This window comes from Streptomyces sp. GbtcB7 (genome assembly GCF_019091445.1).
Classification (GTDB): Bacteria; Actinomycetota; Actinomycetes; order Streptomycetales; family Streptomycetaceae; genus Streptomyces; species Streptomyces mirabilis.
The window spans coordinates 1-92,069 of record NZ_JAGXJM010000002.1 but is presented as its reverse complement, the minus strand read 5'-3'; the positions used below and the strand labels follow the sequence as shown (position 1 = coordinate 92,069).

General features: G+C 71.2%; 71 protein-coding genes and 9 pseudogenes. 48 read left to right on the top strand and 32 right to left on the bottom strand.

What is annotated here, in order from left to right; genetic code table 11:
• The first annotated feature begins 534 nt into the window (after nucleotides 1–534).
• The 12 genes from KVT44_RS03355 (at nucleotide 535) to KVT44_RS03300 (ending at nucleotide 22,865) form a co-directional block, all read left to right on the top strand.
• Nucleotides 535–1,881 (top strand): radical SAM protein, encoded by a 1,347-nt coding sequence (locus KVT44_RS03355; RefSeq protein ID WP_060901056.1) that lies wholly within the window; start codon nucleotides 535–537, stop codon nucleotides 1,879–1,881.
• Between the two features lie 280 nt (nucleotides 1,882–2,161).
• The gene (locus tag KVT44_RS03350; protein WP_217566026.1) at nucleotides 2,162–3,679 is read left to right on the top strand and encodes a cellulose-binding domain-containing protein; all 1,518 of its coding nucleotides are present in this window, start codon (nucleotides 2,162–2,164) and stop codon (nucleotides 3,677–3,679) included.
• Nucleotides 3,680–4,092: 413 nt separating this feature from the next.
• The gene (locus KVT44_RS03345; protein ID WP_217566254.1) at nucleotides 4,093–4,806 is read left to right on the top strand and encodes a Crp/Fnr family transcriptional regulator; all 714 of its coding nucleotides are present in this window, start codon (nucleotides 4,093–4,095) and stop codon (nucleotides 4,804–4,806) included.
• A gap of 114 nt (nucleotides 4,807–4,920) precedes the next feature.
• Entirely contained in the window at nucleotides 4,921–5,766 is an 846-nt protein-coding gene (locus tag KVT44_RS03340) for a hypothetical protein (protein WP_217566025.1), read from the top strand.
• Nucleotides 5,767–5,771: 5 nt separating this feature from the next.
• Nucleotides 5,772–8,294, top strand: a complete 2,523-nt coding sequence (locus KVT44_RS03335; protein WP_217566024.1) for a hypothetical protein — start codon at nucleotides 5,772–5,774, stop codon at nucleotides 8,292–8,294.
• Nucleotides 8,287–9,384 carry a hypothetical protein gene (locus tag KVT44_RS03330; protein WP_229889196.1) on the top strand — a complete coding sequence of 366 codons (1,098 nt, stop codon included), beginning with the start codon at nucleotides 8,287–8,289 and terminating at the stop codon, nucleotides 9,382–9,384. The genes KVT44_RS03335 and KVT44_RS03330 overlap by 8 nt, the downstream gene beginning before the upstream one ends.
• Entirely contained in the window at nucleotides 9,381–9,929 is a 549-nt protein-coding gene (locus KVT44_RS03325) for a Pycsar system effector family protein (protein WP_060898396.1), read from the top strand. The genes KVT44_RS03330 and KVT44_RS03325 overlap by 4 nt, the downstream gene beginning before the upstream one ends.
• A gap of 99 nt (nucleotides 9,930–10,028) precedes the next feature.
• Nucleotides 10,029–12,299, top strand: coding sequence for a VWA domain-containing protein (locus tag KVT44_RS03320; RefSeq protein WP_308313901.1), 2,271 nt, complete (start codon nucleotides 10,029–10,031; stop codon nucleotides 12,297–12,299).
• A gap of 136 nt (nucleotides 12,300–12,435) precedes the next feature.
• Nucleotides 12,436–15,945, top strand: coding sequence for a tubulin-like doman-containing protein (locus KVT44_RS03315; protein ID WP_217566022.1), 3,510 nt, complete (start codon nucleotides 12,436–12,438; stop codon nucleotides 15,943–15,945).
• Entirely contained in the window at nucleotides 15,942–18,536 is a 2,595-nt protein-coding gene (locus KVT44_RS03310; RefSeq protein WP_217566021.1) for a hypothetical protein, read from the top strand. The genes KVT44_RS03315 and KVT44_RS03310 overlap by 4 nt, the downstream gene beginning before the upstream one ends.
• A 58-nt stretch (nucleotides 18,537–18,594) precedes the next feature.
• Nucleotides 18,595–20,730: a hypothetical protein gene (locus KVT44_RS03305; RefSeq protein ID WP_308313900.1), complete on the top strand. Its 2,136-nt coding sequence runs from the start codon at nucleotides 18,595–18,597 to the stop codon at nucleotides 20,728–20,730.
• Nucleotides 20,727–22,865, top strand: a complete 2,139-nt coding sequence (locus tag KVT44_RS03300; RefSeq protein ID WP_217566020.1) for a hypothetical protein — start codon at nucleotides 20,727–20,729, stop codon at nucleotides 22,863–22,865. The genes KVT44_RS03305 and KVT44_RS03300 overlap by 4 nt, the downstream gene beginning before the upstream one ends.
• A 17-nt stretch (nucleotides 22,866–22,882) precedes the next feature.
• Here the strand turns inward: KVT44_RS03300 and KVT44_RS03295 are convergent, their stop codons facing one another.
• The gene (locus KVT44_RS03295) at nucleotides 22,883–23,389 is read right to left on the bottom strand and encodes a hypothetical protein (RefSeq protein WP_217566019.1); all 507 of its coding nucleotides are present in this window, start codon (nucleotides 23,387–23,389) and stop codon (nucleotides 22,883–22,885) included.
• Between the two features lie 158 nt (nucleotides 23,390–23,547).
• On the opposite strand from KVT44_RS03295, the gene KVT44_RS03290 reads away from it, so the two are divergent.
• The 3 genes and pseudogenes from KVT44_RS03290 to KVT44_RS03280 all read left to right on the top strand — a co-directional run bounded on the left by KVT44_RS03290 (nucleotide 23,548) and on the right by KVT44_RS03280 (nucleotide 27,589).
• Nucleotides 23,548–26,265: a SpoIIE family protein phosphatase/ATP-binding protein gene (locus tag KVT44_RS03290; protein WP_217566018.1), complete on the top strand. Its 2,718-nt coding sequence runs from the start codon at nucleotides 23,548–23,550 to the stop codon at nucleotides 26,263–26,265.
• Nucleotides 26,266–26,511: 246 nt separating this feature from the next.
• Nucleotides 26,512–26,878 (top strand): annotated as a pseudogene (rsgA, locus tag KVT44_RS03285) (GTPase RsgA); the annotation flags it as partial.
• 441 nt (nucleotides 26,879–27,319) lie between these two features.
• A complete protein-coding gene (locus KVT44_RS03280) occupies nucleotides 27,320–27,589 on the top strand; it encodes a hypothetical protein (protein WP_217566017.1) in 270 nt (89 codons plus the stop codon).
• Between the two features lie 155 nt (nucleotides 27,590–27,744).
• Here KVT44_RS03280 and KVT44_RS03275 read toward each other — a convergent pair whose 3' ends face one another.
• Together KVT44_RS03275 and KVT44_RS03270 are read right to left on the bottom strand one after the other, a co-directional pair.
• Entirely contained in the window at nucleotides 27,745–27,918 is a 174-nt protein-coding gene (locus KVT44_RS03275; protein ID WP_217566016.1) for a hypothetical protein, read from the bottom strand.
• Nucleotides 27,919–28,167: 249 nt separating this feature from the next.
• Entirely contained in the window at nucleotides 28,168–28,743 is a 576-nt protein-coding gene (locus KVT44_RS03270; protein WP_190171549.1) for a TetR/AcrR family transcriptional regulator, read from the bottom strand.
• A 138-nt stretch (nucleotides 28,744–28,881) separates the two neighbouring features.
• Here KVT44_RS03270 and KVT44_RS03265 point away from each other — a divergent pair, with 138 nt between their 5' ends.
• The 7 genes and pseudogenes from KVT44_RS03265 to KVT44_RS60525 form a co-directional block, all read left to right on the top strand.
• A complete protein-coding gene (locus tag KVT44_RS03265) occupies nucleotides 28,882–29,499 on the top strand; it encodes a class I SAM-dependent methyltransferase (RefSeq protein ID WP_217566015.1) in 618 nt (205 codons plus the stop codon).
• 32 nt (nucleotides 29,500–29,531) lie between these two features.
• Complete coding sequence (locus KVT44_RS03260; protein WP_217566014.1) at nucleotides 29,532–30,176, top strand: DUF2218 domain-containing protein; 645 nt, start codon at nucleotides 29,532–29,534, stop codon at nucleotides 30,174–30,176.
• Between the two features lie 79 nt (nucleotides 30,177–30,255).
• A pseudogene (locus KVT44_RS03255) lies at nucleotides 30,256–30,819 on the top strand (permease).
• Nucleotides 30,820–30,852: 33 nt separating this feature from the next.
• The gene (locus tag KVT44_RS03250; protein WP_217566013.1) at nucleotides 30,853–31,251 is read left to right on the top strand and encodes a DUF6153 family protein; all 399 of its coding nucleotides are present in this window, start codon (nucleotides 30,853–30,855) and stop codon (nucleotides 31,249–31,251) included.
• Between the two features lie 85 nt (nucleotides 31,252–31,336).
• Complete coding sequence (locus tag KVT44_RS03245) at nucleotides 31,337–31,990, top strand: DUF305 domain-containing protein (RefSeq protein WP_217566012.1); 654 nt, start codon at nucleotides 31,337–31,339, stop codon at nucleotides 31,988–31,990.
• A gap of 23 nt (nucleotides 31,991–32,013) precedes the next feature.
• Nucleotides 32,014–32,379, top strand: a complete 366-nt coding sequence (locus tag KVT44_RS57790; protein WP_254648917.1) for a bifunctional 2-polyprenyl-6-hydroxyphenol methylase/3-demethylubiquinol 3-O-methyltransferase UbiG — start codon at nucleotides 32,014–32,016, stop codon at nucleotides 32,377–32,379.
• A pseudogene (locus tag KVT44_RS60525) lies at nucleotides 32,346–32,474 on the top strand (SAM-dependent methyltransferase); the annotation flags it as partial. The gene KVT44_RS57790 and the pseudogene KVT44_RS60525, both read left to right, overlap by 34 nt.
• A gap of 36 nt (nucleotides 32,475–32,510) precedes the next feature.
• On the opposite strand, the gene KVT44_RS60520 reads toward KVT44_RS60525, so the two are convergent.
• From KVT44_RS60520 to KVT44_RS03225, 4 genes are all read right to left on the bottom strand, one after another.
• Nucleotides 32,511–32,675 carry a hypothetical protein gene (locus KVT44_RS60520; protein WP_308313899.1) on the bottom strand — a complete coding sequence of 55 codons (165 nt, stop codon included), beginning with the start codon at nucleotides 32,673–32,675 and terminating at the stop codon, nucleotides 32,511–32,513.
• A 352-nt stretch (nucleotides 32,676–33,027) separates the two neighbouring features.
• Complete coding sequence (locus tag KVT44_RS03235; protein ID WP_217566011.1) at nucleotides 33,028–33,342, bottom strand: hypothetical protein; 315 nt, start codon at nucleotides 33,340–33,342, stop codon at nucleotides 33,028–33,030.
• Nucleotides 33,343–33,354: 12 nt separating this feature from the next.
• Nucleotides 33,355–33,678, bottom strand: a complete 324-nt coding sequence (locus tag KVT44_RS03230) for a hypothetical protein (protein WP_217566010.1) — start codon at nucleotides 33,676–33,678, stop codon at nucleotides 33,355–33,357.
• 258 nt (nucleotides 33,679–33,936) lie between these two features.
• A complete protein-coding gene (locus tag KVT44_RS03225) occupies nucleotides 33,937–35,562 on the bottom strand; it encodes a multicopper oxidase family protein (protein ID WP_217566009.1) in 1,626 nt (541 codons plus the stop codon).
• 738 nt (nucleotides 35,563–36,300) lie between these two features.
• Here KVT44_RS03225 and KVT44_RS57780 point away from each other — a divergent pair.
• The 3 genes and pseudogenes from KVT44_RS57780 to KVT44_RS03210 all read left to right on the top strand — a co-directional run.
• A pseudogene (locus tag KVT44_RS57780) lies at nucleotides 36,301–36,573 on the top strand (heavy-metal-associated domain-containing protein); the annotation flags it as partial.
• A 902-nt stretch (nucleotides 36,574–37,475) separates the two neighbouring features.
• Complete coding sequence (rsgA, locus tag KVT44_RS03215; RefSeq protein ID WP_217566007.1) at nucleotides 37,476–38,585, top strand: ribosome small subunit-dependent GTPase A; 1,110 nt, start codon at nucleotides 37,476–37,478, stop codon at nucleotides 38,583–38,585.
• Between the two features lie 458 nt (nucleotides 38,586–39,043).
• Nucleotides 39,044–40,444 (top strand): bifunctional transcriptional activator/DNA repair enzyme AdaA, encoded by a 1,401-nt coding sequence (locus tag KVT44_RS03210; protein ID WP_217566253.1) that lies wholly within the window; start codon nucleotides 39,044–39,046, stop codon nucleotides 40,442–40,444.
• A 25-nt stretch (nucleotides 40,445–40,469) separates the two neighbouring features.
• Here the strand turns inward: KVT44_RS03210 and KVT44_RS03205 are convergent.
• Nucleotides 40,470–40,958, bottom strand: a pseudogene (locus tag KVT44_RS03205) (Type 1 glutamine amidotransferase-like domain-containing protein); the annotation flags it as partial.
• A gap of 45 nt (nucleotides 40,959–41,003) precedes the next feature.
• Nucleotides 41,004–41,372, bottom strand: coding sequence for a PPOX class F420-dependent oxidoreductase (locus tag KVT44_RS03200; protein WP_190171541.1), 369 nt, complete (start codon nucleotides 41,370–41,372; stop codon nucleotides 41,004–41,006).
• Between the two features lie 196 nt (nucleotides 41,373–41,568).
• On the opposite strand from KVT44_RS03200, the gene KVT44_RS03195 reads away from it, so the two are divergent.
• Entirely contained in the window at nucleotides 41,569–42,816 is a 1,248-nt protein-coding gene (locus KVT44_RS03195; RefSeq protein WP_217566006.1) for an SGNH/GDSL hydrolase family protein, read from the top strand.
• Nucleotides 42,817–42,819: 3 nt separating this feature from the next.
• Here KVT44_RS03195 and KVT44_RS03190 read toward each other — a convergent pair whose 3' ends face one another.
• From KVT44_RS03190 to KVT44_RS03180, 3 genes are all read right to left on the bottom strand, one after another.
• Complete coding sequence (locus KVT44_RS03190; protein WP_217566005.1) at nucleotides 42,820–45,132, bottom strand: glycoside hydrolase family 95-like protein; 2,313 nt, start codon at nucleotides 45,130–45,132, stop codon at nucleotides 42,820–42,822.
• Nucleotides 45,133–45,281: 149 nt separating this feature from the next.
• A complete protein-coding gene (locus KVT44_RS03185; RefSeq protein WP_217566004.1) occupies nucleotides 45,282–45,764 on the bottom strand; it encodes a DUF456 domain-containing protein in 483 nt (160 codons plus the stop codon).
• Nucleotides 45,765–45,800: 36 nt separating this feature from the next.
• Complete coding sequence (locus KVT44_RS03180) at nucleotides 45,801–46,781, bottom strand: TrmB family transcriptional regulator (protein WP_217566003.1); 981 nt, start codon at nucleotides 46,779–46,781, stop codon at nucleotides 45,801–45,803.
• A gap of 476 nt (nucleotides 46,782–47,257) precedes the next feature.
• On the opposite strand from KVT44_RS03180, the gene KVT44_RS03175 reads away from it, so the two are divergent.
• The 3 genes from KVT44_RS03175 (at nucleotide 47,258) to KVT44_RS03165 (ending at nucleotide 51,881) form a co-directional block, all read left to right on the top strand.
• The gene (locus tag KVT44_RS03175; RefSeq protein ID WP_217566002.1) at nucleotides 47,258–49,093 is read left to right on the top strand and encodes a protein phosphatase 2C domain-containing protein; all 1,836 of its coding nucleotides are present in this window, start codon (nucleotides 47,258–47,260) and stop codon (nucleotides 49,091–49,093) included.
• An 83-nt stretch (nucleotides 49,094–49,176) separates the two neighbouring features.
• On the top strand, nucleotides 49,177–50,919 hold the full coding sequence (locus tag KVT44_RS03170) for a pyruvate dehydrogenase (protein ID WP_099920055.1): 1,743 nt from the start codon (nucleotides 49,177–49,179) through the stop codon (nucleotides 50,917–50,919).
• Between the two features lie 479 nt (nucleotides 50,920–51,398).
• Nucleotides 51,399–51,881, top strand: a complete 483-nt coding sequence (locus KVT44_RS03165) for an ATP-binding protein (protein ID WP_229889189.1) — start codon at nucleotides 51,399–51,401, stop codon at nucleotides 51,879–51,881.
• A 64-nt stretch (nucleotides 51,882–51,945) separates the two neighbouring features.
• Here the strand turns inward: KVT44_RS03165 and KVT44_RS03160 are convergent, their stop codons facing one another.
• On the bottom strand, nucleotides 51,946–52,995 hold the full coding sequence (locus tag KVT44_RS03160) for a DUF2637 domain-containing protein (protein WP_190171536.1): 1,050 nt from the start codon (nucleotides 52,993–52,995) through the stop codon (nucleotides 51,946–51,948).
• A gap of 318 nt (nucleotides 52,996–53,313) precedes the next feature.
• A complete protein-coding gene (locus tag KVT44_RS03155; RefSeq protein WP_217566001.1) occupies nucleotides 53,314–54,192 on the bottom strand; it encodes a (2Fe-2S)-binding protein in 879 nt (292 codons plus the stop codon).
• A gap of 174 nt (nucleotides 54,193–54,366) precedes the next feature.
• Between KVT44_RS03155 and KVT44_RS03150 the strand changes: the two genes are divergently transcribed.
• Together KVT44_RS03150 and KVT44_RS03145 are read left to right on the top strand one after the other, a co-directional pair.
• Nucleotides 54,367–55,227 carry a GntR family transcriptional regulator gene (locus KVT44_RS03150; protein ID WP_254648946.1) on the top strand — a complete coding sequence of 287 codons (861 nt, stop codon included), beginning with the start codon at nucleotides 54,367–54,369 and terminating at the stop codon, nucleotides 55,225–55,227.
• Between the two features lie 132 nt (nucleotides 55,228–55,359).
• Nucleotides 55,360–55,659 carry a hypothetical protein gene (locus tag KVT44_RS03145; protein ID WP_099920051.1) on the top strand — a complete coding sequence of 100 codons (300 nt, stop codon included), beginning with the start codon at nucleotides 55,360–55,362 and terminating at the stop codon, nucleotides 55,657–55,659.
• 89 nt (nucleotides 55,660–55,748) lie between these two features.
• Here KVT44_RS03145 and KVT44_RS03140 read toward each other — a convergent pair whose 3' ends face one another.
• Nucleotides 55,749–56,522, bottom strand: a complete 774-nt coding sequence (locus KVT44_RS03140; RefSeq protein ID WP_099925320.1) for a hypothetical protein — start codon at nucleotides 56,520–56,522, stop codon at nucleotides 55,749–55,751.
• Between the two features lie 149 nt (nucleotides 56,523–56,671).
• Entirely contained in the window at nucleotides 56,672–58,345 is a 1,674-nt protein-coding gene (locus KVT44_RS03135) for a PucR family transcriptional regulator ligand-binding domain-containing protein (RefSeq protein ID WP_190171532.1), read from the bottom strand.
• A 342-nt stretch (nucleotides 58,346–58,687) separates the two neighbouring features.
• Here KVT44_RS03135 and KVT44_RS03130 point away from each other — a divergent pair, with 342 nt between their 5' ends.
• The 5 genes from KVT44_RS03130 to KVT44_RS03110 all read left to right on the top strand — a co-directional run bounded on the left by KVT44_RS03130 (nucleotide 58,688) and on the right by KVT44_RS03110 (nucleotide 65,332).
• Complete coding sequence (locus tag KVT44_RS03130; protein WP_217565999.1) at nucleotides 58,688–59,587, top strand: xanthine dehydrogenase family protein subunit M; 900 nt, start codon at nucleotides 58,688–58,690, stop codon at nucleotides 59,585–59,587.
• On the top strand, nucleotides 59,587–60,171 hold the full coding sequence (locus KVT44_RS03125; protein ID WP_067375648.1) for a (2Fe-2S)-binding protein: 585 nt from the start codon (nucleotides 59,587–59,589) through the stop codon (nucleotides 60,169–60,171). Before KVT44_RS03130 ends, KVT44_RS03125 begins: the two co-directional genes overlap by 1 nt.
• Before the next feature lie 2 nt (nucleotides 60,172–60,173).
• On the top strand, nucleotides 60,174–62,558 hold the full coding sequence (locus KVT44_RS03120; RefSeq protein WP_217565998.1) for a xanthine dehydrogenase family protein molybdopterin-binding subunit: 2,385 nt from the start codon (nucleotides 60,174–60,176) through the stop codon (nucleotides 62,556–62,558).
• 109 nt (nucleotides 62,559–62,667) lie between these two features.
• Nucleotides 62,668–64,125 carry an NCS2 family permease gene (locus KVT44_RS03115; protein WP_075031101.1) on the top strand — a complete coding sequence of 486 codons (1,458 nt, stop codon included), beginning with the start codon at nucleotides 62,668–62,670 and terminating at the stop codon, nucleotides 64,123–64,125.
• A 55-nt stretch (nucleotides 64,126–64,180) separates the two neighbouring features.
• Nucleotides 64,181–65,332, top strand: coding sequence for an XdhC/CoxI family protein (locus tag KVT44_RS03110; protein ID WP_217565997.1), 1,152 nt, complete (start codon nucleotides 64,181–64,183; stop codon nucleotides 65,330–65,332).
• Nucleotides 65,333–65,386: 54 nt separating this feature from the next.
• Here KVT44_RS03110 and KVT44_RS03105 read toward each other — a convergent pair whose 3' ends face one another.
• The 3 genes from KVT44_RS03105 to KVT44_RS03095 form a co-directional block, all read right to left on the bottom strand.
• Nucleotides 65,387–68,344 (bottom strand): SpoIIE family protein phosphatase, encoded by a 2,958-nt coding sequence (locus tag KVT44_RS03105; RefSeq protein ID WP_217565996.1) that lies wholly within the window; start codon nucleotides 68,342–68,344, stop codon nucleotides 65,387–65,389.
• A gap of 64 nt (nucleotides 68,345–68,408) precedes the next feature.
• A complete protein-coding gene (locus KVT44_RS03100) occupies nucleotides 68,409–68,852 on the bottom strand; it encodes an SRPBCC family protein (RefSeq protein WP_190171527.1) in 444 nt (147 codons plus the stop codon).
• A gap of 199 nt (nucleotides 68,853–69,051) precedes the next feature.
• Nucleotides 69,052–70,287, bottom strand: a complete 1,236-nt coding sequence (locus KVT44_RS03095; RefSeq protein ID WP_254648915.1) for a HEAT repeat domain-containing protein — start codon at nucleotides 70,285–70,287, stop codon at nucleotides 69,052–69,054.
• Nucleotides 70,288–70,546: 259 nt separating this feature from the next.
• Between KVT44_RS03095 and KVT44_RS03090 the strand changes: the two genes are divergently transcribed.
• Nucleotides 70,547–71,761, top strand: coding sequence for a cytochrome P450 (locus KVT44_RS03090; RefSeq protein WP_217565994.1), 1,215 nt, complete (start codon nucleotides 70,547–70,549; stop codon nucleotides 71,759–71,761).
• Between the two features lie 10 nt (nucleotides 71,762–71,771).
• Here KVT44_RS03090 and KVT44_RS57775 read toward each other — a convergent pair.
• Nucleotides 71,772–71,858: pseudogene (locus KVT44_RS57775) on the bottom strand (polysaccharide deacetylase family protein); the annotation flags it as partial.
• 133 nt (nucleotides 71,859–71,991) lie between these two features.
• Nucleotides 71,992–72,144, bottom strand: a pseudogene (locus KVT44_RS03085) (polysaccharide deacetylase family protein); the annotation flags it as partial.
• A gap of 484 nt (nucleotides 72,145–72,628) precedes the next feature.
• Here KVT44_RS03085 and KVT44_RS03080 point away from each other — a divergent pair.
• The gene (locus KVT44_RS03080; protein ID WP_217565993.1) at nucleotides 72,629–74,392 is read left to right on the top strand and encodes a hypothetical protein; all 1,764 of its coding nucleotides are present in this window, start codon (nucleotides 72,629–72,631) and stop codon (nucleotides 74,390–74,392) included.
• A gap of 41 nt (nucleotides 74,393–74,433) precedes the next feature.
• Complete coding sequence (locus KVT44_RS03075) at nucleotides 74,434–75,621, top strand: MFS transporter (protein WP_217565992.1); 1,188 nt, start codon at nucleotides 74,434–74,436, stop codon at nucleotides 75,619–75,621.
• 212 nt (nucleotides 75,622–75,833) lie between these two features.
• Here KVT44_RS03075 and KVT44_RS03070 read toward each other — a convergent pair whose 3' ends face one another.
• Entirely contained in the window at nucleotides 75,834–77,102 is a 1,269-nt protein-coding gene (locus tag KVT44_RS03070; protein ID WP_217565991.1) for an MFS transporter, read from the bottom strand.
• Nucleotides 77,103–77,844: 742 nt separating this feature from the next.
• On the opposite strand from KVT44_RS03070, the gene KVT44_RS03065 reads away from it, so the two are divergent.
• From KVT44_RS03065 to KVT44_RS03045, 5 genes are all read left to right on the top strand, one after another.
• A complete protein-coding gene (locus KVT44_RS03065; protein WP_217565990.1) occupies nucleotides 77,845–78,849 on the top strand; it encodes a C-terminal binding protein in 1,005 nt (334 codons plus the stop codon).
• The gene (locus tag KVT44_RS03060; protein WP_217565989.1) at nucleotides 78,846–79,898 is read left to right on the top strand and encodes a phosphotransferase family protein; all 1,053 of its coding nucleotides are present in this window, start codon (nucleotides 78,846–78,848) and stop codon (nucleotides 79,896–79,898) included. The genes KVT44_RS03065 and KVT44_RS03060 overlap by 4 nt, the downstream gene beginning before the upstream one ends.
• An 82-nt stretch (nucleotides 79,899–79,980) precedes the next feature.
• Complete coding sequence (locus KVT44_RS03055) at nucleotides 79,981–80,511, top strand: cupin domain-containing protein (RefSeq protein WP_217565988.1); 531 nt, start codon at nucleotides 79,981–79,983, stop codon at nucleotides 80,509–80,511.
• A gap of 147 nt (nucleotides 80,512–80,658) precedes the next feature.
• On the top strand, nucleotides 80,659–81,156 hold the full coding sequence (locus tag KVT44_RS03050) for a hypothetical protein (RefSeq protein WP_217565987.1): 498 nt from the start codon (nucleotides 80,659–80,661) through the stop codon (nucleotides 81,154–81,156).
• A gap of 239 nt (nucleotides 81,157–81,395) precedes the next feature.
• Nucleotides 81,396–81,779 (top strand): VOC family protein, encoded by a 384-nt coding sequence (locus KVT44_RS03045; RefSeq protein ID WP_217566252.1) that lies wholly within the window; start codon nucleotides 81,396–81,398, stop codon nucleotides 81,777–81,779.
• A 44-nt stretch (nucleotides 81,780–81,823) separates the two neighbouring features.
• Here KVT44_RS03045 and KVT44_RS03040 read toward each other — a convergent pair.
• A pseudogene (locus tag KVT44_RS03040) lies at nucleotides 81,824–82,445 on the bottom strand (SulP family inorganic anion transporter); the annotation flags it as partial.
• A 376-nt stretch (nucleotides 82,446–82,821) separates the two neighbouring features.
• Between KVT44_RS03040 and KVT44_RS03035 the strand changes: the two are divergent.
• Complete coding sequence (locus KVT44_RS03035; protein WP_217565986.1) at nucleotides 82,822–83,952, top strand: site-2 protease family protein; 1,131 nt, start codon at nucleotides 82,822–82,824, stop codon at nucleotides 83,950–83,952.
• Between the two features lie 436 nt (nucleotides 83,953–84,388).
• On the opposite strand, the gene cyaB is transcribed toward KVT44_RS03035, so the two are convergent.
• A complete protein-coding gene (gene cyaB, locus KVT44_RS03030) occupies nucleotides 84,389–84,949 on the bottom strand; it encodes a class IV adenylate cyclase (RefSeq protein WP_217565985.1) in 561 nt (186 codons plus the stop codon).
• A 20-nt stretch (nucleotides 84,950–84,969) separates the two neighbouring features.
• The gene (locus tag KVT44_RS03025; RefSeq protein ID WP_254648914.1) at nucleotides 84,970–85,752 is read right to left on the bottom strand and encodes a helix-turn-helix transcriptional regulator; all 783 of its coding nucleotides are present in this window, start codon (nucleotides 85,750–85,752) and stop codon (nucleotides 84,970–84,972) included.
• 161 nt (nucleotides 85,753–85,913) lie between these two features.
• Here KVT44_RS03025 and KVT44_RS03020 point away from each other — a divergent pair, with 161 nt between their 5' ends.
• Nucleotides 85,914–86,069: a hypothetical protein gene (locus tag KVT44_RS03020; protein ID WP_217565984.1), complete on the top strand. Its 156-nt coding sequence runs from the start codon at nucleotides 85,914–85,916 to the stop codon at nucleotides 86,067–86,069.
• Between the two features lie 55 nt (nucleotides 86,070–86,124).
• Here KVT44_RS03020 and KVT44_RS03015 read toward each other — a convergent pair whose 3' ends face one another.
• Nucleotides 86,125–87,420 (bottom strand): helix-turn-helix domain-containing protein, encoded by a 1,296-nt coding sequence (locus KVT44_RS03015; protein ID WP_217565983.1) that lies wholly within the window; start codon nucleotides 87,418–87,420, stop codon nucleotides 86,125–86,127.
• Nucleotides 87,421–87,675: 255 nt separating this feature from the next.
• The gene (locus KVT44_RS03010; RefSeq protein WP_217565982.1) at nucleotides 87,676–88,455 is read right to left on the bottom strand and encodes a hypothetical protein; all 780 of its coding nucleotides are present in this window, start codon (nucleotides 88,453–88,455) and stop codon (nucleotides 87,676–87,678) included.
• 227 nt (nucleotides 88,456–88,682) lie between these two features.
• Between KVT44_RS03010 and KVT44_RS03005 the strand changes: the two genes are divergently transcribed.
• Nucleotides 88,683–89,120, top strand: a complete 438-nt coding sequence (locus tag KVT44_RS03005) for a hypothetical protein (protein ID WP_254648913.1) — start codon at nucleotides 88,683–88,685, stop codon at nucleotides 89,118–89,120.
• 64 nt (nucleotides 89,121–89,184) lie between these two features.
• Here KVT44_RS03005 and KVT44_RS03000 read toward each other — a convergent pair whose 3' ends face one another.
• The 3 genes from KVT44_RS03000 to KVT44_RS02990 form a co-directional block, all read right to left on the bottom strand.
• Nucleotides 89,185–89,415, bottom strand: coding sequence for a DUF3761 domain-containing protein (locus KVT44_RS03000; protein ID WP_254648912.1), 231 nt, complete (start codon nucleotides 89,413–89,415; stop codon nucleotides 89,185–89,187).
• A gap of 420 nt (nucleotides 89,416–89,835) precedes the next feature.
• The gene (locus KVT44_RS02995; protein ID WP_217566276.1) at nucleotides 89,836–90,180 is read right to left on the bottom strand and encodes a hypothetical protein; all 345 of its coding nucleotides are present in this window, start codon (nucleotides 90,178–90,180) and stop codon (nucleotides 89,836–89,838) included.
• Nucleotides 90,181–90,235: 55 nt separating this feature from the next.
• Nucleotides 90,236–90,529, bottom strand: coding sequence for a hypothetical protein (locus KVT44_RS02990; protein WP_217565981.1), 294 nt, complete (start codon nucleotides 90,527–90,529; stop codon nucleotides 90,236–90,238).
• A 40-nt stretch (nucleotides 90,530–90,569) separates the two neighbouring features.
• Here KVT44_RS02990 and KVT44_RS02985 point away from each other — a divergent pair, with 40 nt between their 5' ends.
• On the top strand, nucleotides 90,570–90,863 hold the full coding sequence (locus KVT44_RS02985; protein WP_217565980.1) for a hypothetical protein: 294 nt from the start codon (nucleotides 90,570–90,572) through the stop codon (nucleotides 90,861–90,863).
• A gap of 351 nt (nucleotides 90,864–91,214) precedes the next feature.
• Here the strand turns inward: KVT44_RS02985 and KVT44_RS57770 are convergent, their stop codons facing one another.
• Together KVT44_RS57770 and KVT44_RS02975 are read right to left on the bottom strand one after the other, a co-directional pair.
• Nucleotides 91,215–91,637 (bottom strand): DUF2399 domain-containing protein, encoded by a 423-nt coding sequence (locus tag KVT44_RS57770; protein ID WP_217565979.1) that lies wholly within the window; start codon nucleotides 91,635–91,637, stop codon nucleotides 91,215–91,217.
• Between the two features lie 216 nt (nucleotides 91,638–91,853).
• Nucleotides 91,854–92,069, bottom strand: a pseudogene (locus KVT44_RS02975) (hypothetical protein); the annotation flags it as partial.

Below are 92,069 nucleotides of genomic sequence, written 5' to 3'. Positions count from 1 at the left end.
CTGCGCCCGGCCCCCCACCCGGGCCTGCGCCCGGCCCCTCACCCGGGCCTGCGCCCGGCCCCCCACCCGGGCCTGCGCCCCGGCCTGTTCTCGGGCCTGTTCTCGGGGCTCGTGCGCGGGCCCGCGCACGGGGCTCCGTTCCGGGCCCGCGCACGGGGCTGCGCCCCTGGTCCTCCGCTCGGGGCTGCTTCCCGGAGCGGCTCTTGGGGCTCTGGTCCGCACCAGTCCCTGGACCTGTGCCCGGGGCTCGTCCCGGCGTACCCGCGGGGAACTCGCTGCGACGGCCCTGTTCGTGAGGATCCGTATGGGGCCCCGACGCGGGCCTCGGACTCCGGGCCGGGGCTCTGTCGGTCGTGGTCACCTGGGGCGTGCCCGAGTCCGACCCGGTACTGCCGCCGGACGTGGCTCCTCCCGTGCGCATCGCGCGCCGCGAGGGGACCCGGCACGGCTGACGCGCAGGCAGGGGCATACCGTGAGGAGTCGAGCACGGAGACTTGAACGAGTCGGGAACGGGTCGGGAGCGAGGAGAACGGGATGGTCGGCAGCCGCACCGCGTTGGTCGAGGATCTGATGGAGCGGTTCCCGCACGTACCGCGGGAGGCCGTCTTCAAGGAGGACCTGCTCCGCGGAGGTGTGGCCTTCGATGAGTCGGCGCTCTCCGACAACGAGGACGGTGACGTCAAGCCGAAGTCGTACTTCATCTTCTCCTTCGACCACGGCACCCTGCCCGAGCTCGGCGAGGCCGCGCTGCGCCGCCCGCCCGAGGAGATCATCCTCACGGGTGGGCCGTACGACCTGCGGCGGACCGTGGTGTCCGTGCGGGTCAATCCCGCCTCGCCCTATCGCGTCGCCGCGGACGACGAAGGCATGCTCGGGCTCTACCTCGACGGGAAGCGGATCGCCGACGTCGGCGTGCCGCCGATGCCCGAGTACTACCGGCACACGCTCTCCAACGGGAAGTCCGTGATGGAGGTCGCCCCCACCATCCAGTGGGGCTATCTGATCTACCTCACCGTCTTCCGGGTCTGCCAGTACTTCGGTGCCAAGGAGGAGTGCCAGTACTGCGACATCAACCACAACTGGCGCCAGCACAAGGCGGCGGGGCGCCCGTACACCGGGGTGAAGGACGTCGAGGAGGTCCTCGAAGCCCTGGAGATCATCGACCGGTACGACACGGCGAAGGCCTCCACCGCGTACACCCTCACCGGCGGCGCGATCACCTCGAAGCTGCAGGGGCGCGACGAGGCCGACTTCTACGGCCACTACGCCAAGGCCATCGAGGAGCGCTTCCCGGGGCGTTGGATCGGCAAGGTCGTCGCGCAGGCGCTGCCGCGCGACGACGTGCAGCGGTTCAAGGACTACGGTGTGCAGATCTACCACCCCAACTACGAGGTGTGGGACCGGCGGTTGTTCGAGCTGTACTGCCCGGGCAAGGAGCGATACGTAGGCCGCGACGAGTGGCACAAGCGCATCCTCGACTCCGCGGAGGTCTTCGGCGCGCGCAACGTGATCCCCAACTTCGTGGCCGGCGTGGAGATGGCGGAGCCGTTCGGCTTCACGACCGTCGACGAGGCCATCGCCTCCACCACCGAGGGGCTGCGCTTCTTCATGTCGCACGGCATCACGCCCCGCTTCACCACCTGGTGCCCGGAGCCCACGACCCCGCTCGGCAAGGCCAACCCCCAGGGCGCGCCGCTGGAGTACCACATCCGGCTGCTGGAGGCCTACCGTTCGACCATGGAGGACTTCGGGCTGTCCTCGCCGCCCGGATACGGCCCGCCCGGACCCGGCCACGCGGTCTTCTCGGTGAGCTCCTTCATGGACAGCCTCCCGGCGCGGGAACCCGCGGTGGCGGAAGCGGCCGGACCGAAGGTTCCGTAGAACCTCTTAAAAGTCGACGGCGATCGAGACGTATCGGCCTCCCTTCCGTATCACCTTCCATAAGGCGGGAGGGAGGCTGCGCGCGCTCGGACGAACGGCGCCGCAACCGCTTGCCACGCTAATTGAATACCTCGCTTGTCAGTTGTGTGGAAAGCGTGAAAGGCTCGGGCCCCGTCGTTGAGACGGCCTCAACTCCCCTGTACAGAGGGTGAGTTGACGATCACGTTGTTCAGACGTTTCTAGACGTTGCACCTGGAAGCAGTTGATGCAGGAGCCCCCCATGCCCGACCTGCCGACCCCCCAGAACGCCGCCGAGGCCGCACTGCTCTCGGAGTGCTGGGACGCGGTCCTGTCGTACGCCGATCTGTGCACGTCCGGTTCGGCCTCGGCCACGCAGCTGGCGACCGAGGCGTTCACGCACGGCATCGACGAACTGCGCGCCGCCACCGCGGCATCGAAGAGTACCGGTACCGGACGCCGGGCGCTCAGGCTGCCCCGCATTCCGCTGCTGCTGGCCTCGGTCCGTACCGTGGCCGCCGCCTGGGAGACGAGCGGGCTCGGCCATCGGCTCGACCCCGACCTGCGCCTGTGGCTCCACTCCGACAAGGCCGCCCGCTACATCGGACCGCCGCTGCACCGCCCGCTCGCGCTGCGCGGCCTCAGGGACATGCAGGAGCCGGACGCCGTTCTGCTGTGGCTGGCCGAGGTCGAGTCGCTGCCGATGTCCGCGGTGGCCCGGCGGCTCGGTCTCGATCCGGCGGCCGCGTCCTCCGAACTCGCCCAGGTGCGGGCGCTGTTCCGGGACCGCTGCCACCGCAACCACCTCGACACGCCGATGGACGCCTACTGCCGCAGCTATGCGCGGCTCCTCGACGCGGTCACCCGCTCACCCAGCGCCGAGACGCCCGAGGACCTCTCCCGGCACATGGCGCGCTGCGTCGAGTGCGCGGAGGCCGCCGCCTGCCTGCGGCTGCACGGCGGCGGGCTGCCCGCGGCGCTCTCCAGCGGTGTGATCGGCTGGGGCGGCCTCGCGTATCTCGAACGGCGGCGCCGGGCCGCCGAGGCCGGCATGATCGGCGGACGCACGGACGCGGCGGTGGACACGGGGCTGAACGAGGGCAAGCCGGTCCGGCCCCGGATCGGCCGGACCGGGATCCTGGTCACGGCCGTCCTCGTGTCCGCACTGGCGCTCACGGTCTCGCTGATGCCCTTCGGCGGTTCGAAGGGCGGCGACGCGAACGCCGCGCAGGGCGAGTCGACGGACGGGCAGTCCGTGGCGGACCCGGGCCCCTCCTTCCCCTCGGGCTCGAAGACGAAGTCGGGGTCGGGGTCGGGGTCGGGGTCGGGGACGGCGGGTTCGCCCGCGGTGGCGGACTCGACCTCGCGTCCGGCGGGCAACTCCGATCAGGAGGCCCAGGGCGAGTCCTCGTCGCCCGCCGGGAAGCAGGGCGGGGCGAAGGGTTCCACGAAGAGCGCCGCGCCGGACTGCCGGGTGAAGTACGAGATCGTGAGCGAGTGGCCGGACGGCTTCCAGGCCAGCGTCACCGTCACCTCCACCAAGGCCCTCGCCACCTGGAGCCTCGGCTGGACCTTCAAGGACGGCCAGCGCGTGGGTCAGATGTGGGACGGCACCTTCACCCAGGACGACTCCCACGTCACGGCCACCGCCGCCGATTACAACAAGACCGTCGCCGCGAACGGCACCGTCACCTTCGGCTTCCTCGGTTCCTGGACCGGCTCCAACTCGGCCGCGCGCGACTTCACCCTCAACGCGGCCAGTTGCCAGGCCGCCGGCTGAGCATCCGGCCGACCGGTGTGACGCGCGAAGAGCCGGTGTGACGCGCGAAGAACCAGACACCGTCCCCTCACCCCGTCACCACCTCCCCACCACCCCTCCGGCGGCGGAAACCTGATTTTTCGCCAAGTCCGCCGCCCTGGCCGGTTCCCCGTATCGACGGGACCGGCCGTTCGGCGCCGGTCCTGACCTCAAGGTCGTCGGTGGGGCGGGAGTGGAGGCGGACGGTTCGGCCGCGGTCACCGGTGGTGGGGGCGTCATGAGGGGACGGTGCCCCCGGGCGACCCACCTGGCACTTCACCACTTACCGACCAGTACTGCCGATCTGGCGTAATTCACTCGTCTCAATGCTTCGCTCTGCCACCATCAACGCCTCTGAAAAGTCAGGCGGCATGATTGCGGCGGGGGGCGTGGCCATGGGGCTGCTCGGCAATGAGCTGGCTTTCGCACGCGCTCTGACCCCTCAGGAGCGCGAGAGCGTGATGGCTCTCGGCAGCCGGAAGCATTACGCGGCCGACGCCCATCTTCTGACGGAGGGTGACCGGTCCAGTCACGTCCTGATCATCATTCGGGGCTGGGTGACCGTTTCCGTGGCGACGGACCGGGGTGCCACGCGGCTGATACTCGGTCTGCGGGGTCCCGGTGAACTGCTCGGCGAGATGGCCGCCCTGGACCCGCATCCCCGCAGCGCCACCGTGCGCGCGCTGGGTCCCACCGAGACCCAGGTCATATCCGGGGACGCGTTCCGCCGTTTCCTCGCCCTGCACCCCCGCGTCAGCGGTCTGGTGATACGCCAGCTCACCTTCCGGCTGCGCAGCGCCGACCAGGAGCGGTCCGCGCTCGCCTCGCTCACCGTGCTGCAACGGCTGGCCAGCCGGCTCACCGAACTGTCGAGAGCCGAGCCCTCCGGCCCCTACAACCCGGCCGTACCGGGCCGCGCCACGCACACGGGCACCGTCGTCCAACTGGCCCAGGACGAAATGGCCGCCACCATCGGAGCCACCCGAGAAGCCGTCGCCAAGGCACTGAAGCTGCTGCGCACCCAGCACGTCGTGCGTACCGGCAACCGGATGGTGGAGATCCTCGACCCCGAACTGCTCGCACTCCTCGCGGACGGTCATCAGGAGTAGACCCACGCCTTGCCGTAACCCACGCCTCGTCGTGTGTAAACGGCTACAGACGGCCTTCGTCCCCGGGCCCGACGCTGTGGGGGACGGCAAGTGGAGAGAACAAGGGGGCACGGGGTGGACCACGACGCGATGGATCTCACCGAAGCACGCTACGAGTTGGTGATCAGCGTCGACGCCCGGCGTTCCGGGGAGTACGACGACGTCGACAAGCAGCGCATGCGCGAGCGGATCTACCGGGTACTGGAGGCGGCCTTCACCCACGCCAAGGTGGCGCGCGACGCCGTACACATGGAGGACCGCGGCGACGGTGTGCTGCTGTCGGTGGCCGGCCGGATCGCGGTGACCCGGCTGCTCGGCCTGTGGATGGTCGAGGTGCACGAGAATCTGCGGGACGAGAACCGCGGCCTGCGTGTCCCCCTCGGGCTTCGGGTGGGCATGCACGTCGGGCCTGTCCGGCACGACGGCCGGGGCATCAGCGGGCGCGCGGTCGACCTCGCCTGCCGGCTGGCCGACTCGCCGCTTGCCCGACGACTGCTGGACGCCGAGCGGGCCGACCTCGTGCTGGTGACCTCCCAGTCGCTCTACGAGGACGTGGTCAGCAGCGGCGGCAAGTTCATCGAGCCCGCGCACTACTCCTCGGCCCGCCTGGAGCTGAAGGAGGGCGAGGTCACCGCCTGGTTCCACCTTCCCGGCCGGCCCGCTCCCGAGATCCCCACCGCCGCACCGGCAGCACCCGACACCGACCGCGCCGATGACGCCCGCGGTACCGATGACGTCGATGACGCCCGCGGTACCGATGACGTCGATGACGCCCGTCGCGTCGACGGCGAGGACCGCGCCGACGGTCCTGGCGCCCACTACACCGTCCACGGCGACATGTCGCAGCACAGCGACAACGTCTACCAGCAGCCCGTGCACATCGGGCGGATCACCGGCGACGCCGGCCGACGGAAGGGCTGATCGCGGTGACCGACGATCAGCAGGCGGGCGGCGCCGCCGAGCCCGCACCCCGGAAGGGGGCCGACGCCCGTTCGCCCGAGGCCGACGGGAAGGCCAGGAACGACCCGCCCCGTGCCGACGAGGGCAAGGCCGAGGGCGACGAGGGTGCCGCAGGGAACGACGCCCCGGAAGAGGGCGACGTCAAGAAGGACCAGGGGAAGAAGCAGGAGGAGGAACGCGAGCGCGCCGCGGGGCGGTTCAAGGAGCACACCCGCGACCCGCTCGCCGAGGAGCAGGGCGAGGACGGGACCACCGACCTCGCCGCCGCCTCGCGGGCCCGCCGCGCCACCCGGATGCTGTTCGACGCCGGCCGGGACCTGAACAGCTTCGACCGCTCGTACTTCCAGAGCGCCCACATCGGCGACATCCACCTGCGGATGGACGCCCGCCACTCCGGTGCGGGGATGCGCAGCGGACCCGTGCCCGACGAGGAACTGCGCAGGCTCCGCCGCGTCCATGTGGAACCGCAGGGATACGTACAGCTGCGCAAGGCCCTGTACACCCGTCGGCTGCTGGTGCTCGGCGCCGCCCCCGGCACCGGACGCACCAGCACCGCGCTCTCGCTCCTCGACGAGGTCACCGGCTCCGCGGCGGACGCCACGGGCACGGAGCCCGGGGTCCGATCCCGGGTGCGCCGGGTCGATCCGGACGGTGGGGTGCGGAAGTTGGCGGGCTCCCTGGCCGGCGAGGGCGAGGAGGCGCGGCGCGGCACCGGGTACCTGCTGGAGCTCCCCCTCGCCGGGCCCGGTGCGCTGCCCCCGGACGAGATGGACCTCGACGGGCTCGCCGCGGCCCTGGCCCGGTGCGAGTCGTACGCGGTGGTCGTCGTCACGGTCGGGTCGGCGGCCAACCCGCTGCTGGCCGGGCGGTACGGCAAACTCTGCCCTCCCGCACCCACCCAGGAACTGCTCACCACCCGGTTACGGGAACGGCTGGAGGAGCATGTCGCCGCCGCCCTGGACGGTGAAGTCCGGCTGGAGGACCTGCTCGCCGGGGCGGAGGAACTGGCGGTCCGCCAGGACGTCAAGGACGCGGTCGGACTGAAGGACCTGCGCCCCGCCGAGGCCGAGTTGCTCGCCTCGCTGCTGGCCGCACACCAGCTGGGGGAGGTCTCCCGGGACGAACTGCTGGCCGGTTGCCGGAGCCTCGCCGCCGACCAGGCCCAGGAGTGGTTCGCCGGAGTGGACCGGGCGCTGACGGCGCCTCCGGCCGAGCCGGAGGGCGGCGCGGGCCGGCCGGGTACGGCGGCCCTGTTCCACCCGGTGGCGTTCCGTATCGCGCTCGCCGTACTGGGCGGCGCCTCGCACAGCGCCGTGGCCGCCGCCGCCCACCTGCTGACCTGGGAACTGTCCGTACAGTGCGATCCGGACCACACCCCGGCCCGCCCGCTGTTCTGCGACGACCCGGAAGCCGATCTCGCTCTCTCGCGCGCCGAACTGACCGACGGCCGGCTCGAGGTGGCCGGGACCGAGGTTCCGGCCCGGCTGATCTGGTACCGGGGATCCGCCCTGCCCTCCGCGGTGCTCACCGAGATCTGGGACCGGCACTTCCCCGTCCGGGCACCGATCGTGCGCTGGCTGCGGCTGCTCGCCGACGATCCCCGCCCCCAGGTGTGGATGCGCGCCGCGGTGGCCGCCGGGGAGCTGTGCGCACGGGACTTCGACCACGGATACGCGGAGCTGATCCGGCCGCTCGCCGAGGCGGCCACGCCCCGCCGGAGGATCTTCGCGGCCACCACCCTCGACCAGGCGGCCGGTCACGCGTCGCACCGCAAGGCGGTGCGCAAGCTGGTCGACGACTGGAGCAGGTACGGGACGAAGGCGCTGCGCTGGACCGCGGCGATGGCACTGGGTTACGGGAACGCCGCGGACACGACGGAGGACGCCCTGGACGCCCTGGCCCGGATCGGGGTCCGCGACGACGGGGAGCAGCTGGCGGTCGCCTCGTTCAACGCCGTACGGCTGCTGGCGCTCCCGGACGGTGCCAAGGTGCTGCGGCGGATGGCCGACTGGACCCACCACAAGCGCGCGGAGTACCAGGACCTCGGTCTGGTGACCACCGTCCGGCTCGCCGTGACCTCGGTGGACGAGGTGCTGTCCGACGAGCCCGACTCCCCGCTGGCCGACCGCGCCGACTGGCCGCTGCCGCTCGCCCTCGCCGTCCCCCGCCCGGAACTCGTGCTCCCCATGGCCGACTTGATGTGGAGCGCGCTGAACACGGCGCGCTCGAAGGACGTGGCCCTGGACGCGCTGGAGTCCCTGCTGCGTTCGGCGGTGCGCGGGGACGGCACCGAGGGGACCCGGCCGGGGCTGGCGGCGCTGCTGCCCGCGCTGGCGACCGAGGAGAACGACCGACGGCGGCTGGACTGGCTGCTGCGCCGAATGATGAACGATCCGGAGGATCCGCTCCCCGACGCGCAGGCGCGCTCCCTGTGGTGGCTCGCCGTCCCGCCGAAGGAGAGGACGGGCGAGGAGGACAGTCATGGCTGAGGACCAGGACGCGCGGGCGAAGGCGAGGGAGCGGCTGAGGGCGCGGAAGGCGGCCGCGGGGCCCGCGGGTCCCTTCCTGCGGGAGTACGCGCCGACGGGCGGGTTCCCGCAGGTGAGCGCCCAGAAGGCCTCGGTGCTGTTCTACCGCAACGGCGGCTACAGCGTGGTCACCGTCTCCGGTGTCCGCCACGTCGACAAGCGGGCGCTGGCCCGGCCGTACACCGTCTGCGAGATCGCGCTCGGAACCTATGTGACGACGCTTCAGATGGAGCTGCCGGCCGCCGGCGGCACCACCTTCTTCAAGGCCGAGGTGGACATCCACTGGACGGTGACCGATCCCCATCTGACCGCCACCGAGGTCGTCACCGACGTCGCCCAGCGGCTCACCGCCCCGGTGCTGGAGCGACTGCGCGAGGTGTCCTCGGCCTACCGGGTGACCCAGGCCGAACAGGCCGACCGCGCCATCACCCTGGAGTGCGCCGGCGGGCGCTGGGCCGACCTGGGCACCGAACTCGGCATGCGGGTACGGCTGTACGTCCGCCTGCGGGTGGACGACCGGACGATCGAGCACATGGACGGCATCCGGGACGCGCACGCCTCGGCCGAGGTGACCCGGGTGCATCAGGCCGCGTTCCGCAAGATGCTGCAGGGCGGCGAGCTGGAACAGCTCAGCTACATGCTGGCGGCCGAACCCGAGGCGGCCAAGGACTTCCTGGAGAAGATCCGCCAGGAGGGCCGGCAGGACGAGAAGGAACGGGTCGACCGGCTCTTCGCCATGGTCGCCAGCGGCCAGATCCAGTCCAACGACATGGAGACACAGGCCCTCAACCTCCTCAACCAGGGCCGCCACCCCCTCCAGGGGCCCATCGGCTCGCTGCCCGCCCGCCGCGAGACCCCACAGCTGGCGCCGGCCGCCGACGAGCCGTTCACCCCGGACTGGGTGGCGGACGAACCGCCCTCCCGGGCGGACCGGGGACCACGCGCGAGAGAGCCCTACTCGGGCGACCCCCAGGACGCCGAACCCGAACCGCCGCGCCGCCGCACACGCTCCCGGGACGACGGATGGTCCTGGGCGGAGGAGGACCGGTGACCGGCGACGGCCCGGCGCGCACCTCCCCCGACCCGGTCGGGCCCGTGCCGGACGGGGGTCCGCACGGGTCCGACCGGGGAGAGCGCATCGCCGAACGGCTGCTGAGCACGGTCAGGGAGGACCTCGGCCGGGCCGACGCGAAGGCGGCCGTACTGCTCTCGGGAACGCTGGCGCTGCCCGCGTTCCTGATCGGACGGCACGGCCCGCCCGACTGGCGCGGGCTCGCCGACGTGACGCTGATCCTCGCGAGCGTGCTCTGGGTGGTCGCGGTGACCGCGCTGGTCGGGGCGCTCATGCCGCGCACCCGCACGGTCCGCGGCCGGGACGGGGTGACGTACTTCGGCGACCTGCTGGCCCCCCGCGACCTCGCGGGGCTGTCCGCCGACGTCACCGAGGCCGGACGCGACACCGCCGGATGGCTGCTCGTCCAAGCCGTGGACGTCAGCTCGATCCTGTCCGCGAAGTACCGGGCCATCCGCTGGGGAGTGGGCTCGCTCGCCCCTTCCACGGCGCTGGCCCTGGCCTGGAGCCTGACCGCCCGCTGACACGCGGCACAGCACGTACACGACACAGAGACGAACCAAGGAACCAGGGGGACGGCCGTGGAAAGCATCACGGGAAGACGGCAGACAGGAAGGGGCCGGGTGCGCCGCGCCGCGGTCGGCGCGCTCGGCGGCATGGCGGTGCTCGTGTCCCTGCTGGCACCCGCCGGTCATGATCCGGTGCCGGCGGCGGATTCCGAACCCGCCTTCCCGGCCAACTACTCCATCGCCGTGGACGAGTCCGCCAGCCTCGCGCCCGAGGACATGAAGGCCGAGAAGGCCGCCGCCGCACGCATCGCGCTCGGCGACGTCTCCTCGTCCTCCCACGCCACCGTCTTCGGTTTCGCCGCCGCCGAGTCCGACGCCCAGCGCGCGGTGGACCCGGTCTGCCCGCGCACCACGCTGGACGCGGCGGGCCGCGAGACGATCGGCACCTGCGTCGACAAGCTGCGCGGCCGCACGAAGAACGAGGGCACCGGCACCGACTTCCCGAGCGCGATACGCCAGGGAGTCCACGACCTCACCACCGGCACCGACCCCTCCCAGCCCCGCGTGCTGTTCCTCCTCACCGACGGAAAGCTGGACGTCCAGGACAGCCCCAAGTACGGCGACCCCGCGCACCGCAAGGACGAGGGCGAACGGCAGCTGACGCAGGAACTCGAGAACGCCGCCGCCCAGCACGTACAGATCTGGCCGCTCGGCTTCGGACCCGACCCGGACAAGGCGCAGCTCGACCGGATCGCCGCCGGCGGATACCAGAAGGGCTGCGTCGAACTGCCCTCCGCCCGCCCGAGCGCGGGCAAGGTCTCCGGAGCCAAGGACGTCGGCCCCATGCTGGAGAAGATCTTCGCCGCCGCCCACTGCCTGCGCCACGAACAGGGCCCCAGCAAGCGGCCGCCCGCCACCCTGGAGATCGGCATCTCGCCGCTGGCGACCGTGGGCAGCATCGTCGTCGACAAGGGCGACCCCCAGGTGAAGATCACCTACCTCGACCCCAACGGCCACCAGGTCCCCACCACGGGGACGTACCGCAAGTCGGGTTTCGAGCTGGCGGGCGGCAGCGGCACCGTGGAGGCGCTGAAGATCGTCGATCCGGTGCCCGGCACCTGGCGCGTGAAGGCCGAGGCGCCGGAGGGCCACCGCTCCCTGCCCGTCGCCGTCAGCGTGCTGTGGCAGGGCGAGTTGCGCGGCGCCATCACCCTGGACCCGCCGTCCCCGCAGGCCGGCGAAAAGGTCACGGTGACCATGCGCCTGCAGACCCGCGAGGGCTACGAGATCAAGGACGCGCGCGACTACGAGGGGCTGCGCGTCCGCAGTGAACTGACCGGCGACGGCTTCGAACCGCTGGCGCTGCGCCTCACCGACGACGGCCAGGGGCCCGACTCCAAGGCGAGCGACGGCTCCTTCACCGGTTCCGTGCGGATCCCCAAGAGCGCCGACGGGGCACTGAAGGTGAGCGGCACGCTGACGGCCTCGGGGCTGAGCGCCGACACCCGCAGCGAGGGCGGCCAGATCGCACCCGGCGCACTGCCCGTCACCACCGCGCTCGAACTGCCCACCGCGAACACCCACCCCGGCTCCACGGTCACCGGCACGCTGGCCGTCCACAACACCAGCGACACCCCGCACACCCTGCGGCTGTCCGTCGCCGACCTCAAGTCCGGGCTGCTCACGGTCACCCCGGCCGAGATCCAGGTGAAGCCCGGCGAGTCAGGCACCCGGAAGGTCACGGTCGAGGTCGCCCCCCGCGACGTCTTCGGCGACCGTCTCGGCGACGGCGGACTGCAACTCGGCGGCACGGTCACCGTCGTGGACACCACCGACCACGACCGGACGCTGGTGCGCACCCCGCTCTCGGTGCGGGTGACACCCGAGCCGGGCATCTGGGCGAAGTACTGGTGGGCGTTCGTGTCCGCCGCCGCACTGATCGCGCTGGCCACCGTGGCGGTCCTCGCCCGGCTGCGCCAGCGCCGCACCCGCAGGGACCCGTTCGGCCTGGTGCTGCGGCTGGTCTCCGCGGAGGGCGACGTCCTCGGCGAGCACCTCGCAGGACACGGACACAAGCAGTGGTACGAGTTCGCCGTCGTCGAACCCCACCGCAGCCCGCGCATCGAACGGCGCGCCCACGGCCCGTACGCCGTCCAGCGCAGCCCCGAGGGCGGAGCGGTCCTGCGCAAGCGCGGCGGCGGCCGGACCCCGCTGCCCGCCCGCGGCCAGGTCCAGCTGACCGACACGCTGAGCCTGGCCCTCGGTGAGGACACCCGCGCCTCGAAGGTCCGCCGGCCGCGGCCCTCCGCACGGACGACCGCGGGCTCCACCAACTCCGCGACCGGTACCGGCGAGAGCGGGAGCTCGTACGGGTCGTACCTGTGACGCCTCGGGCGGCCCGACGCGATACCGGGCCGCCCCCGCGCACCGCACCGCGGCCCGGCCGCCGTGCCGCGCGCACTCCACGGACGTACCGAGCACGAACCGGCCGTCGCGACGGCCGCAAGCGGGGAGGAAACCCATGAAGATCTTCCAGCCGATGCTCTTCGTCGGCCTGGGCGGCACCGGTGGCCTGGTCGGCGCCGAACTCGAACGCAGACTGCGCGCCGAGCTGTGCGGACCGGACGGCGTCGCGCTCAGCCACCTCAGCGGACACGCCCCCTACCAGCTGCCCGACTGCCTCCAGTTCGTCTACGCGGACTACAGCGAGTCCGACCTCCAGCGGCTGCCCCAGTTCAACGTGGACCCCTCGCTGCGGGCCGCGTACGCCCGTACCTCCCGGGCCACCCACAACCTGCTGCCGAACTTCGACGCGTCACCCGAACTGACCAAGATGCTCCGGGCGAGCCTGCGCGACGAGGTCGCCGACTGGCTGCCGCCGCGCATCGACGAACCGAAGGTCACCCCGCTGCACAACGGCGCGGGCCAGCTGCCCACCGTCGGACGGGCCGCCCTGTTCGCCACGCTCCGGCACAGCCTCGCCCCGGTCCTCGAGCCGCTGCTCCAGGCGATCGACGCGATCGCCAAGTCGGCCGGTGAACTGGCCGAGCTCGGCGGCGGCAAGGTCAACGGCTGCGACGTGTTCGTCGCCTTCTCGGTGGCCGGAGGCACCGGCGCCGGGATCTTCCTGGACTATCTGCACCTGATCAACCACGCCTTCCAGCTGCGCCGCTTCGACGGGGTGAAGATCTACCCGCTGGTCGTGATGCCGTCCTCGTTCTCCTCGGCGGGCGGCGGCGGACGGGAGGCGGAGCTCAACGCGGCCCGCGCGCTGGTCGACCTGTTCCGGCTGGTCGACGCGCAGAACGCGCCGAGCGAGGGAACGGAGATCGGCGACCTGGACCTCGACCTCGACTCCGGGCTCGGCATCCGCTACCCGGGCACGACACCGATCCGCCTGCGCACCGGCATCCTGCCCACGGCCTTCCTGTTCAGCCCGACCGCCGGCATCCGCCAGGACGACCTGCGCCGCTCCATCGTCTCCCTGGTGATGTCGCTGATCGGCACCGAACTGGGCGACAGCCGCCCCAGGGGCCGGGCGACGGCGACCGACGACGACTTCCAGACCTTCGCCGCGAGCTTCATCAACCGGGGCGTGCACCGCAGCGCCGTGTCCCCCACCGGCATCGGCCGACAGGGCGTCTCCACCAGCCTGGTGGCCTCCATGACCGCCCCCATGGACCAACTGGCCGACCTGGTGGCGGGCCGCCTGCTGCGGGAGGCGGTCACCGACCTCGTGGAGCGGCCCCGTACCGCGCTGCGCGACAACGCGGTGCCGCTGATCCGGCAGCTGTTCGCCGACTCCCACCTCGAAGAGCTGTGGGAACGCGCCCAGTTGGCCGTCCCGGAACCCGATCCGCTGCCGCGCGGCGGCAAGGCCATCGAGCAGGCGCTCGGCGAACGGCTCACGGACATGCAGCGGCTGCTGTCCGACCTCCAGTCCATCGCCGACCGCCAGGCCGCCTCGATGGCCGACCGCTTCGCCCCGCGACCCGCCATCGACAAACTCCTCCAGAGCGTGGACCCCTTCCTCGCCGAACGCATCGTCAGAGGCGTCCAGGACAGCGACGAACCGATCGCCCGGCTCGGCTTCCTCGGCATGCTCGACAGCCGCTCCCGCGCCCCCCAGCGCCCGCCGGGCGTGACCGATCAGCCGCCCAAGACCCCCAGGATCAAGGGCCGCCTGGCCGGCATGTCACCGGCCCGCTGGGGCGACGACGACGTGCAGGCCGCGCTCCAGGAGCAGGACCTCTGGTACCAGTGGCGCAGCCGGACCGTGTGGCACGAGGCCTGGCGGGAACAGCAGCAGCAGTGGCAGCCCCCGGCGGCCACCGCCGGGGCCGACCTCGGACGCCTGGTCAACGCCTTCCGCAAACACTCCGACCAGGAACGCAAGATCTCCCAGCAGAAGGGCCTCGAACTGTACGAGGACCGCACCGGGATCTCGTATCTGCTGCCGCCGCAGCGCACCCTCAACCACTTCTACGAGGACGTGGTCACCCGGCTGATCCGCCGGGAGGGAATGCGCGAGAACGACGACGAGGCCGCGCTCCTGCTCAGGATGATCGACGGGGACACCTGGCGCGAGGTCCACACCCTCAGCCGCCGCAATCCGGACAACGCGGTCGCGGTCGTCAAGGCACAGCTGGAGGGCCGCATCACCCGGCTGTTCGCGGAGAGCGGCGAACACCTGGAGGAACGCCCGCTGCTGCCGGCCATGGGCACCCTGCTGGCCGCCGCGGCGGGCGACGCGGACGCCGCCGACCAGGTCAGCAAGGAGGCACTCGACCTGTTCGGCCGCAAGCTGACCGGGCTGCTGCCGGTGGGCTTCACCCCGGAGGGCACCGGACCGCTGCGGGTCCTGGTCACCCACCCGCGGGTGCAGGCCGTGGAGGAGGTGCAGGAGTACCTCGGCAAGGCGCTGCGGCTGCCGTCCGACGCCAAGAACTCCGTGGAGTACCGCGGAGTGGAGAGCGACTCCGTCACCGTGGTCCTCTTCCGCAGCGAGATGAGCCTCACCCAGGTCCCCGAAGCCCGCAAGGTGCTGCGCCAGTGGGCCAGGGCGAAGGACTCCGAGCAGGCCCAGGACGTACTGCGCTGGCGACAGCGGCTCGGCTACCGGGACAGCTGGATGGTCAGCAGCGAGGAGGACCGCCGCGTCATCCTGCACCGGCTGCTGTGCTGCATGTGGAACGGCCAGGTCGACGTGGTGGACGGCGACCCGGCGTCGCCGGAGCGGCTGAGGCTGCGGCTGTTCCCCGAGAAGGGCGCCCATGTGCCCGGCGTCCGGCTGCGGCTTGGGGACTTCCCCGGCGGGGTGTCGAGCTGGGCGGAGCTGCTGCGGTCGTACGAACGCTGGACCGTCCTCGACGACGAACGGACCGTGGAGGACTACTGCCGTGAACTGATGGGGGCCCAGCCGCTCGGTATCGCCAGGAGCGCGAGCGAACCGCACCCGCTCTTCGTCGAACTCGTCGAGAAGACCGCCCCGCGTCAGCTGGAGCTGCTGGCCGACCGCCGGGAGCGCGGCGGCGAGCGGGTCGAGGGATGGGTGCGCCCGCTGTGGGAGTTCTGGGCGAAGACTCTGCCGGCCGCGCTGGACACCGAGTTCGGGGACCAGCGCGCCGTCCAGCCGACCCTGCGCACGCTGCTGGAGCACGTACGCGGCGGAACTCCCGCGCCGCGCGTCCGCAAGGAGGTCCCCGAACCCCGGCGTGCCGTGCCCGATGACGACGACTGGGGCACCGCACCGCGCGCCTCCTTCGACAAGTACCCGAGCGGCACCGAGGAACGTCCGCGCCGCGCGTCCGTCGACGACTACGACGACGGGTACGACGCCGACCGCGCCGACCGCGGTGATCGGGGTGACCGCATTGATCGGAGTGACCGGAGTGACCGCGTCAACGGGCGCTCCGGCGGCGCCGACCGGCCCTCGGTGCCCTGGGACGAGCCCGGCGACCCCGGCCCGTACGGCGACGACGGCGAGCGCGAGCGCTCCCGCCGCAACCCCTGGGACGGTGACCCGGAGTGAAGACGTCCGAAGACCTCGGCACCGTCGTCCAGCTGGACCTGCGCAGCGGCGCGGCGGAACTCGACACCGCCAAGGCCCTGCGGGCCAGTGTCGCCCGGCAGTTGGGCCGGGCCGGGCTGCCCGAACCCGACGACCCGCTGTTCCTGGTGGTCGACACCCCGGCCGGGCTGACCGACCACCAGCGGCAGTACGAACTGCTCACCGCCTACCGGGCCGTGGGCGAGGTCAGGATCCTGGTCCTGCTGGTGGGCAGCGCACCCGGTTCGTACGCGGGTGAGGACGAGGCCTTCCAGCCCGACCGGCGCCTGGTGCGGCCCGCGGTGCTGCGGGCCTCGGGCACCGCCCTGCTGTGGGCGGGCGATCTGCGCTCCGCGCGCACGGCGTTGGAACAGCCCGAGCCCGACGCCCCGGAGGCGCTCGCCGTCCTGGTGGACGTGCTGTCGGTCCCGGACGTCTACCTGAAGGTCCTCGACGGCCTCGGGGCGCTGCCCGACGCCGTCGCCGCGCCCGGCGTGCGGCTGCTGGAACAGGACCTGCCCCTCGAGGTGCGCGACCGGGCCCGGCGCGACGCGCTCCTCAGGTTCGCGGGCGAGGACACCGAACTCGCCCCCGACCTGCTGGCGACCGCCTCCTCCGGCGCCGATCTGCCGGAGCCGCTGCGGAGTCTGGTGGCGGGCCGGGGCGGCCGCGACCAACGGCACCGCGAGCCGGGCGGCGTGGCGGACAGCACGTACGCCGCCTGCGCACAGGCCCTCGACTACGCCGAGGACGCGTTGGCCGGACTGCGCTCCCTGCCCGGGCTGTTGTGGGCCTCCCGCAGGCAGGCGTTCGAGGCGGACCTCGACCAGGCGCACCAGGCGCTCGGCGAGTACCGGGACCTCGTCGGCACGGCCCTGCGCGGCGGCGGCTCCGGTACGGCGCCGTCCGCCGCCGAGACGGCGGCCCGGCTCGGGGCCCTCGGTCTGCGGGTGCCCTCGGCCGAGGGCATGGGGGAGCGGATCGGCGACGGCCTGCGGGAGTTCGCCGGAAAGCTGCTGGGACAGGGGCTCGCCCTGCGGTCCGTGGCCCAGCGCTTCACCGGGCTGGCCGGGCGGGTGGAGCCCGTACCGGGTTCGGCGCTGGTGCGCAAACTCGCCGACCACTCCACCGAAGCGGTGTCCCGGCGACCCGTCGTGGGGAACGGCACCGTGGCCACGGGGCGCGGCGCGCTGCCCGCGGCGGCCGTGGCGGGGCTGCTCGGGGGCCTGTGGCGGGGGCCTCTGGCAGCGCCGGCGATCGCCGTCCCGCTGGTCTTCCTCGCGGTGGCGCTGCTCGGCGCGTCCAGGCTGCGGGGCGCGGGACGCCCGGGCCGCTGGGGCTGGGGTCCCCGGGCCGCGGCACTCGGTGGCGCCGCGGCCGGTGTGGCGGTGGCGTACGCGGTCGAGCCCCCGCTCTGGCTGAGCGCGGTCGGTCTCCTGGCGGGCCTCGGTGTCGCGGTGGAGACGGCACGCCGGCTGTGGCGCGCCGCGATCGACTCCTGGGCGGCCTTCCACGCCACCACCGCGCTGCGCAAGGCCCTGGCCGGGCTCGACGCGCTGCTGGCCGAGGCGGTCCGTGAACACTGGGCCGTCGAGGAGCGCCTGCACTGCGCCGACGCCGCCCGGTCCGTCGCCGGCATGCTGCGGGCGACGGCAGCCGCCGCGGCCGCCGAGGCGGTGCCCGAGCCCGAGCGGCCCACGGTCACCGGCGCGCCCGGTCCCGAGCCGCTCGACGCGGACGACTGGCTGACCAGTACCTCGGTCCTGGAGACGGACGCGTTCGCGGTGCCCGACGACGGGGACAGCGACTGGGCGAGCGCGTACGCCTGGCAGGACGGGGCTTCCTGGAGCGAGCCCGGTGAGCCCGGCGCGCGGGGTGAGTTCGCGGAGTCCGCGGGGCCCGCCGACCCGTGGGCGGAGCGCACCGCGGGGGTTCCGCGCTGGCTGGACCGTGAGAGCGGCGAGGGCGGACCGGAGCTCGTCGCCGTCCTGGCCGGTGATCTGACGGACGCCGCCATGGTGGCGATGGAGCCCTACTGGGGTGCCGTCGAGCGCGGCCAGGCCGGCGCCCTCGCCGTCCGGCGCACCGAGGAACGGGTCCGCGACCTGCTCTCAACGGCCCGCCGCCACCTCCAGCACAACGGAGTACTGGCCCCGCCCCCGTTCGCCGCCGACCACCGCACCCGGGCCGGCTCGGCGAACCTGCTGGGCACCGACCCGCGCCGGGTGGCCGACCTGGTCGGCGCGGAGGCGGACCGGCAGGCCGTGGTCCAGCTCTCCTCACCCGAGCAGGGAACGCTGCTCAGCAGGGACCCGGCGGCCGCGGTGTGGATCAGGTTCGCGCCGGAGGCCGTGCGCGACGAGGTCGAGAAGACCTGGCGGACCACCGGCTGCGTACCGCCGGAGCAGACGCTGTGGACCTCCTCGGGACGCTACGCGGGCCTGGTCCGGCTCACCCCGCTGCGGATGGGTGTGGTGGACACCGTCCGCTCCCGCCAGAACTCCCCGGCCGACGGGTTCGACCCGTACGACCGTGAGGACGCGTACGACCGTGAGGACGGCGACAGCTGGTGACCCGCACCCCGTATCCCGGCCCGGCGCACCCGTACGACCGAGAGGACGGCAACCGCTGGTGACCAGCACCTCGCATCCCCGCCTGACGGAGCCGGACGGTCCGCGCTGGAAGACGCTCGCGTTCACCGTCCCCTCGGGCCGGCGCCGGGTCGCCCCCGTCCGCTTCGGCCCCGAGTCCCGCCGCGATCCGCTGCTGCCCCAGCTGATCCGCAACGGACTGCTCGACGACGAGGGGCAGCAGTGCGTCCAGGTCCGCCTGAACGCCGCCGACGCGGCCAACCCGGCCGCGCGCGCCCTGCTCGACGCGGAGGCGGGCACCGCCCTGCACCTGCACCGGGCGCTCGACGACACGGAGTACACGGCGCTCTTCCCGAGGATCGTCGGCTACGAACTGGACGCGGCCGAGCCGTTCCTGCTGTACGCCGCGCCGCGCGGCGCCGCCATCGCGCGTACCCATGTGATGTCCGCGACCGACCAACGGGTCCTCACCCGCGACCTGATGCTCGCCCTGTGCCTGCTGGACAGCCAGGAGCTGGTGCTGCGGGGCATCTCGCCCGCCACCGTGCTCTGGGACGGCGCCTCGGTCCAGCTCTGGGGACTGGAGGGGGCGGCCCGTAGCGGACGGCCGAGGACCCGGTGGGGCCGGGCGCCCTACTGCTCGCCCGAACAGCGCAGGGGCGAGGGGCTCGTCGATTCCCGGGACGCGGTGTGGAGCGCCGCCCAGGTGCTCTACCAGCTGGTGACCGGGCGGCCCGGCCCCGGTGACCGGGCACCCACCGACCTCGGCGAACACCGGGTGCTCGCGGAGACGTTGCGGGGCGCCTTCGCCCCGCTGGCGGCCGACCGGCCGACCCCCGCCCAACTGCTCGACCTGCTGGCGCCGGGAGCCGCCCGGCGCGTCACGCTCACCGTGCCCGCCGACGAGACCCGCGCGCACCGGGAGGCGTTCGAGCAGGCGCTGAGCCTCAAGCGGCAGGCACCCGTCACCCACCAGGGGCCCGGGACACCGGCCGGGCGCGGCAGCGACGGCCAGGTGCTGTGCCCGTACTGCCTGGAGCACATCCAGCTCGACCTCGCCTCGCTCTTCGTCACCGACAGCAGGATGCAGTACAAGCCGCTGGACGTCTCGACGATCGGCAACGCCCTGCGCCGCCAGGACGTCATGCGCGGTGCCGTCCAGAAGTGCACCGCGGACCGGGACTTTCCCGAGCACTTCATCCCGGTGCCCTACCTCACCTACGGCCGCCCGCTGACCGTCGCGATGGTCGGCCAGTCGTCCACCGGCAAGAGCCATCTGCTGACCCAGATGATCGCGGAGATCACCGACGGCGGCCTGGAGCCGTTCGGCCTGAAGTGGCAGTCCGTCAACCCGGAGCAGCACGCACGGTTCGTACGGGAACGGGTGCAGCCGCTGCGCAACGGCAAGGTCCTCGACCACACCGGTGCCCTCGGCCTGGACGGTTTCGCGCGCTTCGTGGAGTCCCTCCTCATCACCGACGCCCACGGGCAGGTACGTCCGGTCGCCTTCTTCGACCTCGGCGGCGAGGACCTCGTACGGACCGACGCCGCGCTGCGCTTCCTGCTCGGGATCGACGCCCTGATCTTCGTCGTCGACCCGGCGCTGGCCCTTCCGCTGCCACATCTGGACCACGCCAGGGAACGCTGGGGTGTCGAGGTGAACCGGGACGGCGACCTCGCCTTCGGCACCGTCCTCGACCGGCTGCCGAAGAACGGACCGTATCTGGACGTGGCCGCCGCGATGGTGCTCGGCAAGGCGGACCTCCTGCGGTTCCAGCCGCCCGTCGACCGGTGGCTGGGCCGGGCACCGGCCACCTCACTCGACCCCGAACGGACGCGTGAGGAGAGCCGGGACGTGTACGGGCTGCTGCGACAGCACGCCGGCCCGGCCTGGCTGCGCCCCTTCGACGCGATCCGCCGGTGCACCCTGCATGTCGCGTCGGCCACCGGCGGCCAGGAGGACCAGGGCCGCTATCCGGCGGGGGCGGGGCCCCGGCGGGTGCTGGAGCCGCTGCTGGCGCTGCTGGCGCTGCACGGGATGGTCGAAGTGCCGGGCGGCGCCGAGGCGTTCGCCGTGGGAGAGGCGCCCGCGTTCGAGGCGGTGCCGTCGGCGAGGGCCGGACGAACCGGGGGAGCGGTGGGAGCCGCGGGATCCGCGCGAGGTGAGGCGAAGTGAGCGACTTCCAGGATCGAGTGAGCGAGTTCCGGGATCGGAGGAGTCCGGCCGCCCACGGGGAGCAGGCCGGCGCGCACGGGCCGGGCGGTGGCGGCGCCGGGGGCTCGGTGCACCAGGTCGTCTTCCGGTGGGACGGCAACCAGGGCCGCCAGGGCACCGGCATGAAGGCCGTCGCCCACTCCTGCCCGGCCGAACGCGCCGAGGAACTGGGCCGGGAACTGGGCCCGCTGCTGTGGGTGTCCGGTACGGCCGCCTCACGGCAGAGCGTCGTACGCACCCTGTCCCGCGACGGCGACGTCATGCTCGTCCAGCGCTGGCCCACCACCGACCGCGGCGGCCGGCCCAGCACGATCAGCCATGTCCTGATCGGTGACCCCGGAACTCTGAAGATCCGCCAGTGCCTCGGCCTCTCCTACGGCGGCTGGGGCAGCAGGGAGTCCGCCGAGAAGGCCTCCGGACGCCTGCGCGTGATCGAGTGCGCCCAGCTCGACGCGGTGGCGCGCAAACGGCTCCCGGCCATGCTGGAGCTGCTGCCGGCGGTCAAGCACGCGTTGATCCTGGTCGCCGCGGAGTGGCTGCGCGATCCGGCGCAGCGGGTGTCGCTGCTCGCGGAGGAGAAGGGGCAGCCCGGCTGGCCGGACCAGGACACCGTGCCGGTGGCGTATCTGGGGCTGTTCCTGCTCTTCGGGCGCTGGCTGGGGCAGGAGTGGACGTTCGCCACCCACGACACGGTGGACACCCATCAGCTGCGTCTGACGTGCGTCCCGCACTGGGAGCCGGACGCGGGCGGGGCCGGTCCGCTGGCCCGGGTCACGGGCCGTCGGGTCACCGCCCGGTTCGAGCACAAGGCGGCCGCCCGACTGGTGGACCACCTCCTCGACCACCTCCTCGCGCACCCCGACGCCGCCGCCGGGGTGCCCCAGCTGGTCGATGAGCTCGCCGGCGGCGCGGGGCTGGAGTGGGCGCGGCGGCGCGTCCTGCTGCACGAGATCCTCAGCACCGACCGCCGAACCGGCACGCGCACCGACCCGCCCGCCCCCGCGCCCCGCTCCGCGGAACCGGGCCCGGTCGGGGAGGGGGACGAGGGAGGCGAGGACCGGGAACGGGCCGAGACGACGCCCCCGCCGCGGCTCCCGAAGCCGTACGCGTACCCCGACCCGCACCTCGACCCGCGCCCGGATGTGTACTCGGACCCGCGCCCGGATGTGTACTCGGACCCGCGCCCGGATGTGTACCCGGACCCGCGCCCGGATGCATACCCGGACCCGCATCCGGACTCGTACGCCGACCCGTATCCGGACACCTACGCGGCCCCGGCACCCGAGGATTCTCCCCCCATGGCCCCTCCGCGCCCGCTGCGGACGCCGGTCCAGGCGCCGGTCCGGACTCCGGCCCACGAGGCGTACGGGCTGCACGAGGACCTCCTTGACCATCGGCGTGGGAACCACATGCAACGCAGTCTCCTGGCGGCGCGTCTGCGCACCCTGCCCGACGAGTTGCTCCTGGGCGAGCTGCGCTCCGCCGATCTGCCACCGGAGTCCGTGGAACTCCTGCTCGACGAGCTGGGGAACGAGGACCGCCTCCAGGAGCGCCGACCGGAGATGCGGCACGACCTGTGCGCGGAGGTGCTCCACAACGGCCTGTACTTCACGCCGTACGGACAGGGCCCGGAACCCGTGTCCAGGACGGCCATGGTCACCCGGGCTGCCGACCTCTTCTCCTGGGCCGTCGCCCCGCTGGCCCGGGAAGAGCGCTATCTGCGCGATCTGCGCGAGCTGCTCCATCGCATGACCCGGGACAGCCACCCCACTGGGGGCAACTGGCTCCGCCAGAGCATCATCGCCCCGGCGAACGGCCAGGTCCCCGACCTGCCGCCGGTCCTGTGGCAGCAGATCCTGCGCGACGTGCTCAGCCGGGGCGAGCGAGCCCCCTCCGCCCCGCAGTCGCCCTTCGCCTCCCAGTCGCCCTACACCGTCCCGGCCCCCACGACGGCCCCGGAACTCTCCTCCACCCCGCCGAGACCCCCCACCCTCACGTCCCGGCTCTCCGACCTGACGAACAACCCGGGCTGCGTGATGGGAGTCGGCTTCGCCGTGATCGCCGTGCTCATCACCATCGTCCTGATCGCCCTGTGAACCCAGGTGTGTCCAGGCTACGGAAACGCCACATCGTGCTCGCGTTCACACCGGTCGTGCTGGAGGTGGAGCCGACGGAGATCCTGCAGGGCGGCGACGGGAAACGGGTGCTGAACCCACTTCGTCAGATAGCCGTCCTCACCGTGGAGCCGAAGCACCGATTGAGCGGCCTCCATGACGACGTGCCCGAGGAGGCCGCGGGTCTGCGTGGAGGTCCAGGAGGGTGTGCCTTCCCGGTCGGGCGCTTCGAAGCTCGTGGACATGTCGGGAAACCGATAGATTGCGATATCGACGTCCGACCCCCTGCTTCGCAGGACCCACCTCACTTCGGCCGGTTCGAGGTCGAAGGAGAAGCGTTGGACGGCGATGGTGCCGTAGAGACCCGCGACACCATGGAGCAGGTCGGCCAGGGCGTCGGTGCAGTAGCTGACGACGCCCTGCCACTCCGAAGAGCTGTCCGCGAGGCGGCAAGTCGCCCAACCACTGCCGTTCAGTTCCCAACCGAACCGGAGATCATTCGTCATCCCGCCCCTCCCGGTGATCATCCCCGGAGACGGTACAGCGGAGAGACGCCACCAGCCGCGCTCGTGCCGCTGCCCTCGGCGGTCGGGCGCGTCCCCGGGCGATCATGGGCCACGGGTGGGCCATGGCCGCTCGGGATCACCAGTGCTAGAAAGGTCACATGGCGAATCGTTTCGCCGGTTTTCGACGCTTTTCACTCAGGCCGCTCGTCAGCAGGAGCCCGCGAAGCGTAGCCGGGCAGGTGTTCGTTCTTCAGGTGGCGCTGGTCGTGCTGCTCGTGGCCTGCGGTGTGTTCGCCCTTGCCCTGCAGTCGGAGCGGGACACCACCGCCGAGGCCAAGCGCCGTTCCGTGGCCACGGCGGAGACCTTCGCGCACTCTCCCGGGGTCGTGGCGGCACTGCGGAGCCCCGACCCGAGCAAGATCCTCCAGCCGGCCACCGAGGCGGCCCGCAAGGCCGCCGGGGTCGACTTCATCGTGGTCATGAACACCAAGGGCATCCGCTACACCCACCCCATACCGAGCCTGATCGGCAAGAGATTCGTGGGCACCATCGGGCCGTCGCTGGCGGGGAAGGTCTACACGGAAAGCGTGCACGGCCCGCTCGGCCACGAGGTACAGGCCACCGTCCCCATCAAGGGCACCGGGGACAAGGTGGTCGGCCTGGTGTCGGCCGGTCTGAAGGTCAAGAACGTGACCAGTGAGGTGAACCGGCAACTACCGATCATCCTGGGCGCCGGGGTCGGGGCACTCGTGGTGTCCACCGGGGTGACGGCACTGGTGGGCCGACGGCTGCGACGGCAGACCCACAGCCTGGCCCCGGACGAGATGACCCGCATGTACGACCACCACGACACGGTGCTGCACTCCGTACGCGAAGGAGTGCTCATCGTCGCCGGCGACGGGCGGCTGCTGCTGGCGAACGACGAGGCCAGACGGCTGCTGGAGTTGCCCCCCGACGCCGAGGGGCAGCTCGTGTCGCAGCTGTCGAACCTCGAACCCGAGACGGTGGAGCTGCTCGTCTCCGGGCGCGAGGCCACCGACGAGGTGCACTTCGCCGGGGAACGGCTGCTGGCGGTCAACCAGCGGCCCACGGGGCGTGACGGAGGCATCGAGGGAACGGTGGTGACGCTGCGCGACTCCACCGAGCTCCAGGCGGTCACCGGCAGGGCCGAGGTCGCACGGGAGCGGCTCAAGCTGCTGTACGACGCCGGACTCGGCGTCGGCACCACCCTGGACGTGCGGTGCACCGCCGACGAGCTGGCGCGGGTCGCCGTCCCCCGCTTCGCCGACTTCGTCACCGTAGACCTGGCCGACGCCGTGCTGCACGGCGAGGAGCCGGCCCCCACGGCGACGGACCTGCGACGCATCGCCGTGTGCGGCATCCGGAACGACCATCCGCTCTACGAAAGGGGCCGGCTGATCGACTTCGTGCCCTCCACGCCCCAGGCGCGCGGCTACGGCAGCGGCCGCTCCGAACTGGTGACGGACCTGTCGATCGCCACGGGCTGGCACGCGCAGGACCCGGAGCGCACCAAGGAGATCGTCGACTACGGCATCCACTCCCTCATCGCCGCCCCGATCCAGGCCGGCGGTGTCGTGCTGGGCGTGGCCAACTTCTGGCGCGCCAAGCAGCACGAGCCCTTCGACGACGAGGAGCTGTCGCTGGCGGAGGAACTGGTGGCCCGGGCCGCGGTCAGCATCGACAACGCCCGCCGCTACACCCGCGAGCACGCGGTGGCGGTCACCCTCCAGCGCAGCCTGCTCCCGCGGGCCCTGCCCGAGCAGAGCGCCCTCGACGTCGGCTACCGCTACCTGCCCGCCCAGTCGGGCGTGAGCGGGGACTGGTTCGATGTGATTCCCCTGCCGGGGAGCCGGGTGGCGCTGGCCGTCGGCGACGTGGTCGGCCACGGCCTGCACGCCGCCGCCACGATGGGGCGGCTGCGGACCGCGGTGCACAACTTCTCCACCCTCGATCTGCCCCCCGACGAGCTGCTGAGCCATCTCGACGACCTGGTCGGCCGCATCGACCAGGACGAGCAGGACACCGACGGTGCCGCGGGCGTCGTGGGCGCCACCTGCCTGTACGCGATCTACGACCCCGTGACGCGCCGCTGCGTCATGGCACGTGCGGGACACCTGGCGCCCGCGCTCGTCCACCCCGACGGAACCGTCACCTTCGTGGACGTGCCGACCGGGCCTCCCCTCGGCCTGGGCGGCCTGCCGTTCCAGACCGCCGAACTGGACATCGAGGAGGGCGCCCAGCTCGTCCTGTACACCGACGGCCTCATCGAGGACCGCAGACGCGACCTGGACGTGGGCATGGAACTGCTCCGCGACGCACTGGCGGGGCACCCCGACCGGTCGCCCGAGGAGAGCTGTCAGGCCGTGCTGGACGAACTGCTGCCCGGCCGCCCCAAGGACGACGTCGCCCTGCTCATCGCCCGCACCCGGGGGCTGCCGTCCGACCGGATCGCCGACTGGGACGTGCCGCTCGACCCGGCGGCCGTCGCTGGGATGCGCGAGACCGTGTCCCAGAAGCTCGACGAGTGGAGCCTGTCCGAGCTCGGCTTCAGCACGGAACTCATCCTGAGCGAACTCATCACCAACGCCATGCGCTACGGCTCCGAGCCGATCCACGTACGGCTGATCCGCGACCGTACGCTCATCTGCGAGGTGTCCGACAGCAGCAGCACCTCGCCGCATCTGCGGTACGCGGCGACCATGGACGAGGGAGGCCGGGGCCTGTTCCTGGTGTCGCAGATGGCCGAGCGCTGGGGCACCCGGTACACCCCCCAGGGCAAGGTGATCTGGGCCGAACAGGCACTGCCACGGATCACCGGGCAGCCCGGCCCGGGATCGCGGCCGGGCGCGCCGTAATTCGATGGCGCCGCGGGTCCGTCTGCCTCTGAGGTCGTGGCTGTTCGAGCGGTGACCGATGGTTACCGCGGGTGACTCGTGCACGTCTGGTGCATGTCCGGGAGGTGTGACCGATGGCTGTCTTCGAGATGGGCGCTGCCCGTATCCAGAAGTTCATCAAGTCCACCTCCGTGGCCGCCGGCTGACCTTCCTCTTCTCTCCGCGCCCGAGCGCGCGTGCCGGGGCCGCCCTTGTGAAGGGTCTCCCTTGACTTCCGCTTTTCTCGCTTTCCCCTCTTCACCGTTCGCCGCGCTCGTTCCCTACGGCTGGGACGACGTCTGGGCGGAGGAGTTCGCCCCGTACGCCACCGAAGGGCTGCTGGCCGGGCGGGTGATCCGGGTCGACCGTGGTCAGTGCGACGTGGTCACCACCGACGGGGTGCTGCAACCCGCGCTACGTGCGTACGTGTCTGCCGCGCCGTACCGCCTTCGTACGCTCCACCTCATCCAAGCGATCCGAGGGGCAGATCCTCGCGGCCAACGTCGACTACGCCGTCGTCGCCGTGTCCCTCGCCCTGGAACTCGACCTCGGCCGCGTCGAACGATTCCTCGCGCTGGCCTGGGAGAGCGGCGCGACTGTGCAGCGGGGGAGCACGCTTGGAAAGCGTCCCGCGTGGACTTCGGCGAACAGTGACCTGGTTCACCGTGCCGGGTCGGGGAGCAAGAGGAAGCACCGTCTCGCGGCACTCGGCGGCCGCGTCGATTGTCAGTGGCGGTCGTTACGGTTGGGACGACTCAGCAGTTCGCGAGGCCGCCGAGCAGGGTGCGACTGCCGTCCTGGTGCTGAACGCATTCGGCGCCGAGCAGACTGTCCCGGCGTTGCGACGGTTCGCCCAGCGGCACCGTGTTGCGACCACGCGATCGGGCAGACGGCACGCTGGGAGCGGTATCGGTCCCGTGCCGGCGTACGTACCCGATGCGAAGACGCTGGAGTTCGCCGCTGACCTGGCGAGGAACTCCTCACTCGCAGCCGTTGGGGGGCCAATCTGTTCCCCCTGCGCGGGTGGGCGGCACAGGTGAACGCCGTCGACCTCACGCGCCCGGAGGACGAGACCGACGGGTTGGATGCGCGGCTCACGTCGGCACTGGACAGGTTGAAGTCCTACGGAAACAACGGTTATGGGCCACCGTTCGACCGTCAGCAGGCAGCGCGAATTCTCGACGACTTTCAGGCTGCTGGTTTGCTCGACCGTGATGTGGTTCTCGGCGCCATGGCCGCCCAAGGCGTCAGCCCCAACGGCCTGAAACGCCTCGGCCAGCTCATCGACGCCCCCGGTGGCCGGTAACGACCAACCTCCACACCAGCGCGGGCAACCGGCCACGGGCTGGTGTCGCTCTGCCCGCAGTGCCGACGGCTGGCCGCAAAACTCACGCACCGGCTCGCCGTCTACGCCGCTGCCCGATTCCTGCTCGGGTGAGACGGGCCCGGCGCTGTGGGGTCTCACGGGCGCTGCGCCTCTTCGGTCGGGCGCGGCACTGGATTCAGGGTCAATACGTTGTACGCGTAGATCGCGGATAGGTCCAGGACGGTCCTGGGCGTGCCACCCGGGCGAAGCAGGGAGACGATCGGGTCGTCGATCCGCTCGCCTCTATAGATGGCCGCAGGGGCTGTCATGTCAGGGGCGTAGAAACGGCCGTAGCGCTTCATCCAACCCTCCGAGTCGCGTCAGCTCTATGGCTGCCGTTCGCGTGAACGAGCCGGCCGCAGCGGAAGCCGGCCAGAGCAACTTGTAGCGACGGAAGCTTGTTACGAGCTGCACGGTTCCGTGCCCGGCCACGTGCAGCTCGCCATGGATGCGCGTCGAGGTCCACTGAGACGGATCGGCCACCCCTCCGAGCACCTGAAACGGACCCAGGGCCGGCGTCAGCCCGGCGGACGCAGTCCGGTCAGCGTGACCGCGACGAGGCGCTGGACCGCTGCCTTGGAAGCGAGGGCGCCGGCCGCGGCGAGGGCGTGCAGACAGTAGCTCGCCAGTTCGTCCGGGGAGACGTCGTCCCGGATGTCCCCAGCCTGCGCACCCTCGGCCAGCAGTTCCCGGAGGAAGTGCTGGAGGTGCTGCTCCGCTCCGGCGACGTGCTCGCCTCGGTGCAACAGCGCTCCGAGTTCCGCGCCGTGGCCGCGGCGCCGCTGCTGGATGAACGCGTACGCCTCCAGTACCCGTTCGAGCCGCTCGCCGGGGCCGCCGGGGCCGTGCCGGAGTTCGGCGAGTTCGTGGAGGTGTCCGGAGATCTGGCGCTCATGCCAGGCCACCATGATCGATTCGACGTCCGGGAAGTACTTGTACAGCGTGGCCCGGCCGATACCGCTCTCCTCGGCGATCTTCGACATCGTCACCGCACGCAGCCCGTCCTCCATCACCAGCGCCGCCGTGGTCTCCAGAACGGCGTCGCGTACGGCGCGACGGTGCTCCTCGATGGTCTCGTTCCACAGCTTCGGCACCGCCCCAGCATACGACCCGCCGATGTCGATACAGATTGGATTGACAGCGACAGAGTGTATCGATAAAAGTTAGGTTGTTACGGGGACCTGGACGCTTGCCCCTCGCGGGCACCGCCCCCCGACGGGAAGGACACCCACATGACCGGCTCACCCCACCGCCCCGGCGGCCTGGCACCGCATGAGCCCGATGACCTCTACGCCGTCCCGCCGCCCTGGGACATCGGACGGCCCCAACCAGCGTTTCTCGCCCTAGCCAAGGTCGGCGCTCTGCGGGGCCGGGTGCTCGACATCGGCTGCGGAACGGGCGAACACGCCCTCATGGCCGCCGGACTCGGCCTCCACGCCACCGGCGTCGACCTCGCCTCCCGCGCCCTGTACACCGCCGAGACCAAGGCACACGACCGCAGCAGCAAGGCTCGCTTCCTCCGTCACGACGCCCGCCAACTGGCTGGCCTGGGCGAACAATTCGACACCGTGCTCGACTGCGGCCTTTTCCACGTCTTCGACGATGACGACCGCACCGCGTACATCGACGGCCTGCGGTCCGTGCTCCCGCCGCGCGGCCGCTTCTTCATGCTCTGCTGCAGCGACCGGGAGCAGAGCAGCTGGGGGCGCGTACACAAGGTGACGCGGGAGGAGATCGAGGCCGCGTTCGCCGACGGATGGCGGATCGAGTCCATCGAGGCCACCACGATCGAGATCACCACCGACCCCGACGGCCTCCGGTCCTGGCTGACCGCCGCCACCAGGATCTGAGTTCTCCGCCCGCGACCGAGCCGAGGAAGCCCATGCTCACCGCCGAAGCCCACATCGAGACCGAACGTCCCAGCCGCTACCTCGTACAACTGTGCAAGCACTTCGACAACAAGGGTCGCCATCTGGGTCATCGCCCACGCACCCACCGCGGCGGTGGCGCCCAGGCACCGTCCGAGACCCACACACCTCCCGAGATTCGACTTGACCAGATCCACGTCGAATGGACCGACACCCACGGAACGGTTCGCCTGCCCTGGGGCACCTGCGCCTTGCAGGCAGCCCCAGGCGCGTTGACACTGCGCGCCCAGTCGCCGGACGAGGAGAGTCTGCGGCGACTGCAGGACCTCGTCACCACCCACCTCAGCAGGTTCAGCAGGCGCGATCCGCTGCAGGTGGACTGGCAGCGGCCCGCAGCGCCTGCCGTTCAGACCGCCGCGTCGGCTCCCGCGGTTCCCCCACGAGGCGCGGCATTGCGCCGACGCCGTGGCGGGTGGACCTGGGTCGCCGCAGTCGTAGCGCTGGCCGCTGTCGTGGCCGTGCATCTGGGGCTGGGCGGGGCCGTTCTGGCAGACACGAGGTGGACTGGTTGGGCCGTCGGCTTCGTCGTGACGGCCGCCGTGGTAAAGATCGGCGTCGTCGGCAGTCTCGCCATCCGTCGCGGCCGCCGTACCGGGTAGAAACCGGAGTCCTGGGATAACACACCCCCGGGGGATATTCGCTCCGTGACCACTACCACCTCCGGAAGGGTGCAGGTCTGTGGATGCGCTCGGGCACGCTCTGTCCATTGCCGGGTCGATGACCTGGGAGGTCACCTGAGCACTGATCCTCGGCTTCACCCTGTCCGCCGTTGTACAGGCGGTGGTGCGTCGCTCGACGGTCGTACGACTTCTCGGTGACGACCGGCCGCGCGCGCTCGCCCTGTCCGCCGGGCTCGGAGCCGCCTCGTTCTCCTGCTCGTACGCGGCCGTGGCCCTCGCGCAATCAGCTTCGGCGGCGTGATCGCCTTCATCTACGCCGACCTGCTGATCCTCCCGATCCTCAACATCTACCGGAAGTGCTACGGCGCCCGCATGGCCGCCTTCCTCCTGGTCACCTTCTTCGCCGCGATGGCCGTCGCCGGATACGTCGATCCCCGAGGAAGGGATCACCTGGAACGACACGACCTGGCTCAACATGGCGTTTCTGCTGCTGACCGCGAGTCTGCTCGTACGGTTCTGGCGCACCGGCGGCCCAGCGACACTGGGGATGAAGGGCGGCTCACCCGATCACGCTGAACATGAGCACGGCGGCGACCGTATGTACGACGAACACCCTCACTGAACCGACGTCACACGCCTATCTGGGATGAGCCCGATGACGAGCCCGCAGCAGCACCCTCCGCGACCGCCTGTCGGGCGGTGGCGGGCGCTGCTCGTGCTCGGGCTGTTGGCAGGGCTGCTCGGCATGCACGCCCTGGCTCCCGGCGGTGGTCTCCACAAACACGAACGCGCTGAGCGGCAGCACATGACGGCAGCGGTCAGCGCCCCTCATGACTGCTCCGGAGACGGCCACTGCGGCGGAGGCCACCTCCAGCACGCCGACTCGACCTGCGTGTCAAGTGCAGTGACCGACGGGCCGACATTGCCTGCCCTCGTTCCCGACCCGGGAGCCGTACCGGTACGTGCCGACACCGTGTGCTCGTACGCGGCTCCGGCCCCGGACGGCGCCCGCGCCCCACCGTCCCTGGCGGAACTCCAACTCCTGCGGATCTAGACACCGCGCGCCACCGCGCCCACTGCTCAGCGACGCGGTGCCCCTCGGCACATCCAGATCCCTTTCCCACAGCAGGAGTTCCCGCATGCGCAACAACCGTACGCTCCCCCGCCGTGCCGCCCTCGCGGCTACGGCTGTCACCGCCGCTCTCGTCCTCGCCGCCTGCGGCAACGACAGCGACAGCGCGAGCAGCGGGCACGAGGGCCTCAGCTCCGCGTCCTCGTCCGCGAGCGCCGACACCACCACCGTAGCGCACAACGCCCAGGACATCTCCTTCGCGCAGGGCATGATCCCGCACCACCAGCAGGCTCTGGAAATGGCGAAGCTCGCCGCCGACCGAGCCTCCTCCGCCGAGGTAGAGGACCTCGCCGCGCGCATCGAGAAGGCCCAGGACCCGGAGATCCAGACCATGAGCGGCTGGCTCAAGTCCTGGGGCAAGGACGTACCGACGTCCGACAGCTCGATGGAATCGATGCCCGGCATGGACCACTCAGCGCACTCCGACATGCCCGGAATGATGGACAGCAAGGACATGGCCAAGCTGGAGAAGGCGTCTGGTGTGGACTTCGACACCATGTTCCTCACCATGATGATCGAGCACCACCAAGGCGCGGTCGAGATGGCCACCACCGAGAAGGACAAGGGCAAGTACGTTCCCGCCACGTCCATGTCCGACGGCATCATCACCGCGCAGACCGCCGAGATCACCGAGATGAACAAGCTCCTCGGCAAGAACTGACACACCTCGGGGGAGGGTGCCCGGTGCGGGCACCGGGCACCCTCCCCTCCCCCCACTGCAGCGACGAGGCGAACATGGGCGACCAGAAGAACCCGAACGACGAGCCCGTGGCCGATGCCCAGCGCGCCCACTGGCAGGCGACCTACACCCAGCACCCGCAGATGTACGGCATGGAGCCATCCGAACCCGCACGTCGTGCGGCCGAGGTCCTCCGTGCGGCCGGCGCAGGCACGCTGCTCGAACTCGGCGCGGGGCATGGCCGGGACGCCCTGTTCTTCGCGCGCAAGGGCTTCACCGTGTACGCCACCGACTTCAGTGCCACCGCCCTGAAGCAACTCACGGAAGCCGCCCGGGAATCCGGCGTCGCCGACCGGCCCAGATCACGATAACCGTTCACGACGTACGCGACCCGCTGCCGCTGCCCGACGCCTCCGTGGACGCCGTGTTCGCCCACATGCTGTTGTGCATGGCCCTGTCCACGAAGGAGATCCGGGCCGCCATGGACGAGATCGCCCGGGTCCTACGCCCGTGCGGCCTCCTCATCCACACCGTCCGCCACACCGGCGACGCCCATTACAGGCAGGGCATCGACCACGGCGACGGCGTCTACGAACACGGCGGCTTCGCCGTCCACTTCTTCGACGAGGCCCTCTTGAAGAGCCTCGCCCAGGGCTGGAAGATGCACCGCGTCGCTCCTGCTCTACCCGCACCTGGTGTTCAGCGCCTACGGCACAGCCATCGACGACGACGTCACGGACCGTCTGATCGCCGGCGGTGTCGACATGTTCCTCGGCCACTACACGCCACGCATCACCAAGCCGTAGTCGCCTCGCGCAGGCGCAGCGCCGCCTTCTCACCTCGGCGACCGGCTGACGGGAAGGCCCCCAACTGCCATCGCCACCGGGACGAGCCCGGACCGTATCGGTCAGTAGCCCAGAATCCGCAGGAGTACGCTCCGCCACGGAGACCGTTCTCGTCGAGCGCTGTGCACTACGCACCGTCGCGCATTGCCGCGTCGGCGGACGCCGTCGGCGCGGTCACACCCGGTGGCGCAGGACAGCCCAGCCGCCCCAGCCCGCCTGGGCCTCGACGGCGTGCCACTGTCCGGGCAGCGCGGCGGTGACGTCGTCGGCGGCCACATACAGCGGCCCGCGCCCGCCGAGCTGGTTGATCCACAACAGCACGCCGTCGAGGGCCAGGACTCGAGCGATCTCTGCGGGGAACAGCAGCATGTCGATGGCGGCGATGACCGCAACCTGGGCGTCGGCCATGGGCAGAGCACTGGCGTCGGCCCTCACTCGCAACGGTGAGCGTCCGGCGACCTGACGGAGCATCTGCTCCGCCAGATCCACGCTGATCACCCGCTAGAAGGCGCTGTCGAGCAGCGGGGTGAACAGGCCGGTGCCCGATCCGAGTTCCAGGCAGGACCCGTCAGGGAAGGGGCCGCCGCGGTCCAGGGCGTCGCGCAGCGGATCGTCACGTCCGGTGGCGCGGCTGGTGTCCCACTCGGCGGCCAGCTCGTCGAACTGACCGGCGATGAAGCGGGCGGTACCGGCGTCCCAGGAGCGGCGGCCTGCCGCCAAGTCGCGGGCGAAAGCGCGGAAGACCTCTGCCGTCCCCGTCGGCGGAAGGGGTTTGCCGCCCGGGCTCGGCCAGATGCGGGGCAGCGTCGCAGTCACGGCAGACACGACGCATATTCCAGCAGGGCGGCGGCGTAGGACGGATCGGCTCTGGGGTGGACAGCCCAGGTCCACCCCAGGATGGAGAACGAACGTCTCGACAGGTGCGCTCGGTGTCTTCCCTGGCTCGGTGACCAGGTCGAGTCCCGACTGCAGGCCGGCGCCCCAAGTCATTACCCGCCCCAACAGAAGGCCCGGTCGTGGACGCTTCCAGGGCCGGCCCATCGTCACCTGATGAGCCGGCCCCGGAGGGCATGGAACGGTAGGTCAGGCCCGATAGGCCATGTTCGCCATCATCCCGGCCTCGCCGTGGTAGGCGTTGTGGCAGTGCAGCATCCACTGGCCCGGGTTGTCAGCGTCGAAATAGACGGACAGCTTCTTCTTCGGCAGCACGATCGCGGTGTCCTTGCGCGGCCCGAAAACACCGATCTGGTACGTGTGGCCGTGCAGGTGCATCGGGTGCCACATCTCGGTGTCGTTGATGAAGTCGAGCCGTACCCGCTGCCCCTCCTGGATGACGATCGGGTGCGCCTCGGGATCCTTCATGTCGAACGGCATCCCGTTGATGGCCCAGTCGTACCGCATCATGTTGCCGGTCAGCTTGATCTGGTGCGTGACGTCGGTCTTGGCGGACTTCAGGCGAACGTCATCGGCGGCACGCAACTGGGACGCCGTCATGATCATGCCGTCGAGTTCCTTCGGGCGGACGGACGCGGAAGGCTTACTCCCCGAGCCTGTACGCACCAGAGCCAGGCCGTTCGCGTTCTTGCCCTCGGCCAGGGCGACGAGAGGGAAGACCCCGTCGCCCAGGGTGACGAGGATGTCGTAGCGCTCACCCATGCCGACCAGCAGGGCGTCGACTTCCTGATGCTGGACCGCGAAGCCGTCGGTGTGAGTGATGGTCAGCTTGTGGCCGCCGAGGGCGACCCGGTAGGCGGTGTCCGAGCCGGCGTTGATGATCCGCAGCCGCACCTTCTTGCCTGGCTTGCCGGCATAGACGTCCGGGTCGGTCGCAACGCGGCCGTTGATCAGGTGATGCGGATACTTCACGTCGCCGGCGTCACCGCCGAGCAGCTCGCTAGTGGCACCCATGAGCATGAACTTCTTGCCCATGCCGCCCGACGAGGCGGAAGCCGAAGGCGATGCGGAGCCCATGTGCATCCCGCCCATGTCCCCCATGCTGTTGCCGGAGCTGCTGGGGTTCGAGCTGCCGCTCATGTCCATGCCGCTCATGTCACCCATGGCGGCCATACCTCGCTTGAGTTCGGTGAAGACCTCGTCGGGGGTGCCGGTGACGCCGTCGACCCAGTCGTCGAGCAGGAGCACCCACTCGTCGTCGTAGGCGAGGGTCTCCTTCGGGTCCTCGACGATCAACGGGGCGTACAGGCCGCGGTCAAGCTGGACGCCGATGTGCGGGTGGAAGAAGTACGTGCCCGGGGCGTCGGCGATGAACTTGTAGGTGAAGGTGGAGCCGGCCCGGACGGCGGTCTGGGTGGTGGCCGGTACGCCGTCCATGTCGTTGCGCAGGGCGATGCCGTGCCAGTGGATCGACGTGGTGGTCTTGCTCGGGAGCTGGTTGGACAGCTCGGCGACCAGGGTGTCGCCGACGGACAGCCGCACCTCCTTGCCCGGGGTTCGGCCGTCGAAGGCCCAGGTCTTGGGCATGACGCCGCCGCCCAGGTCGATCATTGCGGGCGCCGCGGTCAGGGTGAGCTTCTGCTGCCGTCCGGTGCTGGTCCGCTTCTTGTCGGCGGCGGCGACCGCCGAGTCGGACGGACTGACCAGGGCGTTGGAGCCACCGGAGCCGGAGCCGCCACTGCAGGCGGCGAGCGCGCCGGCGCCGGCGGCTCCGAGTCCGGCGAGCAGCACGGAGCGGCGGTTGATGCTGTTCATTTTTCGTTGTCCTCTGCTGTGCAACTGCGGATGTGGGCGCGGAAGCACGGCGCATCGAGCGCCGTCTCGCGCGGCCTAGATGCGCAGCTGAGAAAGGACGGACAGATCGGGCGGAGCTCGGCTCGCCACGGCGCCGGGTGCGTGCCCGGACAGCGGCTGAGGGAGCTTCACCGGTAGGGGAGACTCGCTGTGATCCGGTGCAACGAGTTGCACCGGGCCGACGCTCGCCGCGCTGCAGTGCTGCATCCCAGCCCCCGCGCACACATCGTCGTCGAGATGGTGCGTCGAGGAGTTAGAGAAGGACGGTGCCGCCGTGTCGGGCACGACGTGCGCGGCGCGGACTGTGGATGGCATGGCGGGCATCGGGGGAACCCAGACCGTGGGTACCTCATGATGGACAAGCACGGCCAGCGCGGTACACAGGGTGACGATCACCCCGTACGCCCAGCGGACGGCAGTGCCGCCGCTGCCGCGCCCTGCTCGCATCGCCATGAGACCACCTGTGCCGTGCCTGCCGATCAGTGGTTTCGCATCTTACCCCCAGGGGGTACCGGACGCTCGTGGCTCCTTGGCATGGCCGGCCGGCCCGAAGGGAGGCGTCGGCACGGCGACGCGGTGGCCCCCACGGCCAGTGACGCAGCGGTCTGCCGTGCTGCGAAAACCTCCCAAAGTCATGCACGGCCAGCGTGTGGACCCTGGACGGCCACGAGCCACGCGACGATATGGACAGCAGAGACCATGACCGACCAGAAGAACGCCGGCTCCTGCTGCTCCGCCGACGGTTTCTGCCACTCCGCCGCGCCGGACGCCCAGGGCAGCGGGGTGACCACCGTCTACATGGTGTCCGGCATGACCTGCGGCCACTGCGAGGGCGCGGTCTCACAGGAGATATCCGCGCTGGACGGCGTCACCACCGTCAAGGCCGTCGTCGAGACCGGCGAGGTGATCGTCACCTCCGCCGCCCCGCTCGACGAGGAGGCCGTCCGCGCCGCCGTCGACGAGGCCGATTTCGGCAAGCACCCGGGCGCCGGTGCGCGAGCCGAGTCCTGGAAAGCTGGTAATGATCTCGGCGTCCGGGTGCTGATCAAAAGTCTCCGGCGCAGCTTCGGCGAGTTCGTCCGCGCTGGTGCAGGCCGTCTCCAGTCTCCGCAGCAAGGTCGCCGTCTGCAGTCCCATCGCTTGTTCGACCAACGGGAGTTGGTGCATCTGCGGGGCGCGGAGGGTGGCATGGAGCCGCTCGGCTTCGGTCTCGTTGCTGCGTTTGCGACCGGCCTTCTTGATCAGAGAACGCACTTGGGCTCGGGTGAGAGCAGCCGCCTGGGCCGGGGTCGGAGCCGCGGCCAAAATGGTGCGGGCGATCGGCGAGCACAGTCCGCCCCGCAGCGGCTGGGTGGTGGTCGGGAAGGCTGGGGAAGTACTCGCGCAGGTGGGAGCGGAGCTTGTTGCCGGCCTGTGTTCGGTTCCAGACGGCGTCCGAGTTGGCCAAGCGATCGGCCTCGCCCGCATCGCGACGGACTCGAGCCGGAAGCTGAGTCAACAGGACAGATCAGCCCCTCTCATCACGGCACCCGGCACGGTCCCCGTGTGCAGACCCTCTGCCAGCGACACGCCGTGGGTGGTTACCGCACAAGGCTGGTGCGCCGATGGCGGCAGTAGCCAAGGAGCTGGACGGATCTATATTCCGTGGCGCTCGAGTGCGTACGTCTCTATGGTGTGTGCGAAGCGTGCGGTGGCCGGTGGCTGCCGCTGTCGGCCGAGTGAAGAGCAGGAGGTGTGACCGATGGCTGTCTTTGAGATGGGCGCTGCCCGCATCCAGAAGTTCATCAAGTCCACCTCCGTGGCCGCCGGCTGACCTTCCTCTTCTCTCCGCGCCCGAGCGCGCGTGCCGGGGCCGCCCTTGTGAAGGGTCTCCCTTGACTTCCGCTTTTCTCGCTTTCCCCTCTTCACCGTTCGCCGCGCTCGTTCCCTACGGCTGGGACGACGTCTGGGCGGAGGAGTTCGCCCCGTACGCCGCCGAAGGGCTGCTGGCCGGGCGGGTGATCCGGGTCGACCGCGGTCAGTGCGACGTGGTCACCACCGACGGGGTGCTGCGCGCGGACACCGCGTTCGTGACGCCGAACGATCCGATGCGGGTCGTGTGCACCGGGGACTGGGTCGCCGTCGAGCCCGCGGGCAACCCGCGCTACGTGCGTACGTGTCTGCCGCGCCGTACCGCCTTCGTACGCTCCACCTCATCCAAGCGATCCGAGGGGCAGATCCTCGCGGCCAACGTCGACTACGCCGTCGTCGCCGTGTCCCTCGCCCTGGAACTCGACCTCGGCCGCGTCGAACGATTCCTCGCGCTGGCCTGGGAGTCCGGTGCGCAGCCCCTGGTCGTCCTCACCAAGGCCGACCTCGTGCCCGACGCGGCGACGCTCGGACACCTCGTCCAGGACGTCGAGAAGACGGCGCCCGGGGTCCCGGTGCTGCCGGTCAGCTCCAGCGCCGGGGAGGGGCTGGACGTACTCGCGGCGGTGCTGTCGGGCGGCACGTCCGTCCTCCTCGGACAGTCCGGCGCGGGCAAGTCGACCCTCGCCAACGCACTGATCGGCGAGGACGTGATGGACGTACGGGCCGCGCGTGACGTGGACGGCAAGGGCCGCCACACCACGACGACCCGCAACCTGCTCGCCCTCCCCGGCGGGGGTGTCCTCATCGACACGCCCGGACTGCGCGGGGTCGGCCTCTGGGACGCCGAGACCGGCGTCGGGCAGGTCTTCTCCGAGATCGAGGGACTCGCCGCCGACTGTCGCTTCCACGACTGCGCGCACGAAGCGGAGCCCGGCTGTGCGGTGCTTGCCGCCGTCGACTCCGGCGTCCTTCCCGAACGCCGTCTCGCCAGCTATCGCAAGCTGCTGCGGGAGAACCAGCGGATCGTCGCGAAGACGGATGCGCGGGTGCGGGCGGAGATTCGACGGGACTGGAAGCGGAAGGGGGCGGAGGGGAGGGCGGCGATGGACGCCAAACGGGGACGTTGGCACTGAGCCCACGCGGAAGGGGGGTCCGGGGCTGCGCCCCAGGCCCCCCTGGGGCCGGTGGGGCCGATCGCGCAGTTCCCCGCGCCCCTTGAGGGTGGGGCTTCGCCCCCACGTCCCCCGCCCGACCGAAGTTCTTTGGGTGGCGGCTGGTGGGGGTTGGCCGCGCAGTTCCCCGCGCCCCTGAGGCGGGGGCTTCGCCCCGCGTCCCTCGCCCGCCCTATTCGTTTGGCTGCGGGTCCGGTGGGGGCTGGTCGCGCAGTTCCCCGCGCCCCTGAGGGGCGCTGCGCGCATCTTTCAGCCCGTCCGGCGTTTGAGGACGAGGCCGTTCAGGCCGATGCGGGGGTCCAGGGGGCGGAGCCCCCGGTGGGGTTGAAGGGGCGGAGCCCCTGGGGATGGGTTGGGTAGGGGCGGCGGGGGCGGAATCAGGTTTTGGTTTGAGTGCTGTGTCTGAAAGCCGCCAGTCGATGGGGTGGGGGCGGCGCAGACTGGTGGGTGTGATTGACGCGGAGACCAGGTACGAGGCGGTGCGGAGCAGGGACGCCCGGTTTGACGGGGAGTTCTTCTTCGCGGTGGAGACGACCGGGATCTACTGCCGGCCCAGCTGCCCGGCGGTGACGCCGAAGCGGCAGAACGTGCGGTACTACACGACGGCCGCCGCGGCGCAGAGCTCGGGCTTCCGAGCCTGCCGCAGATGCCGCCCGGACGCCGTACCCGGCTCCGCGGAGTGGAACGTGCGGGCCGACGTCGTAGGGCGCGCCATGCGACTCATCGGGGATGGCGTGGTCGACCGGGAGGGGGTCGGAGGGCTTGCCGTCCGGCTCGGATACAGCGCCCGCCAGGTGCAGCGGCAGCTCACCGCGGAGGTCGGCGCGGGCCCCGTCGCCCTCGCCCGCGCCCAGCGCGCCCACACCGCCCGCGTCCTGCTCCAGACCACCGGCCTGCCGATCACGGAGATCGCGTTCGCGGCCGGGTTCGCCAGCGTCCGGCAGTTCAACGACACGATCCGCGCGGTGTACGCCTCGACGCCGAGCGAACTGCGCGCGGCCGCCGCACCACGGGGCGGGACCGGAACCCGGCGCACCGTCACCCCCACCGCCGGGATCCCCCTGCGCCTCGCCCACCGGGGCCCGTACCAGTCCACCGCCGTCTTCGACCTGCTCGCCCAGGAGGCGGTCCCGGGCGTCGAGGACATCGACGGCACCCCCGGCCGTCGTACGTACCGCCGCACCCTCCGCCTCCCGTACGGCACCGGAATCGTCGCGGTGGACGAACGCTCGCGCGGCTGGCTCGACGCCCGGCTCCACCTCACCGACCTGCGCGACCTCACCACCGCCGTCCAACGCCTGCGCCGGCTGTTCGACCTCGACGCCGATCCGTACGCCGTCGACGAGCGGCTGGGCGCCGATCCCCGGCTGGCCCCGCTGGTCGCCGCGCGCCCCGGCCTGCGCTCGCCGGGTGCCGCCGATCCGGACTGGCTGGCCGTGCGCGCGCTGGTGGGGCGGGCGGAGGCCGAGCGGCTGGTGCGGCGGTACGGGAAGGCGCTGGACGCCCCGAGCGGCACGCTCACCCATGTGTTCCCGGAGCCTGCCGTCCTCGCGGAGGCCGAGCCGGACGGCCCCCTCGGCGCGCTCACCACCGCCCTCGCCGACGGCACCCTGCGGCTGGACGCGGGCGCGGAGCGCGACGAGGCGCAGGAGGCGCTGCTGGCGTTGCCGGGGCTGGACGGCCGTACCGCCGCCGAAATCCGTACGCGCGCGCTCGGCGACCCCGACGTGGTGCCGCCGGGGGTGGATGTGCCGGACGCGTGGCGTCCGTGGCGCTCGTACGCCGTTCAACACCTCAGGGCGGCCGGGGAGTTGGAGTGAAGCCGCGGGGCTGCCGTCGGGAACGTCAGTGTCGCGGTGCCGGGAGCAGGCGCGGTTCCACGCGCTCCTCGACCGCCCGGTCCCCCTCGCGCCGGACGACGTACGCCCCCTTGCCCGGTGTCTCGCTGACGGTCTCGACGAGTTCGGTGCCGCGGTAGACGAGGCCCACGCCGTCGTCGGTGCAGTGGCTGAGCGGCAGCGTGCCCTCGGCGACGAGCCGGTGGACCAGGGGGCGGCGGCCGGGGTCGGTGTCGTAGTGGACGCCGTTGCCGTACGGCAGGAAGCCGAGACCGTTGGTGAGCGGGCGCAGTTCGGGGCCGAAGGAGTCGGTGGTGCCGCCCTGGAACCAGCAGATCGATCCGGCGCTCACCCCGCTGAGGACGACCCCGGCCCGCCACGCGCGACGGAGGATCGCGTCCAGTCCGTGCACGCGCCACACGGCGAGCAGGTTCGCCACCGAACCGCCCATCACCCACACCACGTCCTGCTCCAGCACCGCCGCCTCGATGTCATGGCGGTCATGGTCGGTGACCCTACCAAGCGCCGTCGAGGGCCCCGGTCAGTCCTCCAGGCCCCAGCTGTGGATGCGCCGGGGATGGATACGGATCAGCTCCTCGCTGAAGTGCGGACCCAAGTCGTGGGGGCCGGTGAGGAGTTCGGCCTCGCCCCGGATGTCGATGCCGCGCACCTTCCACGGCTGGTGGCTGACGATGTCGTCGACGACGAGCGCCACCTTCGGGTTCTTCTGCAGGTTGCGCCACTTCTTCGTGGTGCCCATCGCGTAACCGCCGATCAGGATCGTCCCGTCGTCCTGCGGGAAGAAGCCGACGGGGTTCGCCTGCGGCTGCCCGTGGGCGTCGACGGTCGCCAGCCGACCCAGCCGCTGTGTGGTGAGGTAGGCGCGTTCCGCCTCGCTGAATTCGGTCATGGATGCAGCCAAACACGCCGGTGCGCGGACCGCATCGGGTCCTGGTCCTAGGTCTCCCGTCCCAAAGAGGTTCGGACGTCGCTCTGTTCGGGACGATCGAACGATAGGTCCTACGAATCGGTGGTGCGGGTGAGTGAGCACGGCCAACGGTGTGACCTTTCGTTGACCGGCCCGAGGGGCAGGGAAGCGATACCGCATGACCCGCGTGATCAAGGCTCGCCATCTCTTCACCGCCCTGGTGGCCGTTCTGGCGCTCGTCCCGCCGGCCGCGAGCGCCGATGCGCGGTCCACCCCCCTCACCGGCCACGGCCGCGACGACGACGAGGCCCGCTGGACCGGCACCTGGGAGACCGCCCCCTCCGGAACCGCCCCCGCCCTGCCCGGCGCCTCGATCCGCAACGTCGTACACACCAGCGTCGGCGGCAGCGACGCCCGCGTCCGCGTCTCCAACCGGCTCGGCACCGCGCCGCTCCAACTCGACGCCGTCACGGTCGCGTTGCAGGAGTGGGACAGGCCCATGAGCCCGAACGCCGCCCCGGGGTCGCTGCGCGTCGCCACGTTCGCCGGCCGCCGATCCGTGACGGTCCCCGTGGGGCAGGACATGGTCAGCGACCCCGTCGACCTCCCGATCCCCGCCGACGCCAACCTCCTGATCTCGGTCCACACCCCCGCCGACTCCGGCCCGGCGACCTACCACCGTTCCGCATTCCAGGCCAACTTCCTGGCCCGCGAAGGGGACAGGACCGCCGACGAGCCCGGCACCGCGTACACCGTCACCCTCGACAACTGGTACTACGTGACCGGCGTCGACGTACTCGGCGCTCCCGCCGCGGGCAGCGTGGTCGCGCTCGGGGACTCCCTCACCGACGGCACCGGCTCGACGTACAGCGCCAACCGCCGCTGGCCCGACCTGCTCGCCGCCCGTCTCCGCACGCTCCCCGCGCACCGCCGGCTCGGTGTCCTCAACGCGGGGATCTCCGGAAACCGCCTCCTGCTGGAGAACGGTGGCCCGAGCGCACTGACCCGCCTCGACGCCGACGCGCTCTCCCGCGCCGGGGTGCGCGCGGTGATCGTGCTGGAGGGCATCAACGACATCAAGGGCACGCCCGAGCAGACGGATTCCCTCGCCATCGAGGACGCGTACCGCCGGATCGTGGAGCGCGCCCACGCCCGCGGGATCCGGGTCGTCGGCGCCACGATCACCCCGTACGGCGGGTACAGCGCCTATACGGAGCGCCGTGAGGCGGTCCGGCTGACGGTCAACGCCTTCATCCGCAACGCCGATCTCTTCGACGCGGTCGTGGACTTCGACGCCGCCGTCCGCGACCCGGCCGACCCGCACCGCATCCTCCCCGCCTACGACCCCGGCGACCACCTCCACTTCAACGACTCGGGGATGCAGGCGCTGGCCGACGACATCGACCTGGACGAACTCCTGCGCTAGGACCTAGGCGGGCAGCCCCCACCGGGGAGCGTCCGCGTTCGGTCGTACCGGCGTGACGGTCAGGTCCGGGCGGTCGCCCTTTGCGGTGATCAGCGCCGACTCGCCGCGACGCAGGCTGACCTGGATCGTCCCGTCGCCCACCGTCTCGTACCGCAGCGGCCGTCCCCGCCCGTCCCGCACGTCGATCGCGCCCGTGATGCCGTGCCGTACGACGCAGGGCGCGCCCGCCTCGCTGACCAGCCGGACCCAGCGGGTCACGCCGCCCTTCCGTACCGCGCTGAGCAGAAAGGCGCCCTGGGTGCGGAAGTCGTGGACCGTCAGGTCCGCCCAGGCGGCGGGCAGGGCGGGGAAGACGCGGACGACGCCGCCCCAGGACTGGCAGACCATGTCGTGCAGGGACTGGGCGGCCGACAGTGGGGTCTCGATGACCGGGCCCGACTCCTTGTACATGGTGTTGGGCTGGATGAAGCGGGTCATGAGCTGGCCGAGGTACTTGAGAGCGTCCTCGCCCTTGCCGAGCAGCGCGGACATCGAGGCGGCGCCCGTGAAGGTGTAGCCCTGAAGGGCGCCCTCGAAGCCCACCCAGTGCGCCAACGACTTCTCGATCAGGGCCCGTTCGTCGGGAGTGCGGCCGGTCAGCTCGTACAGCGGGTACACCGCGAGCAGATGCGAGTAGTGCCGGTGCGACTTCGCGAAGGGGATGTCCGCGCCGATCATGAAGCCGTTGGCGTCGGTCGGGTACGCCACCCGCTTGGCCAGCACCTCGCGCCAGCGCGGCGCCAACTCGTCGTCGACGCCGAGGAGTTCGGCCGACTCCAGCAGGGTGCGGCACCCCCAGGTCAGCAGCATCAGGTCGTAGTTGCAGTCGCGCGAGTTGCCGCCGTACTCGGGGGAGAAGGTGGCGGGCAGGTGCAACTTCCCGTCCGTGCCCGGCTCCAGGAAGTGCAGGTAGTAGTTGACCGCCTTGCGCAGCAGGGGGAAGAGGACGTCCCGCAGGATCGACTCGTCCATGGTGTGGCGGTAGCTGAGCCAGACGTTGTGCAGGGCCCAGGTGAGGTTGCCGACCTCGGGAGTGGGCGGGTCCTGGCCGGGGATGCCGACGCCGTAGCCGGTGAGGGTGCCCGCCGCGCCGTTGACGAGCTGCGGGTCCGTGGTGCGCGGGATGCCGAGCGAGTCGGCGCGGTACCGGTCCGACACCTCCTTCGACAGATTGCCCCGGAACTCGCTCAACGCCCGGGTCACGGCGTCGAGTTCGAGGTGGTTCGAGCCGTGGATCAGCCAGTACTCCAGCTGGACGTTGAGGTTCCACCAGGTGTTGGGCCAGGGCGTGGACTCCAGCCAGGGGCCGCTGGTCGCCATCACGGGCGCGTCCCGCCGGGCCGCCGACGCCGTCTTGTAGAGCTGGATCCAGTAGAAGCGCTGGACGCGTGCGTCGGGGAGGGAGAGGAAGCTCTTGCGGTAGTAGGCGTGCCACCAGGCGCGATGGGTTCCGGCCAGCAGGTCGTACGGCAGCGCCGACGCCCCGCGCACGGTGGCGAGCGCCCGGCCCAGCGCCGTGGACTTGGGATACGAGTGCGCGACATGCACGTACAGGCATCGTGTCCTGCCCCGCGTCCGCTCCCGCCACGCCGTCACATGCTGACCACCCGACAGCAGGGGCTGTACGGCGGTGGAGACGCCGTCGTGCGTGGCGAGCTCGGCGGGCGGGTTGCCCTGGTAGCCGTCCGGGAGGGGCTTGAAGTCGGCGCGCGGGCTGATCGCGTCCGCCGGGTGGAAGACCCAGCGGAAGTCGCGCTCGCCCTCGCTCGGGGTCACCTCGACGGCGAGGACCGAGCGGGAATTGTGCACCAGGGCGCGGAGCGTGAGGGTGCCCTTGTCCGTGGTGAGCGTGCCGGTCAGTTCGGCGTCGCGCAGGCCGAGCCGCCAGTCCAGGCCCGTGATCGCGCCGACCGGCTCCAGCGTGAACCAGCCGATGGGCAGGCGGGCGAGGCCGAAGAGGGAGCCGAACTCGGGGCGGTGGTCCTGCACCTGCGAGTGCTGGACGTTGAAGCGCACAGCCGAGAAGGAACCGGTCTCCGCGCCCGGTTCGGCGTAGATCCCGGAGCCGAGGAAACCGTTGCCGAGGTAGGGGCCCTCGTACCAGGTCTTCGGCATCCGCTGCCAGACCAGATCGGCGTCGTCGAGGACCGTACGCCAGGGGTCGGAGGTGTCCGCGTGATCGGCCGCCCGGGCCTGGGCGGGCAGGCCTCCGGCGAGCAGGGTGCCGCCGAGGGCGGATCCGGTGGCGAGGACGGTACGTCTGGACGGGCTGGGCATGCGGGTGCCTCCAGGCGGCTCTAGCGACTGCACTTCGGGCGATTCATCGATTCATCGGAGCTATCCCGCGATGCAACGTAGAGAAGTGGCTGCAGCCCGTCAATATGAAGGGAGAGATCCGATGTGTTGCCTGTGCTGACAAGCGTGGGTCAGCCCCAGATCACCGTGGCCAGCCATGCGGCCGTGACCAGCAGGCAGGCGAACAGCTCCGTCAGGACGTTCCAGCCGCCCGACCGCATGACCGTCCCCACCGCCGCCTTCGCCGGGCCGTGCCCGCCCAGCCGGGGCCGTTCGTAGAGGTAGATCCCGCCGAGGAAGCCCGCGACCGCGCCGACCACCGGCAGCAGAATGAAACCGAGGACTGCCCCGACCCCGGCGTACACGCCCATTCGGGGAGTGGCCCCGGCCTCCCGGAGCCGTCGGGGCGGCAGCCCCCAGCGGACCGCCTGGGCCAGCACCAGGACCACGGTCGCGCCCACCAGTACGCCCCAGGTGAGGGCCCGTGGGTCGGTCAGGGCCCACCACAGGACCGCGGCCCAGACGAGCCACGACCCCGGCACACCGGGCACCAGTACTCCGCACAGGCCGAGCACGATCACCACGCCGACCAGCAGGAGTTCCCACGCTCCCATCTGCCCAGGGTGACTGAGCGGGCGCGAAAGCGCAGGTCAGTCGCGGGCCACCCAGCCCTTCTCGTAGGCGTGCCAGCCCAGCTGGAGCCGGGTCGTGACGCCCGCCAGCTCCATCAGCCGCTTCACCCGGCGCTGTACGGTCCTGAGGCCCAGGTCGAGCTGTTTGGCGACGCTCGCGTCGGTCAGCCCGGCCAGCAGCAGGGAGAGGATCTCCAGGTCGGTGACGTCGGGGCCGTCCGGCTCCTGCTCCATGACACCCCGGCTGCCGAGCCGCAGCGGCAGCGCGTCCCGCCACGCCGACTCGAACAGACCCGACAGCAGCTCCAGGAGCCCGCTGGCGTGCACGACGAGGGCGGCGGGCTCCGCGGTGTGCGAGGTGAGCGGCACCATCGCGAGCGTCCGGTCGGCGATCACCAGCTTGGTCGGCACCTTGTCCACGACCCGTACCTGCTCGTCGCGGCTGAGCGCGGCGGACAGTTCGGTGAGGCCGGTGGGCTGGTCGAGTACGGCGCGTTCGAGCACCACGCGGTAGCCGACGCCCCGTCCCGCGGCCTGTTCCTCCGCGTCGTTGTCCATCCCGGAGACCACCATCGGGTTCCCGGTGACCAGCGCGCACACCTCCGTGGCCGCGCCGAGCTGGAGCTGGAGGAACCGCTGGGTGACCGCCGCCGCTCCGATCACCACCTCCACCAGGTCGTGCACGGCGGGTTCGGTGGCCTGGGCGCGGTACTCCTCGGCGAGCAGGGCGGCCGCCAGTTCCGCCTTCTCCAGCTCGTGCCGCTGCTGGGTGAGCAGGGCGCCGAGGGCGACGCCGGGCGGCGCCGCGACCCAGCGTCCCGGGCGGCCCGAGGACTGGGCCGCGAGACCGTGCCGCTCCAGTCGGCGCAGGGCGCGCTCGGTGTCGTGCTCGCCGAGCGTGAGCCGCCGCGCGAGGTCGGGCACGTCGGCGGCGCCCACGGACACCAGTGCCCGGTACGCCGACTCGTGCGTCTCGTCCAGACCTATCGCTCCCAGCATGCGGCGATGCCCTCCCCAAATCCCGTTCCGGCCGTGACCTGGCGGAAATCAGCCACGGCGCAAACCCGCCTCGGCACATCATCGCCGCAGCACCCGTAACTCTGCCAAGCTCACGGCACCGCGGCAGCAACAGCCGCCCTTAATGCCCGGCTTGGGTCAGACCGGCCTGCGCGGACGCGGGCGGAGTGATCTTGGGAGTGGCGCCTTGGGGAGCGCGGCAACGCGCGTCACAGGGGAACCTCAGGGAAGCAGGTCACACTCAGGGCGCCGCCGGGCGGTTCTCCCGTGGGGGGTGGGATCGTCCGGCGGCTTCGACGCGGCGTCCACTTCGACGCGATGTCCGACCTTTCGTCAACCCTCCTCACCCATACGACCGTTCGATACGTCACCCGACATGCCGTTCGACTACCAGTCCCGTGGCCGGTTTTTCCGGATGCCCCGTTTTCATCCGGCTCTCGCGGTGGACAATTAGGGGCATGAGCCAGCAGGGGGAGAGGCCTACCGGTCACGAGGACGACTGGTGGGGTCAGCTGTACGACGCCACCGGGGACACGGGGCCCACGCCCGCGGCCGATTCCCTCGACGACCGCTTCGCGTCGGCCGCGGGGACGGTGGGATCGGGGACCGCGCCACCCGAGCCGGACGGGTCTCCCGTCGTCCCTGAGCAACGGGGCGGCGGCGCCACCCCGCGCGGCGAGGCACTGGGCCGGCGCCTCGCCCGCTGGGACCGCGAGCCCCGGTCCGACCCACCGGACGGCTTCCTCGACCCGACACGGCCCGCCGAGAACCTGCCCCCCTCGACGAGCGCGGACGCCGCCCCGGACCCCTCGGAGATCGAGGACGCCGTCCCTTCGGGGAGCGGGGAGGATGTCGGTCGCTCGGGGAGTGGGGAGGATTCCGGTCCCTTGTGGAGCGGCGGGGGCCGCGACTCCTCGCGGAGTGGCGGGGACCCGGGCCTTTCGTGGAGGAGCGGGTACCCGGGCCCCTCCGGGAGCGGAGAGGATCCCGGCCCCCCGTCGGCCGATGCGGAGCCCGGCCCTTGGTGGAGCAGCGAGGCCACCGGTTTCTCTCGGAGTGGTGTGGATCCTCGCTCCTCGGCGGGTGGCGAAGAGCCCTTGCCTCCTTGGGAACCCCCGCCCGCCGAACCGCCGCCCCCCGCGACCTTTCCGCCGGGACCGACGCCGCCCGGGTTCCACACCGAGTCGCTCCATGGCCGTACGTCCAAGGAATCGCCCGGCGCGGCGGTGCCGCCGCGCCCCACCGCGCCGCCGGATCCCGCCCCGCCCGGCGCGGCCGCCCCCGTGGACGCCCTCCCCGAGCCGGTCCTCACCGTCCCCCACCAGCCACCCCCCGTCGACTACGTCGGTTCGGGCCCGCCCACCTACGACGCCGAGCCCACCGCCCTCCCGCCCGCCGATCCGGACGACCTCGACGACCTGATCGCCGACACCGTCCTGGACGGGGCGCGCTACGGGGCGAGCACCCTGCGCGCGGCCTCCGTGCGCGGCGACTCCGCGCGCTTCAGGGGCGAGCCCCGCCGGGACTCCCTGCTCACCGCCCGCTTCGGAGCGGGCGAACACGCGCTGGTGCTGGTGGCGATGGCGACCGGCGCCCGGGCGACCCCCGGCGCGCACCGGGCGGCGGCCGAGGCGTGCCGGTGGATCGGGCGCGCCGTGGGCCGCAGCCACGCGCGGCTGGCCGAGGACATAAGGGCGGCCCGTCGCGGCGACCTGAAGTCGGGCCTGCACCGGCTCACCGACCGCAGTCTCGGCAAGCTGCGCGCGAGCGCCGCCGAACAGGGCATCGAACCCGAGGAGTACACCGCCGGGCTGCGCTGCCTGCTGCTCACCGGGGACCCCGAGTGCCGTACACGCGTCTTCTTCGGAGTCGGCGCCGGCGGCCTGTTCCGGCTGCGGGACGGCGAGTGGCAGGACATCGAGCCGCGGGTCGCCGAGACCACCGGTGAGGCCGTGGTCGGCTTCGGATCGCTGCCGCACGAGACCCCCGAGGGCGACCGGCTCACCATGGACCTGGGCATCACCACGCCCCCGAGCCCGTACGAAGCGGCCCCCGAACCGCCCCGCGAACCCTTCCGTTTCCGCGCCTCCGTCGCCCGACCGGGTGACACGCTGCTGCTGTGCACCGGCGGCCTCGCGGAGCCCCTGCGCGGGGAGCCGCAGTTCTGCGAGCACCTGACGGAACGGTGGTCGGCGGCCGAGCCGCCCGGCCTCGCCGCGTTCCTCGCCGACACCCAGGTGCGGGTCAAGGGATACGCCGACGACCGGACCGTCGCGGCCGTTTGGGAGGCGTAACGGCGCGCTGTGTGAATTCATGGACCCGACGGATGAACCAAGGGACCCGCGGGATCCATGGATCACAAAGAGGTGCGTGCAGCATGGCCAAGCAGAACGTCGCCGAGCAGTTCGTCGACATCCTCGTCCGCGCGGGCGTCAAGCGCCTGTACGGCGTCGTCGGCGACAGCCTCAACCCGGTGGTGGACGCGATCCGGCGCAACGCGGCGATCGACTGGATCCACGTCCGGCACGAGGAGACGGCTGCCTTCGCCGCGGGCGCCGAGGCCCAGATCACCGGCAAGCTCGCCGCCTGCGCCGGCTCCTGCGGCCCCGGCAACCTCCACCTCATCAACGGTCTGTACGACGCCCACCGCTCCATGGCCCCGGTCCTCGCCCTCGCCTCGCACATCCCCTCCAGTGAGATCGGACTCGGCTACTTCCAGGAGACCCACCCGGACCAGCTCTTCCGCGAGTGCAGTCACTACAACGAGATGATCTCCAACCCGAAGCAGATGCCGAGGCTGCTGCAGACCGCCATCCAGCACGCGGTGGGCCAGTCGGGTGTCAGCGTCGTCTCCCTCCCCGGCGACATCGCCTCCGAGCCCGCCCCGGACAAGGCCCTGGAGACCGCCCTCGTCACCTCCCGGCCCACGGTCCGCCCCGGCGACGCCGAGATCGACAAGCTCGTCGCGATGATCGACGAGGCCGACAGAATCACGCTCTTCTGCGGCAGCGGCACGGCGGGCGCGCACGCCGAGGTCATGGAGTTCGCGGAGAAGATCAAGTCCCCGGTCGGACACGCGCTGCGCGGCAAGGAGTGGATCCAGTACGACAACCCGTACGACGTCGGTATGAGCGGTCTGCTCGGCTACGGCGCCGCCTACGAGGCCACCCACGAGTGTGACCTGCTGATCCTGCTCGGCACCGACTTCCCGTACAACGCCTTCCTCCCGGACGACGTCAAGATCGCCCAGGTCGACGTCCGGCCCGAGCGCCTGGGCCGCCGGTCCAAGCTGGATCTGGCGGTGTGGGGCGATGTGAAGGAGACCCTGCGCTGTCTGACGCCCCGGGTGAAGCCCAAGGGGAACCGTCGTTTCCTCGACAAGATGCTGAAGAAGCACGCGGACGCGCTCGAGGGTGTCGTCAAGGCGTACACGCGCAAGGTCGAGAAGCACGTGCCGATCCACCCGGAGTACGTGGCCTCCGTCCTCGACGAACTCGCCGACGAGGACGCGGTGTTCACGGTCGACACCGGGATGTGCAACGTGTGGGCGGCCCGCTACATCTCGCCCAACGGCCGCCGCCGGGTCATCGGTTCGTTCTCGCACGGTTCGATGGCGAACGCGCTGCCGATGGCGATCGGGGCCCAGTTCACCGACCGGGGTCGGCAGGTCGTCTCGATGTCGGGAGACGGCGGGTTCGCCATGCTGATGGGCGACTTCCTCACCCTCGTCCAGTACGACCTGCCGGTGAAGGTCGTCCTCTTCAACAACTCCGCCCTGAGCATGGTCGAGTTGGAGATGCTGGTCGCGGGGCTGCCCTCGTACGGGACCACGAACAAGAACCCCGACTTCGGGGCCGTCGCGCGCGCGTGCGGGGCGTACGGCGTGCGCGTCGAGAAGCCCAAGGACCTCACCGGCGCCTTGAAGGCCGCCTTCAAGCACAAGGGCCCCGCCCTCGTCGACGTCGTCACCGACCCCAACGCCCTGTCCATCCCGCCGAAGATCAGCGCGGAGATGGTGACCGGGTTCGCCCTGTCGGCGTCGAAGATGGTCCTGGACGGGGGCGTCGGCCGGATGGTGCAGATGGCCCGCTCCAACCTGCGCAACGTGCCGCGTCCTTGACCGTTCCCTCGGCCCGCCACCGAGCTCCGTAAGTGGAGCGGCGACACCACCACCGGACTCGGGCCGCCGCGCCGACTCCCCGTCGAGTACGGCCATACCCGCAGCCGAGAGTCGGTAGATGGGCCGAGCGCCCGCGGTCAACACGTCGCCCGGGAGGGGGAGGCGCCGGGTGGTGCGGGTCCGCCGGGTGCGCCGCCGCCGTGCGCCGGGGCCGAACCGTGCGCCTCAACAGGCGTTGAGCAGGGCAAGCAGGGCTTTCCCCGGGGCGGATCGCCGTCGCGCGGGCCGGCCCCGGAGAGCCCTGGCGTACGGGCGGAGGCGCCCCATGAGCCGCCGTTGCGGCGCGACGCCGTGCTTCCGCTCGGGATTGGCTGGTGGTTGACCATTCGACATGACTGCCGCGTCCCCGATGGGGCATGGATTCCCGTGAACATGTTCGATCAGGAGGGGAACCCGACATCGGCATGCAGGCGGGGGTCATGAAGAGGCAGGTACGAGGGGGCGGTCCCGTGGCCATCGGGGCCTCCTCGGCACAGGCAGTGGAGGAAGAAGCGACCGACGGTACGAGGGACCCGGCCGCCGCGCAGCTCAGGCGGCGGCTGGCCAGGGCCGATCTACGGGCGGTGCCAGAGGCCCGCAGAGCGCTGAGGGAACTCTTACGGCACTGGGGGAAGCCGGAGAAGTCCGAGATAGCCGAGTTGCTGACCAGCGAACTCGTCACCAACGCCCTCATCCACACCGACCATGACGCGGTCCTGACGGCCACCGTCGGACCCCGCGGACTCCGCGTGGAGGTAAGGGACTTCGTGGGACGCAGGCCCAGACTGCGGGTACCGATCGCCGACGACGGTACGCACGGCAGAGGCCTCGTCCTGGTCCAGTCACTCGCGGACGCCTGGGGGGTACGCCCCCACGGCGTGGGCAAGTCGGTCTGGTTCGAACTGGACGGCGGCGCGGTGTAGTCACCGCGCCGCCGTAATTCCTGTCCGGGGTCCGGCCGTTCAACGGCCGGACCACCCCGGTGTCTCAGCCGAACTGCTGCTCCAGGTCCTTGAGCTTGCGCTCCAGGGAGTCGAGTCGCGGCAGGGCCATGGTGTCGTCCTCCGCGGTGAGATCGACGGTGATCGGGTCACCACTCTTGCGGACGGGCTGAAGGGAGGGCCGTGAGCGTACGGGCAGCTCCGGCGCTATGGCAGGCTCCGCGGTGGCCTGCGCGGGAGCACGCTCCACGGTCGTCTCCAGCTGCTGCCGGCCACCGCCGCCACCACCACGGCCGGGCAGGCCCCGGTGACCGCGGCTGAGCGCCTTGAGGTGCGCCCGCTCGACCCGCTCCTCGTTGCGCCGACGCAGACGGTTCTGCTCCTTCTGGCGCTTGTCCTCGCGGACCTCCTCGACCGCCTCGTCCAGCGTGCGGACGTTCTCCAGGAGCATCAGCGACCAGGCGCTGTACGTCTCGCGGGGCGCGCGCAGCCAGCGGACGATACGGATCTGCGGCAGCGGACGCGGGACCAGGCCCTGCTCACGCAGCGCGGCACGGCGGGTCTGCTTCAGCGCCCGGTCGAACAGCACGGCGGCCGACAGGGACATGCCCGCGAAGAACTGGGGAGCGCCCGAGTGGTCCACACCGCGCGGAGCGTGCACCCAGTTGAACCAGGCGGCGGCACCGGCGAAGGTCCACACGAGTATCCGGGAGCCGAGCGCCGCGTCACCGTGGCTGGCCTCGCGCACGGCGAGGACGGAGCAGAACATGGCCGCGCCGTCCAGACCGAACGGGACGAGGTACTCCCAGCCGTCGGTGAGTCCGAGGTTCTGCTGGCCGAAGCCGACGAGGCCGTGGAAGGAGAGCGCCGCGGCGACCGCGGCACAGCAGAAGAGCAGCACATAGGAGGCCGTGCCGTAGACGGCTTCCTTACGCCTGCGACGCTCCTCGCTGCGCTCCCACGAGTCGTCGTTGCTGCCGCTCGTGTTCTCCCCGGACCGCTTGCTGCGCGCGAGCACCGCCACCGCCGCCAGCAGTCCCAGGAGCAAAACGGCGCCCGGAAGCAGCCAGTTCAGCGATATGTCGGTCAATCTCATCTGGGGTCCCTTGCATTGGGATAGGGCGTAACGCCCGCCATATTGGCCCACGCCCGTCGACCCTCAGGGGGTTTCGGGGCAAGAGGCCGCCAAGAGAGTGCAAGGGGATGCGCAGGGCGACATTCTGCTCGAACTGCCGCACGAGGGACGGGAGCTGAGTGCGAATAAGATTACCCGTACGGATGGTTCTACGGAAAGTTCCTGCGACAAGTGAGGAAGTTGTGAAGTGCCTGTCATCTGTCGGGCACCCGTCGGGAGTCTCAATCGGAGTTGATCTTAGAGCACCCGAGAGGCCCGTCCGTACGTCGGGGTCGGCGCTCAATCGGTCGCGGTGGCCGTCAACTTGGCGATGCGGTCCGTGTCGCAGGTGCGCGGGCAGTTGACGCAGGTGTCCTCGGGACGCAGGGTGTAGAAGAAGCAGCAGCTCGCCCGGTCGCGGGTGGGCAGGGACTCCCCGTTCGGGCCGCTCAGCTCACGGAACGCGGCGGAACCGACGTACGGCAGGGTGGCCCCCGGCAGCAGCAGCTCCAGCTCGCGCCGCGCGCGCCGCTCCTCGCCGAGCAGCTCGGCGACGTACCAGAGACCCTCGACGACCTCGTCGGTCGCCATGCCCCACAGGGCCCGGCCGCGGCGCCGCATGCGCGGGCCGAAGCCGCCGAGGACCGGCTCCAGGTGTTCGGCCGCCACCGCCCGCACCTCGGCCCGCAGTGCCTCCTCGTCCGGGACGACCCGGGCACCCGGCAGCCGGGCCGCAGGGTCGCCCGGCAGGCAGGCGAATTCCTCGACCCGGACCGCCATCCGGCCGAGCGTGCGCTGGAATGTGACGCGCTCCACAGGAAGGCGGGGCACCCGGCGCAGCAGGAACCACGGGACGGTGATCAACAGACAGGCCGGCCAGGCGTACCGGTGCAGCCCGAAGCTCGCCACCACGTCCGGGCGCGCCCGCTGTCCGTAGTCCCTGATGACCTGCGCCTCGTCCCAGGCGAGGAAGGTGTCGAGGTCCGCCCCGCCCGCCGCGAGCCTGGCGGCGCCGACCCAGCCGTCGCCCTCCGGGGCCGCTTCCCCGTGTCCCAGTTCCCGCACGCTCAGCTCCGGAAAGACCTCGGTCAGCCGGGTGTACGCGTCCGTGACGGCCGAGCGGGCGGGGCGGGCGTCGGCGAGGTCCAGGGCGCCTGTGGCCAGGGCGGGAGCGGACATACGGGTACCCCGCTTCACGATCGTTGACAGGTTAGGCTTACCTTACCCTCAATGTCGGATGTTTGAACTGGGGCCATGTGCGCCTATGGTGCTTGACGGACGGGTGACAACCGCCGCAATGACCCCCAAGTACCACCAAGCCCGGAGGAGGACCCCGTGGAGCAGGCCGGTTCGCTGGGCGCGCGCGGTTCCACCGGGTCGGCGGCCCCGGACATCCGTACGGCGTCCGTCCGGGTGCCCGCACAGGCGCGGGCGGCGGACGTCGAGCGGGAGCGGGGCGTCGCCTCGGACGAGTCCCGGTCCGCCTCCGGGGCCCGTGGCGAGCACACCCACAGCGAGCCGCCCATCCCGCACCTCCGCGTGGAGACCGCGCGCCCTGTCGAGACCGCGCGCCCCGTGGAGACCGCGCGCCCCGTGGTCCAGCGGGCCTCGGTCCGCGGGCAGATCCTCGACGCCCTGCGCACCGCCCTCGTCGCGGGCGAGCTCGCCCCCGGCCAGGTGTACTCGGCGCCCGTGCTCGGCGAACGCTTCGGGGTGTCCGCCACACCCGTACGCGAGGCGATGCAGCAGCTCGCCCTCGAAGGCGCCGTCGAGGTCGTACCGAACCGGGGCTTCCGGGTTGTCCGGCGCGGAACGCGCGAGCTGGCCGAACTCGCCGAGATCCGTGCCCTCCTCGAAGTCCCGGTGGTGCTGCGCCTCGCCCGCACGGTGCCCGCCGCGCGCTGGGCCGAACTGCGCCCGCTCGCCGAGGCGGCGGCGCGTGCCGCGTCCGCGGGGTGCCGTGCCACCTACGCCGAGTGCGACCGCGCCTTCCACCACGCGATCCTCGCCCTCGCCGGCAACGGCCAGCTCGTGCAGATCGCCGACGACCTGCACCGCCGCGCCCAGTGGCCCCTCGTCGGCGGCCCCGTCCCGCGCGGCCGCGCGGACCTCATGGCCAACGCCGCCGAGCACCTCGCCCTCCTGGACGCCCTGACCGCCCAGGACCTCCCGGCCGTCCAGTCCCTCGTACGAGAGCACTTCGCCGACTGCTAGGTCCGGTACGTCGCCTTCCCCTGGCGGACGTCACGGCTCCGTGGGCGCCGAGCAACAGGACGCGCCGCCGGGAACCCGGACGGCCCCGCAGGCGTGTCCCCCGGTACCAGCAGCACACCGGGGGAGAAGACGATGCCCGACCCGTCCTGGCAGGCGATGCAGCAAGCTCAGCAGGCCCAGCAGATCCACCAGAACCACGTACGCCACCACCGCGCGGCGCACGACATGGCCCGGGCCCACGCCCGTCACACCGGGGCGCCCCACACGCACCGCCCCGTGCCGCACACCGGCGCCCGGGGCGGCGGCCTGCGCGGCCTCCTGGTCCTGATCGTCATCGTCGGGGTCGTGGTCTACGTCGCCCACGACCCCGAACTCCGCACCGCGGTGGGGAACTTCGCCCGCAACCTCCTGGCGCACGTCCAGAGCGACTGATCCGGTCCGGCGAACGCGGGGCCGTGACACATGCGGCTCCGCCGCGCGGGCGCGACCAGCCACGAATCACCCGCACCCTCCGCGCAACCTCAAGCGGTTGCGGCGGGCGGAGTCAATTGCCGAGCCAGCCACGTCGGCACCCCCCCGAGCAACCGGAACAACCGTCCCGCCTCCGCCCGCAACCGAGTCGCCTCCGGCTCGGCCTCGGCATCCGCGAGCGAGGCCAATGCCGGAGCCGTGCCCACCAAGTACCCCAACTCCTCCCGGATCCGCAGGGATTCGGCGAACCCGTGCCGTGCCTCGGCCAACTCACCGTCCCGCAGGGCGAGTCCGGCCAGGTGCCGCCAGGTGAAGGAGAGCAGGAGCGGGTCGCCCTGGGCGACAGCGCCCGCGTGGGCACGCCGGTACGCGGCCCGCGCGGCCTGTGGCGACTGCGCGAGGTTCTCGGCGAGCAGCCCGCGCCGGAAGTCCAGCAGCGCCCGCCCCGGCGCCCCCGGGGCGATCAGCGCGGCGGCCCGCCCGAGCGCGGCCCGCGCCTCGTCCGCCCGGTCGCGCACCCCGAGCAGCGTGGCCGCGTACGCGAGCTGCCCGCGCTCACAGGCCGCCGCCCCGCGCTCGTCGTCGCTCTGGGCCACCGCCTCCGCCGTCCGCAGCGCGTCCTCCGCCTCGGCCCAGCCCTGCTCGGTGTACAGGCACCGCTCCACGAGGAGCGAGGCTCTCTGCAGTGCGGGACCCGCCGTCCCGGGCTGGAGCAGTGCGGCCGCGTCGACCCAGCAGGCGCGCGAGCGCAGCCGCCATACCGCGGTCTGGAGTGGATCGTTCCCTGCGTTCGTTCCGGAACCAGACATGGCGGTATGCGCCACGTTGCCCTCCCCGAGCACGCCATTGAGCTGTTGAGTGGTGGCATCTCAGCACGGATCGCGGCGCCCGGCCAAGGGGGTGGGTGAAGGATTTCACAAAGTCGTGGGACTGGTGCGGCACTTGCTGACACGCGCCGCACGGACCCGTGACCTCAGCTCATGCGCAACGCGAGGAAGAAGTCGAGCTTGTCCTCGAGGCGGGAGAGGTCCCGGCCCGTCAACTGTTCGATGCGGCCCACCCGGTAGCGCAGTGTGTTGACGTGCAGGTGGAGCCGCGTGGCGCAGCGCGTCCAGGAGCCGTCACAGTCGAGGAACGCCTCCAGGGTGGGGATGAGTTCGGCGCGGTGGCGGCGGTCGTAGTCCCGGAGCGGGTCGAGCAGGCGCGCGGTGAAGGCACGGCGTACGTCGTCCGGCACGAAGGGCAGCAGGAGGACGTGCGAGGCCAGCTCCTGGTGTCCGGCCGCGCAGACCCGGCCGGGGCGGGCGGCGGCGACCCGGCGCGCGTGCCGGGCCTCCTCCAGGGCGCCACGCAGCCCCTCGGCGGAGTGCACGGCGGCGCTGACGCCGAGCGTGAGCCGCCCGTCGTCGTTCAGGCCGGCCGACAGCGGGTCGCGTACGGCCTCCAGGAGGGCGTCCGCGAGGATGCCCGACTCGGAGCCGTCGTGTTCCGCGGAGACCGCCGGAAGGGGGACGAGCGCGATCGCCTCCTCACCCGTATGGGCGACGGCGATCCGGTCGGAGTGCTCGGGGCCGCTGGTCAGCGGGTCGACGAGGATCTCCTCCAGGAGCGACTGGGCGACCGGCCCGCCCTCGACCTCGCCGCCGTCCCACTCGACGCGGGCCACCACCACCTGCCAGTGCGGTGCGGCGCCGAGCCCGGGCAGCAGCACCGGCGCGGCGACGCGCAGCCGGGCCGCGATCTCCGCGGGTGCCGCCCCCGTCTGCACCAGTTCGAGGACCTCCTGCGCGAGCCGGCGCCGTACCGTGCGCGCCGCGTCCCGCCGGTCCCGCTCGACCGCGATCAGCTGGGTGACTCCCTGGAGCAGGTCGAGCCGCTCCGCGGGCCAGTCCCCGGCGTCCGCCTCGACCGCGAGCAGCCAGTCGGAGAGCACCGTCTCGCGCACATCGCGGGAGGCGGCCGCGGAGCGCCCGGAGGAGCGGATCGGGAAGAGGGAGTAGGTCGTCGTGCCCACGAGCACCCGGTGCGGTCCGCGCCGCCCGGTGCGCGCCGCCGCGAGGTGCTCCGCGGCCAGCTTCGCGGACACGTCCGCGGGCAGCGCGGCCCCGGCGAGCTTCGAACCGGCGATGGGGCGTCCGGTGGGGGAGAGCACCCAGGCCCGCAGGTCCAGGTCGGTGCCGAGCAGGTCGAGGACCACGTCGGGGCCGCCGCCCGCCGGGCCGGACGTCATCATCCGCCGGTGCCGGTCCACCACGGCCGCGAGGTCCCCGGCGCGCTCGCCCGAGACCTGTCGTACGACATGCTCGGTGATCGTCGCGAACGCCACCGACTCGTGCACGGCGAACAGCGGCAGCCGGTGCCGGACGCAGGCCAGGACGAGGTCCTCCGGGACGTCGCCGAGCTCCGCCTCACCGGCGGCGAGGGCCGCGACCCCGGCCGCCGCCAGGATCCGTACGAAGGGCTCGGAGTCCGCGGCGTCGTGCCGCCAGGCGAGCCCGGTGAGGACCAGCTCGCCGCCGGAGAGGTAGCGGCTGGGGTCCTTGAGGTCCGTGGTCATCACACCGCGTACGGTGCGGTCCAGTTCGTCCTCGCCGCCGAGCAGCCGCAGGCCCAGCGCGTCGGTGTCCAGCAGTGCGCGCAGCCGCATTCTCGTCGCCGCCGTTCTTGTCTCGAAATCTACGATGGATCTGAAGGTGAGCAATGGGCGAGCGGGTCCGCGAGCCGTACTCCCTGGTCCCAGCGTGTGCTGGATGTTTCCTGTCGTTTCCAGAGGAAAACGAGGAGGTTACTGATGGCCTCCGTTCATACGAATCTACAAGATGACCGCCCTGGCCAGCCAACTCCTTCATGGTTTCGGTGACTGACCCCGGTGGAGGACAGCGCGGTGTACTGACCTCACTCCACGTGAACAACTCATGAACGAGCCCGGGCCGCCGCACACGATCTGGCTTGATCAGAACGACCCACGATACGAAGAAGAGAGCCACTCATGGACTTCCTTCGCCCCGCCAGCTGGGAGGAGGCGCTCGCCGCGAAGGCCGAGCACCCCACCGCTGTGCCGATTGCGGGTGGCACCGATGTGATGGTCGAGATCAACTTCGATCACCGCCGGCCCGAGTACCTCCTCGACCTGAACCGCGTCGGCGAGCTCAGCGAGTGGGAGGTCGGCGAGGAGAGCGTGCGCCTGGGCGCCTCCGTCCCCTACACCCGGATCATGGAGAACCTGCGCGGCGAGCTCCCCGGCCTGGCCCTGGCCTCCCACACCGTGGCCTCTCCCCAGATCCGCAACCGCGGCGGCGTCGGCGGCAACCTCGGCACCGCCTCCCCGGCCGGCGACGCCCACCCCGCCCTCCTCGCGGCCGGCGCCGAGGTCGAGGCCGAGTCCGTACGGGGATCGCGTCTGATCCCGATCGACGCGTTCTACACCGGCGTGAAGCGCAACGCGCTCGCGCCCGACGAGCTGATCCGCGCCGTCCACATCAAGAAGGCCGACGGCCCCCAGCAGTACTCCAAGGTCGGCACCCGCAACGCCATGGTGATCGCGGTCTGCGCCTTCGGCCTGGCCCTGCACCCCGAGACCCGTACGGTCCGCACCGGCATCGGCTCCGCCGCGCCCACGCCGGTCCGTGCCAAGGCCGCCGAGGAGTTCCTGAACGCGGCGCTCGACGAGGGCGGCTTCTGGGACAACGGCAAGATCATCACCCCGTCGGTCGCCAAGCAGTTCGCGGACCTCTGCTCCGCCGCCTGCAACCCGATCGACGACGTCCGGGGCACCGCGAGCTACCGGCGCCACGCGGTCGGCATCATGGCCCGCCGCACCCTGACCTGGACCTGGGAGTCGTACCGCGGCACTGACGGCCAGACCCATCAGAAGGGGAGTGTCGCGTAATGCGTGTCAATTTCACGGTCAACGGCCGTCCCCAGGAAGCCGACGACGTGTGGGAGGGCGAGTCCCTGCTGTACGTGCTGCGCGAGCGCCTGGGCCTGCCCGGCTCCAAGAACGCCTGCGAGCAGGGCGAGTGCGGTTCCTGCACGGTCCGCCTGGACGGCGTGCCGGTGTGCTCGTGTCTGGTCGCGGCCGGCCAGGTCGAGGGCCGCGAGGTCGTCACCGTCGAGGGCCTCGCGGAGTTCGCCAAGCAGCGCGCGGAGCACGGCGGTTGCGCCACCGGCTCCTGCGGCACCTCGCTGGACGAGGCCAGGCGCTGGGAGTCGAAGCCCCAGGACTCCCACACCGGCGAGGGCGGAGAACTCTCCCCGATCCAGCAGGCGTTCATCGACGCCGGTGCCGTCCAGTGCGGCTTCTGCACCCCGGGTCTGCTGGTCGCCGCCGACGAGATGCTGGAGCGCAACCCCACGCCGACCGACGCGGACATCCGCGAGGCGCTCTCCGGCAACCTGTGCCGGTGCACCGGCTACGAGAAGATCATGGACGCGGTCCGCCTCGCGGCCGCCCGGCAGTCCGAGGCGGTCTGACCATGGGAACCACGGGTACACCCACCAACCTCACGCAGGGCTCCAGGACCAGGGGCGGCATCGGCGAGTCGACACTCCGCCCGGACGGCATCCTCAAGGTCACCGGCGAGTTCGCCTACTCGTCCGACATGTGGCACGAGGACATGCTCTGGGGCCAGATCCTGCGCTCCACGGTCGCCCACGCCGAGATCGTCTCCATCGACACCGGCGAGGCCCTCGCGACGCCCGGCGTCTACGCCGTCATGACGTACGACGACCTGCCGACCGAGGTGAAGAACTACGGCCTGGAGATCCAGGACACCCCGGTCCTCGCGCACGGCAAGGTCCGCCACCACGGTGAGCCGGTCGCGATCGTCGCCGCCGACCACCCGGAGACCGCGCGCCGCGCCGCCGCCAAGATCAAGGTGGAGTACCGCGAACTCCCGGTCATCACCGACGAGGCGTCCGCGACCGCGCCGGACGCGATCCTCATCCACGAGAACCGCGACGACCACCACATCGGCCACGTCCCGCACCCCAACATCGTGCACCGCCAGCCGATCGTCCGCGGCAACGTCGAAGAGGCCGCCAAGAAGGCCGACTTCGTCGTCAAGGGCGAGTACACCTTCGGCATGCAGGACCAGGCGTTCCTGGGCCCCGAGTCCGGTCTCGCCGTGCCCGCCGAGGACGGTGGCGTCGACCTCTACATCGCCACCCAGTGGCTGCACTCCGACCTGCGCCAGATCGCGCCCGTCCTCGGCCTGCCCGAGGACAAGGTCCGGATGACGCTCTCGGGCGTCGGCGGCGCGTTCGGCGGACGCGAGGACCTGTCGATGCAGATCCACGCCTGTCTGCTCGCCCTGCGCACCGGCAAGCCCGTCAAGATCGTCTACAACCGTTTCGAGTCCTTCTTCGGGCACGTCCACCGCCACCCCGCGAAGCTCTACTACGAGCACGGGGCGACCAAGGACGGCAAGCTCACCCACCTGAAGGCCCGGATCGTCCTGGACGGCGGCGCCTACGCCTCCGCCTCCCCCGCGGTCGTCGGCAACGCCTCCTCGCTGGGCGCGGGCCCGTACGTCGTCGACGACGTCGACATCGAGGCCATCGCCCTCTACACCAACAACCCGCCCTGCGGCGCCATGCGCGGCTTCGGCGCGGTCCAGGCCTGCTTCGCCTACGAGGCCCAGATGGACAAGCTCGCCGACGAAGTGGGCATGGACCGGGTGGCCTTCCGTCAGCTCAACGCGATGGAGCAGGGGACCGTCATGCCGACCGGGCAGGTCGTCGACTCGCCGGCCCCGGTCGCCGAACTCCTGCGCCGGGTCAAGGCGATGCCCATGCCGCCGGAGCAGCAGTGGCTCACCGCCGGCGAGGGGGCCGACGTACGGCAGCTGCCGGGCGGCCTCTCCAACACCACGCACGGCGAGGGCGTCGTACGCGGTGTCGGCTACGCCGTCGGCATCAAGAACGTCGGCTTCTCCGAAGGCTTCGACGACTACTCGACGGCCAAGGTCCGCATGGAGGTCGTCGGCGGCGAGCCGGTCGCGACCGTGCACACCGCGATGGCGGAGGTCGGCCAGGGCGGTGTCACCGTCCACGCGCAGATCGCCCGCACCGAGCTGGGCGTCACCCAGGTGACCATCCACCCGGCCGACACCCAGGTGGGCAGCGCCGGTTCGACGTCCGCGTCCCGGCAGACGTACGTCACCGGTGGCGCCGTCAAGAACTCCTGCGAGCTCGTCCGCGAGAAGGTCCTGGAGCTGGGCCGCCGCAAGTTCGGTACGTACCACCCCGCTTGGGCGACCGCGGAGCTGCTCCTGGAGGGCGGCAAGGTCGTCACCGACGGCGGCGAGGTCCTCTCCGACCTGGTGGACGTGCTCGGCGACGAGTCCGTCGAGATCGAGGCCGAGTGGCGGCACCGCCCGACCGAGGCCTTCGACCTCCGCACCGGACAGGGCTTCGGCCACGTCCAGTACACGTTCGCCGCGCACCGCGCGGTGGTCGAGGTCGACACCGAACTCGGGCTGGTCAAGGTCATCGAGCTGGCCTGCGCCCAGGACGTCGGCAAGGCGCTCAACCCGCTGTCCGTCGTCGGCCAGATCCAGGGTGGCACCACCCAGGGCCTGGGCATCGCGGTCATGGAGGAGATCATCGTCGACCCCAAGACCGCGAAGGTGCGCAACCCCTCCTTCACGGACTATCTGATCCCCACGATTCTCGACACGCCGACCATCCCGGTCGACGTGCTCGAACTCGCCGACGACCACGCCCCGTACGGGCTCCGTGGCATCGGCGAGGCCCCGACCCTGTCGTCCACCCCGGCCGTCCTCGCGGCGATCCGGAACGCGACGGGTCTGGAGCTCAACAGGACGCCGGTACGTCCCGAGCATCTGACCGGCAAGTAACCCTCTGTTCGTCTCGGGCCGTCCCCCGGGTCGTGCACCTTCCCAAATCCCGCAGCGACCACCGTGGTCGCTGACGCGGGTGCCCCTGTGAACCTTGGGAGATGGCACCATGACCCAGCAGTCAGTGGAGCCCAGGACCGTCGCCGACGACGCGGGTGCGGGTACCCGCGTCCCGGCCGGGCGGTCCTGGCTCGACCGTTACTTCCACATATCCCAGCGGGGATCCACGGTCGCGCGTGAGGTGCGCGGCGGCGTCACCACCTTCATGGCGATGGCGTACATCCTCCTGCTCAACCCCCTGATCCTGTCCGGCAAGGACGCGGCGGGGCACACGCTCGGCCAGAACGCGCTGATCACCGCGACCGCGTTCGCGGCGGCCTTCAGCACGCTCCTGATGGGCTTCTTCGGCAAGGTGCCCCTGGCCCTCGCCGCCGGACTCTCCGTCTCCGGAGTGCTCTCCTCGCAGGTCGCCCCGCAGATGACCTGGCCGCAGGCCATGGGCATGTGTGTGATGTACGGAGCGGTCATCATGCTCCTGGTCGTCACCGGCCTGCGCGAGATGATCATGAACGCGATCCCGCTGGCGCTGAAGCACGCCATCACCATGGGCATCGGCCTGTTCATCGCGCTGATCGGCTTCTACAAGGCCGGTTTCGTGCACCAGGGGAAGTCCACCCCGGTCACCCTCGGCCCGGCCGGTGAACTCGCCGGCTGGCCGGTCCTGCTCTTCGCCGCCACGCTGCTCGCCATCTTCATGCTCCAGGCGCGCGGCATCCCCGGCGCGATCCTGATCGGCATCGTCGGCGGCACCGTACTCGCCGTGGTCCTCAACGCCCTCGGCGTCATCGCCCCCAAGCAGTGGGCGAGCGGTGCCCCCGAACTGCACGGCAGCGCGGTCTCGATGCCGGACTTCTCACTCTTCGGCAAGGTCGAGTTCGGCGGCTGGGGCGACGTCGGAGTGATGACGGTCGGCATGATCGTCTTCACGCTCGTCCTCGCCGGGTTCTTCGACGCGATGGCCACCATCATCGGCGTCGGCACGGAGGCCAAGCTCGCCGACGCGCAGGGCCGGATGCCGGGCCTGTCCAAGGCGCTGTTCATCGACGGCGCGGGCGGAGCGGTCGGCGGGGTCGCGGGCGCGTCGGGCCAGACGGTCTTCGTCGAGTCCGCGACCGGGGTCGGCGAGGGTGCCCGTACGGGCCTCTCCTCCGTCGTCACGGGTCTGTTCTTCGCGGCCTGTCTCTTCTTCACCCCGCTGACGGCGATCGTCCCCGGCGAGGTCGCGGCGGCGGCACTGGTCGTCATCGGCGCCATGATGATGATGAACGCCCGCCATGTGGACTGGGCCGACCGCGCCACCGCGATCCCGGTCTTCCTGACCGTCGTCGTGATGCCGTTCACGTACTCCATCACCGCGGGCGTCGCGGCCGGAGTGCTGTCGTACGTCGCCATCAAGATCGCCCAGGGCAAGGCCCGGGAGATCGGGGCGTTCATGTGGGGCCTGGCGGCGATCTTCCTCGTCTTCTTCGCCCTGAATCCGATCGAGAGCTGGATGGGCGTGCACTGACACGCCCCTTCCGGTCGACGACCCTCCACGCACCCCCTGTTAAGGAGACCGAGACATGCTGGACATCGCCGAAGAGCTGCACCGGTGGGTCGAGCAGGGACGCGACTTCGCCGTGGCCACCGTGGTGGCCGTCAGCGGCAGCGCGCCCCGCCGGCCCGGCGCCGCACTCGCCGTCGACTCCGACGGCACGGCGATCGGCTCGGTCTCCGGCGGGTGCGTGGAGGGCGCGGTCTACGAACTGTGCCGGCAGGCGCTCGAGGACGGCGAGAGTGTCCTGGAGCGCTTCGGATACAGCGACGAGGACGCCTTCGCCGTCGGTCTGACCTGTGGCGGCATCATCGACATCCTCGTCACGCCGGTCCGGGCGGGCGACCCCGCCCGGCCGGTGCTCGGCTCCGCGCTGGCCGCCGCCGCGAGGGGGGAGGCGGCGGCGGTCGCGCGGATCGTCGGCGGTCCCGCCGAACTGTGGGGCCGGGCGCTGCTCGTCCGCCCCGACGGCTCGTACGAGGGCGGCTTCGGCGCCCATCCCGAGCTGGACCGCACGGTGGTCGGCGAGGCGGGCGCCTTCCTGGACGCGGGCCGCACCGGCATCCTGGAGCTCGGAGAGCAGGGCTCTCGTTGCGGAGCACCGCTCACGGTTCTCGTCGAGTCGTCCGTGCCGCCCCCGCGCATGATCGTGTTCGGCGCGATCGACTTCGCGTCGGCGCTGGTCCGCATGGGCAAGTTCCTCGGATACCGCGTCACGGTGTGCGACGCCCGCCCGGTCTTCGCGACCGCCACCCGCTTCCCCGACGCCGACGAGATCGTCGTCGAGTGGCCCCACACGTACCTGGAGCGCACGGAGGTGGACGCCCGGACCGTCCTGTGTGTCCTCACCCACGACGCCAAGTTCGACGTACCGCTGCTGCGGCTCGCGCTGCGGCTTCCGGTCGCGTACGTCGGCGCGATGGGCTCCCGGCGCACGCACCTGGACCGCAACGACCGCCTGCGCGAAGTAGGCGTCACCGAGCTGGAGTTGGCGCGTCTCAGGTCCCCCATCGGCCTCGACCTGGGCGCCCGCACCCCGGAGGAGACGGCGCTGTCCATCGCCTCGGAGATCGTGGCCGACCGGCGCGGGGGGAGCGGGGTGTCGCTCACCGGGGCACACACGCCGATCCACCACGACGCGACGTCGGTTCCGGCGCGGCGGATCGGGTCGGTGGCCTGAGCCGGGTCGGGGGAGTGTCGGGGGGAGCGCGGGGGTGATGCGGCCGCCGGTCGGCTACTGGGGGGCCGCGCCCGGCAGTTCCTGGTCCCCGGAGGTGAGTTCGTCGAGGTCTCGGGCGAACTCCTCGGTGTCCAGGAACGGAAGGTCCAGGACGTCGGTGGGCAGGCCTGTCGGGCTCTCCGGGCCGAGCAGTGGCTGCTCGGTCCAGATGCACTTTCCGGTCGCGGTGTAGCGGGTGCCCCAGCGCCGGGAGAGCGCGGTGACGAGTTGCAGTCCGCGTCCGCCTTCGTCGGTCTCCGACGCCCGGCGGATGCGCGGCATGGTCAGACTCCCGTCGAAGACCTCGCAGACCAGCTCGGGGCCGTGCAGCAGGCGTAGCCGCACGGGTCCCTTCGCGTGGCGCACGACGTTGCCGACCAGCTCGCTGGCGAGGAGTTCCGTCGTCGGCGTCAGGGCGTCCAAACCCCAGGTGTGAAGCTGCTCGCGAATGTGGCCGCGGGCCTGCCCGGCCGCTCGCGGGTCTTCGGGGAGCAGCCAGGAAGCCATGTCGTCATCGGTCAGCGCGTGGAGGCGGGCGATGAGGAGGGCCGCGTCATCGGCGGTGGAGTGCTCGGCGGGGAGCAGTCCTGCGGTGACGGTGTCGCAGAGGCGCTCCAGATCGGCGGACACCTCACCGGGACCCTCGTGCGCGGCCCGCAGCAGCCGGGCGAGTTCGGCCATGCCGTCGTCGATCTCGCGGGTGGCCGACTCGACCAGGCCGTCGGTGTAGAGGACGAGCAGGCTCCCGTCCGGCACCCTCATCTCGAAGGTCTCGAAGGGCGGCTCCGCCGCGCCGAGCGGCGGATCGGGGGCGACCTCGGGGAAATGCACACTGCCGTCGGGGTGGACCACGGCGGGCGGGGGATGCCCGGCGCGGGCGACGGAGCAGATCTGGGTCGTGGAGTCGTACAGCGCGTACAGACAGGTGGCGTAGGACTCCTCCGCCATGCCGCCGACGATGTCGTTGAGGTGACTCATGATCTCGTCGGGGGGAAGCTCGAGGTCGGCCAGGGTGTGCACCGCTGTGCGCAGCCGCCCCATGGTGGCCGCCTCGGGCAGCCCGTGGCCCATCACATCACCGACGACCAGGGCGACCCGCCCCCCGGAGAGAGGAATGATGTCGTACCAGTCGCCGCCGACGTCCATGCCCTGTCCGGCGGGGAGATAACGGGCGGCAGCGGTGCACGCGGGCAGTTCGGGCAGGCCGCTGGGGAGCAGACTGCGCTGGAGTTCCTGAGAACGGGTGTGCTCGGCGTCGTAGAGCCGGGCCCGCTCCAGGGCCTGCGCGACGAGGGCGCTGATGGTGGTCAGCAGGGTGCGCTCCTCGTCGCTGAGACGGCGCGGCCGGTCGAAGGAGACCACGCACACCCCGAACGTGTGCCCGGACGCGGTCAGCGGCATGAACGCCCAGGCCTGTTTGCCCGCCTGGGGCGGCCGGGCGGCGAGTTCGGGGTAGCGGGACGTGTACTCGGCGCGCGAGGAGAGGAACAGCGGCGTGCCGCTCAGGATCGGGTCCCAGACCGGGTCGCGGGCCACCCGCGCACGGCCGTTGATCGTGTCGAGGAAGGCGGGCGGGTAGCCGACGGCCCCGACGTTGTACACCCGGTCGTCCTCGATGGCCTGCACCACGAGACCGGTGGCGCCGAACGGCGGCAGCACGCGCCGTGCGACGGCGTCCACCACGTCCCGTGAGGTCGTCGCCTTGGCGAGGGACGCGGTCAGCTCGGCGATCCGGGCGGCGCGCTCGGCGGCGGCCTGCTCGGCGGCGGACCGTTCGTCCTCGTGCCGCCGGATCTCGGTCACGTCGGTGAAGTAGAGGGTGAGGCCGTCGGGTCCCGGGACCAGCCGCAGGTGGAGGCGGCGCCCGGTGTCCGGAGTATCCATGTCGAAGCCGGCGGGCTGCTGCGCGGCGGCGGCCTCCCGGCAGCGCTTCTCCAGATCGGGGACCTGCCGGACGGAGGGAAGCTCCCACAGGACGCGGCCGAACAGCTCCTCCTCGGAGGAGCCCAGCATGTGTTCGGCCGCCAGGTTCAGGAAGGTGATCCGCCAGCGGTCGTCCACGGCGAGGAAGCCGTCACTCATGTGGCGAAGAGCCCGGCTGAGCGCGTCGCGTGCGGAGCGGGACTCGTTGCTCTCCCATCCCACCCCGATCATCCGTACGGGTTCGCCCTGAGCGTTGTAGGTCGCCCGGGCGCGGGCCTGGGTCCATCCGTAGGTGCCGTCCAGCCGGCGCACCCGGTACTCGGCCTCGAACACCGTACGGTCCCGGAGTGCCTTCTCCGCCGCTCCCAGGGTCGGCGCCAGGTCGTCGGGGTGGACGATCCGCATCCAGTTCTCGATCCGGCCGGTGAACTCGGCCGGCCTGGTGCCGTAGAGCTCAAGGGCGGCCTCGTCCCAGACCAGTTCGCCGGTCTCGATGTTCCAGTCCCACGAGCCGACCCGGACCTCTTCCAGAGCCTGCCGCAGCCGGTCACCGCTCAGTTCCTCCCGGGGCGGCCGAGCGGGCGGCGGTGCCTGCTGCATGCGCTCCTCGGTCCAGGCGATCACGGCCTGCAGGAAACCCCACTGCTCGACGGTGGGCTCCCCCTGGGCGCCCATCACCACGGTGAGCGCGCCGATACCGCGGTCGCCGCTGAACACCGGAACGGCCGCCAGCCCGGTCCCGGGCCAGGAGACCGCACCGGATCCGGGCTGTTCGCCGGAGCCCGGCGCGATCCACACACCCCGGCCCTGGTGCAGGGCCTGGGCCGGGGCCAGCGGGCCTTCCTGGTCGATGATCTCCCAGGGCCGGGTGAGGACCGCGGGAAGGCCGGTCGCCGACACCAGGCGCAGCGCGGACATGGGGCCCCGCAGATGGATCATTCCCCCCAGGGCACCCAGCTCCCCCACCGCGTGCTGGAGCGCCAGCCGGAAGATCTCACTCTCCGTGACACCAGGGTCCACCGCGCTGAGCAGAGCCAGCCGTGTATTCATGATGTAAAGACTACAATTTTCCCGTTTCATGCAGGGGCACGCGACCCGCCGCGAGCACGGAGCGTCAGGATCCAGACCGCAGCAGCCTTTCCACCGCTCGCCCGAACATCCACCGCCCCACCCACCCCAGCGGCCGGTCGAAGAACCGCGGCAGCCACCGTACGTTCAGATCCTCCCGCCAGAGCACCCGCGAGCCCCCGCCCGCCACCGGACGGACCTCGACCTCGGCCCACCCCGTGACGAACGTGCCGCGCTTGACCAGCCGGCACCTTCCCGCGCCCCCGTCCCGGGGTGGCCGCCAGGTGACGACCTCCATCGGGTCGTCGAAGACCAACGGGCCCACCCCCGACCGCGCGACGAACACCGTGCCCTCGCCGGTCGGCGGCGGCGTGCGCACGGTGACCCGGGTCAGCGGGACGACGGCGGCATGCCGGGGCCAGTCGGTGAGGCGACGCCAACTCTCTTCGACGGGAGAAGGGGACACGCGTTCCAGCTGGAAGAGGACCACGGCCCGATCGTAGGCGGCCCGAACGGCCACCCCCCACGACCGGCAGCCGCGCACGCACGGAAGGGGCCGTGGCGGTGCGTCGCAAGCCCGTCGCTTACGTTCGGATCGAGCAGCGGCTCCCTTGCCCGGCCCACGTCTGATCCGGCGGCGACGGGCTCGACGCACCGGCACGGCCCCGACCCACCCACGACCCCGCGGGTCAGCGCGGCGTGGCCGCGTCCGTTTTCCGACGGTGCCGCCCCACGTCGTAGAGCTGCCCGAAGTACGGCCCCTCAACGTCGTCGGCGTCGAGAGCGGCCAGGATCTCGTCCCCGCGGGGATCGTCCCGCAGGGCCAACTGCACGGCCGCGGTGACCCGTACGTCCTCCGTCTCGTCGGTGAGGCACGCCGCGAGCGCGTCCGAGGCCTCGGAATCCGCGGGCGCGGAGACCAGTGCGGCGCAGGCCCCCCGGCGGACCTCGGCCGCCTCGTCCCGGGTGCATGCGAGGACTGTGGCCAGGGCGTCACGGCGCCCGGCGTCGACTCCGTACCGCAGACCGAAGACCGCCCACCCCCGGACCCCGCTGTCGGCATGCCGGGCGAGGTCGTGCAGGGGTCGCTCGGCACGGGGATCCAGGGCGCCGGACAGTCCCGCGGTCAGGGGCCGCAGCACGCGCGGATCCGGTTCGCGCGCGGCCCACGGCAGGAAGAGATCGACCAGCGGGGCGTCGAACGGTGCCGCGTCGCTGTAGTCGAAGAGGTTGAACAGCCGGAGCACTTCCGCGCCGAAGTACCGCTCCCGCGGGTCCGGCCGGTCCCGCAGGGCGGCGGACATGTCCCACGTGGCGCGATCGCGGCGCTGTTGGAGGACATCCGTCGTCACCCACCAGATCTCGTGGTCGACGTCCGGTTCGGCCAGCGCCCTCGACAGCAGCTCGGTGAACGGGGTCCTGATGCCGTACCGGGGCTCCAGCGCCGTCAGGATCGCGCTGTGCCCGGTACGGACCGTCAGGCCGGTCAGTGTCAGCTCCTCGACGCTCACCCCGTGCTCGTCACGAACCGTCTCGCGCCGCACCGTTCCCGCCGAACCGCTCCTGCGGCGCAGCTCGGCCACGGCACCCGTCTCGTGCCAGGACCGGGCCAGCGCGAGGGCGTCGCGTCCTTCACGGTCCTTGTGCCACAGCTGCGCCCCATGGTTGATGAGCGCGTTCACGATGTCGGAGGCGCCGCGGTCGACCGCCCGCAGCAGCGGGGTGTGGCCGTCCATGACCCGGTCCAGCCGGGCGGAGCGCATCAGGACCTCGACCGTGGCCAGGTCGAAGCCGTCCACCGCCAGGCAGAGCGCGGGCGTGCCCCGGTCGTCGACGGCGTCGGGATCGGCACCGGCGTCCAGCAGGGCCGTCACCGCCTTCACGTCCCCACTCCGCACCGCCGCCGTCAGCGACTCCCCACCCATACGCCCCTCGCTTCCCGCACCAAAGCCGCACCCCACGGCATGAGGCCGACAGCACGAAGCCGACGACACGAGGCCGACAGCACCCGATGCTAACCGCGCCGCCCGACCGCCCGCCCGTAGATTTCGGCCCGGCCACAGGCAACTCCCGCTCGCCCCCGTGCTGTTGACACACCGTCCGCCAGCCACCAGGCTATCCGGGGAGTGATCCCCGTTTGCACTGCGTCCCCGTGATCAACCGGTCCAGAGAGCAGGAGTCCACGTGCCGGACCAGCCCTACGTCATCGACCCCGCGGGCGCCGACCTCCACGGCGAGGCGGATCTGCTGCGCGAGCGCGGTGCCGCGGCCCTCATCGAACTGCCGGGCGGGATAAGGGCCTGGGCGCCCACCCAGTACGAGATCCTCAAGCGGCTCCTGGCCGACGACCGGGTGTCCAAGGACCCCAACCAGCACTGGCCCGCCTGGATCAGCGGCGAGTACCGCGAGAGCTGGATCACCCTCTGGGTCGGCGTGACCAACATGTTCACCGCGTACGGCGCCGACCACCGCAGGCTGCGCAAACTCGTCTCGCCCGCGTTCACCAAACGCCGTACGGACGCGCTCAAGCCCCGCATCGAGGAACTCGCCGCCACGCTGCTCGACCGGATGGCCGAGGCCCCCGACGGGCGGGTCGACCTCCGGTCCGCCTACGCGCACCCGCTCCCGATGCAGGTGATCTGCGAGCTGTTCGGCCTGCCCGAGGACCGGCGCGCCGACACCGCGCGCCTCATCGAGGCCAACATGGACACCACCATCACCCCCGAACAGGCCATGGCCACCTACCGGGAGATCCACGAACTGCTCGCCGGACTGGTCGCCGCCAAGCGTGAGCGGCCGGGCGACGACCTGACGACCGCCCTGATCGCGGCCCGGGACGAGGAGGGTTCGCAGCTCGCCGAGAGCGAACTGATCGACACCCTCCTCCTCGTCATCGGCGCGGGCCACGAGACCACGGTCAACCTGATCGGCAACGCGGTCCACGCCCTGCTGACCCACCCCGAGCAGCTGCTCCGGGTGCGCAGCGGCGAGATCCCCTGGAGCGAGGTGATCGAGGAGACCCTCCGCTGGGCCCCCTCCATCGCCAACCTCCCGCTGCGGTACGCCGTCGAGGACATCAAGCTCCCCGACGGCACGCTGATCGCGCGGGGCGAGGCGATCCTGGCGACGTACGCGGCGGCCGGCCGCGACCCCCTGCGACACGGCGAGAGCGCGGGCCGCTTCGACCTCAGCCGCGCGGACAAGGAGCACCTCGCCTTCGGCCACGGCGTCCACTACTGCATCGGCGCCCCGCTGGCCCGCCTGGAGGCGTCCCTCGCGCTCCCCGCGCTCTTCGCCCGCTTCCCCGACCTGAGCCTCGACGACACCCACGGCCCGGCCCGCCTCGCCGAGTCCTTCATCGGCCACGGCTACCGGGTACTGCCGGTGCGGCTGGGCTGACGCGGGGCCGTCAGGGGCGGTAGACGGTACCGGGCTTCGCCTTCCCCGGCGCCAGCAGCTGCGGCACGGTCACGAACACGTACCGTTCCTAAAGACTGAGCGGGAGTGAGTCTTGTTGCCAAGACTGCTGCTCAGCCGTACGCCCCGAACGGTTTTGGGCGTACTGGTTCCCCGCGTGCGCTCCACATCCGGGCCCGGCGCATCGTGTGCGTGGTCCGGGAATGCGGGGGCTCGATGTGCCGCTTGCCGAGCAGGAAGAAGGTCGCCGGGACCTGCTTCTCCTTGAGGATGTCGAGGAGCTTGGCCGAGTTCTCGCTCGGCCCGGCGTCGAAGGTGAGCGCGATGCACTTGGCCTGGCGGCAGTCCACGGTCCCGAACTTCGCTGGGGCGTCGTCGGCGGCGGCCGCGCACCCCACTCGTTGTGCACCGCCATGCGGTGGGTGTTCACGTTACAGAAGCCCGCCAGGTTGACGCGGTCGGCGTGGGAGCTGGTCGGCGCCTCGGTGTAAAGCTGGGCGCGGGCGCCGTAGAGCCGGGCGCGGGCGCCGAGGCTCACCACGGCGCAGCGGCGACGGCGCACGGGGGCGTCCGGGGTCATGCGGTCTCCGTTCGTCCGGATTCGGGTGGCGGCCTCTTCGCTCTCCGGTCCTCCTGCAGATCGGTGTACGGGTCTTGTAGTGACATCCGCGCATTACCTAGGGTCGCTCCTGGCGCAAGCGCTTTCTGAAAGGGAGGGTCACTGGCAATGGCGCTCACCGCGATCGACGTGCGGGACCGCACAGACGTAAGAGACCGGACAGACGTAAAAGACACCTCCCTCGACCACAGCGACGTGGAAGACCAGCACGACCCCTCTCAGGAGCCCCAGTGACAGCCCGCAAGACCTTCCTCGCCGCGCTCGCCGACACCGGTGTCCCCCTCGACACCGCGTTCGTCGAGTTGCTCACCGCGACCGCCGAGACCAGCGCCAAGGCCGTCCTCGACGGGTACGGCGCCGATCTCGTCGAACTCCGTGACGGCGGCGAGGCCCGCGCGGCCACCCGTTCGCTGCGCACCCTCGTCTCGGTGTACGTGCACGAGGGCTCGGCGTACCACCACTCCGCCGCGCTCCTGGGCCCCGCCGCCGAACTCGCCGACGCGCTCGCCGAGGAGCAGTACGACAACGGGCTGTGGGAGCACGGGGCGGACGGCAACCCGGCGGACACCGCCTTCTCGATCGTCGACCTCAACCTGATCCACCACCTGCTCGACGAGGACGCCCACGAGCCGACCACCGGACTGCGGGCGACGATCGAGCGGATCCTGCGCCTGGCGGGCCCTTCCCTCGCCACCGGTGGCGTCCACACCGCCAACCACCGCTGGCTGGTCTGCGCGGCCCTCGCCCGCATCCACGCCCGCTGGCCCGACCCCGCCTACCCCGAGCGCATCGAGACCTGGCTCGCCGAGGGCATCGACCAGCTGCCCGGCGGCGAGTACAGCGAACGCAGCCCCAACTACTCGGCCGCGGTGACCAATCCGGCGCTCCTCGTACTGGGCCGCCACTACGGACGTACGGACCTCTACGCGAACGTACGCGACAACCTGGCCGCCAACCTCTACGTCATCGAGCCCAACGGCGAGGTGGAGACGGTCCATTCGCGCCGCCAGGACCAGACGAGGGTCCGCCATCTGCCCGAGTTCTGGCTCCAGTACCGGGAGATGGCGCTGCGCGACGGAGACGGACGCTTCGCGGCGGTGGCCGCGCTGCTCCAGGAGCGCGGCACCGACCAGACCTTCGGCGAGACCCCGATCGGCGAGCGCCTCGCCCAGGTCCTGGACCGGCCGGAGCTGGCCGCCCCCCTGCCCGAAGTGACCTCTCTGCCCGACGACTTCGAGCACCACGACGACAGCTGCCGCCTCGTCCGGGTCCGCCGCGGCACGCACACGGCGAGCATCTTCGGCGGAACCGACTTCCCGGAACTGCACGCCATCTCGTCCGGCCTGTCCACCAACCCGACCTTCTTCAAGATGCGCAAGGGCGCGGCGATCCTCGACTCGCTCCGGCTGGCCCCCCGGTTCTTCGCGCTCGGCCACTTCAGGGCGGAGGGACTGGAGCGCACGGACGACGGCTGGCGGCTGCACGCCGAGGTCCGCGGCGCCTTCCACCACCCGCTGCCCCCCGAGCACCGCTGCCCCGACGGCGCCTACCCCCTCACCGACGACAGCCGCTTCTGGTCCGCGATGGACTTCCCGCACCGCCCGAAGGAGTACCGCACGCTCCGCACCGAAGTCCTGGTCCGTGAGGTCGGCGGCGGAGCCTGGGACATCTCCTTCGACCTCTCGGGCGAGGGCTGCGCGAGCCCGCTCGCCCTCGAACTCTGCTTCCGCCCCGGCGGCACCCTGACCGGGGACGGCCTCGAACCCGTCCCCGGCTCCCCGGACACGTTCCAGCTCGTCTCCGGCGAGGCCACCTACACCGTCGGCACCGACCACATCACCTTCGGCCCCGGCAACGGCAAGGGCGGCCGCCAACCCGCGGTGGTCGACCCGGGCGAACGCTACGCCTGGCTGAGCGGCTCCCTGACCCCGGACGGGGTACGGGTGCTGATCACGGGGCGCTCACCGCTGACGTACCGGTTGACGCTGAGGTGACGTTCGGGAAGCACCCTGGCCCCGCGACCGGGGAGCGACGGATGCCGAGTGGACTGATCGCGCTGGCACTCGGCGGGTTCGGCATCGGTCTGACCGAGTTCCTGATCGCCGGGCTGCTGCCGCAGGTGGCGTCGAGTTTCGCGGTGTCCGAGGCGGCCGCAGGCCGACTGATCTCCGGGTACGCGTTGAGTGTCGCGATCGGCGCGATCGCGCTGACCGCGGCGACGGCGCGGCTGCCCCGCAAGGCGATCCTGGTCGGCCTGGTGGCGCTGTTCGTCATCGGCAACCTGTTGTCCGCTCTCGCGCCGAGCTATCCGGTGATGCTGCTCGGGCGGATCGTCGCGGCGTTGTGCCACGGCTCGTTCTTCGGTATCGGCTCACTGGTCGCCCGCAGTCTGGTCGCGCCGGAGAAGAAGTCCCGCGCGGTGGCGGTCATGTTCGCCGGGCTGACGGTCGCGAACGTGCTGGGTGTGCCGTTCGGTGCGCTGGTCGGCGAGCGCTGGGGCTGGCGAGCGGCCTTCTGGGCGGTCACCGGAATCGGCCTGCTCGCGCTGGCCGGAATCGTCGCCCTCGTCCCCGCCGACGCGGGAGAGACACGGCCGCCGACCGCGACGGGCCGCTCCGACCCGATCCCGGCCGACGGCTTGCGGGCCCAGTTCCGTGCCTTCCGGTCCTGGCAGGTCTGGCTGACCCTGACGGCCACCGCGCTCGGCTACGGCGGGATGTTCGGTGCGTTCACCTACATCGCCTACACGTTCACCGAGGTCGGCGGCTTCTCCCCGGCGGATGTCGCCTGGCTGCTGATGGTCTACGGCGTCGGTCTGGTCGTCGGGAACCTGGTCGGCGGGCGAGCGGCCGACCGCGACCGTGACCGCGCCCTGGTCCTCGCCCTGCTCGGACTCGCCATCACCCTGGCCGTGTTCGGTCTGCTCGCCGGCAACGGCATCGCGTCGGTGATACTGGTGTTTCTGATGGGGCTGTTCGGGTTCGCCAGTGTGCCCGGCCTGATCACTCGCGTCACCGACTTCGCCCACGGGGCGGCACTGGCCGCCAGTGCCAATGTGTCCGCGTCCAACATCGGCAACGCGCTCGGCGCCTGGCTCGGGGGCCTGGCCATCACCGCGGGCCTCGGCTACACGGCGCCGCTCTACGTCGGCGCCGGCATCGTCCTGATCTCCGTCGTCGTCATGGCCGTCGCCGCACACCAGGCTGCGCACGGAGCCCGCTAGGCCCTGTCGTCACATTCCCGTCTGCCCCGCGACGCCATGCACGCGCCCCCGAGTTCTCGGCTTCGCTCGAACAGGGAGGGACCCCCTTCGCCGCACCGGGCACAGACCCAAGTACATCCAGTACGAGGGCCTGTGCCCGGCACGCCGAGAGCACGCACCTGACGCCGCAGGGCCCGCCCTTCGGGCGGACGACGGGAATACGACGACAGGACCTAGCGGACCGCGTTGTTGAACTGTGAGGGGCGGACGAAGACCAGCGCCAGGACGCCCACCAGCGGCAGGGCGGTGACCTGCAGCAGCCCTGCCCGGCTCCAGCCGAAGGAGTCCACCAGGGCGGCGAAGAGCAGGCCCGAGAACGCCGCCGTTCCGTAGTAGCTGGTGACGAAGAGACCGGAGGCGCGTCCGATCTGCCCGGGACGGACGGCCCGCTGCATCGCGCTGTTGGTGTTGGGATAGATGAATCCCAGGCCGAAAGCACCCATCAGGAAGGCGAACACGCACTGCAGGCCGACTCCGGCATGCACCTCGTAGATGCACACGCTGATGGCGGAGACGGCCAGCATGCTCATGATCAGCAGGTTGCGCTGGTTCACGCGGTCGCCGAGCCAGCCGCCGAGAACGCCCAGCATGCCGCCGAAGCCGAGGAAGCTCATGGCCAGTGCGGCCTGCTCGGCGGTGTAGTGCAGCGAGGTGATGAGGAACGTCGGGTAGAGGCCGAGGAACCCGTAGATGGCCACACCGCTGACGATCGAGTGGACGGCCAGTGCGATGGTGTTGCGGTTGTAGGCGGAGGCCGGCATGTACTCGTAGGTCTTCGTCGAGACGGCCTTCTCGGCGGAGTGCTCGGTCAGGCCGGTTTTCACGAGGAACAGGGATGCGGCGGCGATCAGCAGCCCGGCCGTGCCGAACAGGTAGAAGGGCGAGTGCCAGGTGCCGTGCATGCTCATGAGCCTGACGCCGATGAGCGGGGCGATGAACACGCCGACGGAGTAGCCCATGCCGATGACGCCGAAGGCGAGGCCGCGCCGGTGGGCGAAGAAGGCGCCGATCGCTGCGAAGATGGCGGCGGACTGCATGCCCTCACCGAAGCCCGAGGTGACCCGGTACAGGGTCATGTCGGCGAAGCCGGTCGCCAGCGGCGTGGCCATCGTGCCCAGGGAGTAGATCACGATGCTGACCAGCAGCACGGTCTTGCGGCGGAAGCGGTCCAGGAGGTAGCCCGCGGGCAGGCCGGCCAGGGCCATGCCGAGGGTGAAGTTCGTCGCCAGCAGCCCGCCCTGCTCCAGGGAGAATCCGTACTCCGCACGGATGTTGGGCAACAGCGGGGGGAAGACCTGGCGGTCCATCGCGTTGACCATGTACGAGAGGACCACCAGCAGGAAGCCCACCCCGATCATGAGGCGGGAAATGGGGGCACGGCTGCTTTCCTGCATGTCGCCGGCGGGCACCGCACTGGTGTCGACTTGCGCTGCGTGAGTCATAGCGGCTCCTGGGAAGGAATGGGCCACGGCAGGCCGCGGCGGATCCATCGCCCGTACGGGGCCGTACGGGCGATGACGAGAAGCGGTGAGCTGAACACGGACTCGAGTCGACGACGGCAATGCAGCCGCCGACTGGCGGAATGCGGGCGACGGGCTGCCGCGCGGTCGGACACCGCATGCGGAATTCAGCCGTATATCGCCCGTCGGGGACGTCCGTGGCTATGGCGTCTTCGACAGCCGGACCTCGTGCGGACACTTGTCGGTCACACGGTCGGCGCTGGCAGAAACCATGAGGTGGAAATCTCTCGCGCGTCAAGATGTGAACACCGGATTTCTTCGGTGGTCCTCGTTTTCCTCGTGGTGACGGGATTCCTCGGCCCTGGGCGAGCCCTGCTGCGGGAGTGTCGGCGAGCGGGTGCACGCCGCACTCTTGACGTGTTGAAGACCTTCAGTGCTATCGTTAGCACCACGTGGCTGTGACAATGTGATTCGACGTGCCCCGACATCTCGTGACCCGTTTCAGGGGCGTACTGCGGCGCCTGCACCGACCACAAGTCGGTGAGCGCCGGCGATATCCGACCCGAGCCCAGCGACCCTCCACCCCACCCCTGGCGGCCGACGGTCCGACCGGACAAGCCGACGGCCGCCTGCCGGGTGGCGATCAGACCCGCTCAGCGGATGCGACCGGGCGTGACGCCCGGCCGTCCGCTGCGGCCGCACGATTCTGCGAGGACGACCTGTCATGAAACCACCGAGCCGCCCAGGCGCCGTGCTGCTCACCGACTACGCCTGGCCCGACGACTCCGTCGAGCGATCGGTCATCGAGGAGGCGGGCCACACCCTGGTGACCGGCCCCGCCGATCCCGCCTCCGCCGAGGAGATCGAGGAGCTGGTGGCCGAGCACCGGCCCGCCGGGATCCTGACCTGCTGGGCCCCCGTCTCCGCCACCGCGATCGGCACGTCGCCCGATCTGCGGATCGTCGCCAGGCTCGGGGTCGGGCTCGACAACATCGCCGTGGACACCGCCACCGAGCGCGGTGTGTGGGTCACCAACGTGCCGGACTACTGCGTCGAGGAAGTCTCCGACCACGCCGTCGGCATGGTGCTGGCCTGGACGCGGGGCCTGGCCGTGTCCGACCGGGAGGTCCGCGCGGGCCGTTGGGACCCAGCCGGCGCCCGGCTGCGCCGACTGTCGACGCTGACCTGCGGCGTCGTCGGATACGGGCGCATCGGACGCGCCACCGTGCGCAAGCTCGGTGCGTTCGGCTGTCAGATCCTGGCCCACGACCCGTACCCGCCGAAGGACGCCCCCGGAGTGGAGATGGTGGGCCTGGAGGAACTGCTGCGCCGCAGCGACGTGGTGATCCTCCATGTGCCGCTCACGCCCGGCACTCACCACATCATCGGCGCTGAGCAGCTGGCGCTGATGCCACCGGGCGGCCTGCTGGTCAACGTCAGCCGGGGCGGCCTGGTGGACACCGACGCGGTCGTCAAGGCGCTGGACGGCGGGCACCTGGACGGAGCCGCCTTCGACGTACTGGAGACCGAACCGCACGTCCCCGCCGGACTGCTGGACCAGCCGGGCGCTCTCCTCACCCCGCACATCGCCTTCTCCTCCGACGCCTCGGTCACGGAACTGCGCCGCCGAGCCGCCGAGGAGGTCGTACGGATCTTGGCAGGCGAGGCGCCGGCCCACGCCTGTAACAGCCCCCTCGGTCTGACCACGGGGTCGGGTGACCGGCGATGAGTTCGACCTCCGCGCAGGTGAACCCGGGCCCCGCGCTGGCCGACTTCTTGACCACCCACAAGCTCGCCGGACCGGGCGAAGCCGCCCGCTGGACCCCGCTGACCGGCGGTGTCTCGTCCGATCTGTGGCGAGTGGACCTGCCGGGACGCTCCCTCTGCGTCAAACGCGCCCTGGCCAAGTTGAAGGTCGCCGCCGACTGGCAGGCACCGGTGTCGCGCAACGCCTACGAATGGGCGTGGATGCGGTTCGCGTCTCGGCACCGCCCGGACAGCGTGCCCGAACTGTTGGCCCACGATCCCGATGCCGGTGTCTTCGCGATGGCGTTTCTGCCGCCCGAGCACTACCCCATGTGGAAGGCGCAGCTGCTGTGCGGCGAGGTGCGGGTGGCGACCGCGGCGGCCGTCGGAGAGCTGCTCGGTACCCTGCACGCGGCGAGCGCGGGCGACGCCGCCCTCGCCGCGGAGTTCGCCACCGACGACAACTTCCACGCGCTGCGCATCGAGCCGTACCTGCTGGCAACCGCTGCCGCGCACCCCGGTCTGAGCGACATCCTCCAGGGCCTTGCCGACCGCACGGCCACGACGCACCTGGCCTTGGTGCACGGCGACGTCAGTCCCAAGAACATCCTCGTCGGACCGTCGGGGCCCGTGCTGCTGGACGCCGAGTGCGCCTGGTACGGCGACCCGGCCTTCGACGTCGCCTTCTGTGTCAACCATCTGCTCCTCAAGAGCCTGGTCGTGCCCGGATGCCGCGCCGACCTCCTGCGGTCCGCCCGGATATTGGCTGAGGAGTACGTCCGATGCGTCGACTGGGAGCCCCGGCCGGCCCTTGAGGCGCGGGCCGCGTCACTGCTGCCGGCGCTGCTGCTCGCACGTGTGGACGGCAAGTCCCCGGTGGAGTACCTCACGGACGACCGGCACCGGTTGTTCGTACGCACGGTGGCATCGGCCCTGCTGCGGGCGCCCGCCCGTACGGTGGCGGACGTCCTGGATGCCTGGGTGACCGCGCTCGATGTCCCGGCCGATCCTGGCAACGGCCGGTCCGACTGACCCAACCGATTCGACGGGGCCGGCGGACCTGGCGGCCCCCGCGGACCCGACCGACCCGACCGACCCGACTGAGGAGAGACGCATGCGCAGAGTCGTCACCGGCCACGACGAGAAGGGCAGGGCGGTCGTCGTCAGCGACGGCCCCGTCCCGCGCAGCCGGGAGTTCACCAGTCTGCCGGGTTGGGTGTCCCGTCTGCCGTGGGCCTCCGAACCGGGCGAGCAGCTCAGCCGGACCGGGGAGGACCCCACGCCGAAGGTCACCAGCCTGCTCCCGGCGCCCGGCGGCACGCGATTCATCGTCCTGACCTTCCCGCCGGAATCCGCGATGGCCGACCCGGCGTTCGACCCCGTCGCCTTCGATCGCGAGCAGCGTGCCGACTCGCCCGGCATCGCCGACCTCATCGAGCCCGACGGTATGCACACGACTCCGACCGTGGACTACGGCATCGTGCTCCAGGGCGAGATCGTGCTCGAACTCGACGACGGCCACTGCACCCACCTCTCGGCAGGGGACATCGTGATCCAGAACGGCACCCGCCACGGCTGGCGCAACCGCAGCGACCAACCGGTCACGATGGCCTTCGTCCTCGTCGGCGCGGAACGCGACGGCTGACGCAGACGACGCGGCAGCCGGTTCACGGCCCCTGGGCTTCGCCGGTCCGTCGCCGGGCGAACAGGGTTGGCGCCACGCGGAGTCACGTGGCTATTCCGTAGCCGTAGCTGCCGTTACTTCGTTGAACCCAGCAGGATGTCACTGTCTGTGAGTCGGCCCGCGGGCAGCCGATCCCGGAGGGGGCTGGCGATCGCCTACAAGCACCGATGCGGGCCGCGCGGGCAAAACGCCCGCACCGTCTCGGCGATCCTGCCGGAGCATGCCTGGGGGATCCGATCTGCTGGCGACGGCGCCCACGGCCTGCGCGAATACGCCTGGGCTCTGGTCCCGATGCCCGGCGGCAGTGGCGACGGCTTCGACGACGCCCTGCTCATCCGCCGCAGCCTCGCCGACGGCGAGCGTGCCTATTACCTCACTCACGCCCCGGCGGGTACTGTACCGGCGGAGATCGTGCGGGCCGCCGGCGCCCGTTGGGCGATCGAGGAGTGCTTCCAGGCCGCGAAGAACGAGGCCGGCCTGGACCACCACCAAGTACGCCACTACCCCGCCTGGTACCGCCACATCACCCTGGCCATGGCCGCCGCCGCTCACCTGGCCGCCGTCCGGGCCACCACCGGTGAAAAGGGGGAGATGGCCGCGACCTGATCCGACTGAGCGTGAACGAGATCCGCCGCCTGTTGAGCAAATTCGCCCACGCCGTCCGGCACGAAGCCGGTCACATCCTGCACTGGTCACGCTGGCGACGACGCCATCAACACCTCGCCCGTCTCAGCCACTACCGCCGCCGAGGCCACCGACCCCCGCAAGTTCCGCCGCAGTAGTAGGACGTGGGTGCGGCCATATTCCGGTGGCGTGCGGGGCGCCGCTCGGACATGATCGCGCGCATGGGCTCAACGGTGACGAACATAGCGATCGACTGTGCGAACGCCTACCAACTGGCGCGGTTCTGGAGCGATGTGACCGGACACTCGCTGGATCCCGAGGACGAACCGGGTGACGACGAGACCGAGATTATGCTGCCCGGCGGCCCGGCCTTGCACTTCAACGAGGTTCCGGAGCCGAAGTCGGCCAAGAACAGGCTCCATCTGTGCCTGCGCCCCGACACATCGCGGGACGCAGAGGTTGAGCGGCTGCTGAGTCTGGGCGCCTCCCTGGTCGCCGATCGCCGCAAACCCGACGGCTGGGGCTGGGTCGTTCTCGCCGACCCCGAGGGCAACGAGTTCTGCATATTGCTGGCCGAATCCGAGCGGGCCGCATTGTCCTCGTGATCTCAGCCCTTGCCCGACCCCAGCGTCAGCCCCGCGATAAGCGCCGCGGTGATCACGAGGACCATGGCCTCTCCGCGGTGTTCACGCCACAGCGGCCCGAGTTCCCTGACGGGGAGCAGCTTGAAGCCCGCATGGATGAGGACACCGGCCAACGCAGCGGTTGGGATCATGCCGAGCGCACCGGGAAGCAGAGCCGCGAACAGCAGCAGCCACACGCCATGCAGGACGCGGGAGACCTTGGTGCGGGCGCCCGCCTGGACGTTGGCGGCGCTGCGGACGATCACCGGGGTCATCGGCAGCGTGCCGAGCAGCCCGCACACGGTGTTGCCCGCGCCCTGGGCCATCAACTCCTTGTCGTAGTCGGTCTTCGGGCCGTCGTGCAGCCGGTCGACCGCAGCCGCGCTGAACAGCGACTCAGCGGAGGCGATCAGCGTGAACGCGACGATGGTGGTCAGAAGGCCGATGTCCGCCAGCTTCCCGAAGTCGCCGAGGGCGGGTGGCTGGATGGCCTGCACCAGGCCGCTGACCTCGACGCGGACGACGGGCAGGTCGAAGGCAACCGTGGACAGGGTGGCCGCACCCACGGCGACGAGCGGGTCGGGCAGCAGGTGTGCCTTGCCCGGCAGCCGCTTCCACAGCGCCATGATCACCACGGTGGCCCAGACTGGCATCCGCTGCTGGACGGACAGGGCCTACTGAGGAGCCGACGCCACCGTCCGTGTCCCCTACCGAGGGCGACCGTGTCCTGGGCCGCGGTTTTCGCGGGCACTTCCGCGACGGGCGTGACGGGCAGTGCTGGGCAATGCCGCGGGGCTCCTCGGCAGGATCGGGGCGGACGCCTGAACCTGGGCGACGGCCGTCGCCGCCCGGCCCTACTCGGCAGAAATCTCGTCTATGCCCTCGATTGCCACGTCCCCGGTACGCGGCTCCACGGAGCAAGACTGTAAGTGAGGAGACACCGCGCAGGCCCGGTCGCGCGGAAGCCACCGTGGCGCACCGGCAGGCGTGGACGGACGCACGCTCAGTCGTGCAGGAGACAGCGATGAACAACGCGCCGCAGATCGGGCGAGTCCTTGGGGTGCCCCTGCGCCTCCACTGGAGCGTGCCCGTGCTGGTGGTCCTCTTCGGCTACAGCCTGGGCGGCCAGACCCTTCCAGCCTGGGCCCCGGGACGTCCCCAGGCCGTCTACACGCTCGGCGGATTCATCGGCGCCCTGCTGCTCCTGCTGAGCCTGCTGGCTCACGAGTCCGCGCACGCCGTCACAGCCCGGCGCAAAGGCATTCCCGTCCACGATGTCACCCTCTGGGCCCTCGGGGGCATGACCAAAATGGGCAGGCCCCCCGCACCCGGCGCAGCCTTCGTCGTGGCCGTGATCGGACCGCTCACCAGCCTGATCATCGGCGGAGCGGCGCTCGGCGCAGGGATCGCACTCGACACGGGACTCGGCTGGAAGGTGCCCGCGGCCGTCCTGGTGTGGCTCGGCTGGACGAACCTCCTGCTGGGAGTGTTCAACCTCCTGCCCGCCGCACCGCTCGACGGCGGCCGGGTGGTGCATGCCGCAGTGTGGTGGCGCACCGGAGACCGGGAGCGGGCCGAACGAGCATCCGGCCGCAGCGGCCAGGTGCTCGGCACGCTGCTGATCGCCCTCGGTTTGATCTCACTTCTGCGCGGCGCGGTGGGCGGTTTGTGGCTGGCGTTCGTCGGCTTCTTCATCCTGATTGCCGCCAACCTCGAGCGGCAGCAGGCCGCTCTGGCCGAAGCCGTGGCCGGGCTGCGGGCCGCCGACGCCATGTCCACCCCCGTGGAGACCGCCCCCGACTGGGTAACGGTGCAGAGCTTCATCGACGGGCCGGCGTTGAATACACGCCACTCGGCGCTGCCGCTGCTCGACTTCGAGGGCCGCCCCAGCGGCCTGCTTCATCTGCCGCAGCTCGCGAAGATCCCCACGGCGCAGCGGGAGACGCTGCGGCTGCGCGACGCGGCGACTCCCCTGTCGCAGTGCAGCACCTGCGCCCCGGTCGACCTCCTGGAAAACACTCTCAGGAATCTCCGACCGGGCGGCGGCGTACGCATTCTCGTTATCGACGGCCAACGCCTCACCGGCATCATCACCGCACGCGACTTCATCCGCCTCGCCCAGCGCCACCGGCTGCGCAGCGGCGGGTCCGGCTGAGGACCGTCCGTGCCGTCCTCGAGTCGGCGCTCCCGCGGCTCCTGCACGGAGAGTGAGATTGTTACCGGGATGTGTGGCGTCCCGTGCCTGGCAGTCTCAACGTGGCCCCACGCGCGACATACGGGTGCCATTGCTGCGACTAGATTGCAGGTCAGAGCCGACACACCGCATGCCTTATGCGGTTGGAGGGTCGGCTACTCGTCGCGCTTCCGCCAAGGCCGTTTCCCCACCTGACGGCGGTCGGCCGCCCGTCTGCTGCCGACGGGCGGCAGTCATCACCATGACCCCGATCAGCGCAGCCACACACAGCCACGCCAGGACTGTCCAGTCCTGCACGGCGCTCACGAAGAGCAGCACCAGCGCCGCAACGAACACACCAGCGTCTACCGCGTCGTTACCCATGGGCCCCTTGGTCCGGGTGCGCACACCGTACCGTCTAGCCTCGCCCGCGCTGCGCCGCGACCGCGCCCGTGTACGTCTCCCGTGTCAGGTCCTCGGGTCCGATGCCCAACTCGGACAGGACCGCGCGGACGTCGCCCAGGGCCGCGGTCACGTCGTCCTCGTCGACGATCGTCTCGACTTCCAGGAACGTCCCATCGATCTCGGGGACCCGCACGAGGGTGGCCAGCATCTGCCGGCCGTGCGCCTCGAAGTCGTAGTTCCGGCACCGCTTCTCGAACGCGATGACCTCGACGTGGCCGAGGCCGCGCAGGATGGCGTGCACCGCCTCGGCGTCCTCGACGCGGGTCTCGTGCTCGGGCTTCGATCCGGAGCGCTCGTCGACGGTCGCGTCCTTGAAGGTGAGCACCGTCCGCGTGCCGTCCGCGCCGTGCACCGTCCGTACGCGCAGCTCCTGGTCGGCCTTCTCCAGCGAGCCGCCCGGCCGGTCGTAGTACGTATCCCGGTACACCTCGACGCGGGCCTCCGCGCGCTCGTCGAGCTGCCGCATGACCGCCTCGGACGAGTACACCCGCGCCTTCAACTCCGCCTCGATCACGAGCGGTTCCCCTCTCCTGGTCAGACCGTGCGCTGCGCGCCGTCGATGACCGCGTCGAACATCCTGCGAAACCCCCTGAACAGGGGCCCGTGCCGGGTCTCTATCACCTTGTACGTCGCGCTCTCGTGACCTTCCCACCCCGCATCGAAGGCACTGACGAACATGGTGGAGTCCGTGCGGATGAGCCGCCAAGTAGGCAGCATGCGGTACCGGTACACCTGAATGTCGCAGGAGTCCGCCAACTCGCGCAGACGCGCCTCGGCCAGCCGCACGCCCCCGGCGAGAGACTCGGCGGACTCCCCGATCTCGGCCGCCCGCCGGGCCAGGACATCGCTGTCGGGGTCGAGGAGCAGCACCCGGATCCGGAGCCCCTTGCCTCCCTGCTCGCGGGGGAGACAGGCGCGCAGGAGGCTGTCGTTCAGCCCGATCAGGCCGAGACCGCGGACGGCCAGGACGTCCAGCTCCTGCGCCTCGCGGGCCTGCTGCTGGATCTCGTCGGCCGCGGAGTTCTGCGCGGCGTACACGCGCACGACTTCCCGGAACGCGGCAAGGTCGAACGCCGTACCGCCGGAACGCTTCTCACGGCTCGCGGCCAGGCCAAGCAGATGCCGGGCGTCGTCGGGCATGAGCAGGCCGTCGGCGATCCGCTCGTACACGTCGAGACGGGACACTTCCCGGCGGCCGTTGATGAGCTCGTTGACGCGGCCCTGCGCCATGCCGACCGCGGCCGCGATACGGGCCTGGCTGACGCCCGCGTACTGCTGCGCGTACCGGAACAGGGGCAGACCTACTGGACGCTGCATGCCACCCTGCGGACCGCGGAGAGCGCATCCCGCTCGGACAACGCAACCATCGTGAAGACGGACGGCTCAGGAATCGCCGAGGTGCGCTTCCTGTACGACAACACCCCGCGCACCGAGTACCGGCAGCGCAGCCCCGCCACTCAGGGGCCTGCAGGCTCTCGGTGACCGGGCGCACCCCCCAGAGCATCACCGGCAGCTACTTCACCGACCGCTTCACGGCCGGGGACATGGACCTCACCCTGGTCGACCGGTCCACCGACCACGGGACCTTCGCCGATGCTCAGACCGCCGACCAGGCGACAGCACAGACCGCCTGACCTTGACCAGCTGCCCAGCTCCATTCCAACACCGGCCGCGTTGGGGGACGCTGTCTCAGCCTGGCATGTCGATGCCGAACTGGTGGAGTAGCCCTTCGGCGAGCTCACGGGCCTCCGCGATGAGAGTTTCATCGTCGGCGAAGGGTGCCAACTCGCCGTGGGCCGGCTGCATGACGAACGGCTGCCGCGCCCACTCAGCAACGTGGGGACGCCCGTAGTCGAGGACCACGGGGGTGAAGCGTGCGTCGGTGTCGTGGGTCTGCAGGACGGCTTGCAGGTCCATCGAGGAGTCGGCGTGCAGGGCCGTGCGGTGCTCGTGGGCGAGGGCAACGGTCTCGAAGACCGCACTGATGAGGTTCCAGGAGGTGACGGGCAGCTCCACTGCCGCGTGGCCTGCGGGTAGAGCATTGTGGGAAAGGTCGACAGCAGTCACGACGGTGCCGTCGTGGTGCAGTTCCAGCAGCACGCCGCGCTGGCGGGTGGCCCGCGCCGGTACGAGGAGGTTCGTGTCCACCCAGCGCCGAAGCCCCTTGCGGGGGTCGTTGTTCAGTAGATTGGGGAAGAGCGGGGGGCCCAGCAGACGCGGCATCTGAGATGCGGCATCGAGCAGCATCCTGGCTCGCGTTGCTCCCTGCTCGATGGCCCATCGCGCTTCCTCCCGTGTCAGCGGCGGCACCATCCGCGGAATGGGCCTGGCAGGGCGGGCTGCGACGACGAGCCACGCGGTCGGGCGAAACTCCGATTCGCCGAGAACGAGATCTGTCGCGTACCGGACGTGCCGTTCCAGGGCGGCCTCCGCCGCGTCCTGGCGCGAGAAGCGTTCCCGGTAGGCGGCCGCGACCTGGTGCTCGGCCATGTAGGCGGTGTCGTCCCGGTGCCGGAAGGGCGCGTTGAACGTCGTCTTGTCCTTGTCCTTCTGCTGCCAGCCGTAGAGGAAGTGCGGTGCGGTCTCGCTGGCGGGGATGTCGACGACCAGGACATCCTTTCCGCTTCCGTCGGTCGCAGGCAACTCGAGGTAGCTGACCCCGCTCACGGTGGGCTGCAGGTGGACACGCAGCCACTGGCCGAGTTGCTTGTCGTCGACGGTGGAGAGGTCGATGCCGACCATGTCGATGGCGTCGCTGACGCCGTAGACGAGCAGCCCGCCACGGGTGTTGGCCATCGCGGCGACGTCCTTGGCGAACTCGTTCCACTCGCCCTTGACCGGTGAGGTGGCCGGGAGGGCCTGCTTCCAGTCCAGGTCGTCGCTCTCACCGAGCTTGCGGCGCACTGCCTCGGCGACCATCTCGTAGGTCACCGGTCCCGGAGGAGAGCCGAGGAACTCGTGCAGCCGTGTCCATGAACGTGCCATCCGGGCAGCCTAGATGGCGGCAACCGGCCATGCCGTCCAGTTCCGGCGAGGAGGACGGCCCCCATAAGGGGCGACGGTCCCGCCGGACGCTGTCCAGCCATCTGAGCAACCCGGTCCGGCATTGCGGAAGTTCGAGGCGGTGGTGGGCACGGTGCGGAGCGCCTCGAGAAGGCGTTCCCTCGACGCCCGGCCTGGTCCAGGTGGCGGTGGAGTGCACCGCCACCTGGACGAGGACTTCTGGGCGTCGTTAGTCGGCTACTTCAGGTTGAGTGCGTCCCCGGCCGACACCTTCAGCGAGGTGGTCGTGGTGCCGGGGAAGTACCAGCGCCAGCTGCCTGCAGAGGTGACGGTCACGTTGGTGGTCAACTTTCCGGCGTCGCCCGTCGTCACGGTCTTGACCGTGTTGTAGTGGGCGGCGCCCTTCTTCCTGAACTGGAGCTTGACCTGCTGTCCGGTGAACCCGTGGTACTTCAGGTCCTCCCAGTTGGCCCGCGACAGCTTGCCGGTGACGGTCACTTTGGCGCCCTTGGCGACCTTCTCGGGTGCGATCACCGTGGTGAGCTGGGCAGCCCGCTTGACCTTGTACTCGGCGATGTCGTCGGAGATCCAGTAGTCCCCGTCGTTCGCCTTGACGGTGGCGTCGACTCGCCAGACACCGGCGACCCTGTTGGTGTCGATGTCGTCGCTGTCGGCGATCCAGGCGGGGTCGATGGTCATCGTGGCCCGGCACACCGAAGTGGTCGCGCTCTTCTTCGTGCAGGACGAGTCGCCGCTCCAGGTTGCGAAGGTGTAGGCGTTCGTCTTGTTGAAGGTGAAGACATCCGTGAGCTTCTTCACCCCCGAGTTGTCCTTGATGGTGATGTCGATCGGGTAGCGGATCGTCTTCGCCGTGCCCACGATGACGTTGCCGCCGCCGTTGACGACGGTCTTCACCACCCGGATGTCGCCCCGCCCCTCCGCGTGCGCTCCGGTCGCCGTCGTCAGCACCAGGGCCGCCGCCCCGCCGGCCGCGGCCCAGGCCGTTCTGCCTCTCATGATCCTCCCCTTGTCGTGCGCGTGCCAGGAGAGACTATGTGATCAAGGACCTTCCACGGTGTTCGGTTTCCGGGCCGTGGCCGGCTTCCTCACGACGTCGCCGCTCGGCGGCAAAACGCTTGTCCTTGCGCCGAACCCGCCCACCCAAGGCCTCTGGCTCAGCGGCGCGGAGCAGCAGCTGCTGCTCCGCGGGGGTCGAATGTTCATGGCCCGCGTCCGCCGCCTTGATGCAGCAATCCAGGGCCTGGGCGTGGACTTGGCCGCGCCTCAACTCGCCGGCCTTTCCTGCATCGCTCCGCCCCGGGCCGGGAAGCCCTTGCGGAGGACGCCTGGGACGCGGTGTACGCATCTCCCGCTACGAGAACGTCGCCATCGTCCCCGCCGACCCCATCCCCGATCACGTCAAGAACGGCCAGTTCGAGATCAGCGGAACCGTCAAAACCGGCGCCGACGAACGCGAACGCGGCACCCGCCGCGCCGCACCCCTGCGCATCGACGGAAGCCGCGGAGACTGGAGCGACATCGAGACGCTCTGGCTGGCCGGCGACCTGCGCGACGACGACTTCGAGGACCGCTTCATCGACGACGTCATTGTCGCCGACATCGGCGAAGGCACCGACGGCTGGGAATTCAACGGCGACTCCTACGCTGTTGAGCTCAGGTGACCTGCCGCCGAGCATGAAGCCCCCGATCTGGGGACACGGCCGGGGGCTTCATGGGGACTGGGATCTACCGGTACCAGTACTTGACGCCCCGGTGGTGCGAGCAGGTGCCGCGGGCGTGGGCGCTGTAGGACCTGCTGTCCTTGCACTTCGCCGTGGCCCCGCGCGGATGCGGCGAGTTGGCCTTGCAGACGCCTGTGGTGTGCCGGGCGCACGTCGCCGCTGCTGCGTCGGTCGCCACCGCGACCGGGGCAACGAGCGCGGCCGCCAGTACGGCTGCCGCAACTGCGCTCCGCAATGTGGTCAGCCTCAGAGCTTCCCCCTCCTGTGGATTCGGAGAGGCGATCATGGGCCTGGCTGCCAGGAAGAGGCGGCCGGCCGGGTGAGCGATCACCAGGCTGTGAAGGTTGCGGCCCGGTCGTAGCCGCACATTCGAGTCGTGCGCATATGTGCGCCTGCACGGATGGCGATCGGGCGCTGTATTGCTCGGGCTTCGGCGTCCGTGACATGAGCGCGGCGGCCGCGTCCGGGACGCTGGTAGTGCCGTCGATCACCGCGGCGACGACCCCGGTGATCGGATCAGCTGTCGAGTGATCAGCGGAGCGAGCTTCTGGAGCTGTTGGGGGGCGATGGCTGCAGCGGAGACGGATCCGGCTCGGCGGGAGTTCCTGGAAGGGTTCCCGGGGGGCTTTGGACTCGTTGAGGATCCGGCTCTGCTTCACGAGTAGAGCCGGACGTGCCTGCGGAGCAGAGCGAAGCTGGCCCGGCCGAACATCTGGTGCTTGAGCATCTTGATCCGGTTGATGTGTCGTTCGACGACGCCGGGGTCCCAGGGGAGGGTGAGGCCGGCGACGACGGCGTCGAGGTCGCGTTCGAGGTGGGATGCGAAGCGGTGCAGGCTGGGCAGGTCATCGTCATGAACTGGGCGATCCAGGCCGGTAGACGTTCTGACTGCCTGCCGGAAGGTACGGGGACGGGACGGGTTCGGCGGCGAGCGCCAGCCGCTGCTCCGGCTCCGCCTCAAACATCCCGAGATCGCGATCGCCTGGGCTGACTCCGTCAAGAAGAACTGCACCCCCGCCAGGGCTGCACTGCTCGGCCGCTGGGTGAGGCTCCGCTCAGGAGCAGTTCCACTGGCGTGCCAGGGCGACGGGCGCGAACCGCGAGCAATCATCGGTGGCCGGATAAGCGTCGGAGCCTACGAACCACCACCCGGTGCTGGGGGTGAACCGGAAGAACTGCAGGCCCGAGCCCTCGTCCTGGAGTTGGACCCGGTCGTCGCCTGTCGCGCCGGCACCAGCTTCGAAGCGGACGGCTGCATATAGCGTGGTGCCGCAGCTGCCGTAGTAGAAGTTGCCGGGCTTCGGCTGGATGTGGCTGACCCTCTTGGCGTGCTCCCAGGTTTGGGTCACTGCAGACTTCACGTCAGCGTGGACCGCCAGGTTCTTACACGTGGCAGGGGCAGCGGCGGCGCTCGGCGTTGCCGTCGGCCGGGAGACGCCGGCCATCGCTTTGGCGGTGGGGGCCGGAGAGGTGCTCGCCACCGCGGTCGGGCTGACGGATGCCGTCACCGCCTGCGAGTCCGGCGGTGTGGGCGAGGCCGAGGACGTTGCGGATCCCGACGCACTCCGGGCAGCCGTAGCCGCGGCGCTCGCACTCGCTGCCGAGCCGGAACCGTCGTTGCAGGCCGCCAGGCCCAAACAGGCTGCGAGTGCCAGTGCGGCGGTGGCCACGGCCCGTCCGTAGTCGAAGGTCATGAGTCCCCCACTCCCGACGCGATCTCTCGCGCTCCCGCTTCTCGCCGCAGACTATAGCCCCGGGCCTCGCCCACGGTTCGCCTCGGACCGCATGAGGACGTGCCTCACGTGTCTCAACGACCGAGACCATCGCTGAACTGCGCAGATATACGGCGACCACTAGATATCGGCGACTCTCCGGCGGCATCAACAGTCTTGCGCTGCCCACGACGTCGTGTACGCAGCGTCACGCTCCACACAACGAGAGCCAGATCCGGTTCTCGTGAACAAAACCAGCCCGAGAGGAGAACGGCATCTTCCTGCAGTGAGTGCGGGACGCCCTGGGGGACGCCGCCGGTGCTCAGGCTCGCCTGGCGGCTACCAAGTTGGCTCGGGCCGGTGTAGTGGGGGACGGGTATGCGCGGCGGAGGTCGGCGAGGAGCTCCTCGATTAGTGCCTCCTCGTAGGCGGGTCGGCCGGATGCGCGCATGGCGGCGGCGAGCGCGGGGTCCCACGGGGTCTCGCCGAGACAGGCGGCGTCCAGGACGCCTGGTTCGAAGGGTGCTGGGTGCAGGCTGGCGGTGTAGTTGGCGGCTGTCATGCGCCACACCACGGCTTGGGGGACGGTGGCGAGGACGGCGCGTACGCGAGCGAGGCCCGCGCTGGGTTCGGGGACCAGCGCGGCGAACCCACCGGCGCGGTCGTGGCGGGTCCAGCGGTCCAGGGTGCCCCGGGCCACCCTGACCTGCCGCGCGAACGGGTCGGTATGTTCCTGTGCTGCCACCTCGCGGGCCAGGCGGCCGCGTTCACGGGTGGTCAGATCCTGGTCCAGCAGGTCCTGGATCAGGGAATAGCGGAACAGGCCGATCTGCCGGGCCTTCTCCGTCCGGCGGGGCCGGATTCGCCCGCCAGTTGAGGGTTCGGACCGCTCCTCCCCGTCAAGGGCGCCTACGGCGTCATGTATCCGCTCTGACCGCCGGTACGGCGTGGCATTGCCGTTCTACCGCTCGGCGGTGCCGTCCTCACCGTCAATCTCGTAGATTCGCCCTTGAAGTCGTTCACCGGCCCAGTCCAGCCCGACGCCCAGGTCAAACCAGTGCCGATCCTTGCGGACTTGGGGCGGTGAGAGGTTCACCGCCGCCCAGGAGAACACCCCCAGGAGGATGGAACGCCCGTGCTGCGTTGTGCGCACGGACAACGCAAACGGCGCGGCGAG

What these genes read in the sequence shown, in the direction of transcription:
- KVT44_RS03355 (WP_060901056.1), top strand. Translation starts at nt 535, where the DNA reads ATGGTCGGCAGCCGCACCGCGTTGGTCGAGGATCTGATGGAGCGGTTC.
- KVT44_RS03350 (WP_217566026.1), top strand. Translation starts at nt 2,162, where the DNA reads ATGCCCGACCTGCCGACCCCCCAGAACGCCGCCGAGGCCGCACTGCTC.
- KVT44_RS03345 (WP_217566254.1), top strand. Translation starts at nt 4,093, where the DNA reads ATGGGGCTGCTCGGCAATGAGCTGGCTTTCGCACGCGCTCTGACCCCT.
- KVT44_RS03330 (WP_229889196.1), top strand. Translation starts at nt 8,287, where the DNA reads ATGGCTGAGGACCAGGACGCGCGGGCGAAGGCGAGGGAGCGGCTGAGG.
- KVT44_RS03315 (WP_217566022.1), top strand. Translation starts at nt 12,436, where the DNA reads ATGAAGATCTTCCAGCCGATGCTCTTCGTCGGCCTGGGCGGCACCGGT.
- KVT44_RS03295 (WP_217566019.1), bottom strand. Translation starts at nt 23,389, where the DNA reads ATGACGAATGATCTCCGGTTCGGTTGGGAACTGAACGGCAGTGGTTGG.
- KVT44_RS03290 (WP_217566018.1), top strand. Translation starts at nt 23,548, where the DNA reads ATGGCGAATCGTTTCGCCGGTTTTCGACGCTTTTCACTCAGGCCGCTC.
- KVT44_RS03275 (WP_217566016.1), bottom strand. Translation starts at nt 27,918, where the DNA reads ATGACAGCCCCTGCGGCCATCTATAGAGGCGAGCGGATCGACGACCCG.
- KVT44_RS03265 (WP_217566015.1), top strand. Translation starts at nt 28,882, where the DNA reads ATGACCGGCTCACCCCACCGCCCCGGCGGCCTGGCACCGCATGAGCCC.
- KVT44_RS03260 (WP_217566014.1), top strand. Translation starts at nt 29,532, where the DNA reads ATGCTCACCGCCGAAGCCCACATCGAGACCGAACGTCCCAGCCGCTAC.
- KVT44_RS03250 (WP_217566013.1), top strand. Translation starts at nt 30,853, where the DNA reads ATGACGAGCCCGCAGCAGCACCCTCCGCGACCGCCTGTCGGGCGGTGG.
- KVT44_RS03245 (WP_217566012.1), top strand. Translation starts at nt 31,337, where the DNA reads ATGCGCAACAACCGTACGCTCCCCCGCCGTGCCGCCCTCGCGGCTACG.
- KVT44_RS03225 (WP_217566009.1), bottom strand. Translation starts at nt 35,562, where the DNA reads ATGAACAGCATCAACCGCCGCTCCGTGCTGCTCGCCGGACTCGGAGCC.
- KVT44_RS03210 (WP_217566253.1), top strand. Translation starts at nt 39,044, where the DNA reads ATGGGGTGGGGGCGGCGCAGACTGGTGGGTGTGATTGACGCGGAGACC.
- KVT44_RS03200 (WP_190171541.1), bottom strand. Translation starts at nt 41,372, where the DNA reads ATGACCGAATTCAGCGAGGCGGAACGCGCCTACCTCACCACACAGCGG.
- KVT44_RS03195 (WP_217566006.1), top strand. Translation starts at nt 41,569, where the DNA reads ATGACCCGCGTGATCAAGGCTCGCCATCTCTTCACCGCCCTGGTGGCC.
- KVT44_RS03190 (WP_217566005.1), bottom strand. Translation starts at nt 45,132, where the DNA reads ATGCCCAGCCCGTCCAGACGTACCGTCCTCGCCACCGGATCCGCCCTC.
- KVT44_RS03185 (WP_217566004.1), bottom strand. Translation starts at nt 45,764, where the DNA reads ATGGGAGCGTGGGAACTCCTGCTGGTCGGCGTGGTGATCGTGCTCGGC.
- KVT44_RS03180 (WP_217566003.1), bottom strand. Translation starts at nt 46,781, where the DNA reads ATGCTGGGAGCGATAGGTCTGGACGAGACGCACGAGTCGGCGTACCGG.
- KVT44_RS03175 (WP_217566002.1), top strand. Translation starts at nt 47,258, where the DNA reads ATGAGCCAGCAGGGGGAGAGGCCTACCGGTCACGAGGACGACTGGTGG.
- KVT44_RS03170 (WP_099920055.1), top strand. Translation starts at nt 49,177, where the DNA reads ATGGCCAAGCAGAACGTCGCCGAGCAGTTCGTCGACATCCTCGTCCGC.
- KVT44_RS03165 (WP_229889189.1), top strand. Translation starts at nt 51,399, where the DNA reads ATGAAGAGGCAGGTACGAGGGGGCGGTCCCGTGGCCATCGGGGCCTCC.
- KVT44_RS03160 (WP_190171536.1), bottom strand. Translation starts at nt 52,995, where the DNA reads ATGAGATTGACCGACATATCGCTGAACTGGCTGCTTCCGGGCGCCGTT.
- KVT44_RS03155 (WP_217566001.1), bottom strand. Translation starts at nt 54,192, where the DNA reads ATGTCCGCTCCCGCCCTGGCCACAGGCGCCCTGGACCTCGCCGACGCC.
- KVT44_RS03145 (WP_099920051.1), top strand. Translation starts at nt 55,360, where the DNA reads ATGCCCGACCCGTCCTGGCAGGCGATGCAGCAAGCTCAGCAGGCCCAG.
- KVT44_RS03135 (WP_190171532.1), bottom strand. Translation starts at nt 58,345, where the DNA reads ATGCGGCTGCGCGCACTGCTGGACACCGACGCGCTGGGCCTGCGGCTG.
- KVT44_RS03130 (WP_217565999.1), top strand. Translation starts at nt 58,688, where the DNA reads ATGGACTTCCTTCGCCCCGCCAGCTGGGAGGAGGCGCTCGCCGCGAAG.
- KVT44_RS03125 (WP_067375648.1), top strand. Translation starts at nt 59,587, where the DNA reads ATGCGTGTCAATTTCACGGTCAACGGCCGTCCCCAGGAAGCCGACGAC.
- KVT44_RS03120 (WP_217565998.1), top strand. Translation starts at nt 60,174, where the DNA reads ATGGGAACCACGGGTACACCCACCAACCTCACGCAGGGCTCCAGGACC.
- KVT44_RS03115 (WP_075031101.1), top strand. Translation starts at nt 62,668, where the DNA reads ATGACCCAGCAGTCAGTGGAGCCCAGGACCGTCGCCGACGACGCGGGT.
- KVT44_RS03110 (WP_217565997.1), top strand. Translation starts at nt 64,181, where the DNA reads ATGCTGGACATCGCCGAAGAGCTGCACCGGTGGGTCGAGCAGGGACGC.
- KVT44_RS03105 (WP_217565996.1), bottom strand. Translation starts at nt 68,344, where the DNA reads ATGAATACACGGCTGGCTCTGCTCAGCGCGGTGGACCCTGGTGTCACG.
- KVT44_RS03095 (WP_254648915.1), bottom strand. Translation starts at nt 70,287, where the DNA reads ATGGGTGGGGAGTCGCTGACGGCGGCGGTGCGGAGTGGGGACGTGAAG.
- KVT44_RS03075 (WP_217565992.1), top strand. Translation starts at nt 74,434, where the DNA reads ATGCCGAGTGGACTGATCGCGCTGGCACTCGGCGGGTTCGGCATCGGT.
- KVT44_RS03070 (WP_217565991.1), bottom strand. Translation starts at nt 77,102, where the DNA reads ATGACTCACGCAGCGCAAGTCGACACCAGTGCGGTGCCCGCCGGCGAC.
- KVT44_RS03065 (WP_217565990.1), top strand. Translation starts at nt 77,845, where the DNA reads ATGAAACCACCGAGCCGCCCAGGCGCCGTGCTGCTCACCGACTACGCC.
- KVT44_RS03060 (WP_217565989.1), top strand. Translation starts at nt 78,846, where the DNA reads ATGAGTTCGACCTCCGCGCAGGTGAACCCGGGCCCCGCGCTGGCCGAC.
- KVT44_RS03055 (WP_217565988.1), top strand. Translation starts at nt 79,981, where the DNA reads ATGCGCAGAGTCGTCACCGGCCACGACGAGAAGGGCAGGGCGGTCGTC.
- KVT44_RS03045 (WP_217566252.1), top strand. Translation starts at nt 81,396, where the DNA reads ATGGGCTCAACGGTGACGAACATAGCGATCGACTGTGCGAACGCCTAC.
- KVT44_RS03035 (WP_217565986.1), top strand. Translation starts at nt 82,822, where the DNA reads ATGAACAACGCGCCGCAGATCGGGCGAGTCCTTGGGGTGCCCCTGCGC.
- KVT44_RS03025 (WP_254648914.1), bottom strand. Translation starts at nt 85,752, where the DNA reads ATGCAGCGTCCAGTAGGTCTGCCCCTGTTCCGGTACGCGCAGCAGTAC.
- KVT44_RS03015 (WP_217565983.1), bottom strand. Translation starts at nt 87,420, where the DNA reads ATGGCACGTTCATGGACACGGCTGCACGAGTTCCTCGGCTCTCCTCCG.
- KVT44_RS03010 (WP_217565982.1), bottom strand. Translation starts at nt 88,455, where the DNA reads ATGAGAGGCAGAACGGCCTGGGCCGCGGCCGGCGGGGCGGCGGCCCTG.
- KVT44_RS03005 (WP_254648913.1), top strand. Translation starts at nt 88,683, where the DNA reads ATGCAGCAATCCAGGGCCTGGGCGTGGACTTGGCCGCGCCTCAACTCG.